The 113364-nt window shown below is 71.4% G+C and carries 107 protein-coding genes, 1 tRNA gene and 1 pseudogene (2 of these 109 running past the window's edge); 52 read left to right on the plus strand and 57 right to left on the minus strand.

Features of this window, described 5'->3' with window-relative positions; genetic code table 11:
* The 5 genes in view from AB5J73_RS44255 to AB5J73_RS44275 are tightly spaced (at most 25 nt apart) and all read left to right on the plus strand, a layout consistent with a single transcriptional unit that may run on beyond the window.
* A protein-coding gene (locus AB5J73_RS44255) for a lactonase family protein (RefSeq protein WP_370965489.1) crosses the window boundary here: on the plus strand, window positions 1-344 show its final stretch. It extends 784 nt beyond the left edge of the window; the window shows 344 of its 1128 coding nt (coding positions 785-1128); its start codon lies beyond the left edge, outside the window; its stop codon occupies window positions 342-344.
* A 25-nt stretch (window positions 345-369) separates the two neighbouring features.
* Window positions 370-1653 (plus strand): extracellular solute-binding protein, encoded by a 1284-nt coding sequence (locus tag AB5J73_RS44260; protein WP_370965491.1) that lies wholly within the window; start codon window positions 370-372, stop codon window positions 1651-1653.
* Entirely contained in the window at window positions 1653-2600 is a 948-nt protein-coding gene (locus tag AB5J73_RS44265; protein WP_370965493.1) for a carbohydrate ABC transporter permease, read from the plus strand. Before AB5J73_RS44260 ends, AB5J73_RS44265 begins: the two co-directional genes overlap by 1 nt.
* Window positions 2591-3445, plus strand: a complete 855-nt coding sequence (locus AB5J73_RS44270; RefSeq protein WP_370965495.1) for a carbohydrate ABC transporter permease — start codon at window positions 2591-2593, stop codon at window positions 3443-3445. The genes AB5J73_RS44265 and AB5J73_RS44270 overlap by 10 nt, the downstream gene beginning before the upstream one ends.
* A gap of 1 nt (window position 3446) precedes the next feature.
* Entirely contained in the window at window positions 3447-4820 is a 1374-nt protein-coding gene (locus AB5J73_RS44275) for a beta-N-acetylhexosaminidase (protein WP_370965497.1), read from the plus strand.
* On the opposite strand, the gene AB5J73_RS44280 is transcribed toward AB5J73_RS44275, so the two are convergent.
* The 3 genes from AB5J73_RS44280 to AB5J73_RS44290 all read right to left on the minus strand — a co-directional run bounded on the left by AB5J73_RS44280 (window position 4821) and on the right by AB5J73_RS44290 (window position 9288).
* Window positions 4821-6575, minus strand: a complete 1755-nt coding sequence (locus tag AB5J73_RS44280; protein ID WP_370965499.1) for a M64 family metallopeptidase — start codon at window positions 6573-6575, stop codon at window positions 4821-4823.
* Window positions 6576-7048: 473 nt separating this feature from the next.
* Window positions 7049-7717, minus strand: coding sequence for a response regulator (locus tag AB5J73_RS44285; protein ID WP_370965504.1), 669 nt, complete (start codon window positions 7715-7717; stop codon window positions 7049-7051).
* Window positions 7714-9288: an ATP-binding protein gene (locus tag AB5J73_RS44290; RefSeq protein WP_370965506.1), complete on the minus strand. Its 1575-nt coding sequence runs from the start codon at window positions 9286-9288 to the stop codon at window positions 7714-7716. Before AB5J73_RS44290 ends, AB5J73_RS44285 begins: the two co-directional genes overlap by 4 nt.
* A gap of 149 nt (window positions 9289-9437) precedes the next feature.
* Between AB5J73_RS44290 and AB5J73_RS44295 the strand changes: the two genes are divergently transcribed.
* Window positions 9438-10778, plus strand: a complete 1341-nt coding sequence (locus AB5J73_RS44295; RefSeq protein ID WP_370965508.1) for a cation:dicarboxylate symporter family transporter — start codon at window positions 9438-9440, stop codon at window positions 10776-10778.
* Between the two features lie 110 nt (window positions 10779-10888).
* On the opposite strand, the gene AB5J73_RS44300 is transcribed toward AB5J73_RS44295, so the two are convergent.
* Window positions 10889-11290, minus strand: a complete 402-nt coding sequence (locus tag AB5J73_RS44300; RefSeq protein ID WP_285479989.1) for a helix-turn-helix domain-containing protein — start codon at window positions 11288-11290, stop codon at window positions 10889-10891.
* Window positions 11291-11393: 103 nt separating this feature from the next.
* Here AB5J73_RS44300 and AB5J73_RS44305 point away from each other — a divergent pair, with 103 nt between their 5' ends.
* Complete coding sequence (locus AB5J73_RS44305; protein WP_370965510.1) at window positions 11394-12854, plus strand: MFS transporter; 1461 nt, start codon at window positions 11394-11396, stop codon at window positions 12852-12854.
* 109 nt (window positions 12855-12963) lie between these two features.
* Here the strand turns inward: AB5J73_RS44305 and AB5J73_RS44310 are convergent, their stop codons facing one another.
* From AB5J73_RS44310 to AB5J73_RS44325, 4 genes are all read right to left on the minus strand, one after another.
* Window positions 12964-13407 carry an SRPBCC family protein gene (locus tag AB5J73_RS44310; RefSeq protein WP_370973512.1) on the minus strand — a complete coding sequence of 148 codons (444 nt, stop codon included), beginning with the start codon at window positions 13405-13407 and terminating at the stop codon, window positions 12964-12966.
* A 5-nt stretch (window positions 13408-13412) separates the two neighbouring features.
* Window positions 13413-14126, minus strand: coding sequence for an anti-sigma factor (locus AB5J73_RS44315; protein WP_370965512.1), 714 nt, complete (start codon window positions 14124-14126; stop codon window positions 13413-13415).
* Complete coding sequence (locus AB5J73_RS44320) at window positions 14123-14674, minus strand: sigma-70 family RNA polymerase sigma factor (protein WP_026469270.1); 552 nt, start codon at window positions 14672-14674, stop codon at window positions 14123-14125. The genes AB5J73_RS44315 and AB5J73_RS44320 overlap by 4 nt, the downstream gene beginning before the upstream one ends.
* 146 nt (window positions 14675-14820) lie before the next feature.
* Window positions 14821-15324, minus strand: a complete 504-nt coding sequence (locus AB5J73_RS44325; protein ID WP_370965514.1) for a hypothetical protein — start codon at window positions 15322-15324, stop codon at window positions 14821-14823.
* 223 nt (window positions 15325-15547) lie between these two features.
* Here AB5J73_RS44325 and AB5J73_RS44330 point away from each other — a divergent pair, with 223 nt between their 5' ends.
* Entirely contained in the window at window positions 15548-16087 is a 540-nt protein-coding gene (locus AB5J73_RS44330) for a fibronectin type III domain-containing protein (RefSeq protein WP_370965516.1), read from the plus strand.
* 4 nt (window positions 16088-16091) lie between these two features.
* Here the strand turns inward: AB5J73_RS44330 and uvrA are convergent, their stop codons facing one another.
* Both uvrA and AB5J73_RS44340 read right to left on the minus strand, forming a co-directional pair.
* The gene (uvrA, locus tag AB5J73_RS44335) at window positions 16092-18953 is read right to left on the minus strand and encodes an excinuclease ABC subunit UvrA (protein WP_370965518.1); all 2862 of its coding nucleotides are present in this window, start codon (window positions 18951-18953) and stop codon (window positions 16092-16094) included.
* A 76-nt stretch (window positions 18954-19029) separates the two neighbouring features.
* Window positions 19030-20235, minus strand: coding sequence for an acyltransferase family protein (locus AB5J73_RS44340; protein ID WP_370965520.1), 1206 nt, complete (start codon window positions 20233-20235; stop codon window positions 19030-19032).
* A gap of 110 nt (window positions 20236-20345) precedes the next feature.
* On the opposite strand from AB5J73_RS44340, the gene AB5J73_RS44345 reads away from it, so the two are divergent.
* From AB5J73_RS44345 to AB5J73_RS44360, 4 genes are all read left to right on the plus strand, one after another.
* A complete protein-coding gene (locus AB5J73_RS44345) occupies window positions 20346-21023 on the plus strand; it encodes an MBL fold metallo-hydrolase (RefSeq protein ID WP_370965522.1) in 678 nt (225 codons plus the stop codon).
* Window positions 21024-21044: 21 nt separating this feature from the next.
* Window positions 21045-21863, plus strand: coding sequence for a restriction endonuclease (locus tag AB5J73_RS44350; RefSeq protein ID WP_370965524.1), 819 nt, complete (start codon window positions 21045-21047; stop codon window positions 21861-21863).
* A 24-nt stretch (window positions 21864-21887) separates the two neighbouring features.
* A complete protein-coding gene (locus AB5J73_RS44355) occupies window positions 21888-23117 on the plus strand; it encodes a hypothetical protein (protein ID WP_370965526.1) in 1230 nt (409 codons plus the stop codon).
* A 120-nt stretch (window positions 23118-23237) separates the two neighbouring features.
* A complete protein-coding gene (locus AB5J73_RS44360; RefSeq protein ID WP_370965528.1) occupies window positions 23238-23732 on the plus strand; it encodes a hypothetical protein in 495 nt (164 codons plus the stop codon).
* Here the strand turns inward: AB5J73_RS44360 and AB5J73_RS44365 are convergent.
* The 5 genes from AB5J73_RS44365 to AB5J73_RS44385 all read right to left on the minus strand — a co-directional run bounded on the left by AB5J73_RS44365 (window position 23729) and on the right by AB5J73_RS44385 (window position 27308).
* Entirely contained in the window at window positions 23729-24511 is a 783-nt protein-coding gene (locus AB5J73_RS44365) for a DUF1684 domain-containing protein (RefSeq protein WP_370965530.1), read from the minus strand. The two genes, AB5J73_RS44360 and AB5J73_RS44365, sit on opposite strands and share 4 nt — an antisense overlap.
* Before the next feature lie 20 nt (window positions 24512-24531).
* Window positions 24532-25137, minus strand: coding sequence for a hypothetical protein (locus AB5J73_RS44370; protein ID WP_370965532.1), 606 nt, complete (start codon window positions 25135-25137; stop codon window positions 24532-24534).
* A gap of 7 nt (window positions 25138-25144) precedes the next feature.
* A complete protein-coding gene (locus tag AB5J73_RS44375; RefSeq protein ID WP_370965534.1) occupies window positions 25145-26110 on the minus strand; it encodes a hypothetical protein in 966 nt (321 codons plus the stop codon).
* Between the two features lie 209 nt (window positions 26111-26319).
* On the minus strand, window positions 26320-26496 hold the full coding sequence (locus tag AB5J73_RS44380) for a hypothetical protein (protein WP_370965536.1): 177 nt from the start codon (window positions 26494-26496) through the stop codon (window positions 26320-26322).
* A gap of 104 nt (window positions 26497-26600) precedes the next feature.
* Window positions 26601-27308: a Crp/Fnr family transcriptional regulator gene (locus AB5J73_RS44385; RefSeq protein WP_370965538.1), complete on the minus strand. Its 708-nt coding sequence runs from the start codon at window positions 27306-27308 to the stop codon at window positions 26601-26603.
* A gap of 86 nt (window positions 27309-27394) precedes the next feature.
* Here AB5J73_RS44385 and rnhA point away from each other — a divergent pair, with 86 nt between their 5' ends.
* The 4 genes from rnhA (at window position 27395) to AB5J73_RS44405 (ending at window position 32736) form a co-directional block, all read left to right on the plus strand.
* Complete coding sequence (gene rnhA / locus AB5J73_RS44390; protein WP_290053998.1) at window positions 27395-27856, plus strand: ribonuclease HI; 462 nt, start codon at window positions 27395-27397, stop codon at window positions 27854-27856.
* 32 nt (window positions 27857-27888) lie between these two features.
* Complete coding sequence (locus AB5J73_RS44395; protein WP_370965541.1) at window positions 27889-28269, plus strand: YchJ family protein; 381 nt, start codon at window positions 27889-27891, stop codon at window positions 28267-28269.
* Window positions 28270-28313: 44 nt separating this feature from the next.
* The gene (locus tag AB5J73_RS44400; protein WP_370965543.1) at window positions 28314-29546 is read left to right on the plus strand and encodes a hypothetical protein; all 1233 of its coding nucleotides are present in this window, start codon (window positions 28314-28316) and stop codon (window positions 29544-29546) included.
* A 115-nt stretch (window positions 29547-29661) separates the two neighbouring features.
* Entirely contained in the window at window positions 29662-32736 is a 3075-nt protein-coding gene (locus tag AB5J73_RS44405; RefSeq protein ID WP_370965545.1) for a carbohydrate-binding protein, read from the plus strand.
* Window positions 32737-32782: 46 nt separating this feature from the next.
* On the opposite strand, the gene AB5J73_RS44410 is transcribed toward AB5J73_RS44405, so the two are convergent.
* Complete coding sequence (locus tag AB5J73_RS44410) at window positions 32783-34168, minus strand: carboxylesterase/lipase family protein (RefSeq protein WP_370965547.1); 1386 nt, start codon at window positions 34166-34168, stop codon at window positions 32783-32785.
* A gap of 55 nt (window positions 34169-34223) precedes the next feature.
* On the opposite strand from AB5J73_RS44410, the gene AB5J73_RS44415 reads away from it, so the two are divergent.
* From AB5J73_RS44415 to AB5J73_RS44425, 3 genes are read left to right on the plus strand one after another with little or no spacing between them, the layout of a single operon-like run.
* The gene (locus tag AB5J73_RS44415; protein ID WP_370965549.1) at window positions 34224-34631 is read left to right on the plus strand and encodes a nuclear transport factor 2 family protein; all 408 of its coding nucleotides are present in this window, start codon (window positions 34224-34226) and stop codon (window positions 34629-34631) included.
* Between the two features lie 33 nt (window positions 34632-34664).
* Entirely contained in the window at window positions 34665-36548 is a 1884-nt protein-coding gene (locus tag AB5J73_RS44420; RefSeq protein WP_370965551.1) for a Na+/H+ antiporter, read from the plus strand.
* Between the two features lie 10 nt (window positions 36549-36558).
* The gene (locus AB5J73_RS44425; RefSeq protein ID WP_370965553.1) at window positions 36559-37245 is read left to right on the plus strand and encodes a histidine phosphatase family protein; all 687 of its coding nucleotides are present in this window, start codon (window positions 36559-36561) and stop codon (window positions 37243-37245) included.
* Here AB5J73_RS44425 and AB5J73_RS44430 read toward each other — a convergent pair.
* Together AB5J73_RS44430 and AB5J73_RS44435 are read right to left on the minus strand one after the other, a co-directional pair.
* Window positions 37208-37975 carry an ABC transporter permease gene (locus tag AB5J73_RS44430; protein ID WP_370965555.1) on the minus strand — a complete coding sequence of 256 codons (768 nt, stop codon included), beginning with the start codon at window positions 37973-37975 and terminating at the stop codon, window positions 37208-37210. The genes AB5J73_RS44425 and AB5J73_RS44430 overlap by 38 nt on opposite strands.
* A gap of 17 nt (window positions 37976-37992) precedes the next feature.
* Window positions 37993-38451 (minus strand): MmpS family transport accessory protein, encoded by a 459-nt coding sequence (locus tag AB5J73_RS44435; RefSeq protein WP_370965557.1) that lies wholly within the window; start codon window positions 38449-38451, stop codon window positions 37993-37995.
* A gap of 157 nt (window positions 38452-38608) precedes the next feature.
* On the opposite strand from AB5J73_RS44435, the gene AB5J73_RS44440 reads away from it, so the two are divergent.
* The 4 genes from AB5J73_RS44440 (at window position 38609) to AB5J73_RS44455 (ending at window position 42111) form a co-directional block, all read left to right on the plus strand.
* Window positions 38609-39376, plus strand: coding sequence for a helix-turn-helix domain-containing protein (locus AB5J73_RS44440; protein WP_370965559.1), 768 nt, complete (start codon window positions 38609-38611; stop codon window positions 39374-39376).
* 105 nt (window positions 39377-39481) lie between these two features.
* The gene (locus AB5J73_RS44445) at window positions 39482-40459 is read left to right on the plus strand and encodes a LacI family DNA-binding transcriptional regulator (RefSeq protein ID WP_370965561.1); all 978 of its coding nucleotides are present in this window, start codon (window positions 39482-39484) and stop codon (window positions 40457-40459) included.
* A 362-nt stretch (window positions 40460-40821) separates the two neighbouring features.
* On the plus strand, window positions 40822-41403 hold the full coding sequence (locus AB5J73_RS44450; protein WP_370965563.1) for a DNA-binding protein: 582 nt from the start codon (window positions 40822-40824) through the stop codon (window positions 41401-41403).
* Between the two features lie 51 nt (window positions 41404-41454).
* Complete coding sequence (locus tag AB5J73_RS44455) at window positions 41455-42111, plus strand: RES family NAD+ phosphorylase (protein ID WP_086861703.1); 657 nt, start codon at window positions 41455-41457, stop codon at window positions 42109-42111.
* Here AB5J73_RS44455 and AB5J73_RS44460 read toward each other — a convergent pair.
* Genes AB5J73_RS44460 through AB5J73_RS44470 form a run of 3 tightly spaced genes read right to left on the minus strand, consistent with a single transcriptional unit; the run spans window position 42093 to window position 45667 of the window.
* Window positions 42093-42725, minus strand: a complete 633-nt coding sequence (locus tag AB5J73_RS44460) for an HAD family hydrolase (protein ID WP_370965565.1) — start codon at window positions 42723-42725, stop codon at window positions 42093-42095. The genes AB5J73_RS44455 and AB5J73_RS44460 overlap by 19 nt on opposite strands.
* The gene (locus AB5J73_RS44465) at window positions 42725-44665 is read right to left on the minus strand and encodes an alpha/beta fold hydrolase (protein WP_370965567.1); all 1941 of its coding nucleotides are present in this window, start codon (window positions 44663-44665) and stop codon (window positions 42725-42727) included. Before AB5J73_RS44465 ends, AB5J73_RS44460 begins: the two co-directional genes overlap by 1 nt.
* A 39-nt stretch (window positions 44666-44704) precedes the next feature.
* Window positions 44705-45667, minus strand: a complete 963-nt coding sequence (locus AB5J73_RS44470; RefSeq protein ID WP_370965569.1) for a TerC family protein — start codon at window positions 45665-45667, stop codon at window positions 44705-44707.
* 304 nt (window positions 45668-45971) lie between these two features.
* Between AB5J73_RS44470 and AB5J73_RS44475 the strand changes: the two genes are divergently transcribed.
* From AB5J73_RS44475 to AB5J73_RS44490, 4 genes are read left to right on the plus strand one after another with little or no spacing between them, the layout of a single operon-like run.
* The gene (locus AB5J73_RS44475; RefSeq protein WP_370965571.1) at window positions 45972-48833 is read left to right on the plus strand and encodes an alpha/beta fold hydrolase; all 2862 of its coding nucleotides are present in this window, start codon (window positions 45972-45974) and stop codon (window positions 48831-48833) included.
* Window positions 48830-49756, plus strand: a complete 927-nt coding sequence (locus AB5J73_RS44480) for an ABC transporter permease (protein ID WP_370965573.1) — start codon at window positions 48830-48832, stop codon at window positions 49754-49756. Before AB5J73_RS44475 ends, AB5J73_RS44480 begins: the two co-directional genes overlap by 4 nt.
* The gene (locus tag AB5J73_RS44485; RefSeq protein WP_370965575.1) at window positions 49756-50229 is read left to right on the plus strand and encodes a hypothetical protein; all 474 of its coding nucleotides are present in this window, start codon (window positions 49756-49758) and stop codon (window positions 50227-50229) included. Before AB5J73_RS44480 ends, AB5J73_RS44485 begins: the two co-directional genes overlap by 1 nt.
* Before the next feature lie 32 nt (window positions 50230-50261).
* Window positions 50262-51002 carry an enoyl-CoA hydratase/isomerase family protein gene (locus tag AB5J73_RS44490; protein ID WP_370965576.1) on the plus strand — a complete coding sequence of 247 codons (741 nt, stop codon included), beginning with the start codon at window positions 50262-50264 and terminating at the stop codon, window positions 51000-51002.
* Here AB5J73_RS44490 and AB5J73_RS44495 read toward each other — a convergent pair.
* The gene (locus tag AB5J73_RS44495) at window positions 50999-51499 is read right to left on the minus strand and encodes an SRPBCC family protein (RefSeq protein WP_370965578.1); all 501 of its coding nucleotides are present in this window, start codon (window positions 51497-51499) and stop codon (window positions 50999-51001) included. The genes AB5J73_RS44490 and AB5J73_RS44495 overlap by 4 nt on opposite strands.
* 237 nt (window positions 51500-51736) lie before the next feature.
* On the opposite strand from AB5J73_RS44495, the gene AB5J73_RS44500 reads away from it, so the two are divergent.
* Together AB5J73_RS44500 and AB5J73_RS44505 are read left to right on the plus strand one after the other, a co-directional pair.
* Window positions 51737-53128 carry a S28 family serine protease gene (locus AB5J73_RS44500; protein WP_370965580.1) on the plus strand — a complete coding sequence of 464 codons (1392 nt, stop codon included), beginning with the start codon at window positions 51737-51739 and terminating at the stop codon, window positions 53126-53128.
* A gap of 57 nt (window positions 53129-53185) precedes the next feature.
* A complete protein-coding gene (locus tag AB5J73_RS44505) occupies window positions 53186-53572 on the plus strand; it encodes a VOC family protein (protein WP_370965582.1) in 387 nt (128 codons plus the stop codon).
* Here AB5J73_RS44505 and AB5J73_RS44510 read toward each other — a convergent pair.
* From AB5J73_RS44510 to AB5J73_RS44525, 4 genes are read right to left on the minus strand one after another with little or no spacing between them, the layout of a single operon-like run.
* Window positions 53569-53916 carry an MmcQ/YjbR family DNA-binding protein gene (locus AB5J73_RS44510; RefSeq protein ID WP_370965584.1) on the minus strand — a complete coding sequence of 116 codons (348 nt, stop codon included), beginning with the start codon at window positions 53914-53916 and terminating at the stop codon, window positions 53569-53571. The genes AB5J73_RS44505 and AB5J73_RS44510 overlap by 4 nt on opposite strands.
* Before the next feature lie 31 nt (window positions 53917-53947).
* Entirely contained in the window at window positions 53948-56104 is a 2157-nt protein-coding gene (gene uvrB / locus AB5J73_RS44515; RefSeq protein WP_370965586.1) for an excinuclease ABC subunit UvrB, read from the minus strand.
* Window positions 56105-56150: 46 nt separating this feature from the next.
* Window positions 56151-56747 carry a carboxymuconolactone decarboxylase family protein gene (locus tag AB5J73_RS44520; protein WP_370965588.1) on the minus strand — a complete coding sequence of 199 codons (597 nt, stop codon included), beginning with the start codon at window positions 56745-56747 and terminating at the stop codon, window positions 56151-56153.
* Window positions 56748-56758: 11 nt separating this feature from the next.
* Window positions 56759-58267 carry a DUF5685 family protein gene (locus AB5J73_RS44525; protein WP_370965589.1) on the minus strand — a complete coding sequence of 503 codons (1509 nt, stop codon included), beginning with the start codon at window positions 58265-58267 and terminating at the stop codon, window positions 56759-56761.
* 104 nt (window positions 58268-58371) lie between these two features.
* Between AB5J73_RS44525 and AB5J73_RS44530 the strand changes: the two genes are divergently transcribed.
* Together AB5J73_RS44530 and AB5J73_RS44535 are read left to right on the plus strand one after the other, a co-directional pair.
* A complete protein-coding gene (locus AB5J73_RS44530) occupies window positions 58372-58890 on the plus strand; it encodes a DUF402 domain-containing protein (protein WP_370965591.1) in 519 nt (172 codons plus the stop codon).
* A 243-nt stretch (window positions 58891-59133) separates the two neighbouring features.
* A complete protein-coding gene (locus tag AB5J73_RS44535; RefSeq protein ID WP_370965593.1) occupies window positions 59134-60642 on the plus strand; it encodes an ArnT family glycosyltransferase in 1509 nt (502 codons plus the stop codon).
* Here the strand turns inward: AB5J73_RS44535 and coaE are convergent.
* The gene (gene coaE / locus AB5J73_RS44540; protein ID WP_370965595.1) at window positions 60639-61823 is read right to left on the minus strand and encodes a dephospho-CoA kinase; all 1185 of its coding nucleotides are present in this window, start codon (window positions 61821-61823) and stop codon (window positions 60639-60641) included. The two genes, AB5J73_RS44535 and coaE, sit on opposite strands and share 4 nt — an antisense overlap.
* 240 nt (window positions 61824-62063) lie before the next feature.
* On the opposite strand from coaE, the gene AB5J73_RS44545 reads away from it, so the two are divergent.
* A complete protein-coding gene (locus AB5J73_RS44545) occupies window positions 62064-62309 on the plus strand; it encodes a hypothetical protein (RefSeq protein WP_370965597.1) in 246 nt (81 codons plus the stop codon).
* Between the two features lie 499 nt (window positions 62310-62808).
* Here AB5J73_RS44545 and AB5J73_RS44550 read toward each other — a convergent pair whose 3' ends face one another.
* Window positions 62809-63255, minus strand: coding sequence for an OsmC family protein (locus AB5J73_RS44550; protein WP_370965599.1), 447 nt, complete (start codon window positions 63253-63255; stop codon window positions 62809-62811).
* Between the two features lie 5 nt (window positions 63256-63260).
* Window positions 63261-63881 (minus strand): HD domain-containing protein, encoded by a 621-nt coding sequence (locus AB5J73_RS44555; protein WP_370965601.1) that lies wholly within the window; start codon window positions 63879-63881, stop codon window positions 63261-63263.
* A 171-nt stretch (window positions 63882-64052) separates the two neighbouring features.
* Between AB5J73_RS44555 and AB5J73_RS44560 the strand changes: the two genes are divergently transcribed.
* On the plus strand, window positions 64053-64682 hold the full coding sequence (locus AB5J73_RS44560) for a TetR/AcrR family transcriptional regulator (protein WP_370965603.1): 630 nt from the start codon (window positions 64053-64055) through the stop codon (window positions 64680-64682).
* Between the two features lie 80 nt (window positions 64683-64762).
* On the opposite strand, the gene rpsA is transcribed toward AB5J73_RS44560, so the two are convergent.
* Complete coding sequence (rpsA, locus tag AB5J73_RS44565) at window positions 64763-66262, minus strand: 30S ribosomal protein S1 (RefSeq protein ID WP_086860859.1); 1500 nt, start codon at window positions 66260-66262, stop codon at window positions 64763-64765.
* Between the two features lie 283 nt (window positions 66263-66545).
* Here rpsA and AB5J73_RS44570 point away from each other — a divergent pair, with 283 nt between their 5' ends.
* The 6 genes from AB5J73_RS44570 to AB5J73_RS44595 all read left to right on the plus strand — a co-directional run bounded on the left by AB5J73_RS44570 (window position 66546) and on the right by AB5J73_RS44595 (window position 72494).
* A complete protein-coding gene (locus AB5J73_RS44570) occupies window positions 66546-67397 on the plus strand; it encodes a class I SAM-dependent methyltransferase (protein ID WP_370965605.1) in 852 nt (283 codons plus the stop codon).
* Window positions 67394-68305, plus strand: a complete 912-nt coding sequence (locus AB5J73_RS44575; protein WP_370965607.1) for a GNAT family N-acetyltransferase — start codon at window positions 67394-67396, stop codon at window positions 68303-68305. The genes AB5J73_RS44570 and AB5J73_RS44575 overlap by 4 nt, the downstream gene beginning before the upstream one ends.
* A gap of 15 nt (window positions 68306-68320) precedes the next feature.
* On the plus strand, window positions 68321-69241 hold the full coding sequence (locus tag AB5J73_RS44580; RefSeq protein WP_370965609.1) for a GNAT family N-acetyltransferase: 921 nt from the start codon (window positions 68321-68323) through the stop codon (window positions 69239-69241).
* 108 nt (window positions 69242-69349) lie between these two features.
* Window positions 69350-70033, plus strand: a complete 684-nt coding sequence (locus AB5J73_RS44585; protein ID WP_370965611.1) for an ABC transporter ATP-binding protein — start codon at window positions 69350-69352, stop codon at window positions 70031-70033.
* A complete protein-coding gene (locus AB5J73_RS44590; RefSeq protein ID WP_370965613.1) occupies window positions 70030-71925 on the plus strand; it encodes a YhgE/Pip family protein in 1896 nt (631 codons plus the stop codon). Before AB5J73_RS44585 ends, AB5J73_RS44590 begins: the two co-directional genes overlap by 4 nt.
* The gene (locus tag AB5J73_RS44595) at window positions 71922-72494 is read left to right on the plus strand and encodes a TetR/AcrR family transcriptional regulator (protein ID WP_370965615.1); all 573 of its coding nucleotides are present in this window, start codon (window positions 71922-71924) and stop codon (window positions 72492-72494) included. The genes AB5J73_RS44590 and AB5J73_RS44595 overlap by 4 nt, the downstream gene beginning before the upstream one ends.
* 204 nt (window positions 72495-72698) lie before the next feature.
* On the opposite strand, the gene AB5J73_RS44600 is transcribed toward AB5J73_RS44595, so the two are convergent.
* From AB5J73_RS44600 to polA, 3 genes are all read right to left on the minus strand, one after another.
* A complete protein-coding gene (locus tag AB5J73_RS44600) occupies window positions 72699-74300 on the minus strand; it encodes a trypsin-like peptidase domain-containing protein (RefSeq protein WP_370965617.1) in 1602 nt (533 codons plus the stop codon).
* Between the two features lie 214 nt (window positions 74301-74514).
* Entirely contained in the window at window positions 74515-75060 is a 546-nt protein-coding gene (locus AB5J73_RS44605; protein WP_370973514.1) for an EF-hand domain-containing protein, read from the minus strand.
* Window positions 75061-75145: 85 nt separating this feature from the next.
* Window positions 75146-77887 carry a DNA polymerase I gene (polA, locus tag AB5J73_RS44610; protein WP_370965619.1) on the minus strand — a complete coding sequence of 914 codons (2742 nt, stop codon included), beginning with the start codon at window positions 77885-77887 and terminating at the stop codon, window positions 75146-75148.
* A 62-nt stretch (window positions 77888-77949) separates the two neighbouring features.
* On the opposite strand from polA, the gene AB5J73_RS44615 reads away from it, so the two are divergent.
* Both AB5J73_RS44615 and AB5J73_RS44620 read left to right on the plus strand, forming a co-directional pair.
* Window positions 77950-78390: a PaaI family thioesterase gene (locus AB5J73_RS44615; protein WP_086858832.1), complete on the plus strand. Its 441-nt coding sequence runs from the start codon at window positions 77950-77952 to the stop codon at window positions 78388-78390.
* Between the two features lie 3 nt (window positions 78391-78393).
* A complete protein-coding gene (locus AB5J73_RS44620; RefSeq protein ID WP_370965622.1) occupies window positions 78394-79365 on the plus strand; it encodes a LysR family transcriptional regulator in 972 nt (323 codons plus the stop codon).
* On the opposite strand, the gene AB5J73_RS44625 is transcribed toward AB5J73_RS44620, so the two are convergent.
* Both AB5J73_RS44625 and AB5J73_RS44630 read right to left on the minus strand, forming a co-directional pair.
* Window positions 79331-80092 (minus strand): alpha/beta hydrolase family protein, encoded by a 762-nt coding sequence (locus AB5J73_RS44625; protein WP_370965624.1) that lies wholly within the window; start codon window positions 80090-80092, stop codon window positions 79331-79333. The genes AB5J73_RS44620 and AB5J73_RS44625 overlap by 35 nt on opposite strands.
* 103 nt (window positions 80093-80195) lie before the next feature.
* Entirely contained in the window at window positions 80196-80987 is a 792-nt protein-coding gene (locus tag AB5J73_RS44630) for a BTAD domain-containing putative transcriptional regulator (RefSeq protein WP_370965626.1), read from the minus strand.
* Window positions 80988-81163: 176 nt separating this feature from the next.
* Here AB5J73_RS44630 and AB5J73_RS44635 point away from each other — a divergent pair, with 176 nt between their 5' ends.
* On the plus strand, window positions 81164-81412 hold the full coding sequence (locus AB5J73_RS44635; protein ID WP_370965628.1) for a hypothetical protein: 249 nt from the start codon (window positions 81164-81166) through the stop codon (window positions 81410-81412).
* Here AB5J73_RS44635 and AB5J73_RS44640 read toward each other — a convergent pair.
* From AB5J73_RS44640 to AB5J73_RS44685, 10 genes are all read right to left on the minus strand, one after another.
* Complete coding sequence (locus AB5J73_RS44640) at window positions 81391-81837, minus strand: S26 family signal peptidase (protein WP_370965630.1); 447 nt, start codon at window positions 81835-81837, stop codon at window positions 81391-81393. The two genes, AB5J73_RS44635 and AB5J73_RS44640, sit on opposite strands and share 22 nt — an antisense overlap.
* A complete protein-coding gene (locus AB5J73_RS44645) occupies window positions 81834-83693 on the minus strand; it encodes an ABC transporter ATP-binding protein (protein WP_370965632.1) in 1860 nt (619 codons plus the stop codon). Before AB5J73_RS44645 ends, AB5J73_RS44640 begins: the two co-directional genes overlap by 4 nt.
* Complete coding sequence (locus AB5J73_RS44650; RefSeq protein ID WP_370965634.1) at window positions 83690-84253, minus strand: TlpA family protein disulfide reductase; 564 nt, start codon at window positions 84251-84253, stop codon at window positions 83690-83692. The genes AB5J73_RS44645 and AB5J73_RS44650 overlap by 4 nt, the downstream gene beginning before the upstream one ends.
* 11 nt (window positions 84254-84264) lie before the next feature.
* Window positions 84265-84795, minus strand: coding sequence for a MauE/DoxX family redox-associated membrane protein (locus tag AB5J73_RS44655; RefSeq protein ID WP_370965636.1), 531 nt, complete (start codon window positions 84793-84795; stop codon window positions 84265-84267).
* Between the two features lie 106 nt (window positions 84796-84901).
* Entirely contained in the window at window positions 84902-85615 is a 714-nt protein-coding gene (locus AB5J73_RS44660) for an ABC transporter ATP-binding protein (RefSeq protein WP_370965638.1), read from the minus strand.
* Window positions 85602-86528 (minus strand): ABC transporter ATP-binding protein, encoded by a 927-nt coding sequence (locus AB5J73_RS44665; protein ID WP_370965640.1) that lies wholly within the window; start codon window positions 86526-86528, stop codon window positions 85602-85604. Before AB5J73_RS44665 ends, AB5J73_RS44660 begins: the two co-directional genes overlap by 14 nt.
* Window positions 86525-87670, minus strand: a complete 1146-nt coding sequence (locus tag AB5J73_RS44670) for a branched-chain amino acid ABC transporter permease (protein ID WP_370965642.1) — start codon at window positions 87668-87670, stop codon at window positions 86525-86527. The genes AB5J73_RS44665 and AB5J73_RS44670 overlap by 4 nt, the downstream gene beginning before the upstream one ends.
* Window positions 87667-88677, minus strand: coding sequence for a branched-chain amino acid ABC transporter permease (locus AB5J73_RS44675; RefSeq protein WP_370973516.1), 1011 nt, complete (start codon window positions 88675-88677; stop codon window positions 87667-87669). Before AB5J73_RS44675 ends, AB5J73_RS44670 begins: the two co-directional genes overlap by 4 nt.
* A 94-nt stretch (window positions 88678-88771) precedes the next feature.
* A complete protein-coding gene (locus AB5J73_RS44680; RefSeq protein ID WP_370973518.1) occupies window positions 88772-89953 on the minus strand; it encodes a branched-chain amino acid ABC transporter substrate-binding protein in 1182 nt (393 codons plus the stop codon).
* Between the two features lie 426 nt (window positions 89954-90379).
* Window positions 90380-90994: an ANTAR domain-containing response regulator gene (locus AB5J73_RS44685; RefSeq protein WP_020646628.1), complete on the minus strand. Its 615-nt coding sequence runs from the start codon at window positions 90992-90994 to the stop codon at window positions 90380-90382.
* A gap of 175 nt (window positions 90995-91169) precedes the next feature.
* Here AB5J73_RS44685 and AB5J73_RS44690 point away from each other — a divergent pair.
* Window positions 91170-91243 (plus strand) — tRNA-Leu (locus tag AB5J73_RS44690).
* A 165-nt stretch (window positions 91244-91408) separates the two neighbouring features.
* Window positions 91409-92395, plus strand: a complete 987-nt coding sequence (locus tag AB5J73_RS44695; protein WP_370965644.1) for a hypothetical protein — start codon at window positions 91409-91411, stop codon at window positions 92393-92395.
* A 30-nt stretch (window positions 92396-92425) separates the two neighbouring features.
* Here the strand turns inward: AB5J73_RS44695 and AB5J73_RS44700 are convergent.
* From AB5J73_RS44700 to AB5J73_RS44710, 3 genes and pseudogenes are all read right to left on the minus strand, one after another.
* Window positions 92426-92698, minus strand: a pseudogene (locus AB5J73_RS44700) (integrase); the annotation flags it as partial.
* Between the two features lie 169 nt (window positions 92699-92867).
* A complete protein-coding gene (locus AB5J73_RS44705) occupies window positions 92868-93212 on the minus strand; it encodes a hypothetical protein (RefSeq protein ID WP_370965646.1) in 345 nt (114 codons plus the stop codon).
* A 16-nt stretch (window positions 93213-93228) separates the two neighbouring features.
* The gene (locus tag AB5J73_RS44710; protein ID WP_370965648.1) at window positions 93229-99489 is read right to left on the minus strand and encodes a PA14 domain-containing protein; all 6261 of its coding nucleotides are present in this window, start codon (window positions 99487-99489) and stop codon (window positions 93229-93231) included.
* A 351-nt stretch (window positions 99490-99840) separates the two neighbouring features.
* Here AB5J73_RS44710 and AB5J73_RS44715 point away from each other — a divergent pair, with 351 nt between their 5' ends.
* Entirely contained in the window at window positions 99841-101532 is a 1692-nt protein-coding gene (locus AB5J73_RS44715) for a DUF2079 domain-containing protein (RefSeq protein WP_370965650.1), read from the plus strand.
* Window positions 101533-101973: 441 nt separating this feature from the next.
* On the opposite strand, the gene AB5J73_RS44720 is transcribed toward AB5J73_RS44715, so the two are convergent.
* On the minus strand, window positions 101974-102393 hold the full coding sequence (locus tag AB5J73_RS44720; protein WP_370965652.1) for a hypothetical protein: 420 nt from the start codon (window positions 102391-102393) through the stop codon (window positions 101974-101976).
* Between the two features lie 61 nt (window positions 102394-102454).
* On the opposite strand from AB5J73_RS44720, the gene AB5J73_RS44725 reads away from it, so the two are divergent.
* Window positions 102455-102958, plus strand: coding sequence for a MarR family winged helix-turn-helix transcriptional regulator (locus AB5J73_RS44725; RefSeq protein ID WP_370965654.1), 504 nt, complete (start codon window positions 102455-102457; stop codon window positions 102956-102958).
* 95 nt (window positions 102959-103053) lie between these two features.
* Here the strand turns inward: AB5J73_RS44725 and AB5J73_RS44730 are convergent, their stop codons facing one another.
* Window positions 103054-103854 (minus strand): pentapeptide repeat-containing protein, encoded by an 801-nt coding sequence (locus AB5J73_RS44730; protein ID WP_370965656.1) that lies wholly within the window; start codon window positions 103852-103854, stop codon window positions 103054-103056.
* 109 nt (window positions 103855-103963) lie between these two features.
* On the minus strand, window positions 103964-104452 hold the full coding sequence (locus tag AB5J73_RS44735) for a hypothetical protein (protein WP_370965658.1): 489 nt from the start codon (window positions 104450-104452) through the stop codon (window positions 103964-103966).
* A 57-nt stretch (window positions 104453-104509) separates the two neighbouring features.
* Here AB5J73_RS44735 and AB5J73_RS44740 point away from each other — a divergent pair, with 57 nt between their 5' ends.
* The 5 genes from AB5J73_RS44740 to vanX are packed head-to-tail and all read left to right on the plus strand — an operon-like array spanning window position 104510 to window position 107697.
* Window positions 104510-104719, plus strand: a complete 210-nt coding sequence (locus AB5J73_RS44740; protein ID WP_370965660.1) for an HAD-IA family hydrolase — start codon at window positions 104510-104512, stop codon at window positions 104717-104719.
* Between the two features lie 20 nt (window positions 104720-104739).
* A complete protein-coding gene (locus AB5J73_RS44745; protein WP_370965662.1) occupies window positions 104740-105069 on the plus strand; it encodes a hypothetical protein in 330 nt (109 codons plus the stop codon).
* Between the two features lie 9 nt (window positions 105070-105078).
* Window positions 105079-106086, plus strand: coding sequence for a D-isomer specific 2-hydroxyacid dehydrogenase family protein (locus AB5J73_RS44750; RefSeq protein ID WP_370965664.1), 1008 nt, complete (start codon window positions 105079-105081; stop codon window positions 106084-106086).
* Complete coding sequence (locus AB5J73_RS44755; RefSeq protein WP_370965666.1) at window positions 106079-107083, plus strand: D-alanine--D-alanine ligase family protein; 1005 nt, start codon at window positions 106079-106081, stop codon at window positions 107081-107083. Before AB5J73_RS44750 ends, AB5J73_RS44755 begins: the two co-directional genes overlap by 8 nt.
* Window positions 107080-107697: a D-Ala-D-Ala dipeptidase VanX gene (vanX, locus tag AB5J73_RS44760; RefSeq protein WP_370965668.1), complete on the plus strand. Its 618-nt coding sequence runs from the start codon at window positions 107080-107082 to the stop codon at window positions 107695-107697. Before AB5J73_RS44755 ends, vanX begins: the two co-directional genes overlap by 4 nt.
* Here vanX and AB5J73_RS44765 read toward each other — a convergent pair.
* On the minus strand, window positions 107664-108767 hold the full coding sequence (locus tag AB5J73_RS44765) for a sensor histidine kinase (protein WP_370965670.1): 1104 nt from the start codon (window positions 108765-108767) through the stop codon (window positions 107664-107666). The genes vanX and AB5J73_RS44765 overlap by 34 nt on opposite strands.
* Window positions 108760-109428 carry a response regulator transcription factor gene (locus tag AB5J73_RS44770; RefSeq protein ID WP_370965672.1) on the minus strand — a complete coding sequence of 223 codons (669 nt, stop codon included), beginning with the start codon at window positions 109426-109428 and terminating at the stop codon, window positions 108760-108762. The genes AB5J73_RS44765 and AB5J73_RS44770 overlap by 8 nt, the downstream gene beginning before the upstream one ends.
* 87 nt (window positions 109429-109515) lie before the next feature.
* Between AB5J73_RS44770 and AB5J73_RS44775 the strand changes: the two genes are divergently transcribed.
* Entirely contained in the window at window positions 109516-109989 is a 474-nt protein-coding gene (locus AB5J73_RS44775) for a M15 family metallopeptidase (RefSeq protein WP_370965674.1), read from the plus strand.
* Here the strand turns inward: AB5J73_RS44775 and AB5J73_RS44780 are convergent.
* The 4 genes in view from AB5J73_RS44780 to ftsW are tightly spaced (at most 4 nt apart) and all read right to left on the minus strand, a layout consistent with a single transcriptional unit that may run on beyond the window.
* Window positions 109979-110821 carry a cell division protein FtsQ/DivIB gene (locus tag AB5J73_RS44780; protein WP_370965676.1) on the minus strand — a complete coding sequence of 281 codons (843 nt, stop codon included), beginning with the start codon at window positions 110819-110821 and terminating at the stop codon, window positions 109979-109981. The two genes, AB5J73_RS44775 and AB5J73_RS44780, sit on opposite strands and share 11 nt — an antisense overlap.
* A 4-nt stretch (window positions 110822-110825) precedes the next feature.
* The gene (gene murC / locus AB5J73_RS44785; protein ID WP_370965678.1) at window positions 110826-112223 is read right to left on the minus strand and encodes a UDP-N-acetylmuramate--L-alanine ligase; all 1398 of its coding nucleotides are present in this window, start codon (window positions 112221-112223) and stop codon (window positions 110826-110828) included.
* The gene (murG, locus tag AB5J73_RS44790) at window positions 112216-113340 is read right to left on the minus strand and encodes an undecaprenyldiphospho-muramoylpentapeptide beta-N-acetylglucosaminyltransferase (RefSeq protein ID WP_370965680.1); all 1125 of its coding nucleotides are present in this window, start codon (window positions 113338-113340) and stop codon (window positions 112216-112218) included. The genes murC and murG overlap by 8 nt, the downstream gene beginning before the upstream one ends.
* Window positions 113337-113364, minus strand: the end of a protein-coding gene (gene ftsW / locus AB5J73_RS44795; protein ID WP_370965682.1) for a putative lipid II flippase FtsW. The gene runs 1487 nt beyond the window's last position; only the last 28 of its 1515 coding nucleotides appear in the window; its start codon lies beyond the right edge, outside the window; the stop codon is at window positions 113337-113339. Before ftsW ends, murG begins: the two co-directional genes overlap by 4 nt.

The raw sequence follows: 113364 nt of genomic DNA on the forward strand, positions 1-113364 counted from the left end.
TCTCCGTCGTCCCAGCCGTGCCCGCCGGGAGCACCGGCGAGCTGTACCCGGGCGAGATCACCCTGTCGCGGGACGGGAAGTTCGCCTACGCCACCGTCCGCGGCCCCAACACCCTCGCGACGTTCGCCGTTTCCGGTGACTCGCTGAAGCTCGTGTCCACCGTGCCGACCGGCGGCAACTGGCCGCGGCACGTGGTCCTCGACCCGGCGGAGAACTGGTTCTACGTCTCGAACCAGCGCTCCGGCACCGTCACCTGGCTGCCCCGCGACCCCGCCACCGGTCTGCCCGGTGCCCCCGCCGGCTCGCTCGCCGTCGGCAGCGTCAACTCCGTTTACTTCGCCTGATCCCCGGTCCCCACTGGAGCACACCATGAGACTGCGCCGAACCCTGCCCGTTTTCGCCGCGGTGGCACTGCTGGCCGGCTGCGCGCCCACCCAGTCCGCCCCCGCGGGCAGTGGCGGGGACGACAAGACCGGCACCGTCCGTGTCTGGCTGTTCGACGAAGCCAACCGCGCGCCGAAGGAGGCCGCGGTCAAGGAGGCCATCACCGAGTTCAAGGCCGCGCACCAAGGCGTCGAGGTCGACGTCCAGTGGGTGCCGGTCGAAGGCCGGGCCGACAAGTTCTCCGGCGCCTTCAACGACCCGAACAACGCGCCCGACGTCGCCGAGTTCGGCAACACCGACGTCTCCAGCTACGCCGCCACCGGCGCGCTCGCCGACCTGAGCGGCGACCTCGCGTCGTGGGGCGAGGGCAAGGACCTCATCCCGACCGTGCTCGACACCGCGAAGTCCGGCGGCAAGACCTACGGCCTGCCCTGGTACACCGGCATCCGCGCGTTGTACTACCGCACGGACGTCTTCACCGAACTGGGCCTCAAGCCGCCCGCGACGCTCGCCGAGCTGGCCGACACCGCCCGCCGGATCCGCGCCGCCAAGCCGGACCTCTACGGCATCGCCGTCGGCGGCAAGTACACCTACGCGATGCTGCCCTTCCTCTGGGCCAACGGCGGCGAGCTGGCGAAGGACAACGGCGGCAAGTGGAAGTCGGCCGTGACCGACGAGCCGGCCAAGGCCGGCGTCGGGCAGTACGCGTCCCTGCTCAAGGACGACGTCTGCCCGCCCGCGCAGTGCGCCAACCTCACCGGCACGCAGAGCGTCACGGCGTTCGCCGGCGGCAAGGCCGGGATGACCATCGGCGGCGACTTCAACCGCAAGGCCGTCGAACAGGGCGCGGCGAAGGGCAAGTACGCCGTCGTCCCGCTGCCGGGCACCACGGCGGGCAGCATCGCCCCCGCGTTCGCCGGCGGCAACCTGCTGGGTGTCTTCACCGCGAGCAAGCACCGCGGCCTGGCGCTGGAGTTCATCGAGCTGCTGGGCGGCGCGAAGTACCAGGAGAAGATGTACACCGCTATGGGGAACCTGCCGACGCTGGGCAGCGTGCAGCAGAAGCTCGCCGCGAACGACCCGTTCCTCAAGCCGTTCGTCGACACCCTGAAGTCGGGCACCAAGTTCGTCCCGGCCACCCCGGCGTGGTCGAAGATCGACAGCCAGAACGTCCTGCCGACCGCCGTGCAGCAGATCGCGACCGGCGGCAAGGACCCGGCGGCGGCGCTCACCGACGCCGCGGCCGCGATGGACAAGGCCTTCGGCTAGTGGTCGTCGTCCAGGAAGCCCCTTCCGTCACGGCTCCCCCGCGGAAGCCGCGGCGGAGGGGGGACGGCCGGGCCGCCGCGCTCTACCTCGCCCCGGCGGGCATCCTGCTCGCCGCGATGCTGGCCTACCCGATCTACCAGCTCGTCCTGATCTCGTTCTACGACTACGGCCAGCCGCAGGCCGCGGGCAACGCGCCGCTGGTGTTCCTCGGCTTCGCGAACTACGCCGACCTGCTGTCCCAGGCGCAGTTCTGGACCGTGCTCGGCAAGACGGTCGGGTTCGCCGCGGCCTGCGTCGCCGATTCGCTCGTCGTCGGCACCGGGCTCGCGGTGCTGGCTTCGCGGGTGCGCTCGCTGCCCCGGTCGCTGCTGTTCCTGGCCGCGCTCGGCGCGTGGTCGACGCCGGCGATCGCGGGTTCCTACGTCTGGCTGTTCCTCTTCGACACCGACTTCGGCCTGGTCAACGAGGTGCTGACCGGGCTCGGGCTGCCGTTCGAGCACCATTCGTGGACCTTCGGCACGCTCGGCGCGTTCGGCCTCGTCGCCGCCGAGGTCATCTGGTGCTCGTTCCCGTTCGTGCTGGTCACGATGTACGCGGGGATCAAGGGCGTGCCGGACGAGGTCCTCGAAGCCGCGTCGCTCGACGGCGCGTCGGTGTGGCGCACGAGCTGGTCCATCGTGCTGCCGATGGTGCGGCCGCTGCTCATGATCGCGACCGTCCAGTCGATCATCTGGGACTTCAAGGTGTTCACCCAGATCTACGTGATGACCAACGGCGGCGGCGTGGCCGGGCGCAACCTCGTGCTCAACGTCTACGCCTACCAACAGGCCTTCGCCGGGCAGGAATACGGCCTCGGCTCGGCGATCGGAGTCGTGATGACGCTGTTGCTGCTGTCGATCACCGGGCTGTACGTCCGGTCGCAGCGCCGGAGCGCGGCATGGCTGTAGCCGTGAAACGTCCCGGCCGGCTGATCGCCGAGGCCGGCACGATCGTCATCGCCGGGCTGATCGCGTTCCCGCTGTACTGGATGCTGCTCTCGGCGGTGAAGCCGCCGGGCGAGATCCAGTCGGCCAACCCCAAGCCGTGGACGTTCAGCCCGTCGTTCGACAGCTTCTCGCGCGTGCTCACGGTGTCCGGCTTCGGGCGCTTCTTCCTCAACAGCCTGCTCGTCGCCCTGGTCGTCGTGGCGCTGTCGCTGCTGCTGTCGTTCCTTTCGGCGGTCGCGCTGACGCGGTTCTCGTTCAAGGGCCGGACCGTGCTGCTGGTGATGACGCTGGTCGCGCAGATGGTGCCGGTGGAAGCGCTGACCATCCCGCTGTTCTTCCTGATGCGCCAGATCGGCGGCGCCGTGCCGGCGTTCGGGCTCAACGAGCTGGGCTCGCTGGTGCTGGTGCACCTGGCGTTCAGCCTGCCGTTCGCGATCTGGATGCTGCGCGGGTTCGTCGCCGCCGTACCGGTGGAGCTCGAAGAAGCGGCCAAGCTCGACGGCGCGTCACGGATGCGGTTCACCTGGCAGATCCTGTTCCCCTTGGTGGCGCCCGGGCTGGTCGCGGTGAGCGTGCTCGCGTTCATCCACGCCTGGAACGACTTCCTGTTCGCCAAGACGTTCATCATCTCCAAGACCGAGAACCAGACGCTGCCGCAGGCGATCCTGGTGTTCTTCAAGCCGGAGGACACCGACTGGGGCGCGGTGATGGCGTCCTCGACGCTGATGACCATCCCGGTGCTCGTGTTCTTCGTCCTCGTCCAGCGACGACTGGTGTCCGGCATGGCCGGCGCCGTGAAGGGCTGACATGTCTTCCTTCGACACCCTGCTCCCCCGGCCGGTTTCGGTGACACCCGCCGCGGGCTCGTGCCCCTGGCCGTCCTCTGTGGACGTTCGTGCCGCCGACCTGCCGGCGGAGGGCTACCGGCTGGAGATCTCGCCGTCCGGCGTCGTGCTGTCGTGCGCCGACGCGGCCGGGGAGTTCTACGGCCGCCAGACCTTGCGCCAGCTCGCGGGCCCGGACGCGTTCCGCGCTGCGTCGCTCGAAACCGGGCTCACCATCCCGTGCGGCGTCGTGGAAGACCACCCGCGGTTCGGCTGGCGCGGCTGCCTGCTCGACGTCGCCCGGCACTTCCGGACCAAGGCCGAAGTGCTGCGGTTCGTCGACCTGCTGGCCGCGCACAAGCTGAACGTGCTGAACCTCCACCTCACCGACGACCAGGGCTGGCGCTTCGACGTCCCGGAGTACCCCAAGCTGACGTCGGTGGGCGGGTGGCGGCCGTCGTCGATGACGGGCAGCGGCGGCGCGCAGGACGGGCGGCCGCACGGCGGGTGCTACACCGGCGACGACCTGCGGGAAATCGTCGCCTACGCGGCCGCGCGGGCGATCACCGTGGTGCCGGAGATCGACATCCCCGGCCACGCGCGAGCGGCGCTGGCCGCCTACCCCGCGCTCGGCACGGAGCCGTCGTACGAGATCTGGACCTCCTGGGGCATCAGCACTTCGCTGCTTTCGCCGTCGGAGTCCACTTTGGCCTTCTTCCGGACGGTGTTCGACCACCTGCTGGAGATCTTCCCGTCCCCGGTGATCGCGCTGGGCGGCGACGAGACGCCGGGCGCGACCGACGAGCACCGCAAGTTCGTCCGGCTGCTCGCCGAGCACCTGGTTTCGCGCGGCCGGACACCGATGGGCTGGGACGAGGTCCTCGACATCGGCGGCCTCCCCCCGATGGTGATCGGCTCGTGGCAGAACGAGGCCGCCGGCCTGCGAGCGGCCGAGACCGGCCACGACGTCGTGATGTGCCCGGAGCAGCACGTCTACCTCGACCACCGCCAGGCCGACCACCCGGACGAGCCGATCCCGGTCGGCATGGTGCACACGCTGGAGGACGTCTACGCGTACGAACCGGCGCTCACCGGCCCGCGGCTGCGGGGGGTGCAGGCGCAGGTGTGGAGCGAGCACCTGGACAGCGTCCGGCGGGTCGACTACATGGCGTTCCCGCGGCTGTCGGCGTTCGCGGAAGTCGCGTGGAGCGAAGGCGCGCGGGACTACGCGGAGTTCCTGCCGCGGTTGCGCGACCACCACCTGCCGCGGCTCGACGCGCTCGGCGTCGAGTACCGGCCGCTCGGCGGACCGCACCCGTGGCAGACCCGGCCCGGGGTGCCGGGCCGGCCGCGCTGATCACGGCAGCAGAGTCACCTCGATCGACCGCGCCGGGCCGGTGTTGCCCGCCGCGTCGATCGAGCGGTACTCGATGCGGTGCCGCCCGTACCCCGGCTTGCGCTCGGTGAACGGCGACACCGTGAGCCCGTCCGGGCCGAGGTTGCCGTACGCCAGCCCGTCGATCTCCGTGCCGCGCGGGGTGAACAGGTAGGGCGCGTCCGGGTCCGTCGGCCAGCCGTAGTACTTGTGCCAGCCGTCGCCGTCCACGCGGAACTCCGGCATGCCGTCGGAAGCCTTCAGGCGCATCGTGAACGAGCCGTGGAAGACGTTGTCCTTCGCGGGCGGCAGCTCGGCCGAGGTCGTCGGGGCCGCCGCGTCCACCGTCCAGGTCAGCGTCGTGCCGCCCGTCGTCGCGGTCAGCGTGTGCGTCCCGCGTGACTCCTTCAGCGCGTAGTCGGGGCCGGTCGCGACCGGCTTGCCGTCGAGGGCCCAGCGGACCTGGGGCACCGAACCGGTCGGCTCCCCCGTCTCGACGTAGACGACGTCGCCGCCGCCGACCGGCTGCGCGGTGGGCGTGGACGCCACGACGGCCGGGCCGCTCGCGGGCGGCGTGACCACGCTCGTGTCCACCGTCCAGGTCCGCGTGGCCGCCGGCCGGACCGCCGGGTCGCGGACGAACGGCGTCGGGTCGGTCACCGTCGCCGTCAGGGTGTGCTTGCCCGGCTTCACGTGCGCCTGCCGCAGGTCGACCGCTTCGCGGCCCCGCAGCGCGACACCGTCGAGGGTCCAGCGGACGGCCAGGCGGTGGTCGACGGGGTGCATCGTCCGCAGCCACACGACGCGGTCGGCGCCGATCGTGCCCGCCGGCGTGCCACCGCTGACGAGCGGGACCTTCGCCGAGATCCGCTGCGTCATCCGCTCGCGGCCGACCTGGTCGAAGTTGTAGCCGAGGGTCTTCATCATCGAGTGCTTGCTGGGCCGCCACACGCCGGTCTGCGTGTACAGGCCGCCCTCGAAGCGGCCGATCGAGCCGCCGGACTCGCTCGGCTCGCCGAGCCAGCGCCACCACTTCGCGTGCTGGTCGCGCAGCTGCTTTTCGGTCAGCAGGGTGTGGTGGACCGAGTCGGGCTCGCCGCCTTCGTACGCGCCGCCCGGGACGTTGCGGGCGTAGTAGTCGTATTCGTCGTCGAGGCCGCCGAGCGAGTGGCCCAGTTCGTGCGGCGAGATGAGCGCGGACAACGCGTTCCCGCCCGACGCCGTCGCGTACGAGCCGCCCGCGCCGCCGTAGGTGCTGCTGTTGCCCAGCGCCAGGATCTGCCGGTTCGCCGAGGACGTGCCGGGCACGAGGTCGGCGTACCGCTGCGCGGCGGCGTCGTCGACGGTGAGCAGGCGCTGCACGCTCTGCGCGTTGCAGCCGCCCCAGAAACCCATGTCCAGCGGGGTGTTCTTCTTCGGCGCGTCGAGCGAGGGGTCACAGTCCACACCGGACTCGGGTGAGGCGATCGACACCGCGAAGACGTTGAAGTAGCTGCGGTAGGACTTGAACGGCTCGAGCGACCAGAGGGTGCTGACGTGCCGCTGGACGTCGGCGAAGAACTTCGGCTGTTCGGCGGCGGTGTAGCCGTCCCCGAGGACGACGAGGTTGAACCGCTGCGAGACCGGCCCGGTCACCTGGACGTCGGTGACGGTGCCGGCGGGCTCGTCGGCGTTCGCCGGAGTGGCGATCCCGCCGGCGATCAGCAGTGCGGCGAAGAACCCGGCCCACTTCCGCATGGCGGCACTCCCCTGGTCGGTGATCTTTCCGGTCTACCGCACGGGCCGCGCCACCGGAACCGCCGGAAGTCGGAGGCCCGCGGTATAGGTCGTTATACATCGGTATGGGGCGTCGACGGCACTGACGTGCACTGTGACGGGCGAAGGCGCGGGCGATGTCGTGGTGCTGGTCGCGAAGCAGAGCCACGGTCAGAACGGCTGTGGTTCAGGCCCGCCTCAGCCAGGTCAGTCCCAGGTGAAACGGATCACCTGCCCTCACCGAGGGACCCATCGTGGAGCAGCTCAGTTCCGGCGGTTCTCGGTCTCCGAGGTCGTGAGCTACCTGCTCCGGGCGGACCGCCGCGAGCACTGGACACCCATCGCGCCCGCCGCGTACTACTTCGCGCTCGTCAGGAGGTTCGGACGCTCCGAGGTCGAACGGCGGTCCGCTCGGACGATCCGCAAGCTGACCGGCGGGGGACAAAGCGCATAGCTCAGGCCCGCGTCAGGCGGTACCAGACCTCCGGGCGCCCGACCTGGCCGTAGTGGGGTTCGCGGTGGGCCATCCCGTTGTCCGCCAAGTACTCCAGGTACCGCCGGGCCGTCACCCGCGAAGCACCGATCGCCGAAGCCGCCGCGCCCGCGGAAAGGCCTTCCGCCGCTCCGGAAAGCGCGTCCTGGATCGCCTCCAGGGTCTGGACGCTCATGCCCTTGGGCAGCGGCGGCTGCTCGGTCGTGCGCAACGCGCCGAGGGCCCGGTCGATCTCGGCCTGGCCGGTCACCTCGCCGGAGGCGTCGCGGAACTCCGCGTAGCGCTCCAGCTTCTCGCGCAGGGTCGCGAACGTGAACGGCTTGAGCAGGTACTGCACCACCCCGACCGACACCGCCGCCTTCACCAGCCCGAGGTCCCGCGCCGACGTCACCGCGATGACGTCGATCGGGAGGCCGGCCGCGCGCAGGGAGCGGCACACCGCCAGGCCGTGCGTGTCGGGCAGGTAGAAGTCCAGCAGCACCAGGTCGACCGGCTCGCGTTCGCAGAACCGCAGGGCTTCGCCGCCGGAATGGACCACGCCGGCCACCGAAAAGCCCGGGAGCCGTTCGACGTAGACGCGGTGCGCCTCGGCCGCCACCGGCTCGTCCTCCACCACCAGCACCCGGATCACCGGTCCGCCTCCCGCCGCGGCAGCCGCACGGTGAACACCGCGCCGCCGTCCCGGCCGACGTCGACCGAGCCGCCGTAGCGGCGCACCGCCTGCCCGACCAGCGCCAGTCCGAGACCGTGGCCGTCCTCCGCCTTCGTCGACCAGCCGCGGCGGAACACGTCGGCGTCCTCGGGGACGCCGGGCCCGGAGTCGGCCACGCGCAGCAGCAAGCCGTCGTCTTCGGTGCGGGCCGTGACGACCACCTTCGGGTGCCCGCTGCCGCGCACCGCCGCGTCGAGGCCGTTGTCGATCAGGTTGCCGAGGATGGTCACCAGGTCGCGGGCCGCGACCCCGAGCGAGACGTCGTCGATCACGGTGTCCGGCGTGACGGTCAGCTCGACCCCGCGCTCGCTCGCCTCGGCGGCCTTGCCCAGCAGCAGCGCGGCCAGCACCGGTTCGGCGACCGCGCCGACGACCCGGTCGGTCAGCTCCTGCGCCAGCGCGAGCTCGGCGGTCGCGAACTCCACTGCCTGCTCGGGTTTTCCGATCTCCACCAAGGAAACGACCGTGTGCAGCCGGTTCGCCGCCTCGTGCGCCTGCGACCGCAGCGCCTCCGCGAGGCCGCGCGCGGTGGTCAGCTCCCCGGTCAGCGTCTGCAGTTCCGTGTGGTCGCGCAGTACGACGACGGTGCCCTGCGCGCGGCCGCCCGAGCGGACGGCGGTCGTGCTGACCAGCAGGACGCGGGCGTCGGTCAGGTGCAGTTCCTCGGCCCGGTTCTCCGCCGAGGTGAACGCCTCCGCCAGCTCGTCCGGCAGCCCGAGGTCGGCCAGCTCGCGCCCGACCGGGTCGGCGCCGAGACCGAGGAGGGCGCGCGCGCCGTCGTTGCACAGGCCGATGCGCCCGTCCCGGCCGACGAGCAGCACTCCTTCGCGGACCGAGTGCAGCACGGCTTCGTGGTACTCGAACAGGTTGCTCAGCTCGTCCGGCGCGACCCCGCGGGTCTGGCGCCGCAGCCGCGCGCTGATCAGCCAGCCGCCCAGCGCCCCGACGACCAGGACCGCCCCGGCGACGCCGAACAGCGGCCAGAGCCGTTCGCGCAGCTCGGCCGAGATCGCCGCCACGGTGATCCCGACAGCGACCAGCGCCACCACCCGCTGCCCCGGGCCGAACACCGGCACGACCGTGCGCACCGACGGGCCGAGCGAGCCGGTGTAGGTCTCGGTGTAGGGCTGTCCCTGCTGCGCCTGCGTGATGGTCCCGATGTAGTGCCCGCCGATCAGCGCCGCAGTCGGGTGGGTGTAGCGGATCCCGGCCGGGCTCATGATCGTGATGAAGTCGACGTGGGTGTCGGCCTGCACGCGCAGGGCGAACGGCTGCAGCGTCGCGCTCGGGTCCGGTGCGGCCACCGCGGCCGCGACGGTCGGGGCGTCGGCCACCGCCGAGGCGATCGCGCGGACCTGGTCGCGCGCGTTCTCGTTCACCGCACGGGAGGCGTCGAGGTAGGCGAACGTGCTGCCGGCGCCGGCCAGCACGCAGAGCACCACCAGCTGCAGCACGAGCAGCTGGCGGGCCAGGCTCCAGCGGGACCGCATCGTCGGGGGCACCTCCTCATACCAGCACACGCGCTCCCCGGTGTCCGAACGGGACGGTCGCGCGAACTCAATGAACACAAGTGAGCCGGGTCACCGAAGTGCGCCTACAGTGTGCCGCAACCTGGAACACCCCTGAGTTGGAGGCAACGGTGCCGACCCCACCGACCACCGAGGAGACCCCGCGCAAGCGGGACAAGACCCACTACCTGTACCTGGCCGTGATCGTCGCGGTCCTGCTCGGGATCCTGGTGGGCTTCCTCTTCCCGGGCTTCGCCAAGGGACTGAAGCCCCTCGGCGACGGCTTCGTCAACCTGATCAAGATGATGATCTCCCCCATCATCTTCTGCACGATCGTCATCGGCGTCGGCTCGGTCGCGAAGGCGGCCAAGGTGGGCAAGGTCGGCGTGATGGCGCTGGTCTACTTCATCGTCATGTCGACCTTCGCGCTCGCCATCGGCCTGGTCGTCGGCAACCTCCTGCACCCGGGCACCGGGCTGCACCTCAACCCGGCCGACGTGAAGAGCGTCCAGAAGTCCGCCACCGGCGCCGAGGGCCCGGTCGACTTCCTGCTCGGCATCATCCCGAAGACGCTGGTCTCCGCCTTCACCGAAGGCGAAGTGCTGCAGACGCTGCTGGTCGCGCTGCTCGTCGGGTTCGCGCTGCAGAAGCTGGGCCCGAAGGGCGCGCCGATCCTGCGCGGCGTCGAGCACCTCCAGAAGCTGGTCTTCCGGATCCTGGCGATGATCATGTGGGCCGCCCCGATCGGCGCGTTCGGCGCCATCGCCGCGGTGGTCGGCGCGACCGGCTGGGCCGCCTTGAAGAGCCTCGCGGTGATCATGATCGGGTTCTACGCGACCTGCCTGGTGTTCGTGTTCGTGATCCTCGGGCTGGTGCTCTGGTTCGGCGCCCGGGTCAACATCCTGAAGCTCCTGCGCTACCTCGGCCGCGAGTTCCTGCTGATCCTCTCGACGTCGTCGTCGGAATCGGCGCTGCCGCGGCTGATCGCGAAGATGGAGCACCTCGGCGTCGACAAGTCCGTCGTCGGCATCACCGTGCCCACCGGCTATTCGTTCAACCTCGACGGCACCGCGATCTACCTGACCATGGCGACGCTGTTCATCGCCGCGGCGCAGGACGAGCCGCTGTCCATCGGCGCGCAGATCGGCCTGCTGGTCTTCATGATCATCGCGTCGAAGGGCGCCGCGGGCGTCAGCGGCTCCGGCATCGCGACCCTGGCCAGCGGCCTGCAGTCGCACCGGCCGGAACTGGTCAACGGCGTCGGGTTCATCCTCGGCATCGACCGGTTCATGTCGGAGGCCCGCGCGCTGACGAACTTCGCCGGCAACGCCGTCGCGACCGTCCTCATCGGGAACTGGACGAAGGAGTTCGACCGGGAACAGGCCCAGCGCGTGTTCGCCGGGCAGGCACCTTTCGACGAAGCCACGATGGTCGACGAAGAGCGGGAACCGGCGGAAGCCGTCGCGAAGTAACACCCTTCGACGTTCGTGCTCATGCCCCCGCTGAGCACGAGCCACCGCGGGCCGCGGTGCGAGTCTCCCCGACCTCGCACCGCGGCCCGTTCCCCGTTTCGCGGGGGGTTTCAGCAGGCCGCGTGGCCGTCGTAGACGACCCGCGCCGCGGCGATGTCCTCGCGGTGCCGCTCCGCCCAGCCGAGCAGGCCGCTCAGCGACTGGTACAGCTCCTTCGCCATGGGCGTGGCTTCGTACTCCACGCGCGGCGGGACCGTCGGGTAGATCGTGCGCTCCAGGAGCCCGTCGCGCTCGAGGTTGCGCAGGGTCAGCGTGAGCATCCGGCGGCTGATCCCGTTGACCGCGCGTTCCAGCTCGGTGAACCGCACGGGCCCGCGGATGGCCTCCAGGAGGATGCCGATCGCCCACTTCCCGCTGATCCGGTTGATGACCTCCAGCACCGTGCAGACATCGAGTTTTTCCGGGTCGATCTCCGTGACCTGGACAGGTACACCGATGTTCCCCTGGGACATGGAAGTGCCTCCTTACGCGGGCACCCATGGTCACACATGATGGGCACTGTTACAAGAAGTGCCCTGGCGACGACCAGGGGGAACTCAACTGGAGGGGCCTCCGATGGCCGAGAACCACCCCACCCGCTCCCGCGGCCTCGCGTTGGCGGTGCTGTGCGCCGCCTCGCTGATGGTCGTGCTCGACAGCAGCATCGTCGCGGTGGCGCTGCCCGCCATCCAGGCCGACCTCGGGTTCACCCCCACCGGTCTGGCCTGGGTGGTCACCGCCTACCTGGTCGCGTTCGGCGGCCTGCTCCTGATCTCCGGCCGGCTCGGCGACCTGCTCGGCCGCCGCCGCGTCTTCCTCGGCGGGCTGGTGCTGTTCACCGCCGCCTCCCTGGTCGCCGGGCTCTCGGCGGACGCGGGCGTGCTCGTCGCGGCACGGTTCGCCCAGGGCGTCGGCGGGGCGCTCGCGTCGGCCGTGGTGCTCGGGATGATCGTCACGATGTACCCGGAGCCGCGGGCCCGGGCGAAGGCGATCGGGGTGTACAGCTTCACGCAGGCGGCGGGCGCGTCGATCGGGCTGATCGCGGGCGGCGCGCTGACGCAGGCGCTGAGCTGGCACTGGACGTTCTACGTCAACCTGCCGATCGGCGTGGCCGCGCTGCTGCTGGCCGTCCGGGTCGTTTCGCCGGACCGCGGGACGGGACTGCGGGCGGGCTTGGACGTGCTCGGCGCGCTGCTGGTCACCGGCGCCGTGATGCTCGGCGTGTACGCGATCTCGTCCGCGGCGTGGGGCGCGCTGGCCGTGGCGGTCGTCCTGCTGGCCGCGTTCGTGCTGCGGCAGGCGAAGGCGCGTACGCCGTTGCTGCCGCTGCGGCTGTTCCGGATCCGCGCGGTGACCGGCGCGAACCTGATGATGGTGCTGATGGTCGCCGGCATGCTCGGCTTCCAGTTCGTCACGGCGTTGTACCTGCAGCAGGTGCTGGGCCTCGACGCGCTGCGCACCGGCGTCGCGTTCCTGCCGGTCCCGCTGGTGATCGCGGTGGCGTCCCTCGGGTTCGCGGACAAGCTCGCCGCGCGGTTCGGGCCGCGCGCGGTGCTGCTGGCCGGGCTCGGCCTGGTGATCGCCGGCCTGGTGCTGCTCACTCAGGTGTCGGATTCCTACTTCACCGGCGTGCTGCCGCCGTTGCTGGTGATGGGCCTGGGCGCGGGCGCGGCGATCCCGGCGCTGATGGGACTGGCGATGGCGGACGTCCCGGCCGAGGACGCTGGTGTGGCGTCGGGCCTGATCACCACGACCCAGCAGGTCGGCGCGGCGATCGGCACGGCGGTACTGGCTTCGGTGGCCGCGTCCCGCACGGCGAGCCTGGGCGGCGACCACCGGGAGGCGCTGGCGGCGGGGTTCCGGCTGGCGTACGGGGTCAGCGCGGGCTTCCTGGTGGCCGCGGTGGCCTTGGGCGGCTTCGTCCTGACCCGCCGCACCCGCCCGGCCCCCGCTCCGGCGGCCTCCGCCGCTCCCCCGGCTGCCGCCGCCCCGGTTTCCGAGGCCGAGCCCGCGGTCTGCACCGCCGGTCGCGCCTGACCCGCCTCAAGCGCCCCAATGTGGCGTTCGGTGCGTCTGACGCACCGAACGCCACATTGGGTGCGCTGGACGCAACCAACGCCACATTGGGGTGTTCGGGGCCGGGTGATCAGGCGAGGTAGGAAGAAAGTCCGCGGTGGCCCCGCCGCATCATCAGCGCGTGGTTCGCGCGGAACAGCGGCCGGGCCACCGCGTCGAGGCGCCGCAGCAACTCCTTGCGGGCCTGGACGTCCTGGGTGATCTCCAGCAGTGTGCCCGCGCCCGCCGCGCGGACCGCACCGGCCAGTACCCCGTCGAGGTCGCCGCTGAGCCTGACCCGCATCAGGCCCGTGCGCTCGTCCTGGTGGTCCCGGTGCATCCGGACGACGAGCCGGAACGGCAGCCGGGACCGGCAGACCAGTTCGGCGGTGTCGTCGTCCACGCGGCGCACCGCGCGGACGTCCGACCACCACCGCGGGTAGCCGGCGAGGTCGGTGACCACGCCGAACACCCGCTCGGGCACGGTTCCCGGCAGCAGCCACGTGCTGCGGAACCGGTAGCTCGCGCCCGCCAAGCCCGTCACACCTGGGCCGAGACCAGCTTCCGGCCGTCCACCGTGACGATGTCGACCGACTTGACGTCGTCGGGCGCGACCAGCGCGGACCCGTCGAGCGAGAAGCCCTGGCTCTCCCACTTTTCCGACACCTGCCAGCTGCCGGCGGTCACGGACTGGCCGCCCTTGGTGGTGACCTGCAGCAAGCACTTCTCCCCGGCCTGGACGCCCTTCACGGCGACGTTCACCCGGACCCAGCCCTGGAACGGGCTCACCGACGCGGCCAGCTGCACGCCGGTCGTCGGATCCCGGCCTTCGACGCTCTTCGTGCCGGGGACGTCCGGCTGCGGCATGGGGATCGCGAGGTCGGGCGTGGAACTCGTCTGCCGTCCGACCAGGACCCCGCCGCCGAGCGCGGCCACCACCAGCACCGCCGCCGCGACCAGGGCCAGGCCCCGCCTCGACGTCGAGCGGGTGGCCGGGGCCGCCTGCTCCTCGTCGCGCACCCGGCGCAGGGTCTTCTGCAGCAGCAGGTCCCCGCCTTCGGGCGGCCCGTCGAGGAACGCCTCGGGCGGCACCTCGTCGAGCGACTCGCGCAACGCCACCAGCTCGTTCAGGTCGAACCGGCACTGCGCGCAGGTCTGCAGGTGCCGCCGCTCGAAGTCGGCCGCCTCCCCGGGGTCGAGCGCGCCGAGGGCGTACGCGCCGAGCTGCGTGTGACTCTCGTCGACCGAGTTCATCGCGCCACCTCCGTTCCGCTCGAAATCATCGCTGCTCTCAGTGCTCTCAGTGCGTAGTAAGACCTTGATTTCACGGTACCCGGTGCGACGCCCAGTGTTCTCGCCGCTTCGGCCACCGTCCGTCCCCGGTAGTAGATCTCCACCAGGACCTCTCGGTGCTCGTTCGACAGGCCGTCCATCGCGCCGAGCACCGTCATCGAGTCGACCACGCCCTGGGCGTGATCGCGCTCGACGGCCGGTGTCGGCACGCCTTCGGCCGGTTCGGCCACCTCTTGGGGCCGCGCCGCCCGGGCGCGGGCCCGGTCGGTGACCAGGTTGCGCGCGACGGTCAGCAACCAGCCGCGCACCGAGCCCTTCCCGTCGTTCTGCAAGTCGTCCGCGTGCTTCCACGCTCGGACCAGCGTCTCCTGGACCACGTCCTCGGCCGCCGCCCGATCACCGGTCAGCCTCGTCGCGTAGGCCAGCAGGCTCCGCCCGTGTTCGGCGTACAGCTGCCGAATCAAGTCCTCGCCCTTGGCCTTCTTAGGCCGCCTGCCTCCTATGGCCACCCTCGTCCTCCCGACGGTGTTCTGAGTCGGCGAGGACAGTACTGCAACCCGCGGGGCCACCGGCGGTGCGTGCGCCGAGCGCAGCGCGACCATGGTGTTCATCGGCTGCCCGTCCTTCCTCGTTCTGCCCGGAAATCCGTCGGTGGTCAGTACCCGGAGCCGCCGGCCTTGCCGCCCGCGGTCACCTTGCTGCCGTCAGGAGCGACCGCGAACCACGTGCCGTTCGCGCCCTGGCCGTTCAGGTCGCCCGCCGCCTTGTCGCCCGAGAACTCGTACAGCGGCCAGCCGTTGAGCGTGAGCTGCTTGCTGCCGTCCTTGCGGGTCGTCGTGCCGACCTGGGTGTCCTGGATGCCCTTCAGCATCGGCGTGGCCACCCCGGCGAGCATCGGCGGCCACGCGGTCGCGCACTCACCGTCGCAGTTGGACGTCGGCGGCTGCGAGAGGTCCTTGTCGAACCGGTAGAGCGTCTTGCCGTCGGCGTCGGTGACGACCGCGCCGACCCCGTTGATCGTCGCGACCGCGAGCATCTTGTGCCCCGGCTCACCGTGTTGCGGCCCTTGGGCGCCGTCGGCCATCTCGCCGCAGGCGGACAACGTGGCGACGGCGACGAGCGCCACGGCGCTTGCGACGACGGGCCGGATACGGTTCATGACGTTCTCTCCTCGGTGAGGGCGGCACCGCCGTCCGGCGGACCTCGACACCGGGTAACACGGACGGTCGCGGAGAACGGTTCAGCCGGGGTTGCGCGCGATTCGGCGCCGCGGCGGCGGCGGATTGGTGCGTCCCGGTGATCGGCACGATCTTGTCGCCGGACGGGCGGGTTCCTAGGCTGGTCGCGTTCGCACCGCCGCCCCGCTCGTCCCGGGAGCCGCCGTGCCCGCCAAACCCCTCCTCTGCGCCGCGCTGCTGGCCGCGGGCTGCGCCGCCCCGGCCCCGGCGCCCTTCAGCGCGACGCTCACCTCACCCACGGACGTGGTGCTCAGCTGGCCGGACGACGCCGCCGGGCACCGGGTCGAGTACGCGAACGACCCGGCCGGTCCGTGGACGACACTGCGGTTCCTCCCCGCCCACACGACGAGCTACCACCACCCGGACCTGATCCCGGAGACGCCGTTCTACTACCGGGAACAGCCGTTCACCGGTCCGGTCTCGACCGAGCTGCACGCGGTACCGACCGGCGACACGGTGACGTTCACGTGGGCCGACCGCTCGAGCGACGAAGCCGGCTTCCTCCTGGAGATCCGGCGGCCGGGCGCGCCGGACTTCGACCCGGTGGCGGTGACCGATCCGGACGCGACGACGTGCGCGCTGTCGCTGCTGCCCGGCGAGGCCGGCTCGGCCTTCCGGCTCCGGACGCTGCACTACGGCCCGCTCTCCCCGGTGGTGCACCAGACCACCGGGAAGGAGCGGTGAGCCGTCACTCCGGGTTGAGGACCGTCCGCAGGAACTCGCCCGTGTAGCTGCCCTCGACCCCGGCGACGTGCTCCGGCGTGCCCTCGGCGATCACCGTGCCACCGCCCGAGCCGCCTTCCGGGCCCATGTCGATGATCCAGTCGGACGTCTTGATCACGTCGAGGTTGTGCTCGATCACGATCACCGAGTTGCCCTTGTCGACCAGGCCGTTGATCACGCCGATCAGCTTGTTGATGTCCTCGAAGTGCAGGCCGGTCGTCGGCTCGTCGAGGATGTACACCGTCTTGCCGGTCGACCGCTTCTGCAGCTCGCTGGCCAGCTTGACGCGCTGTGCCTCGCCGCCCGAGAGCGTCGGCGCGGGCTGCCCGAGCCGGACGTAGCCGAGGCCGACGTCCACCAGCGTCTGCAGGTGGCGGTGGATGGCCTTGATCGGCTCGAAGAACTCCGCGGCTTCCTCGATGGGCATGTCGAGCACGTCGGAGACGGTCTTGCCCTTGTAGTGCACCTCGAGGGTTTCCCGGTTGTACCGCGCGCCCTTGCAGACCTCGCAGGGGACGTAGACGTCCGGCAGGAAGTTCATCTCGATCTTGATCGTGCCGTCGCCGGCGCACGCCTCGCAGCGGCCGCCCTTGACGTTGAACGAGAACCGGCCCTGCTGGTAGCCGCGGACCTTCGCCTCGGTGGTCGCCGCGAACAGCTTGCGGACGTGGTCCCAGACGCCGGTGTAGGTGGCCGGGTTGGACCGCGGGGTCCGCCCGATCGGCGACTGGTCGACGCGCACCAGCTTGTCGACGTTGCCGAGGCCGTTCACGCGGGTGTGCCGGCCCGGCACCTGGCGGGCACCGTTGAGCTTGTTCGCCAGCACCGTCGCGAGGATGTCGTTGACCAGGGTCGACTTGCCCGAGCCGGACACGCCGGTGACCGAGACCAGGCAGCCGAGCGGGAACGAGACGTCCAGCCCGCGCAGGTTGTGCTCGCGCGCGCCGACGACGGTCAGCTGCCGCTTCTTGTCGATCGGCCGCCGGATCGCCGGGATGTCGATCTTCCGGCGGCCGGACAGGTACTGCCCGGTCAGCGATTCCTTGCTCTTCAGCAGCTTCTTGTACGGTCCACTGTGGACGATGTGGCCGCCGTGCTCGCCCGCGCCCGGGCCGATGTCGACCACCCAGTCGCTCGAGCGGATCGTGTCCTCGTCGTGCTCGACGACGATCAGCGTGTTGCCCAGGTTCCGCAGCCGCGTCAGCGTCTCGATCAGGCGGTGGTTGTCGCGCTGGTGCAGGCCGATCGACGGCTCGTCGAGCACGTACAGCACGCCCACCAGGCCGGACCCGATCTGCGTGGCCAGCCGGATGCGCTGCGCTTCACCACCCGAAAGGGTGGCCGACGCGCGGTCGAGCGAGAGGTACGTGAGGCCGACGTCGAGCAGGAAGCGCAGCCGTGCCTGGATCTCCTTGAGCACCGCACCGGCGATCATCGCCTCGCGCTGCCCCAGCTCCAGCTCGTCGAGGAACTGCGACGCCTCCGCGATGGACAGCGCGCAGACCTCGGCGATCGACATGTCACCGCGGGTCTGGTGCGCCAGCGTCACCGCGAGGATCTCCGGCTTGAGCCGGGTGCCCTGGCAGGACGGGCACGGCACCTCGCGCATGTAGCCCTCGTACCGCTCGCGCATGTACTCGGACTCGGTCTGCTCCTGCCGCCGCTCGAGGAACGGGATGACGCCCTCGAAGGCCGCGTAGTACGAGCGCTGGCGGCCGTAGCGGTTCTTGTAGCGGACGTGGACCTGCTCGTCGACGCCGTGCAGCACCGCCTTCTGGGCCCGCGCGGGCAGCCGCCGCCACGGGGTGTCCATGCGGAACCCGATGGTCTCCGACAGCGACTCGAGCAGGCGGATGAAGTAGTCCGCGCTCTGCCCGCCCGACCACGGCGCGATCGCGCCCTCGGCCAGGGACAGCTCGTCGTCCGGCACCACCAGCTCCGGGTCGACCTCCTTGCGGATGCCGATGCCGGTGCACTCGGGGCAGGCGCCGTAGGGCGAGTTGAAGGAGAACGAGCGGGGCTCGAGGTCTTCGATGGCCAGCGGGTGGCCGTTGGGGCAGGCGAGGTTCTCGGAGAAGCCGCGGATGCGGTGCGGGTCGTTCTCCGGCAGGTCGACGAACTCGAGCTCGATCAGCCCGTCGGCCAGCCGCAGGGCCGTCTCGACCGAGTCGGTGAGGCGCTGGCGCGAGCTCGACTTGACGCTCAGCCGGTCGATGACCACGCCGATCTGGTGCTTTTCCTGCTTCTTCAGCTTCGGCGGGTCGGTCAGCGAGTGGACCGTGCCGTCGACGACCACGCGCGCGTAGCCCTGCTGCTGCAGGTTCTCGAACAGGTCGACGTACTCGCCCTTGCGCCCGCGCACCACCGGCGCGAGCACCTGGAAGCGGACTCCTTCGTCCATCTCCAGCACCTGGTCGACGATCTGCTGCGGGGTCTGCTTGCTGATCGCCTCGCCGCACTTGGGGCAGTGCGCCTTGCCGGCGCGGGCGTAGAGCAGGCGCAGGTAGTCGTAGACCTCGGTGATCGTGCCGACGGTCGAACGCGGGTTGCGCGAAGTGGACTTCTGGTCGATCGACACCGCAGGCGAGAGGCCCTCGATGAAGTCGACGTCCGGCTTGTCCATCTGCCCGAGGAACTGCCGGGCGTACGCCGAGAGCGACTCGACGTAGCGCCGCTGCCCCTCGGCGAAGATGGTGTCGAAGGCGAGGCTCGACTTCCCCGACCCGGACAGGCCGGTGAACACGATCAGGCTGTCGCGGGGCAGGTCGAGATCCACGCCGCGGAGGTTGTGCTCGCGGGCACCGCGAACAACGAGGCGATCAGCCACGCCAGGGTCCTCTCAATGTCTTCTTCAGTGCGGTCGCCGACCCGGTCTCAAGATGCACGGGCGGCCGCGATCCATGCTACGAGCCACCACCGACAAAAACGGGTTCCGCGTCCTTGACCTGCGGTTCTTCGGGCTTTCGACGTCTGGTGAGCCACCGGTGGGCCGGGCGTTCGACCCCCGCGGTGACCGCCCAGCCGGCCAGCACGGCGGCGCCGACGACCAGGGGAAGCCGCAGCCAGCCGGGGAGGCCGAGGTCGAGCAGAGCGCGGGCCAGGACGTAGCCCAGTTCCTGGTGCACCAGGTAAAGACCATACGAGATGCCCGCGAGCCAGGTGACGGCCGGGGCGATCCGCGCCAGCCCGGGGAACCGCCAGTCCGGGCCGCGGGCGGCCACGCAGACCAGCAGCAGGAGCACGGCGAACCCGATCGTGGACGGCCAGCGCAGCGCGTCCTGCGGCAGCGCGACGTGGAACGGGAAGACCTGCAGGTCCTGCGCGGCGACGGCGGCGGCCACGAACAGCGCGGCGTGCCACGTCGCGAGCCGGCGCCGCGACCAGAGCCAGATCGCGGCGCCGATGGCGAACACGTGCAGCCGGTGCAGGCCGAGGCCGTAGTAGAACGTCTCGACGACCGGGCTCGCCGTCCCCGGCGGGAAGACCAGGAAGCGCAGCGCGAGCGGCACCAGGATCAGCGCCCAGAGCAGGGCGACGGTCAGCCGGTGGGTGCGCCACGACCGCGGCCACAGCAGGGCGGCGCCGGTGAAGGCCATGAGCTGGACGGGCAGCGTCCAGTAGGAGCCGTCGAGGTAGTAGAACGTCTCCGACCGGATCCCCCACTCCTGCACCATGCCGAGGTTGGCGAGGAGGTCCAGCCAGGTCGGGATGTACCAGGGCGACGGGTTCGACGGCGGGCCCTGCGGCACGCCGAAGAGGAACCCGGTGACGCCGGGCGGGTAGGGCAGGCCGCTGAAGGAGATGGCCGCCCACCTCGTCACGACGTAGGTCACGAGGACGGCGGCCAGGTACGCGGGTACGAGGCGCGCGACGCGGTTCCACAGCCACCGGCCCGGATTGCCCTTGCGGAGGCCGGCGCAAACGAAGAAGGCGGAGATCACCAGCAGGATCGCGGCGCCGAACTGCGCTGTCACCCGGAAGGGGTACCCCGTGAGTTCGGGGTGCAGCAGCGCGCCTTGGTGGGTGACGTGCCCGAGGATGACCGCGAGGACGGCGACGACGCGGAGGAGGTCCCAGCTGATCCGGCGCGGCGTCGGGGAGGTGGGCACGGTCGTCCTGAGGTCGGGCTGGCTGGGGGTCGCCGTGAGCCTACGTGGCGGGGCGGCCGCGCGCTTGTGCGGGTGGAACCGGTTGGAGCGAAACGACTACCGTGTGCACGGTGAACATCGTGGACACCTACACCGGGCACGTCGACCCGGGCGGCGACGCCACCCGGCGCACCCTGGACGAGCTGACCATCACCAAGCTGTCCGTCGGCCCGATGGACAACAACACTTACCTGCTGGTGTGCCGGGCGGACAACGAAGCCCTGCTCATCGACGCGGCGAACGACCCGGAGCGGATCTCCGACCTGATCGGCCACGGCCCGGACCGGCCCGCGCTGAAGACGGTCGTCACCACCCACCAGCACCAGGACCACTGGCAGGCGCTGGGCGCGGTCGCGGGGGCGAACGGCGCGAACACGGCGGCCCACCCTTTGGACGCGCCGCCGCTGCCGGTGCCGCCGGACTTCCTGGTCGAGCACGGTGACACGCTGTCGGTGGGCCAGGTCACCCTTTCGGTGATCCACCTGCGCGGGCACACCCCGGGCTCGATCGCGCTGCTCTACCGCGACCCGGCCGGCCACCCCCACCTGTTCACCGGCGACTCCCTGTTCCCGGGCGGGGTCGGGCGGACGACGTCGCCGGAGGACTTCCAGTCCCTGCTGGGGGATGTATCGTCGCGGGTCTTCGACGAGCTGCCCGACGAGACGTGGTTCTACCCGGGCCACGGCGACGACTCGACGCTGGGCGCGGAGCGGGCGAAGCTGGAGGAGTGGCGCGAGCGCGGCTGGTGACCCATGAGAGATGATTCGCCGATGCTGGAGACCTGGCTGACCGAGCTGCGCGCGTACGCGGACAGCTCGGCCAGCACGGTGCGGAAGCGGCTCTGGAGCTTTCCGGACGAAGCGACGAGGGACGAGTTCGTCGCTTCGGTGGCGGACCGCCCGGAGGCGGAGTTCGACCTGGTGCTCCGGCACCTGCTGATGCCGTCCTGCGCGACGCCGGACGACCGCGAGCGGCTGGCATCGGCGCGGGCCACGGGCGCCGCGGACGGCGATCCCCACCTCCGGCGGATCGAGGCCTACTACGCCAACCGCAGCGACCAGCCGCCGTGGGCCGGGATCCGGTGGGTGCTGGACCTGCTGCCCGACCACCCGCGGTCGGCGCTGCAGGCGACCGAGGCGTACCGGGTGGCGCACGCGCGGTCGATGCCCGCCGAGGTGGCGCACGCGACCGACGACGCGGAGGCGCTCATCCGGGCGCGGTACATCGGCCTGCCCGCCACGGCGGACGCGCGGCGCGAGCTGCTCCGCGAGCTCGGTCCGCACGAGTTCTCGAGACTGGCGGCGGCGCTGTACTCGGGTCAGGAAGTGGCGGTCGAGTGCCGCCACCGGCGCGAGAAGCCGGTGGGCGTCGACGTGGTGCGCTCGGCGCTCGGGACGGCTTCGGGCGCGTGCGTCGTCGTCACGGCGAGCACCTTCACCCGGGCGGCCGAGGAGCTGGCGGGCAAGACCGATCGGGTCACGCTCGTCGACGGGGCGAAGCTGGTGGAGCTGCTGGACGAACGCGCCGGGTGGGATTGGCCGCTGCGGCTCGAGCACCTGACACGGGAGCCGGTGGGAGCAGCCGGATAGCAGCTGGCGAGGGGGGACAACGGAATGAACCTCGAAGACGCGTTCACCGTGGTCGATACGGCGGTGCACCTGCCGGGGCAAAGCGACGACGCCCTGATCCGGCAGATACAGAAGCGCAAGGAGTTCAGCCCGCCCCGGAAGGCTCTTTGCCCCGCGGCCGGCCTGGAGGGCGGCATAACCCTCCGGCCGATCGAAGCCCTCCACTGGCTGTCCTACGTGACGCGGCCGCGGTACCAGGACGACGTGCTTGACCGGTACCTGTGGTGGGGCCTGCTGCGCTACCTGGGCTTTTTCGCCCACGACTACTCCCACTCGCGCTCGCCGAACCTCGCGCTGAGCGCAGCGGGGCGCCGCATTTCCGGCAACCAGCGGCGCGTCACCTCCGAAGAGATGGGGATCGGCTTCGGTGCCGTGCTGGCAAAGCGCTGGTTCGACACCACCAGCGCCGCGACCCTCCGCAGCGTGGTCGACATCGATGTGGCCCTCGACGCCCGCTTCGTCTTCGGGCCGAACTCGGCGGTCCAGCACATCGGCGCCCGGCGCGCCGACTACCTCCTCATCGGCGCCGACCGGCGCGACAGCAGCCGTTACGTCCTGCGGGTGCTCGAATGCAAGGGGACGAAGAATGCCGGAAACGCGGTGTCCCAGCTCGCTCGTGCCGTCGGACAGCTCGACGGGGTCACAGTCGGCGGCCGGGTACCGCAGGGTCTGGCCACGGCCGTCGTCACCGGAGAAAGCCGCACGTCGTACCTGGCAGTGGATCCGGGCGACGACGACGAACCGTCCTACAGCGTGGACGTGGAATCGATCGATCGCGGCCGGAGCTTTCGCTTCGAATCCGACCGCGTCGATGTTTCGGCGGCCGAAATCGCCAATGCCGCCGTCCGAGCCTCCTGGGCCGCCCTCGCCGACTTCGGCGGCAACCTCGGCGCGATCGAGCGGTGGGCACCCGAAGTGATGCAGAACCGGATCGAGCGGCAGCCACGAGAGCGGGTGACGTTCGAGACTCCGGTCGGAACCGCGCGCGGCACCAGCCTCGAGTTCGGCTTCGGCAATGAACGGCTCACCGTCAGGTACGGCATCGACGAAGGCGTCGACGACCAGCTCACCGACGGGGACGCCGGCGACGTGATGGAAGCGCAACAAGCGTTCGCCGACCGGCTCGAGCCGAGAAGCGGGCGTCGGACACCCGAATCACCCGAGGTGCTCTCCGCCACGGCCGACGGGACGATTTTCTCCCTGGTTCGCGGCTGACACGTTCGGAGCAGCCGGGTAACGATCGCGGACACGCGGGCAACTCCGCGGACGAACCGGACGTCCCCCGAAAACCCAGCGCTGGGACTTCCACCGGTTCGTTCCGCCAGGAGGCCCACCATGTCCAGACCCACGCGGCGCGCACTCGCCGCCATCACCATCCTGCTCGCCGGAGCCGGGAGCGGGCTCGCCGCCGCGGCTCCCGCCCAGGCCGCCGATCCCGTCGTCCCGGCCATGACGAACATCCGCACCGGCCTGAACACCGGCTTCGACCGGATCGTGCTCGACCTGAGCTCCGGCCCCGCGCCCGCCGTCAGCTACCAGCTCGTCGACGAGCTCACCGCCGATCCGAGCGGGGAAATCGTCTGGCTCACCGGCGAATACTTCATCACCGTCTCCGCCACCCCCGCCGCCGCGCACAACGCCGCCGGGCAGCCCACCTACACCGGGCCGCAGAAGTTCCGGACGCGGAACCTCGCCAACGTCATGGCCGTCGCCGTCACCGGGGACTTCGAGGCGCACCTCACCGTCGGGCTCGGGGTGCGGGCGCGGAGCGCGGTGAACGTCTTCACGCTCACCGCGCCCAACCGGGTCGTCATCGACGTCGCGCACTAACCGCGCTCGTACGGGATCTTCTCCCCCGCCTCCACCGCGAACGGCAGGTCGTTGCCCGCCGGCGGGAGGGGGCACGTCGCGAAGTCCGTGAACGCGCACGGGAGGTTGACCGCGCGGTTGAAGTCCAGCGTCACCGAACCGTCCGCTGCCGGCGCGCCGACCGGCAGCGAGCGGTTCGCCGCGTACGTCGTCACGCCGCTCGTCCCGTCGGTGAACAGGATGCTGAGGCCGCCGTCCTTGCCGTTGAACGCCGTCAGCTCGTACGACTCGCCGTCCCGGGAAAAGCGGACCACGCCCGGCGCCGTGTAGACGTGGCTCAGGCCTTCCACGACCGCGCCCACGGTCGTCGGCCGCGGGGCGTCGAAGGGCTCGAACCGGCCGGACAGCACCCAGGACGGCGACGGCTCGTACGCCGGGACGCCGTGGAACGCGCGCAGCACCTCGGCCTTCGGGTCGTGCACGCGGATGAGGTACCCGGACCGGCGGGCCACCTCGATCTCGACGTCGCCCGCCAGCACCCGGGTGCCGGCACCGCTGTTGACCAGCTCGAACCGGCGGGTCTCGGTGACCGGCGCACCTTCGTACGTCAGCGAAGCGCCGGCCGGGTCGACGTACGCCGCGTCCGCGTCCTGCCACCAGCGGCCCGGGATGCCGGGGTACTCGCGCGGGGACTCGGTCAGCCAGTCCAGCGACACCAGCGCCAGCCAGCCGTGCGGGGCCGCGAGGTCGGCCTCCCGCTGGGTCTTCCAGTCCTGCCACTCCTGCGTGAACGTGCTCATCGCGGACCCTTTCCCGTCGGCTACGACGGTGCCAACCCGCCGCCGGCGCCGGTATTCCGCGTCCCAGTATCCGGACCGCGGCCCACCCAGGCGATTTCGCGCTCGCCGCCGGCCGGGACGACGACCCGCCGGTAGCCGGGGTCGTCGGCGAGGGCGGTGTGGAAGCGGTCGGAGACGATCAGCAGCAGGTCCAGCGCCGGCGCCGCCGCGAGCGCCGCCTTCAGCTCCTCGGCCGCGCACAGCCAGGTCGCCAGCGCCACCGCCGCACCACCGAAGTGGGGCGGGCGCAGCACGACGTCGCCGTGGTCGGCCGCCACCCGCAGCCGGAGCCTGCCGAACTCGTTGAGGTGGCGGTTGCGCCGCCGCAGCGCGCCGGCCAGCAGCGCGACGAGGTCCGCCGCGATCCAGCCGCGCGGCACCGTCGGCGGGATGATCAACGTCGTGGCGTCGCCCTCGGCCCGCCGGAACCACGTCGGCGTGCGGTAGGGCACCGGGACGCCCTCGAACACCTCGTCCAGCACCCCGTCGAGGGTGGCGCCGAGGTGCACCGCGCGGGCCGTCCGCCCCCGGCTCGGTGCGACGATCCCGAGCCGGACGACGGTCGCGGTCACCGGGTCGGTGCGCACGGCCGGCTCAACCCGCGCCGGGATCGGACGACCACTGCAGGCCGTAGCTCAGCCCCTGGTGCAGGTCGTGGAACTCGAGCCCGACCTCGCCGAGGCTGTTGACCGTCAGCGTGTCGCCGGAGTCGGTGCCGTCGTCGATCACGCGGCCGGGCACGCCGTTGAGCCGCCACACCCGCGCCGGCGGGCCGTCGCGGTCGAACCGCACCCGCACCGAGAACTTTTCGCAGCGGCGCAGCGGGGTCATGACGTAGTACGGCCGCAGCGAAGAGCGTTGCGGCGCGAAGCGGATGCCGTATTCGTGCCGCTGCCCGAGCCGGAGCGGGCTCGGCAGCCGCATGACGAACTGGGCGTGGCTCGCCGAAACCTGGCGCGCTTCGACGATTTCGCCGCCGAACAGCACGTCCGCGGCGATGGCGGGCACCGGGTCGAGACCGGGCTCGGCGGGGGCGCTGAAGGACAGCACCAGCTCGTCGAGCTCGTCGACCTCCGCGACGATCCGGCGTTCCTCCTGGAGGTCCGGCGGGTCGCGGTCGAGCCGGAGCATCGCCTTCATCGACTCGACGTACCAGCCGGCCAGCGGGTGCAGGTCACGCTCGCGCGGGGGCGCGCCGAGCAGCTCGTCGAGCCGGCGGAACGCGAGATCGATCCGGCGGCGCGCGGTGCGCGGGTCGCGGTCGAGGACGCTGGCCAGCCACGAGATCCGCCGGTCGAGGAACTCGCCGGCCGCCTCTTCGTGCAGGCCGAGGGCCGCCAGCGCGGCCAGGCGCAGGTCAGCGGGCAGCCGCCCGCACAGCTCGGTCAGCCGCAGCACGACCTTGTGCCGCGCGGCGGCGGGCGGGTCGTCGTCGGCGATCTCGCAGGCCGCCCGCAGGCAGGGACCGATCCGCTGGTGCAGGTCGGCCGCGTCGAGCCCGCGGCCGCGGCGCAGTTCGTTCAGCTCGCGCACGAACGGGAACGAGTTCTCCGACGTCATCCCACCCCCTTCCGCGCCGCCGGTGGAAAGAGCTGTTCACATTACCAGCGGCCGCGGGCGGCGGTGACGTGACAAATCCAGGACACGCGATTAGCGGAATGCCCGGCCGGCCGGCCCCCCGCGTGCCGGCCGGCCGGGGTTCCCTCCGCGGGGTCAGCGGGCCCCGAAGATCAGGGCCCAGATCGAGTGGCTTTCCATCACACACCTCCTCATCGCAGCACCCAGGCCGAGGCGGACAGCGGCGCGGAGTCGTGGAACGCCGGAGTGGCGGGCTCCACCGCGTTTCCGGCAGCCGCGGCGAATCCCGCGACGGCACCGGCCACGAACGCGGCGAAGACCGATTTCACCAGGGTCGAAATCTTGCAGTGGACGTTCACGACGAGCACTCCCCGACCTCGCTCGAAAATGAAATCCGGCCGGTGGCATCGCATTCTTTTTCCCGGCCGGGTTCCAGCATCGCCGGGTCGCGGCGGTCGTCAGATGCCTGCTGTCACGGCCCTTGTGTGCCGTTTGGCTCAGAACGGGCGAAGGCCTGCAGGACGCGCAGCTTGCGGATGAGGATCCGGCGCCGGCCGGTCTCGACGATCCCGCGCTCGCGCAGCACGCGCAGCGCGCGGGCGACGGTCCGCCGGGCGGCGCCGACCTGGGCGGCGATGTCGGTCTGCGAGAGCGCGGCCTCGATGACCACGCCCTCCGGGACGGACCGCCCGTGTTCTTCGGCCAGCCGCAGCAGGTGCACCGCGACCCGGCGGGTGACGTCGAGGGCCGCCGAGTCGACCCTGGCGGACTCGGCGTTGCGGAGCCGGGCCGCGACGGTCTTGATCGTCGCGATGGCGATCTCGGGCCGGGCGTGCAGGACGTCGATGAACTGCGCCCCGGTCAGCTGGAAGACGGTGCAGGGTTCGATCGCGCGGACCGAGGCCGTGCGCGGGCGCCCGGTCACGGCCGCGAGGTCGCCGAGCACCTCGCCGGGGCCGCGCAGCCCGAAGAGCACCTCGCGGCCGTCCTCGACGATCGCGGACACCCGCACCCAGCCGGAAACCAGCACGTGGACGTGGTCGGAGGGGTCGCCTTCCATGAGCACGACGTCGTTCGCCCGGAACCGCCGCCGGGTGCCCCTGGCGAGCAGGTACTCGCGATCGGCGTCGGCGAGGTAGGCCAGGAGCGCCCCGTCCGCCGTGTCGTCGTGCCCGTTCATCGCCAGAATCCCCGCTCCGCTCCGGATCCCCACCGTAACCCGGCGTGGCGGCGTTGGGCGAGAGCCGGAACCGATAGGGTCGCCGCGTGGACGTGGAGATCTACACCGACGGCGCGTGCAGCGGAAACCCCGGTCCGGGTGGCTGGGGCGCGGTGCTGCGCTACGGCAAGCACGAGCGCGAACTGTACGGCGGCGAAGCCACGCCGACGACGAACAACCGGATGGAGCTGACCGCCCCGATCCGGGCACTCGAGACGCTGACGCGGCCGTCGCAGGTGCGCGTGTTCACCGACAGCACGTACGTGCGCAACGGGATCACGCAGTGGCTGCCCCGCTGGAAGAACAACGGCTGGCAGACCGCGGCGCGCGAACCGGTCAAGAACGCGGACCTCTGGCAGCGCCTCGACGCGGCGATCGGCGGGCACCAGGTCGAGTGGCTGTGGGTCAAGGGCCACGCGGGTCACCCGGAGAACGAACGCGCCGACCGGCTCGCGGTGCGCGGGGCGCAGGAGGCACGGGAGTCCGGGAAGCCGGTCAACGCCGGATAGTCGCGAGTGGACGGTCGTGGCACAATTCCCCGGTGCCTCCCGCCCCGTGCCCGTGCGGTCTCGCCGAGTCCTACGCCGCCTGCTGCGGCCGGTTCCACGGTGGCGCGCTCACCGCGCCGACGGCCGAACTGCTGATGCGCTCGCGGTTCAGCGCCTTCGCCGTCGGCGACACCGCGTACCTGCTCCGGACCTGGCACCCCGGGACCCGGCCGCGGCGGCTGGACCTCGATCCCGCCCAGGAGTGGACGCGGCTGGAGATCCTCGGCCGCACCGGCGGCGGCCTGCTGCACGACGAAGGCACCGTCGAGTTCCGGGCGCACTACCGCCACCGGGGCCGGGACGGCTTCCTGGAGGAGAACAGCCGCTTCCGGCGTGACGACGGCCACTGGGTCTACCTCGACGCCGAAGCCTGAAACCCGCCCCGCGCACCGCCGCCGCCGTGCTAAACAGTGCGGCGATGGGAAAACTGACGCGCCGCGCCCGGGCGAGGGCGGACTACCTCGGCTTCCTCGGCGCCCGCGAATGGCCGCTCGCCGCGTCGGGTCTCGGGGTGCTGCTCGGGGTCGTCACCATCCTGCCGAGCGCCATCGGCGTGGTGCTTTCGGTCGTCGCGCTCGGCCTCGGCGTCGCCACCTTCACCCGGGACGTGCGGCTGCTGCGCCGCCGGTGGGCCGGGTTCGAGTTCACCGCCATCGCCGCGCCGTTCCCGGCCGCGGAGCTGCCGCCGCCCGCCGCGTACCCGCGAGCCGAGTACCTCGCCGTGCCCGCCCGCGGCACGGCGCTGGTCAGCGCCGCGATCGACCGCGACCTCTGGGAAGAACGGCACACCATCGAGGTCGCGGAGGAGCCGTACCGGCTGCCGCCGTCGCTCAAGGCGACCGCCCCGCACGTCCTCCCGCTGCGCGCCCGCGGCCGGCTCCTGTTCAACGGTCCGGTCGTCGGCATGCGCGGCGACCCGCTGCCCGCCGCCGGTGCGCGGCCCGCACCGATCCGGCTGCACCGCGCCCGGTTCTTCGACGCCGTCTGCTCGAACGAGCTCGGCACGCTCCGCATCACGCGCACCGACACCGGTGAGGAGTGGGACCTGCGCAAGGCCGAGCTCACCGACTCCGCCGGCGCGCTGCGCGAGCTGAGCGGCAGCTCGCTGGCCGACCACGTCGGCGTCTCCACGGTCGCCTTCACCACCGACGGCAAGCTGATCACCGTCCGGCAGTCGGCGCTCAACGCCGTGAGCGGGCTGCTGCTGGCGCCGTCGGGCAGCGGCTCGCTCGAACCCCGCGACCTGCGCACGCCGGACGGCGGCACGCGGCGGTCCCTGCACACCGCGGTCCGCGCAGGGATGGACCGCGAACTGTGCGAGGAAAGCGGCCTCACCCCCGCGGACGTCCGCGAGACGAAGGTCGTCGGGTTCGCCCGCTGGATGGACCGCGGCGCCAAGCCCGAGTTCTTCGGGCTGACCGAGCTCGCCGTCGACAGCGCGGAGGTCGCCCGGCGCCGCCCGGCCGGCGGCGAACGGCTCTACAGCTCCGGCCTGACCCTCTTCGACGCCGATCTCCCCGCGATCGGCGCCGCGCTGGCCAGCGGTGTCCCGCTCAGCGAAGCACTTCCCCGGCGGCTCTGGGAAGACGGTTCCCTGCCGCTCCTGCTGGCCCTGCGCGCCGCCGCGGTGTGGTCGGCCGCCCGGGTTTGACGGAACCGCCCCTGTTCTCCGCGTGATCGGCCCGCTACGATCGTCCGCAATTGTTAGGGAACTTTACTAACGAAAACCCCGTCCCTCGCCGCCGCGGTGCCTAGGAGGCGCGCTAGTGAGTCATCGGCAGAGAAGAACACGGACGACACTGCTGTCGGCGGTCGCCTTGGCCGTCGCGGTGAGCGGGGCGGCCGCCCCGGCCGCCACCGGGCAGGAACCGGCCAAGGCGGTGGTCGCGGCCGCGGCCCCGGCGACCGCGGTCCCGGGCTTCCTGATCCAGACGTCGGCGCAGGTGAGCGACGACTCCGCGGTCTCCAAACCGGGGTACGGCACCGCCGGCTGGTACCCGGTCGGGCCGCGCTCGACCGTCTACGCCGGTCTGCTGGCCAACGGCAAGTACGCCGACCCGTTCTACTCGACCAACATGAAGAACGTGCCGGTCGCGGACTTCCAGGTCCCGTGGTGGTACCGCACCGACCTCACCGTCACCGACACCACCCAGCGGACCTACCTCGACTTCAGCGGCGTGCTGTCCAAGGCCGACGTCTGGGTCAACGGGACGCGGATCGCGGACAAGACCCAGGTCAACGGCGCCTACACCCGCCACGACCTGGACATCACCGCGCAGGTGAAGGCGGGCACCAACAGCATCGCGTTCAAGGTCTACCCCAACGACCCGAACAAGGACCTGTCGATGGGCTGGATCGACTGGGCCCAGACCCCGCCGGACCAGAACATGGGCATCGTGCGGGACGTCCTCGTCCGGCGCAGCGGCCCGGTGGCGCTGCGCGGCGGCCACGTCGTCACGAAGCTGACCGGGCTGAGCCACGCGAACCTGACGGTGAAGGCCGACGTCCGCAACGACTCCGCGGCCGCCGTGTCCACGACCGTCACCGGCACGGTCGCCGGCAAGGCGATCAGCCAGACCGTCTCCCTGGCGGCGAAGGAGAAGAAGACCGTCACCTTCCCGGTGGTCGGGATCGACAACCCGCAGGTCTGGTGGCCGGCCGGGATGGGCGGGCAGCCGCGCTACGACCTCGACCTGACCGCGGCCGTCGGCGGGACGGCGTCGGACACCTCGCACTCGAGCTTCGGCGTGCGCACGGTGACGGCGAACAAGAACTCGAGCGGCGGCCGGGCGTACACGATCAACGGGCGCCCGCTGCTGATCAAGGGCGGCGGCTACTCGCCGGACCTGTTCCTGCGCTGGAACGAGCAGTACGCGGCGGACAAGCTCGCCTACGTCAAGGACCTCGGACTCAACACCGTGCGCCTGGAAGGGCACATCGAACCGGACGAGTTCTTCGACCTCGCCGACCGGATGGGCGTGCTGACGCTGCCCGGCTGGGAGTGCTGCGACAAGTGGGAGGGCCAGGTCAACGGCGACGAGAAGGGTGACCCGTGGACCGCCGCGGACTACCCGGTCGCCAAGGCGTCGATGACCGCGGAGGCCGAGCGCCTGCGCGACCACCCGAGCGTCATCTCCTTCCTCATCGGCAGCGACTTCGCTCCCGACGCGACGATCGAGAAGAACTACCTCGACGCGCTGAGCGCCGCGGACTGGCCCACCCCGGTGGTCCCGGCCGCGTCGGCGAAGTCGTCGCCGCAGCTCGGGTCGTCCGGCATGAAGATGAACGGGCCGTACGACTACGTCCCGCCGAACTACTGGTACGACAAGGCGCACACCGACCTCGGCGGCGCGTGGAGCTTCAACTCCGAAACCAGTGCCGGGCCGGACATCCCGACCATGGACACGCTCAAGCGGATGCTGTCCTCGAGCGAGCTCGACACGCTGTGGAAGAACCCGTCGGCCGCGCAGTACCACCGGTCCTCGTCCTCGACGTTCGGCAACCTGAAGCTGTTCGGCGACGCGCTGACCGGCCGCTACGGCAAGCCGGCGAACCTCGACGACTACGTCCGGAAGGCGCAGCTGGCGCAGTACGAGAACGTCCGCGCCGAGTTCGAGTCGCACTCGCGCAACTTCAGCGACGGCTCGAACCCGGCCACCGGGATCATCTACTGGATGCTCAACAGCGGCTGGACGTCGCTGCACTGGCAGCTGTTCGACGCCTACCTCGACCAGAACGGCTCCTACTTCGGGGCCAAGAAGGCGAACGAGCCGCTGCACATCCAGTACTCGTACGACACCAAGTCCGTCGTGGTGGTCAACCACAACCACGACGCGGCGTCGGGCCTGACGGCGTCGGTGAAGCTGTACAACCTGGACGGGACCGAGAAGTTCACCCAGTCCAAGGCCGTTTCGGTGGGCGGTGACGGCGCGAAGACGACCGCGCTGACCATCGGTTCGGTGAGCGGGCTGTCGACGACGTACCTGGCGAAGCTGGTGCTCACCGACTCCGCGGGCAAGGAGGTCAGCCGGAACGTGTACTGGCTGTCCACCAAGGCCGACACGCTCGACTGGGGCAACAGCGACTGGTACTACACGCCGACGACGTCGTACGCCGACCTGTCCGGGCTCAACGGCCTGGCCCAGGTCTCGCTGGGGTCGACCGCCACGACGACCACCAACGGCGACGGCACCACGACGACCAAGGTGACGCTGACGAACCCGGCGGGCGGCAAGGTCCCGGCGTTCTTCGTCGACGCGCACGTGGTCGGCGCGGCGGGCGCGCCGGTGCTGCCGGTGCGGTGGACCGACAACCAGGTCAGCCTCTGGCCCGGCGAATCGACCACGCTGACGGCGACGTACCGGACCGCGGACCTCAAGGGCGCCAAGCCGTCCGTGCGGGTCGCGGGCTGGAACACCGGGACGAAGACGATCCCGGCGGACGGCACGGTCACCCCCGGCACCCCGGCCGACTACCAGGCCGAGGACGCGACGATCACGAACGGCGTCGCGGAGTCCAACCACGCGGGCTTCACCGGCAGCGGGTTCGTCAACTACGACAACGCGACCGGCAGCGCGGTGGAGTTCTCGGTGACGGCGGCCGCGCCGGGGCCCGCGAACGTCGTCCTGCGGTTCGCCAACGGCACTACGGCGAACCGGCCGATGGACATTTCGGTGAACGGCACGAAGGTGGCGTCCGGGGTGGCGTTCGGCGGCACGGGGAACTGGGACACGTGGCAGACCGTCACGATCCCGGTCACCCTCCCCGCGGGCACGAGCAAGATCAAGGCGACCGCGACGACCGCCAACGGCGGCCCGAACGTCGACAAGATCACCGTCTAGCCCCGACCCGAGGGCGGCACTTTCCCTACGAAAGTGCCGCCCTCGGTCAGTCCCAGAGGAGGCGCTGGGCGCGGTCCGGGTCGGAGACCGTCGTGGAGACGTCGTCGAAGAGGCGCGTGACGCGGTCGGCAGTCGTGTAGCGGGGCCAGCCCGGGTCGCCGGTCGCGATGAACCGGACCCAGGCGGCGAACATCTCCGTCGCCATCGCCTGCATGCGCTCGGCCGGGAACGTCCGGCCGGCGAAGAGGAACCGCCAGTTCCTGTTGCGGATGTCGTCGAACACCAGCGGCAGGTCGAGCCCGTGCGGTGCGCCGAGGCCGCGGCCGCGCGGGGCGATCCGCCAGTCGAGGCGGTACATCCAGGCGTTCGGCTGCTTCTCGGCGAACCGGATCGCCGGGATCCACCAGTCCCCCGCGGTCAACGCGCGGTTGCGGACCTGCTCCTCAGGCCAGTCGAGCACTTCGCGGTACGCCGCGACGGCCTTCTCGACCTCGGCGGCGTCCAGCATCGTCGAGCCGACGCCCAGGAGCTTGGCGCCGCCCGACTGCAGCCAGCTGAACAGGTCTTCCTCGTCGGCCGTCGTCCCGATCAGCAGCGGGACGTCGCGGACCGACTCGAGGGGGCGCGAAGGCAGCAGTTCGTCCCCGACGACCACGCGGTAGGTCACCTTCGTGCCGGACGCCGCCGAAACCCGTTGCTGCGCTTCGAGAATCCGCTGCACCGGCAGGGCAGCGAGGTCTCCCGGGGCGGCGCCGAGTTCGGACAGGACCGCCGAAGCGATCGCCGCGCCTTCGGCGGGGGTGTGCACGACCGAGCCGACACCGGTGCCGCTCTGCACGATCGCCTGGTGGACCAGCCCGCGCGTGGCGGGCACGGCGAGCAGCGTCCCGACCGTGCGGCCGCCGTTGGACTGCCCGGCCAGCGTGACCCGCCCGGGATCTCCCCCGAACGCGCCGACGTTGTCCCGCACCCATTCGAGGGCGGCGACCTGGTCGCGCAGGGACAGGTTCGAATCGGCGACGCCGGGCAGGTGCAGCAGGCCGAGCACGCCGAGCCGGTAGGCGACGGTCACCACGACCACACCGGCGCGGGCGTACGCGGAGGCGTCGAACTGGTGCGGCGCGCCCAGCACGCCGCCGCCACCGTGGATCCACACCAGCACCGGGTACGAGCCGGGTGCCGCGGGCGCGTAGACGTTCAGGTGGAGGCAGTCCTCGTCGCCGGTGAAGCCCCGGCCGGTCAGCTCCGGCTGCGGCGCCCGCGCGGCCCACTTCGTCGCGTCGCGTTCCCCGGACCAGGGCGGCACCGGCCGGGGCGCGCGGAACCGCAGCTCCCCCACCGGCGGCTCGGCGTAGGGGACGCCGAGGAACGTCCGGACCCCGTCCTGCTCGGACCCGCGCAGCGCGCCGGCCGCGATCTCCACCGTCGTCACGCGGCCAGCCTAGGAGCTTGCCCTGGAGTGCGCTCCAGCGTGTTGACTACGGGCCATGAGCACAGCCGAAAACAAGCAGCTGCTGAGAACCGCCTTCGACGCCTGGGCCACCGGCGACATCCGCCCGCTGGTCGCCGCCATGGCCGACGACGTCACCTGGACCGTCAGCGGGCACAACAGCTGGTCCGGCAGCTTCGCCGGCAAGGACTCCGTCCGCCGTGACCTGCTGGGTCCCCTCGGCGAACAGTTCGACGGCACCTACACCAGCACCGCGAGCCGCTTCGTCGCCGAAGACGACGTCGTGGTGGTCGAAGCGCAGGGCCGCGTCGCCACCAAGACCGGGCAGCGCTACGACAACCGGTACTGCTTCGTCTTCCGGCTCGAAGCCGGCCGGATCCGGGAGATCACCGAGTACATGGACACCCAGCTGGTCGCCGAGGTGCTCACCGAGCTGGCCAGGTGACACCCGCCGCGGCGGACGGGTAATGATTACCCCGTGCACATCGCGGCAGAGATAGTGGCGCTGGTCGTGACGGTCCTCGTCGTCAGCGCGGTGGCGCGGCGGCTGGACTGGTCCGCCCCGCTGTGCCTGATCGTCGTCGGCGTCGTCGCGTCGTACGTCCCCGGCGTCCCGGAGTACCACCTCGACCCCGAGGTCGTGCTGCTCGGCCTGCTGCCTCCGCTGCTGTACTCGGCGGCCATCCAGACGTCGCTGGTCGACTTCCGGAAGAACCGCGGGGCGATCGGGCTGATGTCGGTCGGGCTGGTCGTGTTCACCGCGCTCGGCGTCGGCCTGGTCGCCTGGGCGGTGATCCCCGGGCTCCCGCTGGCCGGCGGCATCGCGCTCGGCGCGGTGGTGGCGCCGCCGGACGCGGTCGCCGCCAGCGTCGTCGCGCGCCGGGTCGGCATGCCCCGCAAGCTGATCCGGCTGCTGGAGGGCGAGAGCCTCTTCAACGACGCGGCCGCGCTGGTCGCCCTCCGCACGGCGATCGCCGCGCTGGCCGGTTCGGTCAGCCTCTGGCAGGTCGGCGCGGACTTCTTCCGCGCGGCCATCGGCGGCGCCGTGGTCGGCCTGGTCGTCGGCTTCGTCGCCGCGTTCATCCGCGCCCGGCTGAACGAACCGGTGCTCGACACCGCGCTGTCGTTCGCCGTGCCGTTCATCGCCTACATCCCGGCGGAGGCGATCCACGGCTCCGGCGTGCTCGCGGTGGTCGTCGCCGGGCTCATCCTCGGGCACAAGGCACCGCAGATCCTGTCCGGCTCCACCCGGCTCGCGTCCCGGCTGAACTGGCAGACCATCGCCTTCCTGCTGGAGAACATGGTCTTCCTGCTGATCGGCCTGCAGCTGCGGCGGATCCTCGCGGAGGTCGGCGAGAGCGGGCTGTCGCTGCTGACGCTGACCTGGATCTGCGTCGCCGTGCTCGGCGCGACCATCCTGACCCGGGTGCTGTGGCTGATCGGCATCGGCACGGTCAAGCGGCTCGAACGGCGCCTGCTGCCCGGCAAGACCCGGGCGAAGATCTGGCCGTGGCGCTACTCGGCGGTGATCTCCTGGGCGGGCATGCGCGGGGTGGTGACGCTCGCGGCCGCGTTCGTGCTGCCCGCCGACACCCCGCAGCGGGCCGTGCTGGTGCTCGCCGCGTTCGTCGTCGTGGCCGGCACGCTGGCCGTCCAGGGCATGACGCTGCCGACGCTGATCCGGCGGCTGCGCCTGCCGCGGCCCGACCCGGCGGAAGACGCGCTGCAGGAAGCGGCCGTCCTGCACGACATGACCCGCGCGGCGCTGGCGAAGCTCGAGGAGATCCGGCAGCCCGACGACCCGCCGGAGATCATCCAGCGCCTGCGCGACCGGCTGCAGCACCGCGCCGACTCGGCGTGGGAGCAGCTCGGCAGGCAGAGCGCGCTGGCCGAGACCCCGAGCGACGCCTACCGGCGGTTGCGCCTGCAGCTGCTGGACGTGGAGCGCAACCAGTTCCTCAAGGCGCGCGACAGCGGCAGCGCCGACGACGACGTCCTGCGGCGGGTCCTGGAACGGCTCGACATCGAAGAGTCCATGCTGGACCGCGACGAGGAAGAGCCCGAGGTCGAAGGCCGCGAGCTGCGCACGCCGGCCGCGACCGCCGGGTCGTGCAAGCACCTGGCCCACGAGTGGGTCGAGCGCGATCCCAGCTCGCCGGACACGTGCGCCGCCTGCGTCGAAGAGGGCACGACCTGGGTGCACCTGCGGATGTGCCTCAAGTGCGGCAACGTCGCCTGCTGCGACTCTTCGCCGCGCCGCCACGCCACCCAGCACTTCCACGAATCCCGCCACCCGGTCATGCGCAGCTTCGAACCCGGGGAGACCTGGCGGTGGTGTTTCGTGGACAAGCAGCTCGGCTAGTGTCGGGGCCATGAGCACGCCCGAGCAGGAGATCGAGTACCGCCAGCACCGCTTCAGCCCGCCCCCGGGCTCGACGGAGATCTTCCTGGTGCGGCACGGCGAGTCGGCTCCCGCCCGCGGGGACAACCCCTTCGAGCTGGTCGACGGCCAGGCCGACCCGGAGCTCGCGCCCGACGGCCGCGACCACGCCCGGCGGGTCGGCGACCGGCTGGCCGGCGAGCGGATCGACGCGATCTACGTGACGACGCTGCGCCGCACGGCGGAGACCGCGGCCCCGCTGGCCGAGAAGCTCGGGATCACCCCCACCGTCGAGCCGGACCTGCGCGAGATCCACCTCGGCGACTGGGAGAACGGCCTCTTCCGCAAGTACACCGCCGAAGGCCACCCGATCGTCGAACGGCTGTGGAGCGAGCAGCGCTGGGACGTCATCCCGGGCGCGGAGTCCGACGAGACCTTCGGCGCCCGCCTGCGCGGCGCGCTGACGCGGATCGCGGCCGCGCACCCGGACCAGCGCGTCGCCGTGTTCACCCACGGCGGCGTGATCGGCGAGGTGTTCGCGCAGGCCAGCCGCTCGGTCGAGCGCTTCGCGTTCCTCGGCGCGGACAACGGCTCGATCTCGCACCTGGTGCTGCACGGCGACAACTGGATCATCCGGCGCTTCAACGACACCGGGCACCTGGCCACGCCGCTCGGCTGAGCTTCCCGGCCGCGACGAACTGCACGGTCACCAGGATCGAGACGGCTTCGGCGGCGAGCAGCCCGATCAGCACCAGGACCTGCGTCAGCCCCGCTTCGATCGGGCCCGCGCCGCCCAGCAGGACGCCGACGTACGCGCCCGGGAGCGTCACCAGGCCGACCGTGCGGGTCTGGTCGAGCGCCGGGATCAGCGCGTGCCCGGCGCTCGGGCGGCAGATCTCCAGCGCGGCGGGCCTCGGCAGGAACCCGAGGGCGAGTGCGGCTTCGTACTCGCCGTAGCGGGACTTCAGCTCGTCGAGGGCTCGTCGTGCGGCTTGCGACGTCGCGGTCATCGCGCCACCGATCACGATGCCGGCGATCGGCACGACCGCGATCGGCTTCGGCGGGACGACGCCGGCTCCGAGGACCAGCGCCAGCACGGGCACGACCCCGGCCGCGATCGCCGCGGCGGTCCACGGCAGGTTCGCCCACGTCCCGGCGCGCCGCGCCGAGGTCACCGCGGCGATGGTGAACATCAGCAGCACGAACAGGCCGGTGAGCGGGACCGACCGGAGGACCGCGGTGATGATCAGCGACACCAGCGCCAGCTGGGCGACCGCCCGGACGGCGGCGACCAGCACCGCGCGTCCCTGACCGAGTTCGCCCCAGCGGACCACCGCGGCCCCGGCGACGGCGAGCAGGACCAGCACCGCCCCCAAGGCGGGTCCGAAGGTGATCGCGGCGTCGTGCACGCCGCTGATCCTCCCGCTCAGACGGCGCAGCTGAAGAGGCGCCCCGCCTCGGCCACGGCCTTCTCGGCGACCACGACGCCGTCGACGACGATCCGGCAGCGAAGTTCGCCGGGCCCGGGATTCTGCGCGGCGATGCTGTAGAACTCGGTGCGGTCGGCGGGGCCGGTCCGGGTGAAGGTCACCGACCACGGCGTGGTGACCCGGGCCTGCTGCGCGAGCGCCGAGCCCGCGGCGGCGTAGGTGACGTTGCGGGCGCCGTCGGGGCCGAGCAGCTCGTAGACGACGGTCCGGCTGACCGTCCGCACGGCAGCCGGCGCGACCGGCGCGGCCACCGGCTCCTCCTTGGCGGGTCCGCGCGCGGGCCGCGGCACGATGAACGACGTCACGGCGAAGGCCGCGGCGAGCACACCCAGGACCACGACGACGCTCCCGGCCGTCCGGGTGCGGTGTTCGCGGGTCGCGGTGGGAACACCCATGGAGAGGTCTTCTCTCGTCGCGCGCACTTCCGTCGAGTGCGTCGCCTATATCTCGCCGTGACCTAACTCCGCGTTAGCCGCCGTGGCCGAGATGTCCAACTTTCACCCAAACGGGTGCGCCTCGGGTTTTGTCGGTCCCCGGGTGCATCATCGGGGTGTGTACGAAGAGGCGGCACCACCCCCGCGGCTGGCGGGCGTGGCGCGCTGCGTGTGGCGATCGGCTTCGGCGGGCCCGAAGCGGATCGTCCCCGACGGCTGCCTCGACCTGGTGGTGGGCGACGGCGCGGTGTTCATCGCGGGCCCCGACACGGCGGCCTGGTCCTCGGTGACCCGCCCGGGAGCGGAGCTGCACGGGCTGCGGTTCGCCCCCGGCCGCGCCGCCGCGGTGCTCGGCGTGGCGGCGGACGAGCTGCGCGACACCCGGGTACCGCTGGGCGACCTGTGGGGCCGGGAGGGCGAGCTCCTGGCGGAGCGGCTGCTGACGGGCGAGATGACCCCGGCGGAGGCGGTGGCGTCCCGCCTGCCGTCGGCCGCGGCGCCGGATCCGGCGGTGGCGGAGCTGGTGACCCGGCTGGAGGCAGGGGCGGCCCGGGTCGCCGAGGCGGTGACACCCCCCAGCACCCGCGCGCCAGTCAAAGATCCCGCCGAGCCCGCCACCATCAGCGAACGGCGGCTGCGCCGGCGCTTCGTCCAAGCCGTCGGCTACGGCCCGGCCACCTACCTGCGCGTCAGCCGCTTCCAGCGGGCGATCGCCCTCGCGCCGGGCGCACCGAACCTCGCCGCGCTCGCCGTCGCTGCCGGGTACTCCGACCAGGCGCACCTCAGCCGGGATTGCCGGGCGCTCACCGGTCTCACGCCGCGCGCGTACTTCCGGCCGGCCTCCACTGTGGACACAACCGCGCGTGACCGGCTCCATTCGGCGTAACCCGCGCGGACAACCGGAAGTGGGGCTTCACCCCAAAAGGTAAGCGGACGGTAAACGACTACCGGGAGCGCTATCCTCCCCTCGACGAGTGATCAGGGAGGGCGTGTGGCCACCATCAGCGACGTCGCCGCGCGGGCCGGCGTCTCCACGGCGACCGTGTCGCGCGCGCTCAACGGGAAGTCCACTGTGGACCCCACGCTGGCCGCGCGGGTGCAGGAGGCGGCCGCCGAGCTCGGGTACCACCCGAACGGGCTGGCGCGGAACCTGCGGCGGCAGGAGACCGCCGTGCTCGCGCTGATCATCTCCGACGTCGAGAACCCCTTCTTCACCGCCATCGCGCGCGGCGTCGAGGACCTCGCGCAGCGGTCCGGCTACTCGGTCGTGCTCTGCAACTCCGACGAGAACGAAGACAAGGAGCGGCGCTACATCGAGGTCGCGCTGCAGGAGCGCGTCGCCGGGGTGGTGCTGTCCCCCACCGGGCGGTCGACGAACGTCGAAGGCCTGCGCCGCCAAGGGACTCCGCTGGTGGCGGTGGACCGCCCGCTGCCCGCCGCCGCGGGTGACCAGGTGCTCGTCGACACGCGGCACGCCGCCGCCGAGGCCACCCGGCACCTGCTCGCCGGCGGGTACCGGCGCGTCGGGTGCCTGACCGGGCCCGCCGGGGTCCGCACCGCCGACGACCGCCTCGCCGGCTACGGCGACGTCGTCGGCGAAGCGAACGTCCTGTCCCGGCGGGCGGAGTACCGCGCCGAGGGCGCCCGGCTGGCCGCGCTCGCACTGCTCGACGAGCCGTCCCCGCCGGACGCGCTGCTGGTCGCGAACAGCACCATGGCGATCGGCGTGCTCGAAGCCCTCTCGTCGCGCGGCCTGCGCCCCGGCCGGGACGTCGGCATCGTCTCGTTCGACGACGCCCCGTGGACGACGCTGATCGACCCGCCGCTCACGGTCGTCGCGCAGCCGGCGTACGAGGTCGGGCGGGTGGCCGCACAGCTCCTGCTGGCCCGGATCGCCGACAGCAGCCGCGACGCGACCACGACGACGCTCGAAGCCCGCTTGATCGAACGGAAGAGCTCCCGCCGCTGATCGGCAGGTACCGGCGCGGGGTGGTCCGCGGAGCGACGTGCCCAGGGGGCCGGCTCGTGCCGGGCCCCCCAGGCACGCCCCACCCCCTGTGTCCCCCATGACCGGCGCGGAAACCGCCGGATCCCGTGAGCACGGAGCGGAAATCGTTTACTCACACGGAACCTAGGTCCGCGAGCCCGGGGTGTCAAGCCGTCGCGGGTCTGGACAACCTCGCCCGATGCGGTCAGACTAGCCGGAAGTTGCCTACTCAACGTGTTGGGTGATGTGCGGTAAGTGTCGATCTTTGGTGAATTCACCCACAGACAGGGCAAGAAACCGCACGAACCCGCACACGCGCGCTGTTTCGGGTTAACCTGAGTCCCATGTCTGTAGCGCTGGAGAACATCCTCGCCAAGGCGGGCCTGAAAGTCGACGCGAACGAGTTCCTGACGCTCGTCGAAGACGCGGCGCGCAGACTGTCCCCACCGAATCCGGATCCCTCGCACTACTTCTCGGCCGACCAGCGCGCCGCGCTGACCGACGTCGGCCTCGACCTTTCGCCGCGGCGGGAGGACGAACCGGACTTCCGGGCGCGCACCGTCGCCGCCCACGCCGTGCTCGCCGAGGGCGCGCTGAGCGTCAACGAGGCCGCGAAAGCCCTCGGTGTCGACGACAGCCGCATCCGGCACCGCCTCAAGGAAGGCAGGCTGACCGGCTGGAAGGACAGCGGCTGGAAGCTCCCCGCGTGGCAGTTCGCCGGCTCGGGCGTACTGCCCGGCCTCGAGGTCGTGCTGAAGGCGCTGCCCGAAGACCAGCCCGCGCTCGTCGTCGCCGCCTTCATGAGCACACCGCAACCCGATCTGGTGATCAACGACCACGCGGCGACCCCGCGCCAGTGGCTCCTGTCCGGGGGTGATCCGGACCACGTCGCCCGCCTCATCGCCACGCTCGGCTCGCCGCTCTAGGCTGGACCTCCCCGAGCAAGATCACCGACAAGGACGGACCACCCCCGACCCATGGCCCGGCTACCGCTGCCGCCCGCCCGATCCGTCCTGGTCCGGCAGCTGAACCGCGCCGACGACGTGGTGACGGTCCAGCCCGCGACCAGGCTGGTGCGGATCTTCACGGCGCACGGCAACCACCCCCAGCAGTGGAACTCGTTCCGCTACACCGGCCCGCTCCCGCACGGCCGGTTCGACCAGCAGCCACCCGGCCGCGGCGGCGCGCCGGTCACCGACCCCGCGAACGGGGTCCTCTACTTCGGCCTCACGGTCCGCACGTCGATCGCCGAGGTCTTCCAGACCAGCTCGACAGTGGATCGCCGCACGCGCGGCCCCCGCCTGGTCGTCGTCCGCCCGACGCGCACGCTGCGCCTGCTCGACCTGACCGGCCTCTGGCCGACGCGGGTCGGGGCGTCCCAGGAGATCTCGAGCGGCCCGAAGAAGCTCACGCAGGCGTGGGCCCGCGCGATCCGCGGCGCGTTCAGCGACCTCGACGGCCTCTGGTACCGCTCCTCGATGGACTCCGGCGACCCGGCGATCTGCCTGTGGGACCCGCCGGCGGGCGCGGCCCTGCCGATCGCCCCGGACGTGCTGCTCCCGCTGGACCACCCCGGGCTGGACGTCCCGCTGGGCCGGGTCTGCGAAGAGCTGAACTACACGCTGCTGAACTGACGCTCCAGCAGCGGCAGGATCGCCCGCAGGTCGCCGGAATCCACGAGGTGGGTCGCGACGGCGCGGGCCGCGGGCGCCGCGTTGAAGCCGATGCTCAGCCCGACGGCGGCGAAGAGCGGCAGGTCGGACCGGCTGTCCCCGACCGCGGCGCACAGCTCCGGCGCGAAGCCCTGGGCCAGCGCGAAGTCGCGCTTGCCGTATTCGTCCAGGTGCGCGGCGACCTCGCCGGTGTAGCGGCCGCCGACGGCCTCGGGTACCGGGCCGCAGTAGGCGGCGAACCCGAACCGCCGGGCCAGCATGCGGCCCACCGGCGTCCACGCGAGCGTGGTGAGGATCGGGCGCAGGCCGTGGTCGCGGCACCACGCCACCGTCTCGCCGATCCCGTCGACCAGCGGCAGCGTCCCGAGCCGGGCCAGCACTTCGGCTTCGGTGTGCCCGGCCCAGCCGCGGGCGTCGATCACCGACGCCTCCTGGTTCGTCATCCAGCCTTCGTCGTACGCCGCTTCGGCCGCGACGAGCTCGGCTTCGTGCCCCAGCACCGCGGCCACCCACGCGCACGACGTCGTGCCGGGCACGAGGGTGCCGTCGACGTCGAAGCAGACCAGCCCGCGCACTACAGGTGCCGGGCCCACCACTCCAGGACCGCCTCGAAGCGCTGCACCCGGTGGCGCGGCCGGCCCGACCGGGTCAGCTCGTGGCCCTCCCCCGGGAACAGCAGCATCTCCGCCGGCGCGCCGGCCCGCCGCAGCGCTACGAACATCCGCTCCGCCTGTTCCAGCGGGCAGCGCCAGTCCTGCTCCGAATGCACCACCGCGAACGGGATCTTGATGCGGTCGGCGTACGAGAGCGGCGAACGGTCGCGCTGCACTTCCGGCGAAGCACCGATGTAGGCGTCGACGAAGAAGTAGCCGATGTCCGAGCTGCCGACCATCGAGTCCCACGCGTTGACCGCGCGCTCGCTCCACGCCGCCTTGAAGCGGTCGCCGTGGTGGGCGGCCAGCCAGCTCGTCATGAAGCCGCCGTACGAACCACCCATGACGCCGACGCGGGAGGAGTCCAGGTCGGGGCGCTCCAGCGCCTTGTCGAGCAGGGCCAGGACGTCGTCGACGTCGACCGTGCCGAAGCCGCGGGTGATCGCGTGGCCGTGCGTCTGGCCGTAGCCCGCCGAACCGCGGGGGTTGCCGACGACCACCGCGTAGCCCGCCGCCGCGTACACCTGGGCCTCGTCGAACACCGCCCACTCCTGCTGGGTGAACGGGCCGCCGTGGATCACGCGCAGCACCGGGTGCGGGCCCTCGCCCTCGGGCAGCACCAGCCAGCCGTGCACCGGGTAGCCGTCCGGCGCGGTCGTCTCCAGCTCGATCATCGGCCGGATGCCCTTGTCCCGCACCGGCTTCGAGTAGTCGGTCAGCACGCGCGGCTCGCCGCCGCCGAGGAGCACGACCTCACCGGCGGTCGACGGTGTCGCGATCACCGCGGCCACCACCGGGCCGTCGAGCGTGAACGACCGCAGCGCCGCGTGGCCGGCGTAGACCACCGCCAGGTCGGCCAGCGGTGCGTCCGCGGCGTCGGCGGCGACCGCGCGCAGCTCCACCGCGCCGCGGTTGCGGACGGCCACGAGCACGTCGGCGCCGCGCGGGGCCGGAGCTCCCGCCGAGGCTTCGCAGTCCACCGTCTCGATGTCGGTGAGCCGGCGGGCCTTCACCGGGCCGGCGCCGAATTCGGGCGTCGCCGCGTAGAGCCCGGTCATCCCGGCCTCGCGGTGCTCCGCAAAGGACTGTCCGAAGTAGAACAACGTACCGTCCGCGCCGAACACCGGGCGCTCGGAGAAGCCTTCGCCGCGCACGAGGACCTCGGGTTCGCCGCCGTCGGCGGAGATCGCGCAGACGTCGCGGAAGTCGCTCTCGGCCGCGCCCCACTCCGGCGGCGCGGTGAAGACCACGCGCGTGCCGTCGGGCGTCCAGGCCGGGTGGCTCGCGTCGAACCCGGCGCCGGTCAGCGGCTCGAGGGCCTCGGCGGGCTCGGCCGCGTCGACGACGAACAGCCGCTGCACGCGATCGCGCACGAAGCCGACGTCGTCGAGCCGGTAGTCCATGCGGGTGATCCGGCGCGGGGCCTCGGCGGCCGGCTCCGGGGTCTCGCCGTCGGCGTCCTCGGTCCCGTAGCGCCCGGCTTCGGGCACCCGGGCGGTGAACGCGATCCGCCGCGAGTCCGGCGCCCACACCGGCTCGCCCACGCCGAGGTGCAGCGACGTCAGCCGCCGCGCCTCGCCGCCGTCGGACGGCATCACGTGCAGCTGCGGGCTGCCGTCGGCGCCCGTGCCCTCCCCCGCGCGGAGGAACGCCACCCAGCGGCCGTCCGGCGAAACCGACGGGGCGGAGTCGCGCGGACCGTGCGTCCACGCGGATTCCCCGCCGTCGAGCGACACCCGCCGCAGCGCGCTGCGGGTGGCGTTCGCCTTCAGATCGGGTTTGCTCAGCGCGGTGAGCAGCAGGTTTCCGCGCAGGGCCGGACGGCCGGGGACGACGAGGTCTTCGATGTCGGCAGGACGCACCCCCCGACCGTACCGGAAATCTTTAGCGATGCGAACGACCTACGCGGCGACCTCTTTGCGCTCGTCGCGCCGGGCCTTGGCCAGGCTGGCCACCGTGGTCACGGACAGCACCACGATGATGACCCCGAGGGAGACCCAGTTGTTGATGTCCAGCCAGTCCGGCACGACGTGGTACTCGTGCAGCGCGTGCAGGAACAGCTTCGCGCCGATGAAGGCGAGGATCACCGCGAGGCCGTAGGTGAGGTAGACCAGCTTCGTCACCAGCCCGCCGAGCAGGAAGTAGAGCTGCCGCAGGCCCATCAGCGCGAACGCGTTGGCGGTGAAGACGAGGAACGCCTCCTGCGTGATGCCGAAGATCGCCGGGATCGAGTCGACGGCGAACAGCAGGTCCGCGGAGCCGATGGCCACGATCACCAGCAGCATCGGCGTGATCATCCGCTTGCCGTCGATCTTCACCGTGTACTTGTGGCCGTGGTAGTCGTCGGTCACCGGCGCGAACCTGCGGACCTGACGGGTGACGGCGTTTTCGTGGTACTCCTCGTCCTCGCCCTTGCCGCGCAGCATGCTGATCGCGGTCCAGATCAGGATCGCGCCGAAGAGGAAGAACACCCAGACGAACTGCGCGATGAGCGCGGCGCCGATCGCGATGAAGACGCTGCGCATGGCCAGCGCGAGCAGGATGCCGACCAGCAGCACGCGGTGCTGGTGGATGGCGGGCACCTTGAACGACGCCATGATGATCATGAAGATGAACAGGTTGTCGACGCTCAGCGAGTACTCGGTGATGTAGCCGGTGAAGAACTCGACGCCCGGGTCGTGCCCGGCGAAGATCCACACGCCCGCCCCGAAGAGCACCGCGCACGAAACGTAGAAGATCACCCAGCGAGCGGCTTCCCCCGTGGTCACTTCGTGCGGCTTGCGATCGACGATGACCAGGTCGAGCGCGATGAGCGCGAGCAGGCCACCGATCGTGGCGATCCACAGCCACAGGGGGACAGTCATGGAACCAGAACCTCCGGATAGTGCGCATGAGCAACTAACCGGAGGTCTCTCCCGCCGGTGAAAACACCGGCCGACGGTGCCGGGGGCGCTCGGCCACCGTGCTGACGACACCGCCGCGAAGGAATACTCCCCTCACAGCCGTTCCAGTCTGCCGGTTACCCCCACCCGAACGCCAGCCGGAACGCCGCACGTCACCGGGTTGGTCCTGTAATTTCGGTCACTTCGGTCCACCAGGTGGTCGGTAGCGTGTGATCGCTGTGAACCACGCGGAGCACTCTCAGCAAACCTCAAATAAGTTCTCCTCGTGCCCCGAATCCCGCTCCCGCGCACCCGCGGAGCCCGCCTCACCGCGCTCGCCGCCGTCGTCGTGGTCCTGGCCGCCGGCGCGGTCTTCTGGATCACGCGGCCCGCTGCGCCCGCGCCGGTGCCCACGCAGGACGCGCTGATCGACCTGCCCGCCGCGCCCGGGTCGGCGGAGCAGGTCAAGATCGACACGACCACCTACCTCCCCGCCACCGTGCCCGCGCCGGCGGTGCTGCTGGCGCACGGCTTCGGCGGGGACAAGAACAGCGTCGCCGACGACGCCCGCGAACTCGCGCGGAAGGGCTTCGTCGTCATGACGTGGTCCGCGCGCGGGTTCGGCAAGAGCACCGGCAAGATCGGGCTCAACGACCCGGACGGCGAAGTCGCCGACGCGAGCCACCTGATCGACCGGCTCGTCGCGCAGCACCAGGTGACAACCGATCCGAACGGCGACCCGAAGGTCGCGGTCACCGGGGCCTCCTACGGCGGCGCGCTCTCGCTGCTGCTGGCCGGCACGGACAAGCGCGTCGACGCGATCGCCCCGGTGATCACCTACAACGACCTCGCGCAGGGCCTGGTCCCGAACGCGGCCACGCCGGGGCCGGCGGCTTCGGGCACCCCGGCGGCCGGCGCGTTCGCGACCGACGGCGTGTTCAAGAAGAGCTGGGCCGGCATCTTCTTCTCGGCGGGCTCCGGGGCCGCGTCGAGCGGGTCGCCGTCGGCCGAAGCCCCGGAAGCCGGGCAAGAGACCGACACGGGCACCGCCGGCGCCGCGGGGACCGCGGCCGCCGTCCCCGCCGTGCCCCAGGGGGCGGGCGGGGGCCGCCAGAGCGGCCCGGCCGACCCGTGCGGCCGCTTCACCGCCGCCGTCTGCCGCGCCTACACCGAGCTCGGCACCACCGGGCAGGCGAGCCAGGCGAGCGTCGACCTGCTGCGCCGCGTCTCCCCCGCCTCCGTGACGGACAAGATCACCGTGCCGACGCTGCTGGTGCAAGGCGAAAGCGACACGCTGTTCGGCCTCGACCAGTCCGACGCCAGCGCCCGCCAGATCACCGCGGCGGGCGGGAAGGTCAAGACGATCTGGTACACCGGCGGCCACGACGGCGGCAAGCCGGGCCCGCAGCTGCGCGCCAAGATCGGCGACTTCCTGTGGACCGCGGTGACCGGCGGCGACCCGGGCACCGGCTTCAGCTACGACGTCCAGGGCACGTTGCGCGCCAACGGGACGCCGTCGGTCCGCACGGTCAACGCCGCCACCTACCCCGGCCTGACCGGCCCCGCGACCGAGCGGCGGCTGCTGGCGATGTCCGGCCCGGCGCAGCCGGTGGTGCGCCCGGCCGGGGCGAACCCGGCGGCGGTGAGCGGGATCCCGGGCCTCAACGGCGTCGCGAGCAGCTCGTCGCGGCTGGGCGCGCTCTTCAGCAACGACCCGCCGGGCCAGGCCGCGCAGTTCAGCACGGCCCCGGTCGACGGGCAGGTCGTCGTCAGCGGCTCGTCGACCGTGCGGCTGCGGGTCGCCGCGGACCCGGCCCACCCGCAGCCGGACGCCGTGCTGTTCGCGAAGCTCTACGACGTCGGGCAGGACGGCTCGCGAGTGCTGCCGGCGAACGCGATCGCGCCGTTCCGGGTGAGCGGGCTGCCCGCCGACGGCACGCCGGTCGAGGTCACCGTGACCCTGCCCGGCATCGTCCGCCCGATCGAGGGCGGCCACTCGCTGCGGCTCGTCGTCGGCACCACCGACCAGGCGTTCGCCGCTCCGGCCTCGCCCGCGGTCTTCCGGATCGCGCTGGCCGGCGGGACCGCGCTGGCCGTGCCGGTCGTGCCCGGGACGTCGGTCGGTTCGCCGGCCCCGGTCGGGCAGCTGGTCGGCATCGGCGTGACGCTCGCGATCGGCCTGGCCGTGGTGCTCTTCGCGGCGCTCCGGCGGCGCCGGGCCACTGACGTCGACCCGGAGCTGGCCACGACACCGCTGGTCATCGAGGGGCTGCGCAAGCAGTACGCGGGCGGGTTCGTCGCGGTGAAGGACCTTTCCTTCCGCGTCGAACCGGGCCAGGTGCTCGGCCTGCTCGGGCCGAACGGCGCGGGCAAGACGACCACGCTGCGGATGCTGATGGGCCTGATCACGCCGACCGAAGGCAGCATCCGCGTCTTCGGCCACAAGATCACCGGCGGTGCGCCGGTGCTCTCGCGGATCGGCTCGTTCGTCGAGGGTTCCGGGTTCCTGCCGCACCTGTCCGGCCGGGAGAACCTCGCGCTGTACTGGGCGTCGACCGGCCGTCCGGACGAGAAGGCGCACTTCGCGGAGGCGCTGGAGATCGCCGGGCTCGGCTCGGCCGTCGACCGCCGGGTGCGGACCTACAGCCAGGGCATGCGGCAGCGGCTGGCGATCGCGCAGGCGATGCTCGGCCTGCCGGAGCTCATGGTGCTCGACGAACCGACCAACGGGCTCGACCCGCCCCAGATCCACCAGATGCGCGAGGTGCTGAAGCGGTACGCCGCGACCGGCCGCACGGTGGTGGTCTCCAGCCACCTGCTGGCCGAGGTCGAGCAGACCTGCACGCACGTCGTGGTGATGCACCGCGGTTCGCTGGTGGCCTCGGGCGAGGTCGGCGAGCTGGCCGCGGCCGGCGGCGAGGCGACGTTCCGGGTCGACGACCCGGCCGCCGCGGCCGCGGCGCTCAAGGCGGAGGGCGGGGTCACCTCGGTCGACGTCGAGGGTGACCTCGTGCACGCCGATCTCGACGGGCTGCCGCGCGCCGAGGCCGTGGCGGTCCTGGTCCGCGCCGGTGTCGCGGTCGAGCAGGCCGGGCCGCGGCGCCGGCTCGAAGACGCGTTCCTGCAACTGGTCGGAGAAGAATCGTGAGTGACTCAGGCGTGCACACCGACCCGCACGCGCTCGACGAGCTGAGCGACGTCGCTTCGGCCGAACACGCCGGCGTCGGCGCGGACGGCGCCGTCGAGGGCTACAGCGCCCGGCGGACGCTGCGGCTCGGCGTCGAACTGCGGCGCCAGCTCAAGCGGCGGCGCACGCAGTTCCTGCTCGGGTTCGTCGCGATCCTGCCGTTCATCCTGGTGATCGCGTTCGAGCTCGGGCAGTCCAACCCGAACCGGCGCAGCGGCGGGTTCGTCGACCTGGCCACGGCGTCCGCGCCGAACTTCGTCGTGCTGGCGCTGTTCGTGTCCGGGACGTTCCTGCTGCCGATGATCGTCGCCCTGTTCTTCGGCGACACCATCGCGAGCGAGGCGTCGTGGTCGAGCCTGAAGTACCTGCTGGCGGTGCCGGTGCCGCGGCAGCGGGTGCTGCGGCAGAAGGCGATCGTGTCCGGCCTGCTCTCGGCGCTCGCGCTGGTGCTGCTGCCGCTGGTGTCCCTCGGTGTCGGCGTCCTCTGGTACGGCGCGGGCGACGCGATCAGCCCCACCGGCGACGCGGTGTCCTTCGGCGACAGCCTGCTGGCCATCGCACTGTCCACTGTGTACATCATCCTGCAGCTGGCCTGGGTGGCCGGGCTCGCGCTGGCGCTGAGCGTCTCGACCGACGCCCCGCTCGGCGCGGTCGGCGGCGCGGTGCTGGTGGCGATCCTGTCCCAGATCCTCGACCAGATCACGGCGCTGGAGGGGCTCCGCAACTACCTGCCGACGCACTACGCGTTCTCGTGGATGGACCTGATCTCCACCGACGTCGACTGGACGAACCTGGCGAGCGGCCTGCTGTCGGCGGTGCTCTACGGAACGGTGTTCTTCCTGTACGCCGGGCGGCGGTTCGCGCGGAAGGACATCACGAGCTGATGACCGCCGCGGTGACGGGCCATCAGCCGCCGGCACCGCTGGTGAAGACGTTCAACGCGGTGCTTCGCGTGCTGCTCCCGAGCCCGCTCGGGCGCGGCGTCCGCGAGTTCCTGCTGCTCGGCTTCACCGGCCGCCGGTCCGGCCGGCGCTACCGGATCCCGGTGACCGCGCACCGCGACGCCGCCGGGCTGTACGTGCTCACGCCCGCGGGCTGGCGGCTGAACTTCACCGGCGGCGCGGACGCCGACGTGACGTTCGCCGGCCGGACCACGCGGATGCACGGCGTGCTCCTCGACGACGGGCCGGCCGTCGCGCGGCTCTACCTGGACCGGATCACCGAACTCGGGCTGCGCGGGGCGGCGCGGCAGATCGGCCTGGCGTTCCCGGCCGGCCGGCTGCCGACGCTCGGCGAGGTCACCGAGTTCGTGCGGCGGGAGCACTTCGGCGTCGTCCGGTTGAGCGGCAAAACCTGAGCGCGCCGGCCGGCGGGGGTACGGTCGGGCTCGTGCCGATCACGCTGGAGAGCCACCAGGACATCGCCGTGCTGCGGATCGACCACGGCGGCGGCAACACCCTCGACACGGACTCGTGCCGCGAGCTCGTGCTGCGGCTGGAGGAAGTCGACCAGGCCCGCGCGGTGGTGCTCACCGGGACCGGGCGCGTCTTCTCCGCGGGCGTCGACCTCAAGCGGGTGGACGACGGCGGCGCGTCGTACGTGTCGCAGTTCCTGCCGCTGCTGTCGGACGCGCTGCTGGCCGTGTTCGGCTGCCCGCGTCCGGTCGTCGCCGCGCTGAACGGGCACGCCATCGCCGGCGGTACCGTGCTCGCCGCCGCGTGCGACCACCGCGTGCTCGGCACCGGCACGGTCGGCGTGACCGAGCTGCTGGTCGGGCTGCCGTTCCCGCTGGCCGCGCTGGAGATCCTGCGCTGCGCCTACGGCACGGCCCCGCTGCCGTCGCTCACCTACTCGGGCGAGACCCGCGGCGGCGAGGACGCGCTGGCCGCGGGTCTGGTCGACGAGCTGGCCCCGCCGGGCGAAGTCCTCGATCGGGCGCTCGCCGTCGCGACCCGGCTCGGCGAGCTGCCGCCCGAGGCGTTCACCCACACGAAGGCCCAGATCCGGCAGCCCTTCCACGAGCGGATCGCCGAGTACCGCCACTCCGACGACCCCGAGGTCGAGCGGCTGTGGCGGTCGCCCGCGGCGCTGGCCGCCGTCAAGTCCTATGTGGACCGGGTGCTGCGTTAGGCGCGCACACCGCTTTCGGCGAGGGCCTTGATGCCTTCGACGGTCTTCTGCATGTTGGCCTGCAGCTCGCCGAGCCGCATCGCGACGATCTCCTCCTCGTGCTCGGGCATCGAGCCGATGATGGCCGTCAGGTTGGACGGGCCGGGGCCGATCTGGGCCCACTGGCGCAGGACCGTGCCGTCGCCGTCCGGAACGAGCTCGAACTTCCACGACGCGGCGGGGTTGGTCACGTCCATCACGGCCCACGCGAACAGCCGCCCGGGCTCGTAGCCGGTCACCGTCGAGACCGTTTCCCACTCCCCGGCGACCGGGTGGGAGTTGCGGCCGCGGAACTGCGCGCCGAGGCCGGGCTCGGTGCCGTCGACCCAGCCGCCGCCCTGGAACTCGGTGGAGAACCGGGCCGGCAGGTCGACGTCCAGCAGCCAGGACCAGACCTCGTCCGGCCCGGCTTCGATGCGGACTTCGACCTGCGTCGTAGGACAGTCGGAAACCTTCATGGCGGACCCCTCGCTCGATGCCGGTGCCTACGGCTTCGGACGGTAACGTGGCGCCGATCACGCGGACAACTCGCACGGTGCCCGCGGCTGCGCACGGTCGAGGACGCCGACCCGGCGCCGGCCGCACCCGCCGAAAGTCGGGTCCTGACCGAATCTGCGCCCGGACAGCCGATTGCCGACCCCGGCCGGTTCTGTGAGGGTCCCACGGAGAGTTCGGTGAGCCGGGGAGGGTGCTCGATGCGCAGACTGTTCACCGCAGGCGCGGTCCTGCTGGCGCTGGCGGGCCTGGCCCCGGCGGCCGCGGCGGCCCCCGACATCAAGGCCGAGCTGCAGAAGATCCCCGGCCTGACGATCACGTCGGAGGACCCGGCACCGGCGGGCTACCGGTTCTTCAAGCTCACCTACACCCAGCCCGCCGACCACCGCCACCCCGGCGCGGGCACGTTCCAGCAGCGGTTCACCCTGCTGCACCGCGACTTCGCCGCCCCGACGGTCGCCTACACGAGCGGCTACAACGTCAGCGGCTCCCCCAACCGGTCCGAGCCGACCCAGATCGTCGACGGCAACCAGCTGTCGATGGAGTACCGCTACTTCACGCCTTCGCGGCCGGAGCCGGAGAACTGGGCGAAGCAGCTGACGATCTGGCAGGCCGCCGCGGACGAGCACCGCGCGGTGCAGGCGTTCAAGGCGATCTACCGGGGCAACTGGCTGGCGACCGGCGGCAGCAAGGGCGGCATGACGGCGACCTACTTCCGCCGCTTCTTCCCCGACGACGTCGACGCGACGATCCCGTACGTCGCCCCCAACGACGTCATCGACCCGGTCGACGTCTACAACCGGTTCCTCTCGCGCGTCGGCAACGACCCGGCGTGCCGCGACGCGTTGAAGGCGATCCAGCGAGACGCGCTCAAGCGCCGGGACGAGCTGGGCGCCATCGCCGCGGCGGACGCGGCTCAGCGGGGGCTGACGTTCTCGATCGTCGGCTCGGCGGACAAGTCCCTCGAGATCTCGGTGATCGACTCGTACTTCGCGTTCTGGCAGTACCAGACGCAGGCGGACTGCGCGACGGTCCCCGCGGCGGGCGCGCCCGCCGCGGAGGTCTACGCCTGGTACGAGAAGGTGGAGAGCCTCAACACGTACTCCGACCAGGACCTGGCGCCCTACATCCCGTACTACTACCAGGCGGCGGTCCAGCTGGGCTCCCCCGAAGCGTACGACGGCTACCTGCGCGACCTGCTGCGTTATCCGGGCGCCGACCAGCCGAAGACGTTCGTGCCGTCGTCGATCCGCCTGCCGCGCTTCGACTACCCGGCCATGCCGGACATCGACTTCTGGGTGAAATCCCGCGGTACTCGCCTGCTGTTCGTGTACGGCTCGAACGACCCGTGGGGCGCGGAGCCGTTCGAGCTGGGCTTCGGCAGCCGCGACTCGTACCGGTACTACGTCCAGGGCGGCAACCACGGTTCGAAGATCGCGCAGCTGCCCGCCTCCGAAGCCGCTGCGGCGACGGCGACGATCCGCCGCTGGGCGGGCCTCCCGGCGGCTCCGGCGCTGACGGCGCGCAGTGCCCCGGCCGGCTTCCCGGAGTTCGACGCGGACCTCACCCTGACGGAGCGGCCGCCGCTGTGACTTTCGCCGGGCCGGGCGTAGTCTCACGGCACCTGACGTCCGGCCCGAGGAGGCGGCATGCCTCGTCCCGTCCACTTCGAGATCCACGCGGGTGACCCCGAGCGCGCGGTGGCCTTCTACACGAACGTGTTCGGCTGGAAGTTCGAACGCTGGGGCGAGGCCCCGTACTGGGTGGTCTCGACCGGCGAAGGCAACGGCATCGACGGCGGGCTCCTTCCCCGCCAGGGCCCCGCGCCCGAGGAGTCCGCGCCGATCCACGGGTTCGTCAACACGATCGCCGTGACCGATCTCGACGCGTCGCTCGGTGCGGTCACCGACGCCGGCGGCACGCTGGCCCTGCCGAAGAACCCGGTTCCCGGGGTCGGGTGGCTGGCCTACTGCAAGGACACCGAGGGCAACGTCTTCGGCCTGCTGCAGCCGGACGAGAACGCCCCGGCGCCTTAAGGGCGTTTCGCCTTCGGCAGCCGCGCGACGACGGAGTCGTACGACGCGTCGATCAGCTCTTCGAGCTCGGCGTCCGGGACTCCGGCGCCGAGCTGGACGCGGTTCCAGCCGTAGCGGCCGAGGTAGTCCATCATGGTCACCGCGCCCGGGTGGCGGGCGCGGAGCTCGGCCGCTTCTTCTTTCGTGGCACCGCACTTCACGGCGACGCTGCCGGGTTCCTCCTGCCCGATGAACGCGAAGCCCTTGCCGCCGACCTTGGCGACGAGCACGTGGTCGCCGAAGGGGTAGGTCTCCTGCGCACCCGGCATCCCGAGGCAATACGCGACCACAGCTCGGACGTCCACGGCTCCACCCCCTCCGGTTCCCGGGTCGGTGCTACTTGATGCCGGCCGCGTCCATGCCCCTCAGCTCCTTCTTCAGGTCGGAGATCTCGTCGCGCAGCCGGGCCGCCAGCTCGAACTGGAGGTCGCGGGCCGCCTGCATCATCTGGTCGGTCATCTGCTGGATCAGGTCCGCGAGCTGGGCGCGCGGCATCGCCGAGACGTCCTTGTCGACCAGCATCCCGGAGCTGCGCACCCGATCGCCCTGCTCCGGCTTCTTGCCGCGCGAGGAGTTGCGGCCCGAGCCGCCCACCGAGACCTGCTCGCTGTCTTCGGCCTCGCTGTACACGCGGTCGAGGATGTCCGCGATCTTCTTCCGCAGCGGCTGCGGATCGACGCCCCGCTCCTCGTTGTAGGCGACCTGCTTCGCCCGGCGGCGGTCCGTCTCCTCGATCGCGTGCTGCATCGAGTCGGTGATCTTGTCCGCGTACATGTGGACTTCACCCGAGACGTTTCGCGCCGCCCGCCCGATCGTCTGGATCAGCGACGTCCCGCTCCGGAGGAAGCCCTCCTTGTCCGCGTCGAGGATCGCCACCAGCGACACCTCGGGCAGGTCGAGACCCTCGCGCAGCAGGTTGATGCCGACCAGCACGTCGAAGTCGCCCGCGCGCAGCTGCCGCAGCAGCTCGACGCGGCGCAGCGTGTCGACCTCCGAGTGCAGGTAGCGCACCCGGATGCCCAGCTCCAGCAGGTAGTCGGTCAGGTCTTCGGACATCTTCTTGGTCAGCGTGGTGACCAGGACGCGCTCGTCCTTCTCCGCCCGCTCGCGGATCTCGTGCACCAGGTCGTCGATCTGGCCCTCGGTCGGCTTCACGACCACCTTCGGGTCGACCAGACCGGTCGGCCGGATCACCTGCTCGACGAACTCACCGCCGGCCTGGCCCATCTCGTACGGCCCCGGCGTCGCCGACAGGTACACCGTCTGCCCGATCCGGTCGGAGAACTCCTCCCAGGTCAGCGGCCGGTTGTCGACCGCGCTCGGCAGGCGGAAGCCGTACTCCACCAGGTTCCGCTTCCGGGACATGTCGCCTTCGTACATGCCGCCGATCTGCGGGACCGTCTGGTGCGACTCGTCGATCACCAGCAGGAAGTCGTCCGGGAAGTAGTCGATCAGCGTCGCCGGCGCCGACCCGGCACCACGGCCGTCGATGTGGCGCGAGTAGTTCTCGATGCCGGAGCAGAAGCCGACCTGGCGCATCATCTCGATGTCGTAGGTCGTGCGCATCCGCAGCCGCTGCGCTTCCAGCAGCTTGCCCTGCCGTTCCAGGTCGGCGAGCCGCTCCTCGAGCTCCTTCTCGATGCCCTGGATCGCCTTTTCCATCCGCTCCGGACCGGCGACGTAGTGCGTCGCCGGGAAGATGCGGACCTCGTCGACCTCCTTGACGATGTCCCCGGTCAGCGGGTGCAGGTAGTAGAGCTTCTCGACCTCGTCGCCGAAGAACTCGACCCGGATCGCCAGCTCTTCGTACGCCGGGATGATCTCGACCGTGTCGCCCCGGGCGCGGAACGTGCCGCGCGCGAACGCGATGTCGTTGCGCGTGTACTGGACGTCGACCAGCGCCCGGAGGAAGACGTCCCGGTCCAGCTGCATGCCGATCTCGAGCTTGGACGACCGGTCGAGGTACGACTGCGGCGTGCCCAGGCCGTAGATGCAGGAGACACTGGCGACCACGATGACGTCCCGCCGGGACAGCAGGTTCATCGTCGCCGAGTGCCGCAGCCGCTCGACGTCGTCGTTGATCGAGGAGTCCTTCTCGATGTAGGTGTCCGTCTGCGCGATGTACGCCTCGGGCTGGTAGTAGTCGTAGTAGCTGACGAAGTATTCGACCGCGTTGTGCGGGAACAGTTCGCGCAGCTCGTTGGCCAGCTGCGCGGCGAGGGTCTTGTTCGGCGCCATGACCAGCGTCGGCCGCTGGACGCGCTCGATCAGCCACGCCGTCGTCGCCGACTTGCCGGTGCCGGTGGCGCCCAGGAGCACGACGTCCTTCTCGCCGGCGTTGATCCGCCGTTCGAGCTCGTCGATGGCCGCCGGCTGGTCACCGGCGGGCTGGTACTCACTGACCACCTCGAAGCGGCCGCCGGTCCGCGGGATCTCCGAGACGGGCCGGAAGTCGGACTGGGCGAGCACGGGGTGTTCGGTTGCGAAAGCCACGGGAACCAGAGTAGGCCCCAGCACCGACAATTTCCGTCGGCCCTGGTCAGGACGGTCGGTAGACCGTCAGCGACGTCACTTCGCCGCCGGTCACGGTGCAGTGCAGGACCGCGCCGGGAGCGGGGTCGTCGCCGAAGCAGGAGACCAGGACCCGGTCGGGCCCCACCGCCTGCACCTCGACGCGCGGGAACTCGGCGAGCAGGTCACCGTCGGCCAGGTGCGCGAGCACGACCTCACGCGGCGAGGGCGGCGGCGGGATCGGCAGGCCGTGGCCTTCGAAGAGGCGGTTCAGCTGGTCGGCGGCGGAAACGGCGCGCGGGAAACCGGCGAAGGCGGCGGTCTGGACGACGACTTCGCAGACCTCCGCCGGCGCGAGCCCCGCGGCGAGTCCGGTCCGCAGGTGGACGCTCAGCGGCGGCCCCACCATCCCGGCGGCGACGATCGCGGCGAGCGTCGCCGCCTCGCGCGTCCGGGCATCGAGGGCCGGCCGGTCGTGGAGGTGGCCGTAGACCGTGCCGACGGCGAGTTCGCCGAGGGCCGGGACCGTGGCGAAGAGGGCGTCGAGACGGGCTTCGCCGCCTTCGACGAGTCCGGCGAAGTTCTCGCGGCCTCGGGCGTGGAGGCGTTCCATCGGGTCGGTCATCGCTTTCCCTCTCAGCCGCAGTCGCAACAGGAGCAACAGTCGCAACAACCGTCACAGCCACCGCAGTCGCAACCGCCGGTGGTGTGCGGCTTCCCGCTCCAGGGGCCAGGGTAGGGATCGCGGCAGCAGAATTGGCAGGTGCAGCACATGTAGGGCGTGAGGGCGCAGCCGACGAAGAAGTTGCGCTTCTTCGGGGGGACGGCGAATTTCGGGTACCAGAGACCGCCACCCTTGCCGTCGAGGGGCTCGGGGTTGCCGGAACCGCCTGGGCCTCCGGGTCCGCCCGGGCCTCCGCCTCCCGGGCCTCCGGGCCCACCCGGACCTCCAGGGCCGCCCGGCCCACCTGGACCACCGCCTCCTGGACCGCCGGGCCCACCTGGGCCGCCGCCACCCGGCCCGCCCGGCCCACCTGGGCCGCGACCACCGGGACCTCCCGGGCCGCGACCACCCGGAGCGCCCGCCGGCGGCACGGGCCCCGGCGGCGGAAACCCGTGCGGCCGCGGCGAACCACCCCACCCCGGAGGCTGCTGCGGAGCCGGCCCGGGCCCGATCCACCCCGGCTGCTGGTGCGGGTGCTGCTGCGGAGTGGGCCCCGGCCCGATCCAGCCAGGCGGTGGCTGCTGCCCGACCGGACCGTCCTGCCCCAGCTCACCATGCCCGTACCCCGCACCATGACCAAATGCGCGCCGGACCGCCTGCCTCAGCTCGTGGACCAGCAACGCGTGCACCAGCCCCGCCTCGGTGAACTCCACCTCCCGCAGCGCCAGCTCGACCCCCAGCACCGCGTCGTCGCACAGCCGCCGCGCCTCCGCGACACCCGTTCCCGTCGCCAGCAACGGGTTCCACGCCCCCACCGTCGCGTCGGCCGCGTGGTCCTCCACCGCGTCCAGCAGGTGTGCTACCCGCCCGAACAGGCGGCCAGCCTCCGCCAACGGGGCCGCGTTGCCCGGCCGTCCCGACAGCTCCGCCGTCCGGGCGAACGCCGCCGAAGTCGCCAGCTCGGCCGGTTCGGTCGCCAGGAGGGGCGAATCCCCGGACCCGAGGGAACGCTCGATCTCGCCCTGGCGCTCGACCGCCTCCGTCAGCACCGCCGTGTCGAAGCCGACCCGGCCGCCCGTGCGGCCGCCCTGGTCCGCCCAGCGGGCCGCGACCCGGCGGGCCGCGAACGCCACCGGGCGCCTGCCGAAGGCGCCGTCGCGGTCCTCGACGTGGTCGCCGACCTTCGCCGCCGCCAGTACCAGGGACACCGCCGCCGCGAGCTGGGCGCCTTCGCCGCGGGCCACCGAAGCCGTCCGCATGCCGCGCAACGGGCACGGCCCCGCTTCCCGGCGGCCGTCCGCGTGCGGGGTCTGGGCCTCGACCAGCGCCGAGATGATCAGCCCGTCGTAGTTGGTGACGACCCGCGCGAGCTGGCCGTGCTCGTCACGCAGTGTGAGGCACAGCCCGCACAGGTGCGCCAGCCAGTCCGCGTGCAGGCCGGCCGACAGCCGGTGGCGGCACGGCCTGATGATCCCGAACATCCCCGGTTCCCCTCGCTTTCCGGACGGTCGGCGCACCTTAGCCCGAACGTGTGGCGCACGCGGCGGGAGTGCGCGATTCGTGACCGGCCCGGCAGGATGACCGCATGGCCGCACTGCACCCCCCGAAGGTCGAGGTCTTCGACCCCGTCGCGCGCGAGAACATCGACCCGAAGGGCATCCGCCGGGAAGTCGAGGAGTACCGCGAGGAGCCGTTCGGCCTGTACCTCGCGCGCCCCACGCCGGGCCGCGCGCAGTTCCACTACCTCGAGTCGTGGCTGGTGCCCGGGCTCGGCCTCCGCTTCACCGACTTCTGGTTCTCCCCCGGCCACGAGCGCGACCAGGACTTCTACCTCGACGTCGTCCGCGTCCGCCGCGACGGCCCGCGCTGGGTCGCCACCGACCTCTACGTCGATCTCGTGCTCAAGGACAAGCTGTCGCTGCGGGTGATCGACTCCGACGAGCTCCTCGAAGCCCACGCGGCGGGCCTGGTCACCACCGAAGACGCCGAGTTCGCGCTGAAGACGGCCTACGCCGCGGTGGAAGGACTCGCCGCGCACGGCTACGAGCTCTCGGCCTGGCTGTCCACAAAGGACGTCACGTTGACCTGGCGGCGCCACCCCTAGCCCGCATCCTCCGAAGGGAGGACACGATCCGGACCGTTGTGATGACGCGCCGGCCCGCCCCGCCGCGCGACCCTTGATCCATCGGCACCGAGCCGGGAGGGGGAAGCGACATGGCGGTCACACCGATCGGCGTCCGGGCACGCGCTTGTGAGCCGCGTCCCCGGCACCGGCGCCCGCGCGGTGGCGCACAGCCGCGGCACGTAGGGTGCGGGAGACCGGGTGCCCTCGAGGAACAGGATCACGATGGACGCCGTAGCCACGGCCCCCGACCAGGCGAAAGCCGAGCTCGCGCCGTTCGCCCGGCTCCCGGTCCTCTTGCTCGCGGCCGGGACGGCGACGGCCCTCCTCCTCACCGCCGGCCGCTACGGCTACTTCGGGGACGAGCTGTACTTCCTCGCCGCCGCGAAGCACCTGGCCTGGGGTTACGCCGACCAGCCGCCGCTCGTCCCCGCCCTGGCGTGGGTGATGAACACGCTGGCGCCCGGTTCGCTGGTCGTGTTCCGCGTCCCGGCGATCCTGGCGACCGCCGCGGGGGTGGTCGTCACCGCGCTGATCGCGCGCGAGCTGGGCGGGCAGCGCAAGGCGCAGGCCCGTGCCGCGGCGGCGTACGCGATCTGCGGCCAGTTCGTCGGCAGCGGGCACTACCTGGCGACGTCGACGATCGACCCGCTGCTGTGGACGCTCGTGCTGTGGCTGCTGGTCCGCTGGGTCCGAACGCGGAACGACACGCTCTTGGTCTGGCTCGGCGTCGTGACGGCGGTGGCGCTCAACGGCAAGCTGCTCATCGGCGCGTTCTGGCTGGTGGCGGGCGTGGCGGTGCTCGTGTTCGGGCCGCGCGAGCTGTTGCGCCGGCCGAAGCTCTGGCTGGGGGCGCTGATCGCCGCCATCTCGCTGGTGCCCACGCTCCTGTGGCAGCGCGCGAACGGCTGGCCGCAGCTCGGCATGGGCGACGCGGTCGGTGCGGAGGTCGACGCCGCGGGTGGCCGCGAAGCCTTCCTCCCGAACCTGCTGGCCGGCGCCGGCTGGGTGATCGGGGCGCTCGGTGTGCTCTACGGCGTCGTCGTGCTGCTCGGGAGCCGGGAGCTGCGGCCCTACCGGTTCCTGGGCTGGACGGCGCTGGGCGTCGTCGCGGTGTTCCTGGTCGCGAACGGGCGCTACTACTACGCGGCCGGGACGTTCGGCGTGCTGTGGGCGGCTGCCGCCGTGCACCTGGAAGCGCGGCCGCCGGCCCGGTGGTGGCGGTGGGTGCCGACCTGGCCCGTGTTCGTCGTGTCCGCCCTGTTCAGCCTGCCCTTCACGCTGCCGCTGTGGCCGGCGCACTGGCTCGTCGACCACCCGGGCGCACCGCGGCCCGCGTACGCCGCCGAGGAGATCGGCTGGCCGGACCTGGCCCAGGACGTCGCCGCGCTGTACCGCACCGCGCCGCCGGGCACGGCCGTCGTCACCGGCGGCTACTGGCAGGCGAGCGCGCTCGGCCGGTACGGGCCGGAGCAAGGACTGCCCGAGGCCTATAGCCCGAGCCGGGGCTTCTGGTACTTCGGCCGTCCGGACGACAGCGCGGGCAACGTGCTCTTCGTCGGCTACGACCCGTCGAAGCTCGCGAAGCACTTCGGCGACGCGCGGATCGTCGGGCAGGTCGGCAACCGGCTCGGCGTGCGCAACGCGAGCGAGCACCTGCCCGTCTGGCTGCTCACCGGCCGGACCGGGAGCTGGGCCGAGATCTGGCCGCAGCTCAAGGACATGCGCGCTTAGGGCGTCCAGCCGGTGGCCGCCGCCCACTTCTCGGCGCGGGCGAACACGCCGTTGACCCACTCCTGCTTCTCGTCGGCGTAGGCCTCGACCGTGCCGTCCGCGGCGTGCGCCGTGGCCAGGCGCAGCTTCACGTCGCGGTAGTCGTCGCGCTCGTCCGGGTTCGCGCGCAGGAAGTCGCGGAAGAGCAGCGCGAGGCGCCACGCGGGGGTCTCGGTGGACCGGACGTGGAGGTTCACCGGCCGCTTGGGGTCGCCGCCGACGTGCAGGCGCTTGGGCCACGTCCCGGTGCCGTCCTGGGCGTCGTCGGCCCAGTCGCCCGCCAGCCGGGGGAAGCCCGCGTCGGAGAGCAGCTCCAGCAGCGTGTCCGCGTCCGCCAGGGTGGCCACAGTCAGCTGCAGGTCCAGGATGTCCTTGGCGGGCAGGCCGGGGACCGCCGTCGAGCCGATGTGGTCGGCGCGGCGCGCGAGCTCCCCCGCCGCGGCGCGGACGCGGGCGAGCACGCGCTCGGCCTGCGCCGGCCAGGTCAGGTCGTACTCCGCGATCTTCGGCGACATCGGCGGCCGCGGCCGGCGCAAGCGCACGTTCGCCTCGAACGGCACCAGCCGGTCCGCCCACAGCGCGTCGACCTCGGCGAGCACGGCGTCTTCGGCGCCGCCGTTGTCCAGCCAGACGTCCGCGACGGCGCGGCGCTGCTCGGTACTGGCCTGCGCGCGGATCCGCGCCCGCGCGTCGTCCTCGGCCATCCCGCGCGCCGAGACGAGCCGCCGCACCCGGACCTCGACCGGCGCGTCGACCACCACGACCAGGTGGTACGCCGTCGCGAGACCGTTCTCGACCAGCAACGGGATGTCGTGGACGACGATCGAGTCCGGCCGCGCGGCAGCCATCAGCTCGCCGGTGCGCGCACCGACGAGGGGGTGCACGATCGCGTTCAGCCGCCGCCTCGACTCGTCGTCGGCGAACGCCCTCGCGGCCAGCGCGGCCCGGTCGAGCGCCCCGTCGGCGGTGAGGATCCCGTCGCCGAACTCCTCGGCCAGCCGGGCCAGCCCCTCGGTGCCGGGCTCGACGACCTCACGAGCGATCCGGTCCGAGTCCACGAGCACGGCCCCGTGCTCGGCGAGCCGGTTCGCCACGGTCGACTTCCCGGCCCCGATCCCACCCGTCAACCCCACACGCAACATGCCGATCACCCTAGCCAAGCGCGGCGTCCCGGCCCGCCAGGGCGGCTCGCGGCGGGTTTTGCCACGTCGGAGGCCGTGCCCCGGCCGACCGGCGGAGCCACTGCAGACGAACGGGCGATCCGCAAGTCGATCGTGACGCGTGACTCAACCGATATCCGGACACGCCGTGTTGCTTACCCACCCCCGCCGGTCCCGGTGCGTACCGTGCGCGCGACAAGGGTCGCCCACGGCGGAGGAACGATGGCGGACAGCAAGCACGTCGGGAAGCACCGGCTCGGCACGCCGGGGCTGGCGCACTGCGTTCTCCACCGCCCGGTCGCCGACGCCTTGGCGGACTACCGGCGGACCTGGCTGAGCGCGCTGCTGGTCCCGGCCAAGCACAGCTTCGCCGGCCTCCGCCGCAAGGCCCGCGCCGCCGCACTCGAGCGCATCTGGGTACCGGCCGTCGTCCCACGCGCAGCCACGGCAACCGTCCGCGCCGCCTGACCGCGCCCGATTGCGGCGCCCGACGGCACAACCGGGCCCGTCACGCCGCGCGTCCCGGCCGTCGGCACCGCCCAACCGCGACCGCCCGACCGGGGCCGTCCGCGCCGCCGCACTCGAGCGCATCTGGGTACCGGCCGTCGTCCCACGCGCAGCCACGGCAACCGTCCGCGCCGCCTGACCGCGCCCGATTGCGGCGCCAGACCGCACAACCGGGCCCGTCACGCCGCGCGTCCCGGCCGTCGGCACCGCCCAACCGCGACCGCCCGACCGGGGCCGTCCGCGCCACCCCATCGCGACCGCCCCCACCACGCGACCGCGGCCATCCGCACCGTCCGCCGCCCGCGACCGCACCGCCCGACCGCGCCGCTCGCACCGCCTGACCGCCACCATCCGCACCGCCCGACCGCACCGCCCGACCGGAGCCAGCCGCACCGCCCGACCGCCACCGCCCAATCGCGACCGCAGCACCACCCGAGCGCGACCGCCCGGCCAGAGCCGGTCAGCGGCCGGCTTCGCGTGTTTCGATCACGATCTCCGACGACAGCGTGCGGTGCACCGGGCACTTGTCCGCGATCACCATCAGCTTCGCGCGCTGCTCGTCGTCGAGGTCGCCCTCGAGTTCGATCTCGCGCGTGATCCGGCTGAGCAGGCCGATCTCCGTCTCGCAGCGCTCGCAGTCGCGTGCGTGGATGCGGTCGTGGCGCAGCCGGACCGTCGCCCTGGCCAGGGGGATGCCCTTGCGGTCGGCGTACATCCGCAGCGTGATCGCGGTGCACGAACCCAGCGACGCCAGCAGCAGCTCGTACGGGTTCGGGCCGGCGTCGGCGCCGCCGGCTGAGACAGGTTCGTCTACGAGTAGCTCGTGGGTCGCCGTCGTGACCTGCTGCGTGTAGGTGCCGTCGCCGCTCGCGGTGACTACGACCGTGCCGGGGTCGGGGTGCGCCATCCGGGTCAGTCCTCCCAGGGTGATTCTTCGATCGTGGTCACGAAGTCCTGCCGGACGAAGCCTGGCACGAACCGGGCGAGAACATCGGCTTTGACGTTGCCGAAGGTCGTGTCGGGACGATCACGGATGCCTTCGGTGAACGCGGCGAGGATGCGCCGCTTGAAGTCCGGGCGCGGGTGCGCGGCCACGACGGCGGCCCGGTCCGCCGCGGGCAGGTCGTGGTAGCCGATGCCGAGGACGTCGTACTCGACGCCCACCGTCACCAGTGCGACCTCGGGTTCCATGTGCTCCGGGAGGCCGGGGGTGGTGTGCAGCGCGATGGCCGTCCAGGCGACGCGGGCGCGTTCGGGGTCGGCGCCGTGGTCGAGCAGGAAGCGCCGGGCCTCGTCCGCGCCGTCGAGTTCGAAGCGGCGGTCGCTCCGGTGGCCGTCGACGAGGCCGAGGTCGTGGAACAGCGCGGCGACGTAGAGCAGCTCGGCGTCGAACTCCAGGCCGCGCCGCCGGCCTTGGAGGGCGCCGAACAGGTAGACGCGGGCCGAGTGGTCGTACAGCAGCGGGCCGGCGGTGTCGCGCACGTACTCGGCGGCTTCGCGGGCGAGGGCGGTGTCCGGGACTTCTGGGGTCATGACGCCGACGATGCCCGTCCGCGCGGTGCTCGGACCTGCGTCCAACGGACGGCAACACCGCAGATCCGGACATCCGGCTCATTCCCAAGACGCGCCGGATATCGTATCTTCTGCTGCGGGTGGGTCGCCCGGACGCCGTCTGCGCCCGGCCGCCGCGAAGGGGGTGCGCCGATGGCCACCAGGCACTTGTCGATGCGCCCTGCCGACCAGGGCAGCCGCGAACGCTTCCTCGACGCGGCGCTTTCCGTGCTGGTGAACCGGGGTGTTCCCGGCCTGACCGTCCGCGGTGTCGCCGAGGCGGCCGGCGCGTCGACGATCTCCGTGTACGCCCGCTTCGGCGGCCGCGCGGGCCTGCTCGACGCCCTGTACGAGCGCACGTTCGACTCGCTGCGGGAGATGCTGGAAGGCCTGCCGCCGTCGAGCGCGGACGGGGTCGCGGACGTGCTGCACCTGGCCCTCGAGTACCGGCACTTCGCCCGCGAGAGCCCGGCCCGCTACGCGCTGATGTTCGAGCGCCCGGTCCCCGGCTTCGACCCGGACCCGGCGCTGCGCTCGGCCGTGCTGCGGACGACGTTCCGGATGTTCGTCGAGCGCGTCCACCGCGTGTGCCCGCCGGGTGCGGACGCCCAGGCCGCGGCGTACCAGCTGTGGACGGCGATGCACGGGCTGGTGGGCGCGGAGCTGATGCTGGCCTCGCGGACCCCGCTGGCGGACTGGTTCATCCCGCCCACCGAAGAGGCGAACGAGGAGATGTACCGGCAGGGCGTCACCGCGATGATGCGCGGCCTCGGCCTGCGCTGAAACCCCGAACCGCAGACGCGAAAGAACCCCCGGTCCGAAGTGGACCGGGGGTTCCGTCGTTCAGCTCAGAGAGCTAGTGCTCACGCACCGCCGGAGAGCTTCTCGCGGAGAGCCGCGAGCTGCTCGTCGGAGGCGAGGGTGCCACCGCTGCTCTTCGTGTCGGCCGGAGCCGAACCCGAGGTGTAGCTTTCCGCGCCGCCTTCGATGCCGGTCGCGGCGTCCGCGGCGGCTTCGGCGTCGGCCTCGACGGCCTTCTGGACCTGCTTCATGTGGGCCTCGTAACGAGTGTGCGCCTCGGCGTACTGGCGCTCCCACTCCTCACGCTGCTTGTCGAAGCCTTCCTGCCACTCCTGCGTGTCCGGGTCGAAGCCTTCGGGGTAGATGTAGTTGCCCTCGGCGTCGTACTCGGCGGCCATGCCGTACTGGGTCGGGTCGAACTCGGTGTCCGGCGTGACACCCTCGTTCGCCTGCTTCAGCGACAGCGAGATGCGACGGCGCTCGAGGTCGATGTCGATGACCTTGACCATGACGTCGCCGTTGACCTGGACGACCTGCTCCGGGATCTCCACGTGGCGCTCGGCCAGCTCGGAGATGTGGACCAGGCCCTCGATGCCCTCTTCGACGCGCACGAACGCACCGAACGGAACCAGCTTGGTGACCTTGCCCGGCACGATCTGGCCGATCGCGTGGGTGCGGGCGAACTGGCGCCACGGGTCTTCCTGGGTCGCCTTCAGCGACAGCGAGACGCGCTCGCGGTCCATGTCGACGTCCAGGACCTCGACCGTGACCTCCTGGCCGACCTCGACGACCTCGGACGGGTGGTCGATGTGCTTCCAGGACAGCTCGGAAACGTGCACCAGGCCGTCGACGCCACCCAGGTCCACGAAGGCACCGAAGTTGACGATGGACGACACGACGCCCTTGCGGACCTGGCCCTTGGCGAGCGCGTTGAGGAACTCGCTGCGCACCTCGGACTGGGTCTGCTCGAGGTAGGCGCGGCGGGACAGGACCACGTTGTTGCGGTTCTTGTCCAGCTCGATGATCTTCGCCTCGAGCTCGCGGCCGACGTACGGCTGCAGGTCGCGGACGCGGCGCATCTCGACCAGGGACGCGGGGAGGAAGCCGCGCAGGCCGATGTCCAGGATGAGGCCGCCCTTGACGACCTCGATGACGGTGCCCTTGACGGGCTCGTCCTTCTCCTTGAGCTCCTCGATCGTGCCCCAGGCGCGCTCGTACTGCGCACGCTTCTTGGACAGGATCAGACGGCCTTCCTTGTCCTCCTTCTGGAGAACCAGGGCTTCGACCTCATCGCCGACGGTGACAACCTCAGCCGGGTCGACATCGTGCTTGATGGAGAGCTCACGCGAGGGGATGACACCCTCGGTCTTGTAGCCGATGTCGAGCAGGACCTCGTCGCGGTCGACCTTGACGATGGTGCCTTCGACGATGTCGCCATCGTTGAAGTACTTGATCGTCTTGTCGATCGCCGCGAGGAAGTCTTCCTCCGACCCGATGTCGTTGATGGCGACCTGCTGGGGCCCGGTGGGGGCGGTCGGGGCGGTGGCGGTGTCGGTGGTCATTAGGCGGGTTGCTCCGGTGGATGGAATCGAGGGTTGGCAGTTGTCGGCGCGAATGGGTGCATGCGTCGACCCTGCGAGCAAACGTCCACCAGTGAACGACCGCGGCATGACCCGCATACGGTGCGCGACCCGAGTCCCAACCAGAAGCTGAGCGGAAGGCAGCGCGAACCCACTGCGCTAACACTTATCCTACGCGGCGGTCGCCGGGCGGCACAATCAGGGTCCCCGCCGCTCGCTAAGGTCCTCGCGGAAGCAAACCCCCCAGGGACCGGAGACCACCATCATGCCACCGGAGGAGCCGCCCGCGCCGGGGCGCCACGACGCGGCCGAGCACCGGCTGGGCACCGCCGCCGTCGCCTACCGCGAGGTCGGCGGCCCGGAGGCCGCGGCGGCGAACCTCGCCTGGTGGGACGCCGACGCCGACGACTACCAGGCCGAGCACGGCGGCTTCCTCGGCGACGCCGACTTCGTCTGGTGCCCGGAGGGCGTGCGGGAGGCGGAGGCGCGCCTGCTCGGCGACGTCCGCGGCAAGCGCGTGCTCGAAGTCGGCTGCGGGCAGGCCGCCAGTTCGCGCTGGCTGAAGGCCGAGGGCGCCGACGCGGTCGCGACCGACCTCTCCGCCGGCATGCTGCGCCACGCCCGCGAAGGCAACGCGCGCACCGGCCTCGCCGTGCCGCTCGTGCAGGCCAACGCCGAGTACCTGCCGCTGGCGTCCGGCAGCTTCGACGCGGCCTGCTCGGCCTTCGGCGCGATCCCCTTCGTCGCTTCGGTGGACGCGGTCTTCGCCGAAGTGCACCGGGTGCTGCGGCCGGGCGCGCCGTGGGTGTTCTCGGTGACTCACCCGATGCGGTGGATCTTCCCCGACGACCCGGGCCCGCAGGGGCTCACCGTCACCCAGCCGTACTTCGACCGGACCCCGTACGTCGAGGTCGACGACGAGGGCACCGCCACCTACGTCGAGTACCACCACACCCTCGGCGACTACGTGCGGGCGCTGGCCGCGGCCGGGTTCGCGCTGACCGACCTGATCGAGCCCGAGTGGCCGGCCGGGCACACGCGGGTGTGGGGCCAGTGGAGCCCGCTGCGCGGGAAGCTCTTCCCCGGCACGGCGATCTTCCGCACGCACCGCTCGTGAGCTCCCTCGAGGAGCAGCAGAACGCGCGGTTCGCCGCGCTCGACCCGCTGCTGCCGCCGATCGCGGCCCCGCCGGCGGTGAGCGAGCCGCTGGTGGTGACCACCGGCGGCCGGAAGGCGGGCGGCCTGCTGGCGCACCACGTGCACGCGGCGGGCTCGTGGCCGGCGCTGTGGGGGCCGTCGGAGGTGTGGGACCTGACCGCGGTGCCGGGCGACAGCGGCGCGGCGGGCCTGGCCGCGTTGCTGGACGCGTGGCGCGAGCGGTTGCGCGGGACCCGGCCGAGCCCGGACTCGGGCTGCACGCTGGCCTGGCCGAGCCGTGACACCGAGGCGGCGGCGGTGCTGCTGGCGCACGGGTTCGCGCCGTCGACGTGCCTGGCGGTGCGGCCGCCGGACCCGCCGGCGGCGCCCGGGCCGTCGCGGGTGACCGTCCGCCGAGCCGGGGACGGCGACGTCGAAGCGCTGACCGACCTGCGGCTGGCCGAGTGGCGGTACACCTCGCTGGTCGGCACCGCGGTCCCGCGGCCGGGCGCGCGGGCGCTCCTGCGCGCGGAGGTCGTCCGGTCGCTGCGCTTCAGCGGCCTGGTCTGGCTCGCGGAGGACGACGGCGTGCCGGCCGGACTGGCCGCGTGCGCGCTGGCGGCCCCGGCGCCGGGCGACAGCATCCACGGACGGCTGCGGCCGGGGCGCTGGGGGTACGTCGACACGCTGTCGGTCGCGCCCGCGGCGCGCGGCGGCGGCGTGGGCCGGGCGCTGATGGCGGTGGCGCACCGGGAGCTGCTCCGGCCGGGCTCGCTGGGGACGTTCCTCTTCTACCACCCGGCGAACCCGCTTTCGCCGGTGTTCTGGCACCGCCAGGGTTATCGTCCACTGTGGACCATGTGGATCCGGCGCCCGGCCTGGTCCTGACCGCGAGGGGGAACCATGGACATCCCGGAGCCGCTGCTCGCGGCCCACCAGGCGCGGTTCGCGGCGGTCGACGCGCTGCTCCCGCCCGCCGCACCGCCGGCCGCCGGCGAGCGGCTGGACGCGGCCACCGCGGCCGGCGCGCAGGTCACCGGGGTGCTCCAGCGGCACCGCTTCGGTCCCGGCGACGTCCCGATGCTGTGGTCGGCCGCCGACACCTGGCAGCTCTTCCCGTACTTCGGCGACACCGGCACCGAGGGCGTGGACGTGCTGCTGCGCGCGCTGCGGGGCCGGCTGGACGCGGAGGCGACCGGCGACGACTCGGCGTGCGTGGTGCTCTGGCCCAGCCGGGACGCCGAGGCGATCCGAGCCTTCCTCGACCACGGCTTGGTCCCGCTGTCGGCGGTCGGCGTGCGGACCGCCCCGCCGGGCGAGACGGACCCCGCGGTCACCGTCCGCCGCGCCGGACCGGCCGACTACGCCGCCGCCGTGGCGCTCGCCGAGGCGACCTTCGACTACACCGGCCTGGTCGCCGCGCCCCGCCGGGCCAACACCGCGGAGCTGCTGGGGCCCGCCCTCCGAGCCGCTCTCGACGAAGCCGAGCCGCCCGTCTGGCTGGCCGAAGAAGCCGGCGAGACCCGCGCGCTCGCGCACTGCGCGTGGGTGGACTCGGTGCCGGGGAGCGAGGCGGGCGAGCTGCTCCCCACCGGGCGCTGGGGGTACGTGAACAACGTCGTGACCGCGCCGGGCGAGCGCGGTGCGGGCTTCGGCCGGGCGCTGATGGCCCACGTGCACCGGGAGCTCCACCGGGGCGGCGCCACCCGCACCTACCTCTACTACAACCCGACCAACCCGCTGGCCTCGGTGTTCTGGCACCGGCAGGGCTATCGTCCACTGTGGACGAGCTGGGAAGTGCGCCCGGCGGCCGCGCTCCGGTGAATCACTCGCTCGTGTGACGTGCGTCCGGTGATCTTGCTCCAACCTCCCGGCGGGACTACGTTTTTGAACTGACCGGTCAGTTCAAAAGTTCTCGAAGCGGGAGAAATCGTGCAGGTCCGAGCCGATCGCGTGTCCCTCGAAGGGCACCACGGCACCTTGTTACCGCCCACCTCGCTGACCTTCGGCGAGGGCGACCTGGCGATCGTGCACGGCGAACCCGGCGTCGGCGTCACGGCGTTCGGCCTGGCGCTGGCCGGGCGGCTCAAGCCGACCACCGGCATGGTGCACGCCGAGGGCGTCGACGCGGCCCTGACCGAACTGGTCGCGGTCGTCGACGCGCCCGGCGTCAGCGAACCCGACGACGCCCTGCCCCTGCGCGTGGTCGCCGGCGAGGAGCTCGCGCTGGCGCACCGCCCGGCGGGCAAGGAGGACGTCGCCCGCTGGCTCGGCCAGCACGACGCCGCGCCGTTCGCGGGCACGCGGTTCGAGAACCTCGCGCCCACCCTGCGCACGCGGCTGCTCACCGAGCTGGCCGCCGAGCGCACGGGCGTGCGCGTGCTCGTGCTCGACACCCCGGACCGGCACACCAGCGACGTGGAAAGCTGGGCCGGGCTGGCGCGCGAGCTGGCCGGGCGCGGCCTCGCCGTCGTCGTGCTGACCGCGACCACGCCGCCGGCGGCGCTCCCCTTCCCGCCCGCGCGCATCGGCGCGGCCGAGCAGCCGGAGCCGCAGCACCTCTCCCCCGAACCCACCGAAGAGCTCCCCGAGAGCACTGACGGAGACCCCGCATGAACGCCTTCCGGATCGCGCGCAACGAACTGCGCCGCCTGTCCACCGGCACGATGCCGAAGCTCGCGCTGGTCGCGCTCGTGCTGGTGCCGCTGCTCTACGCGTCCTTCTACCTCTACGCGAACTACGACCCGTACGGCCGCCTCGACAAGCTGCCCGCCGCCGTCTTCACCAGCGACACCGGCGCGAAGGACTCGAGCGGCCAGCAGCGCAACGTCGGCCGCGAAGTGACCGACGAGCTGGTGAAGTCCGGCACCTTCCAATGGCACGAGGTGTCCGAGCAGGAGGCCCGCGACGGCGTCCGCGACGACAAGTACTCGTTCGCGATCGGCATCCCGAGCGGCTTCTCGGCCGCGCTGCTGTCGGTGGGCAACTTCCAGCCGCAGCAGGCGACGATCACGCTGACCACCAACGACGCCAACAACTACCTGTCCGGCACCATCGCGAAGCAGGTCGCCGAGCAGGTGCGCAAGACGATCGCGGAGAAGGTCGGCAGCGAGGCCGCGGACCGGTTCCTGGTCGGCTTCTCCACGATCTACGCCAAGATCCAGGAAGCCTCGACCGGCGCGGCCCAGCTCGCGGACGGCGCGAACCAGCTCAAGTCGGGGCAGCAGCAGCTGGCCGAGGGCGCCGCGAAGCTCGCGGACGGCTCGTCGACGCTGGCGACCGGCCTCGGCACGCTCAAGAGCGGCACCGCCTCCCTGCCCTCGCAGACCCAGCAGCTCGCCAACGGCGCTTCGCAGGTGGCCGCCGGGGACCAGAAGGTCGCCGACGCGGCTTCGATCGCGGCGACGGCGTCGTCCGACATCCAGGGCAAGCTCGACTCCTACCGCAGCCAGCTCCAGACCGATCTGCGCGACGCCGGCGTGCCGGAGGCGCAGGTGCAGGCGATCCTCGCGAAGGCCGACCAGCTGCGCTCGCCGGTCGACCAGGCGAACGGCAAGATCCAGCAAGCCAACGGCGACCTCGCGAAGCTGGCCGACGGCGCCCGCCAGGTGTCCGACGGCGCGGCCAAGCTCGCCGCGGCGTCCCCGCAGCTGGCGAGCGGCATCGCGCAGGCGTCCGACGGCGCGAACCAGCTTCGCGACGGCGCTTCGCAGCTCAACGACGGCGAGAAGACGGCGGTGACCGGGACGAACCAGCTCGCGGACGGCGCGGTGAAGCTGCGCGACGGGCTGGCGGCCGGGCTCCAGCAGATCCCGAACCCGGACGACCCGACCCGCAACGCGACGGCCAACACGATCGCGGACCCGGTGGCGGTGAACGCCAACGGCGAGGCGTCGGCCGGGACGTACGGCGCGGGGCTGGCCCCGTTCTTCATCTCGCTGGCCACGTGGATCGGCGCGTTCGTGCTGTTCCTGATCCTGCGGCCGCTGTCGACGCGCGCGCTGACCGCGGGCGCGGCCCCGTTCCGCGTCGCCGTCGGCGGCTGGCTGTCTTCGGCGCTGCTGGGCATCGCGCAGGTCGTCGTGCTGTTCGGCGCGGTGACCTGGCTGGTCGGCATCCACATCGCGCACCCGCTGGAGGCGATCGGGTTCGCCGTGCTGGTTTCGCTGACGTTCACGTCGGTGGTGCACGCGCTCAACGCGTTCTTCGGCGCGGTCGGCAAGTTCCTCGGCCTGGTCCTGCTGGTGCTGCAGCTGGTCAGCGCGGGCGGCACGTTCCCCTGGCAGACGATCCCGGACGCGCTGTACCCGCTGCACGTGGCGCTGCCGATGGGGTACGCGATCGACGGCTTCCGCCACCTGTTCTACAGCGGCGCTTCCGTGCAGATCCTGGGTGACGTCGGAGTGCTGCTCGGGTACCTGGTGGGCGGGATCCTGGTGTCCACGCTGGCCGCGCGCAAACGTCGCGTTTGGACGGTGTCCGCGCTCAAGCCCGAGCTGAGCCTGTGAGCGGCGGGACGAAGCAGAAGCTCTTCGAGGCGACGCTGGAGCTCTCGAAGAGCCGGGGCCTGGTGGGCCTGACCGTCGACGACATCGCGGCCGCTGCGGGGGTCGCGAAAGGGACGGTGTACTACAACTTCGGCTCCAAGGACGGCCTGGTCGACGCCCTGCTGCGGTACGGCGTGGACATGCTCGCGCTCCGCCTGCGCGACGCCGTTTCGGACGCGGACCCGCTGGACGTGATCGAAGCGCAGGTCGACACGACGCTGGAGTTCATCGCGCAGTACCCGGGGTTCTCGCAGATCCTGGTGAGCGAGCTGTGGCGGACGCCGGGCCAGTGGCACGAAACGCTTTCGCTGCTGCGCGAGGAGATCATCTCGATCGTGAAGCAGCAACTGTCCCGGCTGGACGCGGCGGGCCGCCTGCCGGAGGGCGTGCAGATCCCGACGGCGGCGGCGGGGCTGTTCGGGACGATGCTGGTGGTGGCGCTGGACTGGCAGGTGTTCGGGCCGCAGCGGACGAGGGCGGAGGTCCGGGACGCGGTGATGGTGCTGATCCGCGGCTTGGGCCGCCGCTGACCGTCGCCCGCCGGGCCGTCGGGGCGCCCCCGTTTTCCACGCTACCGGGCGGCACCGACAATTCCGGCGCAGCTACCCCCGGCTTGCGCTGCTGCCCGCCGGCTCGCGGCCCAGCTCCGAGGTCGCGAATGACTCATTCGGGACCTGCGAGGTCCCGAATGAGTCATTCGGGACGTGGGAATCGGCCGCCGCGAAGCAGCCGCGTCAGCCGCGGTCTTCCAGGCGGGCCCGGACCGCTGCCGCGTACGTGTCGACCGCGGTGGCCGCTGCCGTCAGCTCGCAGGGGCCGTCGATCAGCAGGCGCTTCGCCGGGACGTACGCCTGGTCCAGTTCCGGGTCGCTCTCCAGGCCGTGCTCGCGGGCCAGCTCGTGGTCGCCCGCGAGCCGGGCGCGCAGTTCCTCGCGGCGGGCCATCAGGCCGTCGAGGACCGCGCGCTGGCGGCGGCCGTCTTCGACCGCCGGGGCGACCGCGTGCTCGTGGCTGTCGATGTGGCGCTCCACCCACTCCGCGTCGCCGTCGACCTCGGCCGAGCGCAGCTGCTTGAGGGCGCCGCGGAGGCGGTGGGCGCGGGCCGGGAGCATCGCCACGCCGGTGAAGCGCGTCGCCACGCGCAGCTGGTAGGCCTCGATCTCCGCCAGCTCCTCGACGGCCTGCGTCAGCACCTCGAGCCGGCCGGCGAGGTCGTCCGGGGCCGGGCGGGCCGCGGCCGTGCCCGCGCGCACCGCCGCCACGCCGGGCGACGACTCCTCGCGGAAGCCGAGCAGCAGGCGCAGTCCCAGCTCGGCCGCGCGGCCGGCCAGGGGCGCGAGCACCTCGCCGACCAGCCGGTCGGGTTCGGCGGAGTCGTCGATCGCGTCGACGACCAGCGTGCGGCCGGCGACCCCGTTCGTCAGCCGGTCGGCGATGCGGTGGCGGACGGCGTCGGCGGTGCGCCCGGTCGCGTCGACGGCCAGGTCGACGCTGCCCGCCGGCGGCATCGGCCCGAACGCGGGCGGCAGGCCGGCCACGCCGAGGGAGCGTTCGCGGTCGGCGAGGACGATGCCGAACCGCAGGGCCGCCGCGACGGGCGAGCCCGCCTCGCCGGTGTCGACCACCCAGACCGTGCCGGGCTCGGCTTTCGCGAACCAGTCCGCCACCTGCTGCACGAAGGAGACGTCGACGGCTTCGCCGACCGGGCGCGAGAAGCTGGCGTCGACGGCCGGGCTGCCGGACGTCCAGATGCTCAGCTGCGGCAGGTGGCCGAGCATCGTCTCGACGGGCACCATCCACGTCCCGGTGTCCTTGCCGACGACCACGCCGACGACGTGGCCGGTCGCCTCGTCGAGCACCGCCGTGCCGCCGAACCCGGGGCCGAGCGGTTCGGCTTCGGCGGTGCGGAACAGGCGGACCCACTCGCCGCCGGTCGGTTCCGGGGCGCCGAGCCGGGCGTGGGTCCACCGGCCGACCGAGCCGGGCGGGAACCCGAACGCGCGCACGAGCTGGTGCTCACCGAGCGGCATGCGGTGCAGCGGCGCGCGGAACACGCGCGACTCGGGGCGATCCAGGCGCAGCAGGGCGAGATCGCCGTGCCCGCCGCCGTCGGACGGCACCCAGCAGCCCTCGACGACGGTCGCGGTGCCGGGCAGCGCCTCGGCCAGGCCGACGAAGTCGACGGTCAGCGCGGACTTAGGCCCGCCGGCGGTCTCGACGACGTGCGCGCTCGTGAGCACGTGGTACTCGTCCAGTACCGTGCCCGCCCCGCACACCCGGCCGAGTTCGTCGTGCAGCCGGACCCGCCAGCGTCGTCGCTCACGCTCGAACCCCATTCGGCGGACCCTACGCCGTGATCGCCGCGCCGCGGGCGCCGACCTCCCTACCCAGCGGTAATGGCTCACCCGAACGGAGTCCTCCGTTCGTCGCAATGCCAACGGTTTTCGTACGCGGATGACTGAACGAGCCCCCGGGAAGACCGCTCACCGGGACCGTGCCCCCGTCCGCCGGTCTGCCCGAAAGATCACCCGGTACTGCACCGCCGAACCGTCAAACCCGGCCGAACACCCAGCTGCCCGGCGCGGCCGGGTCGTCGCCGGCCCAGAACTCGTACCAGTGGCCGGCGAACTCGTCGCGGGACAGGCGGCCGTCGCCGTCGGTGTCCAGGAGCTCGAACGCCTCCGCGGTGGCCGTCGCCGGGCCGCTCCACGCCTCGATCATCCGGCGGAACTCCGCCGCCGAGATCGCGCCGTCGCCGTTTTCGTCGACCGCCTCGAACATCGCCGAGGCCGTTCCGGTGACCGCGCCGGGCATCCGCGGGAGCTCGTCGACGACGCCGAGGACCTCGTCGAGGGAGACCTTGCCGTCACGGTCGCGGTCGGACGCGTCGCGCAGGGTCGCCCACCAGCCCATCATGATCGCGGCGAGCTTCTCGCCCTCGGGCGTGCCGCCGTCGGTGCCGCGCACGTCGAGCCACCTCGCCGTGAGGGCCCGGAAATCGGACTCGGTCAGGTACCCGTCTTCGTCGGCGTCCATGGCGCCGAAGACGACGGAGATCTTGCGTCGCTGGAAGTCACTGGCCATGGAGGCCAGCATCGCCGCGGCCACCGGCGTCCGACGACGGCCGCCCGAGTACACCCGCGTCACGACCCGGTGATCCGGGTCGTGACGCTGCGTGAATCTAGTGCGCGGCTTCGTTCCAGGATCGCCCGTAGCCGACCGAGACCTCCAGGGGCACCGCGAGGTCGTACGCCGAGCCCATGCCGTGGCGCACCAGCGTCTCCAGCTGCTCGCGCTCCCCCTCGGCGACCTCCAGCACGAGTTCGTCGTGGACCTGCAGCAGGATCCGGCTCTTCAGCTTCGCCTTGACGAGTTCACGGTGGACGTTGAGCATCGCGACCTTGATGATGTCCGCCGCGCTGCCCTGGATCGGGGCGTTGAGCGCCATCCGCTCGGCCATCTCGCGGCGCTGGCGGTTGTCGCTGTTGAGGTCCGGCAGGTAGCGGCGGCGGCCGAAGACCGTTTCGGTGTAGCCGTTCTTCGCCGCGACGCCGACGACCGAGTGGAGGTAGTCGCGCACGCCGCCGAAGCGGTCGAAGTACGCCTCCATCTGGGACTTGGCGTCCTCGGTGGAAATCCGCAGCTGCTGCGAAAGCCCGTACGCCGACAGCCCGTACGCGAGGCCGTACGACATCGCCTTGACGCGGTAGCGCAGCTCCGGCGTGATCTCCTCCGGCGGCATCGAGAACGCCCGCGACGCCACGAACGTGTGCAGGTCCTCGCCGGAGTTGAACGCCTCGATCAGGCCCTCGTCCTTCGACAGGTGCGCCATGATCCGCATTTCGATCTGGCTGTAGTCCGCGGTCATCAGCTCGGTGAAGCCCTCGCCGACGACGAACGCGTCGCGGATGCGGCGGCCTTCCTCGGTGCGGACCGGGATGTTCTGCAGGTTCGGCTCGGTCGAGGACAGCCGCCCGGTGGCCGCGATCGTCTGCAGCAGCGTGGTGTGGATGCGCCCGTCGTCGGCGACGGACTTGATCAGCCCCTCCACGGTCGTGCGCAGCTTCGTCGCGTCCCGGTGCTCCAGCATGTGCTGCAGGAACGGGTGTTCGGTCTTCTCGAACAGGCCCTGCAGCGCCTCGGCGTCGGTCGTGTAGCCGGTCTTGGTGCGCTTGGTCTTCGGCATGCCGAGCTCGTCGAACAGCACGACCTGCAGCTGCTTCGGCGAGCCGAGGTTGATCTGCTTGCCGATCACCGCGTACGCCTCTTCGGCCGCCTGCGTGACGCGCGAAAGGTAGTGCGCTTCCAGCGTCGTCAGCTGCTCCAGGTCGACGGCGACCCCGGCGATCTCCAGCTCGGTGATCACCTCCAGCAGCGGCAGCTCCAGCTCGGCGAGCAGCTTCGCCCCGCCGATCTGCTCCAGCTCCTTTTCGAGCGCGCCGGCCAGCTCGAAGATGGCGCGCGCCTTGACGAGCTCTTCCTGGATCTCCTTCTGCTCCAGGCCTTCCGCGCCGCCGTCGAGCAGCGACAGCTGCCCGTCGCCGCCGTCGGTCTCCGAGCGCAGCTCGCGGTGCAGGTAGCGCAGCGCGAGGTCGTCCAGCTCGAACGTGCGCTGCCCCGGGCGCACCAGGTACGCGGCCAGCGCGGTGTCCATGGCGAGCCCGGCCAGCGCCCAGCCGCGGGCGCGGATCGCGTGCAGCGGGACCTTGAGGTCGTGGCCGGTCTTGCGGATCCCCGGGTCGGCGAACCACGCGGCCAGCGCGGCGTCGTCGGCCTGGTCCATCGCCGTGACGTCGACATACGCGCCTTCGCCGTCGGCCGCCGCGAAAGCGACCGCGCGCAGGTCGGAGCGGACCGACGCGCCCACCGTGCGGAACGCCAGCGCCACCGGCTGTCCCTTGCCCGCGTGCGACGTCAGCCACGCGCCCAGCGCGCCGGGCGCGAGCGCGGCACCGGAGACCTCGAAGCCCTCGTCGGCCTCCGGCTCGGCGCTCTGCAGCGTCGCGAACAGCCTGTCCCGCAGCACGCGGAACTCCAGCTCGTCGAACAGCGCGTGCACGGCTTCGCGGTCCCACGGGCGCAGCTCCAGCCCGGCCGGGCCGATCTCCAGCTCGACGTCCCGGATCAGCTCCGTGAGCTGCCGGTTCAGCTGGACCGAGCTGAGGTGCGCCCGGAGGGCCTCCCCCGCTTTCCCTTTTACTTCGTCGACGCGGTCGATCAGGTCGTCGAGCGAGCCGAACTGCTTGATCCACTTGGCCGCGGTCTTCTCCCCGACGCCCGGGATGTTCGGCAGGTTGTCCGAGGGGTCGCCGCGCAGCGCCGCGAAGTCCGGGTACTGCCGCGGGGTGAGCCCGTACTTCTCCTCGACGGCGTCCGGCGTGAACCGGGTCATCTCCGACACGCCGCGCTTCGGGTAGAGCACGGTCACCTGCTCGGTGACCAGCTGCAGCGCGTCCCGGTCGCCGGTACAGATCAGGACGTCGAAGTCCGCCGCCGTCGCCTGCGTGGTGAGCGTGGCGATGATGTCGTCGGCCTCGAAGTTCTCCTTCGTCAGCGACGGGATCCCGAGCACGTCGAGGACTTCCTTGACCAGGTCGACCTGGCCGCGGAACTCGTCCGGCGTCGAGCTGCGGTTCGCCTTGTACTCCGCGTACGTCTCCGAGCGGAACGTCTTGCGCGAGAGGTCGAACGCCACCGCCAGATGGGTCGGCGCTTCGTCGCGCAGCAGGTTGATGAGCATCGAGGTGAAGCCGAAGACCGCGTTCGTGACCTGGCCGGTCTTGGTCTTGAAGTTCTCCGCGGGCAGCGCGAAGAAAGCGCGGTAGGCCATCGAATGGCCGTCGATCAGCAGCAGCTTCGGGCGCTCGGCGACACCGGTCGATCCTGTGGCGTTGGCAACGGTCGTCTTCTCACTCGGGCTCACGGGCCCGAGTCTAGGCTGAGGGTCCGACACTCTTACGTGTCGCATAGGAACAGGAGCTTTGTGTGACGGACAGTGCCGCCCCCATCGACGTGGAGCGGCTGTCGGGCATCGACCCGGCGGCGGCGGACCAGCAGCTGAACGACAAGATCGGCATGAAGCTGCTCGAAGCGACGGCCGAACGCGTGGTCGGCACGATCCCGGTCGAGGGCAACCTCCAGCCGTACGGCCTGCTGCACGGCGGCGCGAACGCGGTGCTCGCCGAGGCGCTGGGCTCGACGGTCGCGGCGCTGAACGCGGGCCCCGGCCGGGCGGCGATGGGACTCGAGCTGTCCTGCACGCACCACCGGGCGGTCCGCGCGGGCACGGTCACCGGGGTCGCGACGCCGCTGCACGTCGGCCGCGGCACGATCACCGCGGAGATCGTGCTGACCGACGACGAGGGCCGCCGCACCTGCACCGCCCGGCTCACCTGCGTCGTCCGGGACCGCCCGCCGGGCGCCTGAGCCGTGGACCTCGACGTCGCCCAGGTGCGGGCATTCGTGGTGACCGCCGAGCAGCGCCACTTCGGCCGGGCCGCCCAGGCGCTGTTCCTCACCCAGCAAGCGCTGTCCAAGCGCATCCGCAAGCTCGAGGACGCCCTCGCGACGCCGTTGTTCGTGCGCACCAACCGGTCGGTCGAACTGACCGCCGAGGGCGAGCGGTTCCTCCCGCACGCGCGCGAACTGGTGCGGGTGGCCGACGCCGCGGTGGCGGCCATGGGCGCCGACGACCGGCCGCTGCGCCTCGACCTGCTCGACTACCGCCTCTCCCCGATGTTCCTGCTGCGCCGGCTCGCCGAGCGGGAGCCGGCGCTTCGGGTGGACAAGGTCGCCGGCGGCGGGTTCGCCAACGCCGTCGAGAAGCTGCTGTCCGGCGAGCTCGACGCCGCGTTCGGCCGGGTGAACGGCTTCGGGCGGCCACTGCCGGACGAGCTGGAGCACCGGGTCGTCCGGCTCGAGCCGCTGGTCGCCCTGCTCGCCCCGGAACACCCCCTCGCCGTGCAGGACGCCCTCCCGCTGATCGACCTGCGCGCCGACGGGATCTGGCTGCCCGGCCACGGCGGCCCGGCCGAATGGCTGTCCTACGTGAACGAGCTGTGCACCCGCTTCGGCGTGCCGGTCGACGACTCCGGCGTCAGCTACGACCTGCGCCACACCCTCGAGCAGACCCGCTACGGCAAGCGACGCGTCACGCTGGCCGGCGCGGACATGGAGCTCGCGCCGGATCTGAACCTGAAGGTGCTGCCGTTCGAGCCGTCGCCGCTGTTCCCGTGGTCGCTGGTCTGGCGGCGCGGGAAGGCGCACCCGGCGCTGAAGCGGCTGATGGCGCTGGCCGGGCGCACCAGCCGCGAAGAGGGCTGGTGCGCCTACGACCCGGCGCACGCCTGGGTGCCGGACGACGACGTCAGCCTCGCAGCTTCCGCGCGAACCACTCGCTGAAGGCGGCGTCGACGCGGGCCGCTTCCGGCGTCCCCGGCGGGAACTCGTGCGCCATGCCCTCGACCGTGACCAGCTCGGCCCCCAGCTTCTCGTGCAGGGCCGCGGCCGGCTCGCGCACGGCGACGTCGTCGGCCGCCCCGGCGACCAGCAGCAGCGGCGCGGTCAGCTCGGCCGCCCGGTCGACGTAGTCGTAGCGCGCGGCGACCGCGCGGGACCTCGCGGTCCACCCGTAGGTCACCCCGAAGCGCCGCTCGTTGGCGGCGATCATCGGCGCGAGCTGGACGACCGGGCTGGCCACCGCGGCGGCCGCGATCCCGGCGTCCCCGCGCGCCAGCACCTCCAGCGCCACGAGCGCCCCGGCCGAGCCGCCGAACACCCCGAGCGGCCCGCTCGCGCCCGGCAGCCGGTCGCGCAGCTCGGCCAGCGCCGCCGGGAACTCGCCCGCCGCCTGCTCGGTCACCGGCTCGAACACGTCGAGCACGGCGTCCTCGTTCGCCCGCCGGAAGACTTCGTCGTAACCGCCTTCGGGCAGCCGCGCGCCGCTCAGCGGCAGGCCGAGGTACACCCGCCACGCCTGGAGCCCCGCCATCGGCACGGCTTCGGCCATCGCCTGCTCGCTCGCCGGCGCGTCCATCAGGTGCCAGCCCACCACCAGCGCCGCCGGCGCGCCCGCGTCCGCCGGCGGCACCGCCACGAACGGCACCCCGGCCGCGATACCCTCGATCATCTCGTGCTCCCTCGGTTTTCGTTGTGCCCCAAGGAAACCGCGAGAAGACGACCGGGTCCAACAGCCGTTCCGGCCGCGACGACAACCGGTGGTTGTCGACGCCTCAGCAGGTGTCGCCGACCAGCGTGCCGTCGAGGATCACCTGCTGGATCCCCTGGAGGTGCTCGCCCGGCTCCACCCCCAGTTCGGCGACGAGGAACCCGCGCGCCCGCCGGTAGGTGTCCAGCGCTTCCGCCCGGCGCCCCGACGCGTAGAGGCCCCGCATCAGCTGGCCCCAGAAGCGTTCCCGCAACGGGTGTTCGGCGACCGCGTCGTACAACGCGTCGAGCACGTCTTCGTGCGCGCCGAGCAGCAGCCGGACCTCGACGCTGCGTTCCAGGACGGCGAGCCGGCGTTCCTCCCACCGGTCCGCTTCGGCGCGAAGGACCTGTCCCACGGCCGGCAGCCCGTCGAGCAGGCTGCCCCGCCAGACCGCGAGGGCGCGGTCGTAGCACCGCGCCGCCTGCTCGGTCTCCCCGGCGCGTTCGGCCCGGTCGCCGGAAAGCCGCCAGTCCTCGAACCGGGCGACGTCGCATTCGTCGCGCCGCACCACCAGGCGGTAGCCGTCGGGCTGGGTGACGATGCGCCGGCCGTCACCGGGATCGCCGAGCACCCGCCGCAGCGCCGCGACGTAGGTCCGCAGGTTCGCCCGCATCGACACCGGTGGTCTGCCCCAGACCGCGCGGGCCAGGTAGTCGATCGTCGCCACCCGGTCCGCCCGCAGCAGCAACGCGGCCAGCACCGCCCGCTGCCGCGGCCCGCCCACCGCGAGCCGGCGGCCCCTGGCACACACTTCGAGCGGGCCGAGCAACCGGAATTCGATTTCCCCCTCGGCCGCACCACGCACGAACGCCATGCTCCGCTCCCCTCCTCCGGCCCGTCCGGGCCGCCCTCCTGGTGTTTTGCCTCTCCTGCGCCGAAATCCCTTCCGTGCCGCCGTGTGCGGCGGGTGTGCTCGCGCTGTGCGGCGAGCGGCGACGATGGACCAGACCAGCAAACCAGCCCGCTCCACGGATCGAAAGGATCACGCGGATGCTCCAGCTGAGCCCGAAACTCGACCAAGCAGTCCAAGGCGTGGCCGCGCTCGGTGACCGGATCCTCGGACTCGTCGTGCCGCGGGTGACCGCGAAAGCGGCCTGCCCGTGTTCGGGGGACTTCCTGCAGTACTGCGGCTGTTACCAATACGGCAGCGGCTACCGGAAGTACTACCGGACCTGCTACTTCAACTGCGACTGCACCCACTACTGCGATTCCTGCATCTACTCCGCCGTCAGCTGCTGAACCGGCCGGGTCGTCACGACACCGACGACCCGGCCGACCGGGAAGTAGCCGAGCTCGGCCGAATCGATGCTTCCCTTCGCGTCGCCGAGCAGCACGAGCATGCCCGCCGGCACCCGGTCCTCCGGCCGGTCCGCGAGGGCCGGCAGCCCCGCACGGGGGACCGGGTCGCCGGGGATCGCCGCGACGCGCTTGACGAGGTGGCCGGGGCCCAGTGCCCGCGGCCCGGCCCGGCCCGGGTGTTCGACGACGACCACCCCGCCGCGGCGGATCTTCCCGGCCCGGCGGCAGAGGACGCGCTGGCCGTCCCGGAACGCGGGCGCCATGCTGAGCCCGGACACGACGGCGACGAACCAGCGCCGCCGGGCCCACCGGATCAGCACCACCCCGGCCACCGCGGCGACGGCCGCCCAGAGCCAGCCGGTCACGACCGGCTCGCCAATTCCGCTTCGCCCGCCCCGTACCCGCGCGACTGGAGCCGGAAGAGCCGGCCGTAGCGGCTCCCGGGCTCGGTCATCAGCTCGGCGTGCGAGCCCTCCTCGGCGACTTCGCCGTCGTCCAGGACGGCGATGCGGTCCGCGTCGCGCAGCGCGCTCAGCCGGTGGGCGATGACGACGCTGGTCCGCCCGTCCCGGTACGCCCGCAACCGCGTGTGCAGGTCGTGCTCGGCCTCCGCGTCCAGCCCCGCACTCGGTTCGTCGAGCACGAGCAGGTCGCAGCGGTCCCGGAGGAAGGCCCTGGCCAGGGCGATCCGCTGCCACTGTCCCCCGGACAGCAGCACGCCGGCGTCGGCCGCAGTGCGGTCCTCGTCTTCGAAGTAGGTCCGCGTGAGCGGGGTGTCGTAGCCGCGCGGCAACGCGGTCAGCAGGTCGTGGGCCTGCGCCCGCCGGGCGGCGCGGTGCAGCCGGTCGTCGTCGTCGAGCGCGGCGAGGTCCCCGACGCCGATGTTCTCCCGCGCGGTCAGGTCGTAGGTCATGTAGTCCTGGAACACCGCCCCGATCCGTTCGCGCAGCTCGTCGACGCGCAGCTCGCGCAGGTCGACCCCGTCCCAGGTGACGCTGCCTGCCACCGGGTCGTAGAACCGGCAGAGCAGCTTCACCAGCGTGCTCTTGCCCGCGCCGTTCACCCCGACCAGCGCGACCGTCTCGCCGCGGCGGATCGTCAGGTTCACCCCGCGCAGCACCCACGGCCCGTCCTCGCGGTAGCGGAACCAGACATCGCGCAGCTCGATCCGGTCGCGCAGCTCGCCCACGCGGCGGGGCCGGGGCGGCGCGGGCAGGTCCGGCTCCGCGCGCACGACCGCCGCGTAGTGGCCGAAGAGCAGCAGCGCCTGGTGGCCCGCCGCGAGGTCGCGGACAACGGCCAGGACCATGGCCTGCGTCCCGGCCACCGCCGCCGCGAACACGGAGACGTCGCCGATGCTCAGCTCCCCGGACCGGGCGCCGCGGACGGCCCAGACGAGGCCGAACCCGGCGATCAGGGCCCCCGCCGCGCCGAGCAGGGCCTGTGCGACCAGCTCGCGCCGGTCCGCGCGGCGGTCCTCCCGGTGCACCGCGGCCGTTTCGCGCCGCATCCGGGCCCCGAAGTGCGCGCCGAGGCCGAGCAGCCGGATCTCCTTGGCGGCGCGGTGGTCGGTGAGCAGCTGCGCGTAGAACAGCTCACGGCGGCGGCCGTGCCCGGTCGCGGCCAGCATCTCGGCCCGACGGCGGCCGATGGTCAGCTCCACCGCGAGCGCGGGCACCGCCGCGAGCGCGACGACGACCGCGAACACCGGGCCGACCGTCAGCAAGGTGCCGAGGAAACCCAGCAGGGTCACCGAGGCCTGGGCGATGGCGAGCCCGCGGGCCAGGACGTCACCGGGCGCCGACCGCCCGAACGACTGGGCCAGCTGCACCCGGTCGTGGAACCGCGGGTCTTCGAGCCGGGCCAGCCCCCGGAGGCGGCCGAGTGCCTCGTAGAGCCGCGCCTGCGCGAGTTCCGTGACCGCCCGGCCGAGCGCGGCCCGGACGTACCTCGCCGACTGCTGGGCGAGCACCGTGGCCACGCCGGTGACCGCCAGCGCGATCGCCGGCAGGACGACCGGGGCGGTGCCGCCCGCCACGAGCGCGTCGAGCACGACCTTCGTCAGCCACGCCGTGAGCACCGGCAGCGCTCCGGCGACCACGGTCAGCACCACGTCCGCGACCACCGCGCCGGGCGCGGCCCGCGTCGCGAGCGCGAGGGCGTCCCGTGCTGCCTCGGCCGTGCGCCGGTACCGTTCGCGCCGGCGCGGCCGAGCGCTCAACCACGGCCTCCGGCCACCGGTGCGGTCAGCTCTTCCAGCACGAAGCCGCGGGAAGCGATCCGGCCGTCGTCGTCCAGGACGCAGACCGCGGGGAAGCCGCGGACGCCGAACGCCGAGGCGACCGGTCCGTCGGGCGGCTCGATCACGGTGTGCGCGACGGGTTCGAACGACCGCGCCATGGCCCGGGTGTCCTCGTCGAGGTCCGTGCCGATCACGACCGCGAGCACCGCCGCCCGGCCACCCGGCTCGGCTTCCGCGCGTTCGAGGAACCGCGGCAGCTGCTCGGTGCAGGCCCCGCAGTGCGGGGTGAAGAACCCGATCAACGCCGAACCGGGGAGCCCCTCGCCCGAGACGGTCACGCCGTCGGTGGTCGACGTCGTGAACGCGCCCGGCGCCGTCCCGGGCGCGATCATGACCTCCGGTGCCGCACCCCCGCCCGCCGAAGCGGCCTCGATGGCCTTCGCGTGCTCGCGCAGCCGCCGGACGACGCCGAGCAGCAGCACGAGGTTCACCACACCGAGCACGCCGAGCACGATGTCGGCCGTGATCAAGGAAGACATGTTCCGCCCCTTCAGTTCCTGAGTTCACCGAAGAACAGGTCGAGCAGGTCGTCGAGCCGGATCACCAGGACGGCGACCAGTGAGCCGCCAGCGAGCGCGAGCAGGCCCGCGGCCGGCTCCGGTGGCACCACCGGTCCCCACACCCCCGGCAGCCCGGCCAGCGCGAGGAGCACGAGGCACGCGCTGCGCACGACGTGCCCGTACCCGATCGGCTGCGAGGAACCGCCGAAGCACCCGCACTCGGCCCGGATGCCGCGCCGGATCCGGCTGGTCAGCCCCATCGCGAACACCGAGGCCAGCGCCGCGGCCAGCAGGCACCCCAGCCACGGCCGGACCGCGAGCGCGGCGGCCGTGGTGCCCTCCGCGAAAGCGATCGCACCGGCCAGCCACACCGTGCGCCGGGCACCGACGAACCCGAACGGCCGCAAGGACGCCGCGAAAGCGGTGAACGCGGCCGGGCCGCGGACCTTGCTCAGCGCGGACACGGCGAAGACGACCGCCGGGACCCACCGGCACGCGAGCTGGATCGACGCCGTGACCATGTCCTCAGCCTGCCCCGCGGCCGCACATGTCCCGCACAGGAACCGCACAAGCAACCGGCCCCGCACGCCGAAGCGCGCGGGGCCGGGGTGGAACGCTTCCGGAACGTCAGCCGACGCCCAGGTAGGCCTCCTTGATGCTGTTGTCCGCGAGGAGCTCCTTGCCGGTGCCGGACTTGGTGATCCGGCCGGTTTCGAGCACGTACGCGCGGTGGGCGCGGGACAGCGCCTGCTGCGCGTTCTGCTCCACCAGCAGCACCGTGGTGCCCTGCTTGTTGATCTCCGTGATGATCCGGAAGATCTGCTGGATGAACTGCGGGGCGAGCCCCATCGACGGCTCGTCCAGCAGCAGCAGCTTCGGCTTCGCCATCAGCGCGCGCCCGATGGCGAGCATCTGCTGCTCGCCGCCGGACATCGTGCCGCCCATCTGCGTCTTGCGCTCCGCCAGCCGCGGGAACAGCTCGAAGACCCGCTCCAGGTCCGTGTCGAGGTCCTTGCGGTCCTTGCGGGCGTAGGCGCCCATGTCGAGGTTCTCCATCACCGTCATGCCGGGGAAGATCCCGCGGCCTTCCGGCGCCTGTGAGATGCCGCGGACCACCCGGAGGTCGCCGCGCAGCTTGGAGATGTCCTCGCCGGCGAACGTGATCTTGCCCGACGAGATCGGCCGGATGCCCGAGATGGCCCGCATCGTCGTCGACTTGCCGGCGCCGTTGGCCCCGATCAGCGTGACGATCTCGCCCTCTTCGACCGAAATGGACAGCCCGGAGACCGCCTGGATCCGTCCGTAGTGGACGGACACGTCCGACAACTCAAGCAACGTCATCGTCAGGCACCCCCAGGTAGGCCGCGATCACCGCGGGGTTCTCGCGGATCTCGGCGGGCAGTCCTTCGGCGATCTTCTTGCCGAACTCCAGCACCACGATCCGGTCGGTCACGCCCATGACGAGCTTCATGTCGTGTTCGATGAGCAGCACGGTGTAGCCGTCGTCGCGGATGGTCCGGATCAGGCCCATCAGGTCTTCCTTCTCCGCCGGGTTGAAGCCCGCCGCGGGCTCGTCCAGGCAGAGCAGCTTCGGCTCGGTGGCCAGCGCCCGCGCGATCTCCAGGCGCCGCTGGTAGCCGTAGGGCAGGTTCTTCGCCCGGTCGGCCGCGCGGTCGGCGATGCCGACGAACTCCAGCAGGGCCATCGCCTTCTCGACGGCGGCCTTCTCCTCGCGGTGGTGCCGCGGGGAGCGGACCAGCGCGCCGAGCAGGCTGGTCTTGTGCCGCGCGTCGGTGCCGACGACGACGTTCTCCAGCGCGGTCATCTCGCTGAAGAGCCGGATGTTCTGGAACGTCCGCGCGATGCCCAGCTGGGTGATGCCGTGCCGCGACGTCTTGCCCAGCGCCTTGCCCTCCAGCCGGACCTCGCCCGAGGTCGGCCGGTACACGCCGGTCATCGCGTTGAAGCACGTCGTCTTGCCCGCGCCGTTCGGCCCGATCAGGCCGAGGATCTCGCCGCGGCGGATGCCGAAGGAGATCTGGTCGAGCGCGACGAGGCCGCCGAAGCGCATCGTCACGTCGTCGACCTCGAGCAGCGTCTCGCCGACCTCGACCTCGATGTCGCGGTCCGGCGCGACGACCTCGGCGACCTCGGCTTCGTGCTCGGCCCGCTCTTCCGCCGTCATGTGCTGCAGTTCGGCGACGAGGCCGCCCTCCGCGACGACCTCGGGCCCGCCGTTCTGGGGCTCGGTCATGACTTGCTCCCCGGGGTCGGTTCGGTCTGCAGCGCGCCGTCGCTGCTGATCTGCTCACCTCGGCCCAGCAAGCGCTGGTACGCCTGCCTGCCGTAGGCGAGCAGCCGCTGGCGCGCGCCGAGCAGGCCCTGCGGCCGGAAGATCATCAGGATGATCAGCGCCAGGCCGAAGATCAGGTACTTGTACTCGGCGATCGCCTGGAAGCGCAGCGGGACGTAGGCGACCACGCAGGCGCCGAGGAGGACGCCGACCTTGTTGCCCGACCCGCCGAGGATCACCGCGGCGAGGAACAGCATCGACGTGACGACGTCGAACTTCTGGTTGTTCACGAAGCCGAGCTGGCCGGCGTAGAGCGCCCCGGAGAGGCCGCCGATCGCCGCGCCGCTGATGAACGCCCAGATCTTGAACTTGAACGTCGGCACGCCCATGATCTCCGCCGCGTCCTCGTCGTCCCGGATGGCGACCCACGCGCGGCCGACGCGGCTGCGCTCCAGGTTCCCGACCAGGAACAGGACGGCGATGATCAGCGTGACGCACAGCCAGTACCACGGCGTGCCGTTCGAGTTGTTGAACAGCGCCGAGCCGTCGGCGTTGGTGCCCGGCGGGTGCCCGACCTCCTTGAAGCCGGAGTTGCCGCGCAGCGGGCCGACGTTGTCCGCGAGCAGGCGGACGATCTCGCCGAACCCGAGCGTCACGATCGCGAGGTAGTCCCCTCGCAGCCGTAGCGTCGGTGTCCCGAGGATCACGCCGAACACCATCGTCACCACCATGGCGATCGGCAGCACGACGAGGAACGGCAGGTGCGACAGCGACGAGTCGGGGCTGGTGAACAGCGCCATCACGTACGCGCCGATGGCGAAGAACCCGACGTACCCGAGGTCCAGCAGGCCCGCCTGGCCGACCACGACGTTGAGGCCGATGGCGACCAGCGCGTAGCGGGCCACCTCGAACATCGCGATCGGGAAGTCGTACCCCGGCTGGGTGGTCAGGATCGGCGGGTTCAGCACCGGCAGGAAGTAGATCAGCACCACCAGCGGGATCAGGACGACCCACTGCTGGACGCGGCTCAGGTTGTTCCAGCGCTCGCGGAGCGAGTGCTTGCCGGGGTTCGCCACCGCCGGCTGGGTCGTGGTCGTCGTCATACCCGGGCCTTTCCGAGCGACTCACCGAGGATGCCGGTGGGCCGGATCATCAGGACCAGCACCAGCAGGACGAACGCGACGATGTCGCGCCACCCGCCGCCGAACAGCGACTGGCCGTAGTTCTCCGCGACGCCGAGCAGCAGGCCGCCCAGCAGCGCGCCGCGCAGGTTGCCGATACCGCCGAGCACCGCCGCGGTGAACGCCTTGATGCCGAGCAGGAAGCCGCCCTGGTACCACGCGCCCTGCGGGATCTTCATCATGTAGAACAGCGCCGCCGCACCGGCGAGCAGGCCGCCGATGAGGAAGGTCAGCATGATGACGCGTTCCTTGTTGACGCCCATCAGCGTCGCGGTGTCCGGGTCCTGCGCCACGGCGCGGATGCCGCGCCCGAACTTCGTCTTGTTGACGAAGTAGTTGGCGCCCAGCATCAACAGGATCGACGCGACGACCGTGATGATCGTGACGTTGGTGATGCTGCCGCCGAAGAGCGTGAAGACTTCCTGGTTGCGCATGAGGCGGATGCCCAGCTCGGGGTTGCCGCCGCGCCAGATGAAGATGAGCTGCTGCAGCACGAACGAGGCGCCGATCGCGGTGATCAGGAAGACGAGCTTGGGTGCCCCGCGTTTTCTCAGCGGCCGGTAGGCGACCCGTTCGAGGACCACCGCCGTACCGCCGGAGATCGCCATCGACGCCAGCAACGCGAGCAGCAGGAAGCCGATCAGCTCGATCACGGTGAGCGTGGGCGTGTTACCGGGGCGGAAGCCGAGGCCGTAGAAGGTGAACCACGTCGCGTAGACGCCGTAGATGAACACCTCGGAGTGGGCGAAGTTGATGAGCTTCAGGACGCCGTAAACGAGCGTGTAGCCCAGCGCCACGAGCGCGTAGATGCTGCCGTAGGCCAGCCCGTCGAACGTGTTGTTCCAGAACTGGTCGAGGAACGCGTTCACGTCGAACGTGATCCAGCTGTCGCTCTGCGCCAGAACGACCGAGCTCAGGTGATGAGTCAATGACACACTAGTTCTCCATGTGGGACCGGGGTGCTCACCCGGCGGGATCCAGCCGCCGGGCGAGCACCCCGGGAATCAGAACGGAAGCGTTGCGCTACTTGATCTCGGTGTTGCGGACGATCTTCCCGCCCTCGACCTTGTAGGTCCACACGGTCGTGCTGGACAGCTCGCCCTTGTCGTCCCACTTGAAGTGCTTCGTGATGCCCTGGCCGTCGTAGGTCTTGACGAAGTCCAGCAGGCCCGCGCGGTCCTTCTTGCCCGCGTCGATGCCCTTGAGCAGGATCGTCGCCAGGTCGTAGGCCTCGGGCGAGTAGGTGCCCGGGTCCTTGCCGACGGCGGCCTTGTAGGCGTCGGTGAACTTGGTGAACTGGTCAGCCGGGACGCACGGGCAGGTGAAGTACGCCTTCGAGGCCGCCTCGCCGGCGCCCTTGACGAACTCGTCGTCCTTGACACCGTCCGGGCCGACGAACTTGGCCTCGACACCCGCGTCGTTCAGCTGCTGCGCGAAGGGCGCGGCTTCCTGGTAGTACCCGGAGTAGAACACCGCGTCCGGCTTCTCGCTCTTGATCTTGTTGACCACGGCCGAGAAGTCGGTCTGCTTCGTCTTGACGCTGTCCTGGCAGGTGCCCTTGTCGCCGAGCGCCTGGATGGTCGACGCGGCGAGGCCGGTGCCGTAGTCGGAGTCGTCCTTGATGACGCACACCTTGGCGGCCTTGAGCTCACCGGTCATGAACTTCGCGGCGGCCGGGCCCTGGGTGTTGTCGTTGCCCAGACCGCGGAAGAAGGTCTTCCAGCCGTTCTGGGACAGGGTCGGGTTGGTGGCCGACGGGGTGACCGTGACCAGGCCCGCGCCGTTGAAGATGTTGCCCGCGGCCTTGGACTCGCCGGAGAACGGCAGGCCGACGACGCCGATGATGGCCGGCGTGTTGACGATCTGCGTCACGATGCCGGGCGCCTTGTCGGGCGTGCCCTCGGTGTCGAACTGCTCCAGCTTGACCTGGCAGCCCGGGTTCGCCTTGTTGTGCTGGTCCACGGCGAGCTTCGCGCCGTTCAGGATGTTGACGCCCAGCGCGGCGTTGGCGCCGTTGATGGTGCCCGCGTACGCGATGGAAGTCGGGGAACACTGGGCCTTGCCGTCACCGGCCGGGTCGGCCGCGTCGGCGGCGGCGGACGGAGCCGCGGCCTGGGACTGCGAGCTCGCGCTGCTGTCACCCGAGCCGCTGTCGGTCCGTGCCGAACACGCGCTGAGCGAAATGGCCCCGGCAGCGGCCAGCACGATGAACCGCGCAAGTCGTGCTTTCTGCACTCGTTCCTCCAAATGCCACCTGACCGCCCGGTAGGACGGCTGTCCCCATGTGGGACCTGACTGGCCGCTGAAAGTAGCCGCCCCGGGAGCCGTTGCACAGAGTCACACGTGCTCTTGTAGCCACATCGTGACGGTCGTCACGAGTATTAACGTATGATTTACACCCGCTCGTCGTAATTTGACCAGCGGGTTGTGACTCTCGGTGCTCAACAGCCCGCAGAGTGCCCCTTGACGCCCGGTTCAAGGTGTGCAGAGTCTACGGACCGCGAGACGATCACCGCGCCCGGCCACGCCGGGAAGGTTCGCAAAGGTACCAACAACGCCCTTTCGGGCACCCGGAGCGTCACGAAAAAGAGGCGCACCGGCTGCCCGGCGCGCGCCTCTTTTCGTGGTCGGTCAGCTCCCGATGCTCTCCACAACAGCCTCGGCCACGGCCTTCATGGTGGTCCGGCGGTCCATGGCGGTCCGCTGGATCCACCGGAAGGCATCGGGCTCGGTGAGCCCCTGGCGGCTCATGAGCAGCCCCTTGGCCCGGTCGATGACCTTGCGCGTCTCGAGCCGATCGGTGAGCCCGGCAACCTCGGCCTCGAGCGCCTGCAACTCGGAGAACCGGCTGACGGCGAGCTCGATGGCGGGCACGAGGTCGCGCTTCGCGAAGGGCTTGACCAGGTAGGCCATGGTCCCGGCGTCCCTCGCGCGCTCGACGAGGTCCCGCTGGCTGAAAGCGGTGAGGATGACGACCGGAGCGATCCGGTCCCCGGTGATCTTCGAAGCGGCCTCGATGCCGTCGAGCTTCGGCATCTTGACGTCGAGGATCACGAGATCGGGCTTGAGGTCGGTGGCCAGCGCGATGGCCTGCTCCCCGTCCCCGGCTTCCCCGACGACTTCGTAGCCTTCTTCGCGCAGCATTTCGACGAGGTCCAGCCGGATGAGCGCCTCGTCCTCCGCAACGAGCACCCGTCGCTGCGGCACGGTGGCGGCACCGTTGGCCTCGGTAGCCTGATCGGTCACCGGGGTCCTCCTGAAGACTCGGCGGGACGGTCGGTTTTCGCGGCTTCCCGCGAACCTGAAGCCTACCGGGAACGATCCAGTTCCCGAGATGGCGTTCACCACTCAGTGGCGCGGACGACACTCCTGGCCCCGAGAGTCGCCGGGAGGCGGTGATCCCGTAGGGTTGCTGCGTCGCGCCCCCGTAGCCCAACTGGCAGAGGCAACGGATTCAAAACCCGTCCAGTGTGAGTTCGAATCTCACCGGGGGCACTCGCGAGCACCTGCAGAGTTCTGCAGCTGACCAGCATAACTGTGGCGTCAGCCGATCACCGGGCCACCGGCAACGACCGGCTGCGCGCGGCCGAAGACGGCGGTGCGCGGTCTATTCGCGGTCCACGAGAAGCTGTGGCGTCGGTCACGCTAGCGTGTTGTTGCATGAGCTTCGACTTCGGCGACGTCCCAACGTGGATATCAGCCATCTCCGCCACAGGAGCCCTCATCGCGGCAGGTTTCGCTGCATGGTGGACCTCCAAGACTGCAACGTCAGCTGGCCAGCAAGTGGTGGCGGTCCGTGAGCAGGTTGAGGCAGAACGCGAGCAGCTCGAACTCGCGAAAGGCGAGGCTGAACGCCAACAAGCGTTGGCGGCGCAAGCCGACGAACGCGCAGCGGCCGCTGCCGAGCGCGAACGCGTAGCAGCCGAGGCAGCCGAGAGCCGAGCAGAAGCAGCAGCCCAGCGTGAACGGGCCGCATATAGGGCAGCTGAAGATCGCTTCCTGCGCGCACAACTCGACACTCGCGCACCGACGGTCTACGCAAGAGCAACGCCAGGCTCAGTACTACGTGAGCACACTGTCGCGACCGTCGATGGCCCCTCGCCCACGCCGCTCCTCGCAGTGGTGCCGCTGGCGACTTATCAAGAGAATCCAAACGCAATATTTTGGAGCAGTCGATATTCGATAAGCGAGACAGTTAGCATACCGGACGACAAATTCTATGTATTCGTTCTCACTGCAACAATTCAATTTGTCAACAGCTCAGATGTTCCCGCGCGGATCGACTTTCCCAATCTTGAAAACGTTACCCTGCTCGGCCGCCGTTGGGGTCAGGAACTAGTTGTGCCGCCACGAGAAGCTCGACACGTTGTCGCCCGAAGAAAACTCGAATCCGCCGGCATGAAGACCAACGAAGGGATTGGAAATCCCAACGTCACCACTCTCGATCTTGAGTACTGGGTACGCGATCTTGGGACAAATGTACGTGACACATTCCGTCTCTGCCTTGACATGCGGTACTTTGAGCGCGACGGCTCACGATTGACCGTGAAGCCCGAACCAGCATTCCCCTGGGAGGAATGCTTCGGAGGACAAATAAAGCAGCGCCTATACGAGCAACTCGACACAGGTGAACACTTTGACAAATGAATAAAATAATTGCCGATCTATGTTTCCAAGTCAAGAATTCGCGCAATTCGCTTCCGCACTTTCCCCCTGCCAGTCGAGTGCTCTCTCGATGCGGTCGTGGGCGGCCGGCTCCAGGCCGGCGATCACCTTGGCGTAGATCTGGTGCAGTACGGCGACCGAGTGGCCGGCCCACTCGGCTCACTGCGTAGACGGCACCCCAGCGGACAGCCAGGTGGACATACAAGCGTGCCGCAGGTCGTAGGGGCGCTTCGCCAGCGGCGAGGCGTACTCGCCCTCTGAGAGCGCACCCTTCCGCGCCTTGTCCTAGACACGGTGGCGAAACGTTACCGCGAGACTAGGACGCTGCACTCTCGGAACGCCGTCACCTCGCGCCGGCCGCCGTCACGAACTCGAGTGTCGCCGCGGGTCACACGACTGAGGGACTGCACGGTTGACTCGCAACCGTACAGTCCCTTATGAAAGAGTGACCGTCCTAAGCGGACTCTGCTCCGTCGTGGAACACCTCGAGGCGGACCTTTGCCGCTGCCTCGTTGTCCAACCAGCGCAACTCGAACTGCTCGCCGTACCAGTCGAGCCGAGCCGTCTCCAGTTCCTCCTGCGCGCTTTCCATTCCCGGATCCGCGCGATCCTCGTACCGCCAGTGCTCCGGTTGGTCCAAGTCCCGTCGCGCGAAAACCATGTCGACGTAAGTGACATCGTCAGCGCTCTTCACGAGCTCGGGAACCGTGACGTGGAGGTATCCCTCGATGCGCGTCCCGTCCGATACTTCGGCGATCCGGTCAGCGAACGCGAATTCGTTCGACGTGTCGTGCTCCATGGGCACCTCCCGCGGGTCAGTGTCGCACATGGTAGTTGTTGGTGTACTTCTTGTTGACGCGACCAGACTCGAAGTTGGACTGCCAGCCACGCCGCCCCTTGTTCTCCGGGGATCGGTATTGGCGTTTCCCGTTGCGGGAGACCCAGCGGACGCTGCCGCGCTTCGTGACGGTCTTCTTGGCGAGGGGGCCGACCCAGATACGACCGGCCACCCTGGATTGGCGGAAGGTCGCCTTGACGCCCTTGTAGACGAATCCTTGCGAACGCCGGGCCGCCTTGAGGATCGTACCGACCCCGCGGGCGAACTTGGCTGCCTTGTAAGCACCGATCGCCGCGCCGACGGCGGCCGTGCCGATCCCGGCGGTGAGGACGCCGGCGAGGGCTTGCGCGCCGTACCGTGCTGCCGCTCCCCAGTTCCCCTGGATGGCGTTTCCTGCCGCAGCCACCCCGCTCGCGATGGTTCCGATCGGTCCGGGGATCCACGAGGCGACTTCGGCCACCTTGGTCACGACGCTCACGATCGAGCTGAACCAGGAGCCGCCGTCGAGGTCCATCGCGTTGATCGGGTCGCCGGCGACGTAGTCGTAATCGTTGGCGGAACCCCCGTCGACCGGGTCGACGGAGAGGAAGCGGCCGAGCAGCGGGCTGTAGGGCCGGGCCCCCATCTGCACCACGGACAGCGCGCCCGTGTGCTCGTAGGGACGCTGGTACTGGCCGAGCCAGCCGTAGTCCATCGAGCCCGGGGCGTTGTCCGGCACGTTCTGGCTGTCGACCGCACCCGAGGCGGTCAACGGCTGCCCGTACGGGTCGAAGGTCCGCAGCTCACCGACCTGGTGGCCCGAGGAGTCGGTGGACAACACCAGGTCGCCGCGCACCGACGGGTGGTCGTAGGTCGGCGTGAACGCTCCGTCGGAGCCAACCCTCGTCGTGTAGAGGACGCCACCAGGCAGGGTCAATGCGAGCGTGGTGAGCCGGCCATCGGCGGACAGGGTCAAGTCCGCGGTGTCGCCGTCGCTCGTGTAGCCGTACCGGACGACTGTGTTGTTGTCGCAGTCACGCGGGTCGCGTCGCACGATCCGGTCGGTCACGTCCCGGGTGTAGGCGATGTCGGCGTTGAGCGCCGGATTCGGGCCGACGCTCTTGACGCCGATGTTGCGGTCGGAACCGTCCCAGGTCAGGGTCGTAGCCGTACCATCGGTCGCTTTCCAGCCGGTGGTGTTGCCGTTGGTGTCGTAGGTGAAGCCGGACAGGATTGTGGCACCTTCGGTGGCCAGCAGCCGGTCGGCCGCGTCGTAGCAGTACCGGGTTTCGGCGGTGCCGGAGGCGGTCTGGTCGAGCAGGCGCATCCGGTTGGTGTTCAGGCCCGCGTTCGCCTGGGTGCCGTTGGGACAGGTCGCGGACGCGGACGCGGTGTAGTCGTAGGTGTAGTGGTGCCCGGTGACGTAGGCCTCGGTGAGCCGCCCGACCCCGTCGTAGATGTAGTTGGGCGCGTCCGGCCGGGCATCGACGCCGGCGAGGGACTCGTCGATGATCGTCCCCGCCGACGTTCGACCGACCTTGCTGACCAGATCTCTGCCGTCGCTGGTCTTCCAGCCGAGGGACAGGAGCCTGGCCGCGTTGTCCTTCGACGTCGACGCCAGTGAGGTGCCGTTGGCGTAGTCGACGGTGGCGAGCTCACCGGCGTTGTCGTAGCCGACGGTGGCCAGGGTCTGACCATCGAGCTTCTGGGTGAGGGTCCTGCCCGCGTCGTCGTAGGTGGTGGAGATCGTCCTCGGCTGGTCCGCGGCGTTGGGTGGGGTGACGGTGGCGGAGGTGACGCGGCCCGCCTGGTCGTAGACGGTGCTGGTGCGCACGCCGTTGACGTCGGTGTAGCCCACCTCACGACCGAGGAAGTCGACCGTGGTCGTGACGGTGCCCTTGTCGTCGCTCATCGAGGTGGTGAGCGGGTCTCCGCCGACCGCGTAGTCGTGGGTTACGGTCCGCGCGGGGGCATCGGTGCTCGCGGGCACCTTGACCTGGACGGGCCGGTCTCGGCTGTCGTAGCTGGTGCAGGTCCACGCCCCGCCGGTCGCCTCGGCGATCACGCGCCCGGACGCGTCGTAGACCTGCTCGTCGACCCGCGCCGGGCCCGTCGCCGGGGCCGTCGACGTGGTCAGCTTCGCCAGGCCGCCCTGGTTGACCGCGGCGCTGCCGGCCACGCACGGGTTGACCCGCGTCTCGGTGTCGCCGTAGTACGAGTAGGTGGTTTTCGCGCCGGTGGCCATGGTCTTGGCGGTCTTGCGCAGGTAGCCACTGCCGGGCGTCTCGTAGGAGACCGCCCCGGCGACCTTCAGCCCCGACGGGTTGGCCAGTCCGGACGTGGCCAGCCCGTACACCGGGTCGATCCCGCTGTCGCTGAAGCTGGTGGTTCCCGTCTTGTCCGCGACGCCGTCGGATTCCGACGCCGTGGTAGAGGTCTTGAGCCCGTAGTGCGGCCGCAGCTGCGTCCCAGGTACGGGCTGCTGGGTGCCGGACGGGGTGGTCCAGTGCAGTTCCAGCTGGGCGGTCAGGTCGAACTCGTAGTAGTCGACGCGAATTCGTTTGGCCTGGCCGGCGGAATCGGCGTGCACGACGCCCTGGCGCCACTTCGCGGTGGTGTTGATCCAGTCGTCGATGACGAGCTGGTCGTCGACCCACACGCGAACGCCGTCGTCGGCGAGCAGCCGCAACGTGTAGTCACCGGCGACGGGGAAGACGATGTCGCCGCCCGCGCGCAGCGAGTAGTGGTCCGCGGGAATTCCCGCGGTGGGCGCCACCGAACCCCAGTTCTTGACGAACGTGCCGTCCGCGGTGCCGAGTCCGGTGGTGTAGACCTTCGGCGCGCCGGAGAGCTGGTCGTTGTCGTACCAGGACACGGCGAGGCCGTTGATGCCTTCGTCGTAGCCGTTGTGGCCGTGGGACATTCCTCCCGGACAGGTACCGCCGGGCAGCTGACCGATGAAGCAGGACGCCGGTGCCGGGCCGTAGGAGTCGACCGGGCGGTCGGCGTAGTCGTAGACCGTGGTGGTCTTGCGTCCGGCCGCGTCAGTGGTCGACAGCGGCAGATCCTTCGGACTCCATTCCTGCGTCGACGTCTTCCCCGCGCTGTCGGTCGTGGACGTGGTCCGGTCAGCGGCGTCGTAGGTGACCTTCGAGAAGAACCCGGTCGCGGGGCTCAGCCCCGCGACGTCCACAAAGGTCTGACGGTTCGCCGGGTCGTAGCGGTAAGCGCGGGCCGACCGGGCCTTGCCGATCGCGGGCACCGCGGAGTTGACCGAGATGGCCTTCGGCTTGGCGGCGGTGTCGTAGGAGATCGTGTGGGTCAGGTCGCCTTCGTTTGCTTTGCGGTTGACCGGGTCCGCGGCGATCCAGTCGTTGGCGAGGCTGTCCCGCGTTCCGGCGAGCAGACCGGCCGCGTTGTACCCGTAGTCGGTGATCTCCGAGCCCGGATCCTCGATCCGGCCGAGCTGGTTGCCGCCGACGTACCAGAGGCGGGTTTCGGTGCCGTCCCAGTAGCTGATCCGGCACAGCATCTGTGCCGGCGGCAGGGTTTGCGCGCCGGCGGGAGCGGTTGCGCCGCCGTAGCAGTCGTCGCCCGCGCGGTTGTAGTGCAGGACGTGCGAGCGCTGCGAGACCGGGTCCTTGATCTCGCGCAGCCGCGAGGGAGTGCCGTCGTAGATGTACTGCAGCGCCGTGGGCTTGCGGGAGTCGATGCTGGAGGTCTGGCTCTCCAACTTGCCGTCGGCGCGGAAGACGAACACCTCGCCGCCGTCGGTCAGGGTGATCTTCCCTCCCGCGTCGACTCCGAGAACACCGTCTTCGCCACTCGGCGGGGTGTAGCCGCCGGCGCTCTTCTTGGTCCAGGTGTGCTTGGCACCCGACGCGTCGGTCAGCACGATGTTCTGGTCGCTGACCTTGGCCTCGGTATAGCTCGAGCCGTCACCGTCCAGGTCCGCCGACAGCGCCCAGCCCCGCGGCAGCACCGGGAGGTCGCTGGTGTAGAGCCAGTCGGCGGGCACGATCTGTGGGGCGACGGTGGTGTTGTCGGTGGTGCGGACGAACAGCCGCATCTTCGCCGCGCCGGTCGCTTCGGCGTTCTCGACCTTGATCGGGACCCGCTGGCCCGCGGTCAGCGTGACATTGGTGGCCTGGGTCCAGTTCAGGTCACTGGCGCTGTTGACCTCGTAGACCTTGGCGCCGTTGATCCACACGGTCGCACCGTCGTCGTGCACGCCTGCCAGCTGGTAGGTCCCGGCGACCGGGGCCTGGAAGAAGCCTTCCCAGCGGGCGACGAACCAGTCCGCGGGCAACGCCGGCGCGAACGGCGAGTCGGTACCCCAGTCGACGTTCACCTGCGGCTCAGTGCGCACCAGCACCGGCTGCTGAGGGTCGCTGATGATGCCGTTGTGCGAGAGGTCGACGAAGTAGGACGCCTTGAGGCCCTTGTTCTCCACCTGCTGGGAGTTGTAGGTGAACGACAGTCCCGCGTTGCCGCCGACCGTGGTGAAAGTCGGCGTCTGCGCACTGGTCGACACGTTGCCGTTGGCGAGGTTGACTTCGACCGGACCGGCGTCGTCCGTCGGGGAGGGCCCGTGGTCGCCGATGCGCTGGTCGATCTTGAAGTGGCCGACCCAGGTCGGGGTGATCGTCGTGGTGCCGCTGTAGGTCATCGCCTGCCACGTGTAGGCGACGCCGTCCTGCAGGATGCCCGCCGGGACCGTCCAGGTCGGCGTCGTCAGGCAGCCGGATTCGACCACCACGCCGGACTTGGCGTCCGCGCCGGTCGCGATGCGGAAGCAGTACTTGACCTGCTCGCCGTCGGGGTCGGCGACCGGGTTGACCGCCAGGGTCGGAGTCAGCGACGTCGACACGGTTCCGTCGACCGGCCCGACGAGCGTCGCAGCCGGGGCCGGGGAGCCGGTGTCGACGGTGAGAGTGGCGTTCAGGTTCTTGTACGTCCAGGTGCCGGGGTTCTCCGCCCCGACCATCATGAAGAACACCGAGCCGTCGCGGGCATTCACGCGGTCGCGGATGAACCCCGTCATCCCCTCGCCGACGAAACTGCCGACGTCGCCGACCAGCGCGCTGGTCATGTAGCCGCCGACGCCGTTGAAGTTGAAGCCCGACGCGTGGTAGAGGTTCGCGTTCCACGTCTTCAGCGACCCGACCACGCTCGTGTTGCGCGTCAGGTCCATGCGCGCGCCGACCACCGTCTTGCCGAACAGCGGCGAATAGTCCATGTGGAAGACACTGCGGTTGTACGTGTCGCCCTTGGCCTGGCTGTTGCCGATCCGCAGGCCGCAAGCGTCGCAGTTCGTGCCGTCGGAGCGGTAGGAGTGCGACTCCGTGACGCCGTAGGTGAAGGTCGGGTCCACCGACACCGGGTAGACCCGCTTCGGGTCACGCAGCCAGTTCGGGTCGACCGCGACCGTCAGCCACCAGTCAGCGCCGGCCTTCTCGAGGGCGTAGGTGCCACCGGTCATCGCCGGCGCGGTCTCGCCGTTGCCCGCGGAGTCCCAGGTCTCGATCGGCGGCAACACGATCTTCGCCGCGCCCGCCTTATCGGCGAGGGTGACCGAGCCGTTCTTCTCCAGCTTCGGGGTCAGGTCACCGGTGGTGAGCTTGAACTTCCACGCCGAGCGGCCGTCGGCCGGGGGCCGCTTGAGCTTGATGGTCTCCTTGACCGCGCCCGGGGTGACCTCGTAGTCCAGGTCCGTGCCTGCGGCGACCTCGGGGTAGGTGACCGAATCGCCCTTTACCGCCGCCGTGGTCGGGGCGGCCTGGTCGAGCGCGAGGCCCGCGGTGTGGCCACCGGACTCGACCTGCAGCACCGCCGCGTCGTCGGCCTTGCTGGCCAGCGACGGGCTCAAGGGGTGGTTGTCTGCGTCGGCGCGTTTGGTCGCCGGGTCCGCTTCGAGGGTGGTCCGGACCGGCTGCCACTGGCCGTGCTCGTCCTGCACGTTCATGGGCTGGTTCGACTGGCGCACCGAGTGCGTGCCGTCGGCGTTGACGTACTCGGTGGTGAACATCGACCTCGACACCGGCGTCGAGCGCTGCGGGTCGAAGTGCGTGCCCGCACCGCCGTCGCGACGGGTCTGCGCGGTGAAATCGGCCGTCGACGGTGCTTGCGGCGCGACCGGCGCCGGTGCTGTCGGGGACAGCAGACCGACGTCACGCGGGTCGATCGGCTTCGGCGCGACCGGCGGCGCCGCGATGGCTTCGGTGCTGCCGACGAGCAGGGTCATCGTCAGGACGAGCACGAGGGCTCTGACCCAACGGACCAACTGGACAGGGCGCGACAAACGCAGCACGACCGGTTCCTCCCCTGGCGATCCCGGCTTCGCCGCGACCGCCCCCATGGCCCGTGGGACAACTTGCCGACACGGGTCTGACCGGGGTCGGAGATTCTCATCCCTTCGCCCGCACCGCTCATCGCCACGACCTCACACAGCTGTTACACAGGTCGAACGAGACGAAAGCCACAGTTGCCAATTGATCACCGATGCCGTAAACGCCAGGTCACCGCCCTGCGGCAGCCCGAAAGCAGCCGGTTACGATCGCCGGCGGTCCGGCCGTCCGCGGACCGCGCCTTCCGTTCCGGCAGGAGACCCATGACTCAGCCAGTGCTCGCCGATGCCCCCGGGCCCGACGTCACCGCGCCGATCCCGCGCATCACCGAACCGGCTCACCGCCGCGGGTCGTGGCGCCCCGGCGCCGTCGCGTGGTGGGTCTTCGCCGCAGTCCCGGCCGGCTTGGCGCTGCTGGCGGCGGTCCGCGCGCCGCGGATGCACGTCCTACTCGACTACTGGCACGTCTTCACCAAGATCACCGACGACAGCGGCAACCTGCTGCTGGGCCAGGTGTTCACCTATCACCTCGACCAACCGTTCGTTGTGCCGTCCCTGCTGTTCTACGCGGACGCCGCATGGTTCGGCGGCGACAACCGAGTTCTGACGGTCCTTACGATCGTGCTGCTCGTGGTCGCCGTACTGGCCCTGCGCACGATGCTGCCGCGACAGCTCTCCCCGACCTCCCGCGGCGCCTTGACGGCCGGCATTTCGTGGCTGTTGTTCAGTTCTCACGCAACCGAACTGTGGGTGCAGGGCACGAACGGCATCAGCTGGGTCCCCGCCGTGACGGCGTGTGCGATCGCGATCGCTTGCGCACACCACGGCCGTCTTGCCTTGGCGTCGGGCGCGGCCGTTCTCGGTTGCCTCAGTTTCGGTGCGGCGCTGCCGATCTGGTTCGTGATCGCGTTCATCATGTGGCTGCGCAAGGAATCCCTGCTGCGTACCGCGATCCTGGCAGGGGTCGGCATCGTCGTCGTCGGTGCGTGGTGGCTCACCAAACCCGCCGGGGCACAGTCAGGCTCGACGGCGGCGTTCGACCCGGACGGGCGCCTCTCTGTCATCGCTGCCGCCGCGGGTGGCCTGTGGTCGGTGGACACCGCCGTCATAGCGGTGATCGCGGGCGGCTTGACGATCACCCTGCTCGGGTTGTTGCTCAGCAGCACGATCGGTGACCGCCTCCGGGACTCGGCCGGCACGGACGCCGGGTGGGCGGGTTTGGCCCTCTACGCATTCGCGCTCGCGCTCATGCTCGCCCTGGGGCGGACGACGACGAACGTCCCGGGAGGCAACGTCGGACTCATCAGCCGCTACGCCCTCGTCGCCGCGCTCGCCACCGTCGCGTTGTTCGTCCTGACCACTCTGCGCCGTCCACAGTGGTCACAACGCCATCTCGTCGCCGCCGTCGCCGCCCTGGCGTTGATCACGCACGCGATCGGCGGCGGAAAAGCCGACGAAGTCCGCCGAAGCTATGCGCCGCTCACCTTGTCCGCCATCGCCCTTCGCGTTGACGCACCCGCGGCTTTGGACGCGCTCCACATCCAGCGCGACGCCGCACCGGCCGCCCGCGCGTTGCACGCCTACCCGTTCACCGACGAGTTCACCCTCGGCTGCCACGGCCCGGAACTCGGCGGCCACGTCGACCTCGCCACCGCACAACCGATGCCCTCTGGCGGCCCTGGGGACGCACACGGGGCGATCGACTCCCCCGCCGCCACAGCCGGTGCCCTCGTCACTGGCTGGGCCGTGGTCGCCGGCACCCCACCGGACTGCATCCTCCTCACCGATCCCACCGGCACCGTGACCGGCGGCGGCATCACCGGCCTACCGCTCACCGCCGCGCAGGGTCCGGCCACCCCCGCGGGCGCCACAGCGTGGCGGGCGGCCGCGGGCCCGACCAGCGGGCCGCTCGTCGTTCTCGCCGTGCGCGGTGGTCACCTCCACCGGATCAGCTGACAGAACCCGCTCACATCCGCCGTCGCCGGACCGCCGTGAACGCGAACAGTCCGGCCGGCAACCACAGGAACCCTGCCCCGGTCCAGCCTGCCGCGTCGGGCGGATCCATCGCCATGCGCCGTGGCCAGCAGCGCGGATCACGCCGAACTACGCCGCCACCGTGAAAGGACCCATGATGCGCGTTTGCGCGGTGGCGTTGATGGCGTGGGTGGCAGAGCCGGGATCGCCGGCAAGTCCCAGCTGAACCCCTTCAGCTACACCACGACATCGGGGTGTCTCGCACCTGCGCGAAGTCGCCTTGCGTTCGATCTACGTGGACGGAGCTGGCGCGCCGCCGGCGACGGTCGAGGCACAGCTGCCGGGCGTCGGCACAGCGGACGGGCACGACCCGGCGAACGCTGACGACTCGCAACAGCGTGTGCCTGTTTCGCGGCCGAGTGCTCAGCCCGCGTGGGGTGCCGGCGACGTCGCGTCCGGCGCACGCAGAGTCGGGCGGAGGGCGAGGACGACCGCGCCGGTGACGGTCAGGTGCATCAGCATCAGCCCGGCCACGTTGGCGGCGGTCGCGCCCGCGGTCAGCAGGAGCACGTCCGGGATCCACGTCAAGACGAGGACGAGGGGCACCACGATCCGCAGCACCTTCGGGTGGCGGCCGGCGATCAGACCCCACCCGGCGGCGCCTACGAGCAGCCCGAGGACCGTCGCGGGCAGGTAGGCGGCGGGGTTGAGGCCCATCCCGATACCACCGTCGTCGAGGGCGGACGCCGCGAGAGCGATGACAGTGTTGACGGCAGCAGCCGCCACGATGGCGATCCCCAGGCGGAGAGCCGTGGCAGGGGACAGGGCGGCGGTGGTGGACATCGCTCCTCCTTGGGTTGCGTGTTAAACCCAAGCTAGGTTGAGTTGCGTGTTAAAGTCAAGCGTGCACGAGCAGGGAAAAGTCGAGCCGTTCGACCGGCTCGACGACGACGAGCGGCGCGCGTGGGTCAACGTGGCGAAGGTGCTGCTCACGCTGCCAGGAGCGCTGGAAAGCCAATTGTTACGGGACGCCGACCTGACGCTGCTGGGCTACATGATCCTGGCGCGGCTGTCGGTGGTGCCGGGCGAAAGCCTGCGGATGAGCGAGATCGCGGAGATGGCCAACGGCTCGCTGCCGCGGATCTCCCACGCGGTCGCCCGACTAGAGGACCGCGGATGGGTGACCCGGAAGGTGTGCACCGGCCAGGGCCGCCGCTTCACGACGGCAACCCTGACCGACGCGGGACGCACCCACCTGGCGACGGCGTCGCCAGCGCACGTGGCAAACGTCCGGCACCTGGTGATCGAGCCACTGGGCGCCGACTTCGCCCGGCTCGGGGACGCCGCCGAGCGGATTGTCGAAAACCTGGGGCTGCCGACCGAGGTCTTCAAGCGCCCGCAAGGCTAACCCACCGGACGACGAAGGCGGCGGCGACGTCCGCACCGAGGCCGTTCGGCTGGACGGCGGCATCCGGATGGCTCCGCGCCGAGCGTGAACGCCGGCTAGCCTCGCGTGATCCCGGGGTACTGCCCTTCAGTCAGGCAAAAGGGTTGCGGAGGGATTTTCAGGATCTCCGGGTTGTCCAGCTGCTTCGGGTCGACCAACGCATCGCTGATGCCCGAGTCCTTCCAGTCGACACCCGAGAGCTGCGCCCCGAGCAGGTTCGCGTACTTGAGGTCACTGCCGACGAATCGGGCTGCGGTCAGGAAGGCTTCTCGGAGATCGGTGTTGGCGAGCACCGCACAAGTGAAATTCGACTGAATGGCACTCACGCGGCCAAGATTGGCGCTCAAGAGGTAGGCGCCCGTAAAATCGGCACCGGTCAGTTCCGAACCACTCAAATCGGAGCCGGCGAAGTACGCTCGTACGAAATCCATACCCACGAGGTCAATCCCGGATAGGCAGGTGAAACGCAGGTCTACCGAGTATTCGTAAGCTCTCGTGTCGGGCCTGATGTTGTTGTGGCCAATCACCCCCACGGCGGCCCGGATGTCTTCGGGTACGCGTTTCCCTTCGGTGCAACCGGAGACCGGCGCGTGCTCGCGAACGAACGACGCCAGGTACTTCAGGATCTTGGGACGATACGGTGGCGAGTCCTGCATGAGATCTTCCAGAGCGTGGATCCCACCCTGCCTGACGTCGATGCTGCCCTGGTTGCCCAGTTGCTGCACAGCGCGGTCGAACCGTTCGTCCAGCTGCCCTCGCCGGGCGATTTCCACCTGCTCCTGGCTGGCCTGAGCCGACCTGTCACTCGCCTCGGCGGAGCGCCAGCTGATGGCCACCGCGGCCGCCGCGACGATCACTGACAGGAAGCTGATGACGAGACTCCACCGCTCCCGCCTTCCTGCGCGTTTCGTTGTCCGGTGCCGCTTCCGCGGCACGGAAGAACCATTCCTTCCCCGAACGCTAGACCTACGCGCGGCGCGACGACGATTCTTGTTCCGTCGTTTGTTTGTCGCGGACATGGCCGACGAGTATGCCGCATGAGCCACGGGAACCCGGCGCCGGCCAGCTTCTCAAAACCTGGTCCTCCTCGGCTGCGTCGAACAAGGCGCATACTTCCGGCCTGCTGACCTTCATCGACGGGGTGCGCGGCAGTTCGTTCACGATCTTGACGACAGCGGACACCTGGTACCGCGCCAGCCGGTCAGCGAGCCAATCCTGCAGCTCGGCGACTCCCCGCTCGGCGCGCAGCGTCACCGCGGCGACCGGGACCTCACCCAGCCGCTCGTCGGGAATCCCCACCACCGAGGCGTCGCCCACGGCGGGATGGGCCCGCAGCGCCCCCTCGATCACGCTCGGCACGTTCTTGAACCCGCCCCGGTTGAGGGCGTCGTCCGCGCGGCCGTGGATGAACAAGAAACCGTCCTCGTCGAGACTCGCCAGGTCGTTCGTGCGCACCCGGGCCGTCGACGGGCAGCTGCGGTCCCCGGGCCTCCAAGCTCGCACGAAGTGGGGATGAGCAAGCCCGATCCGCGGATCTACGAGCTCACCTGCACACGCCTTGGTGTCGGCCCGGAGGAGATGGTCTTCCTCGACGATGTGGAGCCCAACATCGCCGGTGCTCGCGAGGCTGGTATCCACGCGATCCACTACCGGGACAACGCTCAGGCGATCACTGAGATAGAGGCGGTGCTGAGGTCCGGATCGGCGGGTGCCCCGGAGTGAGAAACGGTTGTGGCAGGTCCGTGCCGACACCCCGGGTGATCGCCGGTCGGCCGGCTCGCGACGTCCGCGGGGTTTCCGGTTGCTCGATCGCGAAGTCCGGTATCGCGGACAACTTCTTCGGCTCGGCGTATTCCGTGCCGGAGGCGCGCTTCGACAGCGTCAACCGGCAGCTCCTCGCGATCGCCCACGACATGCGCGACACCGCCCTCTGCGTCCAGATCTCGGTGGCGGAGGACTTCCTGCTGATCCGGCGGAACCTCGCCGTAAGGCAACAACCCTCGGCCGGCCAGCCGGGATATTGCCGGCGTATCGAAAAACGCATACGGGCCCGCAACCGCGGCCCGTCTTGACTGGCACGCATGACCGACAGCCAGCAAGCACCGGCCCGCGGCCGGGCGCCGGTGACGATCGGGGTCACCGTTTACGGGTGTGCGCCCGATGAGGCCGCTCTCTTCCAGGAGCTGGCCGTCCACTGCGGTGTCACGCCCACCATCACCGAAGACGCGGTGGGCGACCACAACGTCGGGCTGGCCGCCGGGAATCGGTGCGTCAGCATCGGGCACAAGACCGAAGTCAGCGACTCGACCTTGCGGGCGCTGAGCCGGGCCGGCGTCGAGTACGTCTCCACCCGCAGCGTCGGCTACAACCACATCGACGTCGGGTACGCGAAGTCCGTCGGGATCACCGTGGAGAACGTCGCCTACTCGCCCGACAGCGTGGCCGACTACACCTTGATGCTCATGCTGATGGTGATCCGCGGGGCGAAGTCGACGCTGCGGCGCGCGGAAGTGCACGACTACCGGCTGAACGACGCCCGGGGGAAAGAGCTGCGGGACCTGACCGTCGGAGTCGTCGGCACCGGACGCATCGGGGTTGCCGTCATGGATCGGTTGCGGGGGTTCGGGTGCCGCATCGTGGCGCACGACAGCGTGCCGCGGAACTCCGCCGACTACGTGCCGCTCGACGAACTTCTGCAGATCAGCGACATCGTCACGCTGCACACGCCGCTGACCGCGGAAACGCACCACCTCCTCGACCGGCGGCGGATCGCGCGGCTGAAGCGGGGCGCGTTCGTCGTCAACACCGGGCGCGGTCCGCTCCTCGACACCGAGGCGCTCGTCCGCGGCCTGGAAAGCGGGCGGCTGGGCGGCGCCGCGCTCGACGTCCTCGAAGGCGAGGAAGGCATCTTCTACGCCGACCACCGGGGGCGGCCCGTGAACTCCGAAGCGCTGGTGCGGCTGCAAAACCTGCCCAACGTCGTGATCAGCCCGCACACCGCCTACTACACCGACCACGCCTTGAACGACACCGTCGAAAACAGTCTCGTCAACTGCCTGAGCTTCGAAAGCGGGAACCACCATGGCTGAGCTGAAAGTCGGGATCCTCTTCGGGGGCCCGTCCGAGGAACACCCCGTCTCCGTCAAGTCCGCGCACGAGGTCGCCAAGCACCTCGACGCCGAAAAGTACGAGCCCGTCTGGATCCGGATCACCAAGGACGCCGCGTGGGAACTCTGCGACGGCCCCGGCGCGGAGCACGGCAACCCGGTCGTGCTGTCGCCGGACGGGCTGCTCGTCCTGTCCGACGGGAAGTACGAGGTGCTCAAGCTGGACGTCGTCCTTCCCGTGCTGCACGGCCGGTTCGGGGAAGACGGGGCGGTGCAGGGTTTGCTCGAACTCGCCGGCGTCCCCTACGCCGGCTGTGACGTCACCGGTTCCGCGCTGTGCATGGACAAGTCGCTGACCTACCTCGTCACCGCGAGCGCGGGCATCGCCACGCCGAAGCACTGGGAGGCGGACGAAAACCCCGGCTCGTTCAGCTACCCCGTCTTCGTCAAGCCCGCGCGGTCGGGATCCTCGTTCGGGGTGAGCAAAGTGCTGCGCGCGGAAGACCTGCCGGACGCCGTCGAAGCCGCGCGGGAGTACGACGAGCGGGTGCTGATCGAAGAAGCGGTCGTCGGCAGCGAAATCGGGTGTTCGTTGCTGGGCAACGGATCCGACCTGATCGCGGGCGAGCTGGACCGGGTCGCGCTCAGCCACGGGTTCTTCAAGATCCACCAGGAGGAAAACCCGGAAAGCGGTTCCGAGAACTCGGCGTTCATCGTGCCCGCGGACATCCCGGCCGAGGCGCGCACGCTCGTCCTGGAGACGGCGAAGGCCGTTTACCACGCGCTGGGGTGCCGGGGACTGGCTCGGGTGGACATGTTCCTCAAGGAGGACGGGACCGTCGTGCTCAACGAGGTCAACACCCTGCCCGGCCTGACCTCCTACAGCCGCTACCCGCGGATGATGGCCGCCGCCGGGCTGCCGCTCGGGGAAGTGCTCGATCGGCTGCTTTCGCTTGCCCTGGAGGAGAAGCGGCGGTGAACGACGACTTCGTCTTCGTCGACGAGCTCGTGCCCGGCATCCGCTGGGACGCCAAGTACGCCACCTGGGACAACTTCACCGGCAAGCCCGTGGACGGCTACCTCGCCAACCGCGTCGCCGGCACCCGGGCGTTGTGCGCGGCCTTGGAACGAGCCCAGGAGAAGGCCGAAACCCTCGGGTTCGGGCTGCTCCTGTGGGACGGCTACCGTCCACAACGGGCTGTCGACTGCTTCCTGCGCTGGTCACGCCAACCCGAGGACGGCCGGACGAAGGCGCGGCACTACCCGAACATCGCGCGCACGGAGATGTTCGAAAAGGGTTACGTGGCCAGGAAATCGGGGCACAGCCGGGGCAGCACCGTCGACCTGACGCTCTACCACCTGGCCACCGGTGAGCTCGCCGCCATGGGTGGGGGCCACGACCTGATGGACGTCGTTTCGCACCACGGCGCGGCCGGGATCACGGCGGCCGAAACGGCGAACCGGCAGCACCTCTGCTCCATCATGGAATCCTGCGGGTTCCGCCGGTACGACCGGGAATGGTGGCACTACACGCTGAACCGCGAACCCCACCCGGACACCTACTTCGACTTCCCCGTCCCGTGGCGCTCGTGACCCGGCACCCGCACGGTGACGCGGAGCCCGCCGTCGAGGCGCGGGGTGATCGTGAGGGTCCCGTCGTGCGCCCGGGCGATGCTGGCGACGATCGCCAGGCCGAGGCCGACCCCGGCGTGGTCGCTCTTCACGCGTTCGGTGCCGCGCTGGAACGGTTCGGCGAGCGTCGCCACCAGGTCCGGCGAGAGCTGTTCGCCGGTGTTCTCGACGGTGAGCTCGACGCTCCCGCCGTGGACGCTGGTCTCGACCCACACCGTGCCCGCTCCGGGCCGGTTGTGGACGATCGCGTTGTGCACGAGGTTCGTCGTCAGCTGCAGCAGCAGCGCGGCCGAGCCGGTGGCGGCGGCCGGCACGCCGGACACCGAAAGCGCGACGCCGCGCTTCTCCGCGAAAGCGAGGAGCGTTTCGGCGGCCTCCTCCGCGATCAGGGACAGGTCGACGGGTTCCGGGGTGAACGACCGCTGGTCGGCGCGGCTGAGCAGGAGCAGCGCTTCGGCGAGGTCGATCGCCCGGGTGTTCACGGCGTCGAGGCGGTCGACGAGCTCGTCGACGTCGCGGTCGCCGTCGTGGCGGGCGACGTCGAGCAGCGTCCGCGTGATCGCCAGCGGGGTGCGCAGCTCGTGGGAGGCGTTGGCGGCGAACCGCCGCTGTTCGGCGACCTGCGCTTCGAGCCGGGCGAGCATCGTGTCGAAGGCGTCGGCGAGCTCGCGGAACTCGTCCCGGCGGCCCGGCAGCCGGATCCGGTGCGAGAGCGAGCCGTCCGCGGCCGTGCGGGTGGCGTCGGTGATGCTGTTCAGCGGGGCGAGCATCCGGCCGGCGAGGACCCACCCGCCCGCGAGCCCGAACACCAGCAGGAAGAGCAGGCAGGCCGCCGCGGACGGGGCGAAGGCGCGGATGAGGACGCGGCCGGGCGGGGACATCACCACCGGCATGAGTTCCATGCTCAGCTGCTGGTAGTTCAGCAGGAACAGGCCCACCGCGGCGAGCAGCAGGGTGCCGGTGACCATGACGACGCCGGCGTAGCTGAGGGTCAGCTTGAGGCGGACGCTCAGCCCGCGTGCCCTAGCCACGATCAGTCTCGATGCGGTAGCCGACCCCGGGCACGGTCGCGATGATCCCGGGTTCACCCAGGCGTTTGCGCAGCGACGACACCGTGATGCGCACGGCGTTGGTGAACGGGTCGGCGTTCTCGTCCCAGGCCCGTTCCAAGAGGTCCTCGGCGCTGACGACACCCCCTTCGGCGGCGACGAGGACCTCCAGCACGGCGAACTGCTTCCTGGTCAGCGCCACATAACGGCCGTCGCGGTAGACCTCGCGGCGGAACGGGTCCAGCCGGAGCCCGGCGATCTCCCGCACGGGCGGCCGGTTGTGGGCGCGACGGCGGTCGAGCGCCCTGAGCCGCAGCACCAGCTCCCGCAGCGCGAACGGCTTGGTGAGGTAGTCGTCGGCGCCGAGCTCGAACCCGGTGGCCTTGTCGTCGATCCGGTCGGCGGCGGTCAGCATGAGGATCGGGGTGCCGCTGCCGGAGGCGACGATGCGCCGGGCGATCTCGTCGCCGGACGGGCCGGGGATGTCGCGGTCGAGCACGGCGATGTCGTAGGTGTTGACGCTCAGCAGTTCCAGGGCCGTGTCGCCGTCGCCGGCGATGTCGGCCGCGATCGCCGCCAGGCGCAGCCCGTCCCGGATGCCTTCGGCCAGATAGGGTTCGTCCTCGACGACCAGCACACGCACGCCCCCGATCGTACGAGCCGGTTCCTATCGGCGGCGTATCGAAAACCGGATACGGGCCCGCATCGCGGCGTTTCCTTCACTGGCACCATGACTTCTCGCGAACTGGTCGTCCGCGGCGCCGTCCCCCGGCCGGTGTCCGTCTTCGACGACGAGACGCCGGCCGTCGTCAACCTCGATCCGGAACTGCTCGCCGCCCTGCGCCGGGCCGCGACCGACGCCGCGCGCGACGGCGTCGCGATCCTCGTCAACGGCGGCTGGCGGTCCCCCGCCTACCAGGCAGAGCTGCTCCGCCGGGCCGTCTCGGAGTACGGCTCGGAACGCGAAGCCCGCCGCTGGGTGGCCACGCCCGGCACCTCGGCGCACGTGTCGGGCGACGCCGTCGACATCGGGCCCGCGGCGGCCCGGCGCTGGCTGGCCGAGCACGGTGCCGGGTACGGGCTGTGCCAGATCTACCGCAACGAACCGTGGCACTACGAACTGCGCCCCGAAGCCGTCGACCACGGGTGCCCGCCGATGTACCCCGACCCCAGCCACGACCCGCGGACGAGCCTCAGGACGTGATCGTCGGCAGTTCCGGCGCCGCGACGTCGTAGACCTTGCCGTCCTGGGTCAGCAGCGCCGCCAGGACCTTGGCCTTGCGGTCCGTCTGCTCCGCCGTCCCCCAGCGAACGATCTTCCCGCTCGACAACGTGAACTCGACGCTCGCCGGCGTCTTGGCCGTCGCCGTCGTGACCTGCTTGAGGAGCTGCTCCGGGATCACCCCGAGGACCGCCGTCACCGCCCGGGTCACCGGGTCGTCCGCGGAAACCTTGGGGAGCTTCAGTTCCGGCAGGCCCGGCGGGCGGGCCGCGACCGTCTTGAACACCACGCCGCCGCCGTCGACCAGGTGCACGCCGTCGCCGCCGGGGCCGCTGTCGAAGAACGCGATGGCCGTTCGCTCGGTCACCGTGATCTCGACCGTGTTCGGCCAGGAGCGCGACACCTCGACCGTGGCGATGCCCGGCATCCCGGCCACCCGGTCGCGGATCTCGTCGGCGTCCAGGCGCAGCAACGGCTTGTCGGCCGGGACCGCCGCCACCGCGCGGATCTGGTCCGCGGTCACCGTGCGCGCCCCCGCCACCGCGACGTCCTTGACCCCCAGCATCGAGCTGAAGAACAGCAGGTAGACGCCCGCGACGACGGTCAGGACGGTGAGCAGCGCGACCCACCGGCGGCGGATCTCCACCTGCCGGTTGGGCCGGGTGGGCCGGGTGCGCGGCGCCGTCTTGACCCGTGCGGCGCGGGTGCGGCGGCGCTCCTCTTCGGACCGCCGCCCGCGCCGTTCCCGCGCCAGGGCAGCGCGATCCCGCTCGTCCTCTTCGGACGGACGGCGGCGTTCCCTGGTCGGACTCATGGTGTCAGCGCTTGTCCAGCTCGGCGAGGATCTCCGGGCCCAGCTGCGTCACGTCCCCGGCGCCCATGGTGACGACGAGGTCGCCACCGCGCACGAGCCCGGCCACCAAGCCGGCGGCGACGTCGAACGCGGGCTCGTAGTGCACCGGCACGGTCACGCCGTCGGCGATCAGCGCACCGGTGACACCCGGCTCGGGCTCCTCGCGGGCGCCGTAGACGTCCAGCACGACGACCTCGTCGGCCAGCGACAGCGCCGCGGAGAACTCCTTCGCGAACAGCTTGGTCCGCGAGTACAGGTGCGGCTGGAACACGACGACGACCCGGCCGGACCCGGCCGCGGTCCGGACCGCGCGCAGCTGCGCGGCCACCTCGGTCGGGTGGTGGGCGTAGTCGTCGTAGACGCGGACGTCGCCGGCGCGGCCCTTGAACTCGAAGCGGCGCCGGACGCCGCCGAACGCGGCCAGCCCCTCGGCCAGTTCGGTCGCCGGCGCGCCCAGCTCGAGCCCGGCCAGCAGCGCGGCGACCGCGTTGAGCGCCATGTGCTCACCCGGCACGGCGACCCGCACCGACAGCTCGGCGCCGTCCAGCGCCAGGCGGACGACGCCGCCGTCGGGCGCCGGGGTGTACTCCAGCACGCGGGCGTCGCCCTCGCCGGTGACCGAGCGGCCGTAGCGGCGCACCCGGACCCCCAGCTTCTCGGCTTCCTCGCCCAGCTCGTCCGCGGCGGCGTCGTCACCGCACACGATCAGCAGCCCGCCCGGCACGATCCGCGCGACGAAGTCGGTGAAGACCTTCGTGTAGGCCTCGGCCGTGCCGTGGTGGTCCAGGTGGTCGGGCTCGACGTTCGTCACGACCGCGACCGACGGCGAATACGTCAGGAACGAGCCGTCGCTCTCGTCGGCCTCGGCGACGAAGACGCCGCCCTCGCCGTGGTGGGCGTTGGCGCCGGACTCGTTGAGGTCGCCGCCGATGGCGAACGACGGGTCGAGCCGGCAGTGCTGCAGCGCCACGGTCAGCATCGACGTCGTCGACGTCTTGCCGTGCGTACCCGCGATGCAGGCGACGCGGTGGCCTGCCATCAGCCCGGCCAGCGCCTGCGCCCGGTGCAGCACCGGGATCCCCGCCGCGCGGGCCGCGGCCAGCTCGGGGTTGGTCTCCTTGATCGCCGTCGAGACGACCACCGACGACGGCGGCTCGGCCAGCGCGGAAAGGTTCTCGGCGCGCTGGCCGATGAACAGCTCGGCGCCCTGGGCCCGCAGCGACAGCAGCGCGCGCGACTCCTTCGCGTCCGAGCCCGACACGAACGCGCCCCTGGCCAGCAGGATCCGCGCGATGCCGGACATGCCGGCCCCGCCGATCCCGATCAGGTGCGCCCGGCGCAGCTCTTCAGGCAACTCAGGCACCGGCGGCCTCCAGGACGATGCGGGCGAGGGTCTCGTCGGCTTCGCGGTGGCCCATGCCGGCCGCGGCCGCGCTCATCTTCGCGACGCGGTCGGGGTCGGTGACCAGCGGGACGACCAGCTCGGCGACCTTGGCCGGGCTCAGGTCGGCGTCCTCGACCATCAGCGCGGCACCGGCGTCGACGGCGGGCCGCCCGTTGGAGGCCTGCTCGCCGTTGCCGATCGGCAGCGGGACGAACACCGCGGGCAGCCCGACCGAGCTCACCTCGGCGACGGTCATCGCGCCCGAGCGGCAGATCGCGACGTCCGCCGCCGCGTAGGCCAGGTCCATCCGCTCCAGGTACGGCACCGGCACGTACGCCGGCTTGCCCGGGAACTCCTGCACGACCAGGGTGTTCTTCGGCCCGTGCGCGTGCAGCACGCCGACCCCGGCGTCGGCCAGGTCCTTCGCCGCGCCGGACACCGCGGCGTTGATCGACTGCGCGCCCTGCGAACCGCCGAACACCAGCAGCGTCGGCGCGTCGGGGTCCAGCCCGAAGTGCGCGCGGGCCTCGGCGCGCAGCCCGGCGCGGTCCAGCGACGTGATCGACCGCCGCAGCGGGATCCCGACGACCTCGGCGTTCGGCAGCGTCGTCCCGGGGACGGCGACGGCGACGCGCTTGGCGAACCGCGCGCCGACCTTGTTGGCCAGGCCGGCCGACTTGTTGGCCTCGTGCACCACGATCGGGACGCGCCCGCGCGCGGCCAGGTAGGCGGGCAGGGCGACGTAGCCGCCGAAGCCGACGACGACGTCCGCGCCGACCCGGTCCAGCACCTCACGGGTCTTGCGCACCGAGTCGCGGACCTTCAGCGGCAGCCGCAGCAGCTCCGGCGTCGGCTTGCGCGGCAGCGGCACCGGCGGGATCAGCTCCAGGTCGTAACCGCGGGCCGGGACGAGCTTGTTCTCCAGGCCGCGCTCGGTCCCGAGGGCGATCACGGTCGCGTCCGGGCGCAGCCGCATGACGGCGTCGGCCAGGGCGAGGGCGGGTTCGATGTGTCCTGCGGTGCCACCTCCGGCGACCACGACCACAGGCCCTCTGCCCGCGGCTTCTCGCTCGGTTCCCTTGACGGGCTTACTCACCAATGACCTCTCCGGTTCGCGGTA

It is taken from the genome of Amycolatopsis sp. cg9 (assembly GCF_041346945.1).
Classification (GTDB): domain Bacteria; phylum Actinomycetota; class Actinomycetes; order Mycobacteriales; family Pseudonocardiaceae; genus Amycolatopsis.

Excerpts from the sequence above, each read along its gene's own strand:
- AB5J73_RS44290 (WP_370965506.1), bottom strand. The coding sequence starts at position 9,288 with ATGCGGTCCCGCTGGAGCCTGGCCCGCCAGCTGCTCGTGCTGCAGCTG.
- AB5J73_RS44630 (WP_370965626.1), bottom strand. The coding sequence starts at position 80,987 with ATGGCGTTCGTGCGTGGTGCGGCCGAGGGGGAAATCGAATTCCGGTTG.
- AB5J73_RS44750 (WP_370965664.1), top strand. The coding sequence starts at position 105,079 with ATGACCGACAGCCAGCAAGCACCGGCCCGCGGCCGGGCGCCGGTGACG.
- AB5J73_RS44505 (WP_370965582.1), top strand. The coding sequence starts at position 53,186 with ATGCCTCGTCCCGTCCACTTCGAGATCCACGCGGGTGACCCCGAGCGC.
- AB5J73_RS44260 (WP_370965491.1), top strand. The coding sequence starts at position 370 with ATGAGACTGCGCCGAACCCTGCCCGTTTTCGCCGCGGTGGCACTGCTG.
- rpsA (WP_086860859.1), bottom strand. The coding sequence starts at position 66,262 with ATGACCACCGACACCGCCACCGCCCCGACCGCCCCCACCGGGCCCCAG.
- AB5J73_RS44280 (WP_370965499.1), bottom strand. The coding sequence starts at position 6,575 with ATGCGGAAGTGGGCCGGGTTCTTCGCCGCACTGCTGATCGCCGGCGGG.
- AB5J73_RS44740 (WP_370965660.1), top strand. The coding sequence starts at position 104,510 with ATGAGCAAGCCCGATCCGCGGATCTACGAGCTCACCTGCACACGCCTT.
- AB5J73_RS44545 (WP_370965597.1), top strand. The coding sequence starts at position 62,064 with ATGGCGGACAGCAAGCACGTCGGGAAGCACCGGCTCGGCACGCCGGGG.
- AB5J73_RS44375 (WP_370965534.1), bottom strand. The coding sequence starts at position 26,110 with ATGACGTCGGAGAACTCGTTCCCGTTCGTGCGCGAGCTGAACGAACTG.
- AB5J73_RS44495 (WP_370965578.1), bottom strand. The coding sequence starts at position 51,499 with ATGAAGGTTTCCGACTGTCCTACGACGCAGGTCGAAGTCCGCATCGAA.
- AB5J73_RS44530 (WP_370965591.1), top strand. The coding sequence starts at position 58,372 with ATGGCCGCACTGCACCCCCCGAAGGTCGAGGTCTTCGACCCCGTCGCG.
- AB5J73_RS44650 (WP_370965634.1), bottom strand. The coding sequence starts at position 84,253 with ATGTCTTCCTTGATCACGGCCGACATCGTGCTCGGCGTGCTCGGTGTG.
- AB5J73_RS44385 (WP_370965538.1), bottom strand. The coding sequence starts at position 27,308 with ATGAACGGGCACGACGACACGGCGGACGGGGCGCTCCTGGCCTACCTC.
- AB5J73_RS44470 (WP_370965569.1), bottom strand. The coding sequence starts at position 45,667 with ATGACTGTCCCCCTGTGGCTGTGGATCGCCACGATCGGTGGCCTGCTC.
- AB5J73_RS44275 (WP_370965497.1), top strand. The coding sequence starts at position 3,447 with ATGTCTTCCTTCGACACCCTGCTCCCCCGGCCGGTTTCGGTGACACCC.
- AB5J73_RS44655 (WP_370965636.1), bottom strand. The coding sequence starts at position 84,795 with ATGGTCACGGCGTCGATCCAGCTCGCGTGCCGGTGGGTCCCGGCGGTC.
- AB5J73_RS44635 (WP_370965628.1), top strand. The coding sequence starts at position 81,164 with ATGCTCCAGCTGAGCCCGAAACTCGACCAAGCAGTCCAAGGCGTGGCC.
- AB5J73_RS44520 (WP_370965588.1), bottom strand. The coding sequence starts at position 56,747 with ATGACCGACCCGATGGAACGCCTCCACGCCCGAGGCCGCGAGAACTTC.
- AB5J73_RS44415 (WP_370965549.1), top strand. The coding sequence starts at position 34,224 with ATGAGCACAGCCGAAAACAAGCAGCTGCTGAGAACCGCCTTCGACGCC.
- AB5J73_RS44590 (WP_370965613.1), top strand. The coding sequence starts at position 70,030 with ATGAACGCCTTCCGGATCGCGCGCAACGAACTGCGCCGCCTGTCCACC.
- coaE (WP_370965595.1), bottom strand. The coding sequence starts at position 61,823 with ATGTTGCGTGTGGGGTTGACGGGTGGGATCGGGGCCGGGAAGTCGACC.
- AB5J73_RS44780 (WP_370965676.1), bottom strand. The coding sequence starts at position 110,821 with ATGAGTCCGACCAGGGAACGCCGCCGTCCGTCCGAAGAGGACGAGCGG.
- AB5J73_RS44600 (WP_370965617.1), bottom strand. The coding sequence starts at position 74,300 with ATGGGGTTCGAGCGTGAGCGACGACGCTGGCGGGTCCGGCTGCACGAC.
- AB5J73_RS44270 (WP_370965495.1), top strand. The coding sequence starts at position 2,591 with ATGGCTGTAGCCGTGAAACGTCCCGGCCGGCTGATCGCCGAGGCCGGC.
- AB5J73_RS44500 (WP_370965580.1), top strand. The coding sequence starts at position 51,737 with ATGCGCAGACTGTTCACCGCAGGCGCGGTCCTGCTGGCGCTGGCGGGC.
- AB5J73_RS44315 (WP_370965512.1), bottom strand. The coding sequence starts at position 14,126 with ATGAACTCGGTCGACGAGAGTCACACGCAGCTCGGCGCGTACGCCCTC.
- AB5J73_RS44300 (WP_285479989.1), bottom strand. The coding sequence starts at position 11,290 with ATGTCCCAGGGGAACATCGGTGTACCTGTCCAGGTCACGGAGATCGAC.
- AB5J73_RS44720 (WP_370965652.1), bottom strand. The coding sequence starts at position 102,393 with ATGTCCACCACCGCCGCCCTGTCCCCTGCCACGGCTCTCCGCCTGGGG.
- AB5J73_RS44425 (WP_370965553.1), top strand. The coding sequence starts at position 36,559 with ATGAGCACGCCCGAGCAGGAGATCGAGTACCGCCAGCACCGCTTCAGC.
- AB5J73_RS44525 (WP_370965589.1), bottom strand. The coding sequence starts at position 58,267 with ATGTTCGGGATCATCAGGCCGTGCCGCCACCGGCTGTCGGCCGGCCTG.
- AB5J73_RS44560 (WP_370965603.1), top strand. The coding sequence starts at position 64,053 with ATGGCCACCAGGCACTTGTCGATGCGCCCTGCCGACCAGGGCAGCCGC.
- AB5J73_RS44660 (WP_370965638.1), bottom strand. The coding sequence starts at position 85,615 with ATGACGTTGCTTGAGTTGTCGGACGTGTCCGTCCACTACGGACGGATC.
- AB5J73_RS44705 (WP_370965646.1), bottom strand. The coding sequence starts at position 93,212 with ATGGAGCACGACACGTCGAACGAATTCGCGTTCGCTGACCGGATCGCC.
- AB5J73_RS44715 (WP_370965650.1), top strand. The coding sequence starts at position 99,841 with ATGACTCAGCCAGTGCTCGCCGATGCCCCCGGGCCCGACGTCACCGCG.
- AB5J73_RS44550 (WP_370965599.1), bottom strand. The coding sequence starts at position 63,255 with ATGGCGCACCCCGACCCCGGCACGGTCGTAGTCACCGCGAGCGGCGAC.
- AB5J73_RS44755 (WP_370965666.1), top strand. The coding sequence starts at position 106,079 with ATGGCTGAGCTGAAAGTCGGGATCCTCTTCGGGGGCCCGTCCGAGGAA.
- AB5J73_RS44695 (WP_370965644.1), top strand. The coding sequence starts at position 91,409 with ATGAGCTTCGACTTCGGCGACGTCCCAACGTGGATATCAGCCATCTCC.
- AB5J73_RS44455 (WP_086861703.1), top strand. The coding sequence starts at position 41,455 with ATGGCCCGGCTACCGCTGCCGCCCGCCCGATCCGTCCTGGTCCGGCAG.
- AB5J73_RS44570 (WP_370965605.1), top strand. The coding sequence starts at position 66,546 with ATGCCACCGGAGGAGCCGCCCGCGCCGGGGCGCCACGACGCGGCCGAG.
- AB5J73_RS44665 (WP_370965640.1), bottom strand. The coding sequence starts at position 86,528 with ATGACCGAGCCCCAGAACGGCGGGCCCGAGGTCGTCGCGGAGGGCGGC.
- AB5J73_RS44580 (WP_370965609.1), top strand. The coding sequence starts at position 68,321 with ATGGACATCCCGGAGCCGCTGCTCGCGGCCCACCAGGCGCGGTTCGCG.
- AB5J73_RS44485 (WP_370965575.1), top strand. The coding sequence starts at position 49,756 with ATGACCGCCGCGGTGACGGGCCATCAGCCGCCGGCACCGCTGGTGAAG.
- AB5J73_RS44360 (WP_370965528.1), top strand. The coding sequence starts at position 23,238 with ATGTCCAGACCCACGCGGCGCGCACTCGCCGCCATCACCATCCTGCTC.
- AB5J73_RS44400 (WP_370965543.1), top strand. The coding sequence starts at position 28,314 with ATGGGAAAACTGACGCGCCGCGCCCGGGCGAGGGCGGACTACCTCGGC.
- AB5J73_RS44355 (WP_370965526.1), top strand. The coding sequence starts at position 21,888 with ATGAACCTCGAAGACGCGTTCACCGTGGTCGATACGGCGGTGCACCTG.
- AB5J73_RS44365 (WP_370965530.1), bottom strand. The coding sequence starts at position 24,511 with ATGAGCACGTTCACGCAGGAGTGGCAGGACTGGAAGACCCAGCGGGAG.
- AB5J73_RS44325 (WP_370965514.1), bottom strand. The coding sequence starts at position 15,324 with ATGAACCGTATCCGGCCCGTCGTCGCAAGCGCCGTGGCGCTCGTCGCC.
- AB5J73_RS44775 (WP_370965674.1), top strand. The coding sequence starts at position 109,516 with ATGACTTCTCGCGAACTGGTCGTCCGCGGCGCCGTCCCCCGGCCGGTG.
- AB5J73_RS44305 (WP_370965510.1), top strand. The coding sequence starts at position 11,394 with ATGGCCGAGAACCACCCCACCCGCTCCCGCGGCCTCGCGTTGGCGGTG.
- AB5J73_RS44435 (WP_370965557.1), bottom strand. The coding sequence starts at position 38,451 with ATGGGTGTTCCCACCGCGACCCGCGAACACCGCACCCGGACGGCCGGG.
- AB5J73_RS44350 (WP_370965524.1), top strand. The coding sequence starts at position 21,045 with ATGCTGGAGACCTGGCTGACCGAGCTGCGCGCGTACGCGGACAGCTCG.
- AB5J73_RS44670 (WP_370965642.1), bottom strand. The coding sequence starts at position 87,670 with ATGACGACGACCACGACCCAGCCGGCGGTGGCGAACCCCGGCAAGCAC.
- AB5J73_RS44605 (WP_370973514.1), bottom strand. The coding sequence starts at position 75,060 with ATGCTGGCCTCCATGGCCAGTGACTTCCAGCGACGCAAGATCTCCGTC.
- AB5J73_RS44555 (WP_370965601.1), bottom strand. The coding sequence starts at position 63,881 with ATGACCCCAGAAGTCCCGGACACCGCCCTCGCCCGCGAAGCCGCCGAG.
- AB5J73_RS44625 (WP_370965624.1), bottom strand. The coding sequence starts at position 80,092 with ATGATCGAGGGTATCGCGGCCGGGGTGCCGTTCGTGGCGGTGCCGCCG.
- AB5J73_RS44535 (WP_370965593.1), top strand. The coding sequence starts at position 59,134 with ATGGACGCCGTAGCCACGGCCCCCGACCAGGCGAAAGCCGAGCTCGCG.
- AB5J73_RS44450 (WP_370965563.1), top strand. The coding sequence starts at position 40,822 with ATGTCTGTAGCGCTGGAGAACATCCTCGCCAAGGCGGGCCTGAAAGTC.